We start from the raw sequence: 115,343 nt of genomic DNA, 5'->3' as shown, positions 1-115,343 counted from the left end.
GTGAATTTTTGCTAACCTAACTCAACCCCATTTTAAGGTTAAATTAAGCTTCCCGTATGGCGGGGCGATCAAATCACACAACAGCGGATTTCGCAACTGAGATCACAGTTATTTTGTTAATAATCGACCAAAGTAGTGGATAAAAAATGATTACAGAGAAGATAAGTAGGAATTTGTTAATACAAATAAAAATAGGATAAACAACTGAGTTATTTATCCTATTTTTGTTATCAACAGTTTGTCTAAGCTAAAATAGACTTAAACGATAAGGCCGATTTATTTCATTGCCGCAAAAATACGGTCAACGGCGGCTAGAGTATATTCAATTTCAGCATCACCATGGGCCATTGACATGAAGCCTGCTTCATAAGCACTTGGCGCCAAATAAATACCTTCATCTAACATAGCATGATAAAAATGACGGAAGTGCTCCATGTTGCATTTTGTCACTTGGGCAAATGAGGTCATTGGCGTTTTATCTTCAGTGAAGAAGAAACCAAACATGCCGCCCACATAAGTAATATTTAATGGAATACCATGCTTGTCTGCAGCAGCTTTGAAGCCCTCTGCCACGCGTTTAGTTTTATCTGCAAGCGCTTGGTATAAACCGGGCTCACATAATGCATCCATTTGGGCTAAACCTGCTGACATTGCAATAGGGTTACCAGACAAGGTACCAGCTTGATAGACAGGGCCGGTTGGAGCAATGAACTGCATGATATCTTTACGGCCACCAAATGCGCCTACAGGCATGCCGCCGCCAATGACTTTACCTAGTGTGGTTAAGTCTGGCGTTACGCCGTAATGACCCTGTGCACCGCTCATAGAGACGCGGAAACCTGTCATGACTTCATCAATAATAAGTAACGCACCAAATTCATCACAAATTGTACGTAAACCTTGTAAAAATCCTTCCACTGGTGGAATACAGTTCATGTTGCCGGCAACAGGCTCAAGGATGATACAAGCGATACTTTCAGGATTCTGTTCAAATATAGCGCGCACAGAATCAAGGTCGTTATAGGTTGCAGTTAAGGTGTGTTTAGCAAAATCTTCTGGAATACCAGGAGAACTTGGTTGTCCTAACGTTAATGCACCAGAACCAGCTTTTACTAATAAGCAGTCAGCATGACCGTGGTAACAGCCTTCAAATTTTAAAATGTTGTCACGGTTAGTAAAACCACGGGCTAAACGAATTGCACTCATGGTGGCTTCAGTACCAGAACTGACCATACGAACTTGTTCTATTGATGGCACCATTGAAATGACTTTTTCAGCCATTTTAACTTCAAGCTCTGTTGGTGCACCAAAAGATAAACCATTTTCAACAGCATCGAGTACCGCTTGGCGAATTTTAGGATGATTATGGCCTAAAATCATCGGTCCCCATGACCCGACATAATCGATATATTTTTTACCATCGGCATCATAGATATAAGCACCGTCGGCTTTTTCGATAAATAATGGTGAACCACCAACGCCGTTGAATGCGCGAACTGGCGAATTTACGCCGCCTGGAATGGTTTTTTTAGCCTGTTCAAATAGTGTTTCGGAACGGGTCATCTTTAATCCTTAATTTATTGCCGCTGATTAACGATCAGCTTTACGTGAATACCAGTTAACTGGACACTCATATTTTTCGAGTTGATTTTCAACACCCAAGGTTAGTGCAAACAATGCCATGCGGATCAACAGGCCATTATCGGCTTGACGAAAAATAGCCAAACTAGGATGACTATTTAAATCATTGTCGAGTTCATTTGCCTGTTCACGAGAGTCGCGTGGCAAAGGATGCATGATCACTGTGTTTGACTTGCAATGTTGGGTGTAAATATTGTGATTTAAACGGAATTTACCCCGATACTTGTTGGCTTCTTCCTGTGAAGGGAAGCGCTCTTCTTGAATTCGGGTTAAATAAAGAATATCCGCCTGATGTAAATTACCTTCAAGTTGTTCGGTTATTTTGATCTTATGGCCAGCATTTTCAATGTCAGTGATCACATAATCAGGCATTGCTAATTCAGTGGGTGAAATTAATGTGAACTGAATGTTCTTATACATGCAAAGCAAACGTGATAACGAATGCACTGTACGGCCGTATTTTAAATCACCGACCATAGCTATATGCATACCATCAATGCCCATGCCTGAATGGCTGAGTTCTTTTTTAATGGTAAATAAATCCAGTAATGCCTGTGTCGGGTGCTCATTTGGACCGTCACCCCCGTTAATCACCGGTACTCGACTGCCTTCAGCAAACTCTTTTACTGAGTAGGCATCTGGGTGGCGCATGGCGATCACATCAGAATAGGTCGATAACACGCGAGCCGTGTCATACAAGGATTCACCTTTAGATAGTGAGGAAGACGCCATTCCTGTTGTTTCACGTACATGTCCGCCTAGTAAGTTAAACGCACAACCAAAGCTGACACGGGTTCGAGTACTGGGTTCAAAAAATAAGTTACCCAGAATCGCGCCTTCTAATACTTTGGTGCGTTTTTCACGCAAAGCATAGGGGGTCATTTTATTAGCAACATCAAAAATAGTGGCAATTGAATCCAGATTTAACTGGTTTACGGAAAGGATATGCGAACCTTCGAACTGAGTCATCAGCCTAATTTCCAATGTTTAGGGGGTAAATCACTGACTTTTGGAAGCAGTTAATCTACCCAAGTTATGTAGGGGGGCTGAGACGAAATTGTAGCAGACTATTTTGTACAGATAAACTAGCTTACGGATTACCTGTCATCAAATGGATGGGATCATCGTCAGATAAATAAGCCTCATCTACTTGTTCTAATTGGTTGTAGCTAATCATGTTGCGCAGACCGTCAATATAAGCCTGACCACGTTCAGAATACTTATCTAATGTACCAGCAAGTTCAAGACCGGTAATCGGTTGATTGTTTTGCCGAAATTTAGCGCGTAAATTACGCAGTTCTTGATAGGCATCATGGGTGTTGATATTGATTAAATAACCTATAACGGATTCAAGTGGCGAATCAAAACGCGCGATACCGTAATTACCTAATTCTGTGCGTTGCTGTTTAGGCATCATACCGTTACCGCTAAAGTCCCATTGGCCAAAAAAAGCGTTACCTTCAACAGTAAAACGTGAGGTTGCCCAGCCACTTTCTTCCGCTGCCTGTGCTAAGACTAACGAAGGCGGCACAATATCAACTCTATTAAGTAGAGTCGCTTTTTGTTCATCGGTTAGAGTTGTCTTGCTCTCTAATGCGGTTGAGTCGATGACTTTATATTTTTGAGCTAACTTCAATACTGTGTCGTCATCGTTAGCGCTAATTTCAATATATCGCCGTTCTAGCAACATTTTTTCATTACTGAGTAAAATGAGGGGTGCCATTAGGCGGAAGAAAATCATTTTCTTTTCATCAACCGGAATGTTATGGGCGTTTTGCTGCCATTTTTCAGTGACGGTTTCAAAGGTCAAACGAGGAACTTCGCGATTACCTTGCTGCCAACTTTTTGAGTTATAGTTAATTGAATCAAATAGATTTTTGATATTGTCTAGAGAATATACCAGCACTTTTTTAGGTTTTTTTGTGGGGCGATTATCTGAGATTAACGCAAAACTATTTTGCAGTTGATCGGGTAAGTTATCAGTAAACTCAGTTAAAGGTGCAACCTGAATATCCAATGAGGAAGTTTGATCATTATTGCTAGTTTCGATTTCTGTCGCCACGGTTGCTATATGCTTAGCTGACTCGTGTGTATCGTTTTTTGAAGTGGTATTTTTTGCTGATATTATGGCGACATAAATTGCTATAAATAGGGCCAATAAGCACACAAATGCCCATGCTCTTTTGCTTATTATCTTCATATATTTTGCCTATTCTTGTCCGGAGCGTATTTCTTGGAGTAAGTTTGCCCAGCTGATCACGCCAATGACATTGTTAGGGCTGTTACGGTAAATATACACTTCTCCTGTGCGTTTAGCCGCTAATGCTTCATAAGCTTCATTCAGTGTAGCTGAGTCAGGTAAGCCAACCATTGGGTGGCGGGATAGGGTGGTTGCATCCTCAAATGACTGAATTTCTAAGCGTAACATTTCAATTTGGCCTTCTGCATTACGGACTAACACAGGTCGACCTTCGGCGCGTTTTAATACTTCAAGTAATAATTCGTTATCGTCATTGACTACAACGAAACGCCTATTCATCAATACCCGCACACCTTTTTTCTGCAGCCCCTGATTCATCGGCGCGACTTTATAATCTAATCCCATTATTTCAAGTTGTTTAATAAAAATAGAGCTAGTATTGAATCCTTGATAAGCAACTAAAAAAGCGGGGATTGTGACAAACATTGCCGGTAAAATAATGGAGGCGTCATTGGTTAACTCAAGTAAAGCAACTAATGCAGCAAGTGGCGCACTTAAACATACTCCCATCATAGCCGTCATGCCTATTACGGTATAAAGACCTACATAGGGCGCAATAGATGGAAATAGAGCACTGCTGATTAAGGCTAAAATAGCGCCAACTAAAGCCCCTATACCATATAAGGGGCCAATTAATCCTCCAGGTACACCTAAACCAATGGCGGCAATTGTCGCTAACATTTTGCCTAACAATAAGGCGATTAAAAACCATAAGCTAGGTGATTCGCTAATGGCTTCGTGTATCGCTAAATCGCCTGAACCGAGTGCTTGGGGCAATAATATGCCAATGATGGTGGTAACCGTTCCCGCAATGAGTAACCGATATATTAATGGCCAATGTTGGCCCGTGGCAGTGACTTTTAATAAAGTGTGGTTGAACAGTGCGGCGGTGCAACCTAGGCCCAAACCGCCCAGTAGTAAAATAGGGTAATGGTCTAGTGGAATACGAATAACGTTAATCAGGTCATATTCGTGCACATTACCAAATACAATTTGGCTTGATACCGCACCGCAAATGGCTGACAACATAATCGGGAAAAAGTAATGTATTTTATATTCTCTGACAATCACTTCAAATACGAAAAGCACTGCGGCTAATGGGGCGTTGAAGGTGGCGGCTATTCCTGCTGCAATACCACTTGCACACATAATACGGACACTGTTGTCAGGTAATTTAAATTTCTCGGCCATTACACTGGCACTCACAGCACCTAAATGAATCGCAGGGCCTTCACGACCGACTGAGAAGTTAGTGACGAGTGCAATTAATGCTTGAAAAAATTGTCCAGCAGCAGATTGAAGTGGCACTTTACCGTAATGCATTTTGAATCTATGTAACACATAAGCTATGCCCATACGGCGATAGCGCTTAGAGCCCAATAGGGATAATAACCAAATGAGCAAGGCGCCAATTAAAGGCAGGTAGGTACGCCAGTCTACAAGGATATTGTTTAAGTGGGTGGCGTCGGTATGACTGTAAATATCTGCCCAAACTAGCAGTAAACGGAATAGAATAATCACACTGGATGCAATAATCGCAAACAGTAATGCTAATGCACATAATTGAACACTGATCTTCGCCTGTGATAATTTATCGCGAAATTCATTATTCAGATATTTGCGTGTTGCCCTCTTGGCGTGAATAATGGCAGCTTTGTTGAGTTTAAGTTGCACTGTGATGCTCTTGCTTCCCTGTGTTAACTTGGACATTGTATTTTATTAAGGGCTTGTTACCTAATGCTAAATTATCATCGTTTACTGGATAAGTTAAAAGTAATTGAGCGTAAAAAGCGCGCTTCAAGCACTTATTTAATTACATTAGTGCTCATTGCATTTATCACTGGTGCACTATGTCATCAAATATGGTTGTCATTTGCACCTGAAGCTGCACCTAATAGTGAAAGTGGTAAACGTAAGCTTATACTCGAACTTGATCTGCAAGCCAAAGCGCTCGCCAGTCGTAACCTTGCGCTAACTATAGAACAAGAAGCCAATAAAAACTTGCAGAAAATGTTTAGCGATCAATTAATTCATCAAAAAAGTCTTGAAAAAGAGCTGTCGTTTTATCGTAGCTTAATGGTGCCAGATGCTGAGGTTGAAGGTGTTTTAATTCATGGAGTAGAGCTTAACCGCGGTATATTACCAGAGCAACAGCAGCTTAAAGTTATTCTAACTCAACAACAAAAACGCCAAGCTAATTTAACCGCGGCAATTGATGCTGATTTTATTGGAGTGCAAAACAATCAAGTATCTGAGTTGAATTTAACTAAATTGACAGGTAAAAAATATAATATCGACTTTAAATATTTCCATATAATGGATGTCGATGTTACTTTGCCGGACGGCTTTACCCTGCAGCGTGTTAGGATAAAAGTGAAGGTTAAGCCTGCCCGTGGTATTAAAGGCGGGGTGGTTGAGCAGGTATATAATATTGAAGATATCGTTTCAACAGGTACTTAAGTCACAGGCTGTAAAAAAGAAGCGCGGGTAATACTTGAACAAAACAGTCAGGTATTAGATAATTCGCAGCAGAAAATTGAAGTAAGAGGTAATAATGACTGAACAAACTGATGCAGCAATGCCGATACAATTTACCGATGCGGCGGCGAGCAAGGTAAAAGGGCTGTTAGAAGAAGAACAGAACCCTGAATTAAAACTGCGAGTTTATGTTACCGGCGGTGGTTGTTCAGGTTTTCAGTATGGATTTACTTTTGATGAGAAAGTAAACGAAGGTGACTTCACTATTGAAAAGCAAGGCGTACAGCTAGTGGTTGATCCAATGAGCTTGCAGTATCTTATGGGTGGTGAAGTGGATTACACATCAGGTTTAGAAGGTTCACGCTTCTTCGTTAAGAATCCAAATGCCACAACAACCTGTGGTTGTGGCGCAAGCTTCTCGGTATAAGCCAATCTTATTGATTGATACTTAGCAAGAAAACAAAAAGCCGTCATCAGACGGCTTTTTTTGTGCTTAGGATTTACTTATTGGAACTAACTCATGATATTCATATTCTGCCGTGGTTTAAACCACGCCTTAACCTTAGCATTAAAGCTAATCCAAACCTGTATTATACCTATTATAATCAACGCACTAAAAATGACCCAATCAGATACTACCGCTTGAAATAACCCAAAGTCCATTGTTGTTGGCCCGGCTACTAAATTATCAGGGTCATACATGAGTACGGGTAAAAAACTGTAAAATGCTAATTGCAAAGCGCTGTAACCTCTTAACATATACAGGGCTGCTTTTTGACGACCAAATACCGCCACAACCATTAGTAATGTTAACAGGCATAGCATGGCACTTAACTCTGAAACAGAACCCGCAGCCATTAAACCGCTAATGGATGCCACAGTGTAAACCAACATTAATGCCGTTAAACGCTTTGGCAACTTAGGTTTTATGACATCAGGTTTGCTCTTTTCATCAACCTTGGCTTGTTCTATATCAACCTTCGAAGATATATCATCAGCTGTTTCGTTGATTAATTTGGCTTTAGCATCCATTGGATTATTCATAAGGTTAATGCTTTGTGGTGTCTTTAGAGGTTAAGCGTTGATCTACTTCAAAAGGTGGCACAACGACACCTAGATCTTCTTGTACTGGGAATACTGCAATAAATAAATCATCATCTTCCATGCCGCTAACCCAGCGCTCTTGAAATTCATCAAGGGGAATGGCTAATGGCTCGCAATCTTTCCAGTCATCAACAGCCCACAGTGCAGCCGTTTCTTCTGATGGCCACATCGGAATACAGTCTTCATCTTCAGTGGTTAGCATGACGCAACCATCACTATCTTGCAAAGACCAAATCATTTTGTGACTTTTGACTTGCTCAATCATATAGTCATAACGGCCTTCAGGCGTTAGTTGTAGTAATTCGGCAACACTTTTTTGTTTAATACTCATGCGATTCTCATATGGCAGCAATCAGCAATACAGTTATGCGTATGCCGATTAAAAACTAAATATTGGCGCATGATACCACTGACAGGATTATTTGAAAAAGAAAAGTCCGCAGTTATGCGGACTTTTATGAATTGAACGTTGAACACAAAATGATTAATGTGATGGGGTAAAACTAGCCTAAATCTGGTCTGTTTAAACAGTATTGATGGTATGCAATTTCAAATAACCCACTTTGAATTAAGCATGTGAGATCAAACAGACATTACGACACATTATTTTGCTGAGTATCGTCCGCCCAACACTGCTTCTCTACTGGCACCTGTGACTGCAGGTAAATTAGCCGGTAATTGACGGTGATAGCGCATGGCAAGCCAGGCAAAGGCAAATCCTTCAACCCATTTAGGGTCAATACCTATGTCTGTTGTGGTAGCCACCTTATAGCCAGGTACTAATAAGGCGAGTCGACGCATTAGTGCTTTGTTAAGTGCGCCGCCGCCGCAAACATAAAGCTCGCCTGTGGCACTCAGCTTATTAACGTCGTTTGCTATGCTGTGGCAAGTTAAATCAAGTAATGTAGATTGAATGTCTTCTTGATCTAAATGACTAAATTCAGATAACTGCTGTTCAAGCCAAGCTTGGTTGAAAAGTTCGCGCCCAGTACTTTTAGGGTAAGCTAACGAAAAATAAGAATGAGACAAAAGCTGTTTTAATAGTTCAGGGTTTGAGTTACCTGAATCTGCCCACTCACCATCCTTATCAAAAGGGAGTTCTTGGACTTGTTGGATAAAAGCATCAATCAGATTATTACCAGGACCAGTGTCAAAACCGATAACTTTATTAGAATCACCCGGAAGGTAGGTGATATTGGCAATACCGCCAATATTTAAAATGACTCGTCGGGTATCAGGTTTGGCAAAAATTTGTTGATGAAAGGCCGGAACCAGAGGTGCGCCTTGACCGCCTAATGCAATATCTTTGCGGCGAAAGTCAGCAATAACATCAATACCCGTCTCTACGGCGATAGTATTGGGGTCACCTATTTGTAAGGTAAAACCCATTTCTAAATTAGGCATGTGTCTGACCGTTTGGCCATGTGAGCCAATCGCGATAACCTGGCTCGGACTAACACTGGCATGGGTTAGTAGCTGATTAACAGCTTTTGCGAATAACAAACCCATACTGCGATCTAACCGACCTAAGCGGTTGATTTCATCGGTTGAGGGTTGGCAAAGACGTTGGAGACCTCTGAGTAAATGTCCCGGAATTTCTTCAGTATGAGCACTAATAAGTTGCGGATAACCGTGACTAAAATCAACTAATACTGCATCAACACCATCCATGCTCGTACCGGACATAAGACCAATATAATATTCTGGCTCAGACATGAAAAATTTCCTTAATTGAGCTAAAAGTGATGCTTAACCAATATAAGGTTAGTCGTTAACGCTTATATTGGTTAATAAATTGAAAGCTGATTATTGAGTGCGTTAGTTACTGGCAACCATTTGTGTTTGGTGTGATTTTAGTTGAGCCATTAATAGCTTGCTTACATTTGCAAACTTGCCTCTTTCACTGCGCTCAATGGGTTCAGACTTGGGTAGATTAATTGTTCTAGGGTTTCTATGTACACCGTTGACGATAAACTCGTAGTGTAAATGCGCGCCAGTCACGCGACCTGTGCGTCCTAGAGTTCCAATTACTTGGCTTTGTTTTACCATATCGCCACGTTTAACTTTACGAGCATTTAAATGCAGATACTTAGTGGTATAGGTATCATTGTGCTTAATGAACACATAGTTACCATTAAATTGATTATAACCCGCCTCAACCACTTTACCGCGCCCCGCAGCTTTAATTGGGGTACCAATAGCCGCAACATAATCTACACCACGGTGGGCTTTTATTTGACCTGTTACAGGATGCAGTCGTCTTGGGTTAAAGTTAGAGCTAACGTATTTAAAATCAACGGGTGAGCGTAAAAATGGTTTACGCATACTGTTGCCGTTTTCCGAGTAATATTGGCCATCTTTATAGCGAATGGCGGTATAGCGCTCGCCTTGGTTTACAAACTCTACCGCAAGAATGTTGCCAGTACGAATAAACTGGCCGTCGGCATATTCTTGTTCAAAAATAAGTGAGAAATGGTCGTTTTTACGAATATCTAACGCAAAGTCTATGTCCCAGCCTAAGATGTTAGCCAATTGCATAATATGATTTGCTGACAAACCTGCATCAGCAGCAGCTGTCCAGAAATTACTTTTAATTTTGGCAGTAATAAATGATTGGCGTGTTTCTAATTTTTTCTTATTCACCACTTCTTGATATTTATCGTTTGCTTTAGAAATTACCAAGGTCGATATTTTATCCATGCGGTAACTTAGCTCGGCTAATTCACCTTGGGCATTCTTGCTGATAGCAATTTCTTCACCTGGAATAATTTTAAGTAAATTCTTTTTCGCGATAGGTAAACTAGTGATGTCGTAAACATCTTTAGCCGTTAGGCCTGCACGGTTAAATAAACCCCCTAATGTATCGCCTTTTGCCACTTCATAATATTCAGCATACAGAGCATTAGGATCAGCCGCTTCATTGGCTTGTTGAATTGCCTGCTTTTGGGTTTCTAACTCACTAGCTAAATTGTCAATCACCTGGTCTGCTTCTGAGTCTGGTGACAGGGTATTTAAATGTGCAGCAAAAATTTCATCATCTGCTGTTGGGGCTGATAATGGTGGGTTATTTTTATCTGCTACTTTTGGGGCGCTAGGGTTTCTAAAAGCTAATGGCACCGATGAACCTGAGTCGGTTGTTAGCAATGATAATTCATCTGATGATGTCTGCTTAGAAGCTTGTGCATCCTCTGATGGAAATACCAAAATCATAGAAGTAAATATAGCTAATGTAGCTAAGGCTATTTGGTGCGCTTTAGGCAGCAACTTAAATAATGTAATCAGCTTTGCCATTGACTCAGTTACCAATTTCTCACTCTTGTTGTTATTGGCTAAGTGTACACTCTTTCATTTGCTGTGGCTAACAAGTAACATAGTCCTCTTTATTTTTATTTGTTAATGATTACGCTCTAGGAGTTGCAGTAGAGATGGCTGAATTAGATCAAGTGTTGGCAGAGATCAAACGTGGTACGGATGAAATTTTACTTGAGGCTGATCTCATTGAAAAACTTAAAGAAGGACGACCACTTAGGATTAAGTTAGGCGCAGATCCAACCGCGCCAGATATCCATCTAGGGCATACTGTCATTTTAAATAAAATGCGTACCTTCCAAGAGCTTGGTCATGAAGTCATTTTCTTAATTGGTGACTTTACCGGCATGGTTGGCGACCCGAGTGGCAAAAATAGCACTCGTCCGCCGCTAACACGTGAGCAAGTGCTTGCTAATGCTGAAACCTATAAAGAGCAAGTTTATAAGATTTTGGATCCGGCCAAAACACGTATTGAGTTCAATTCTAGTTGGTTAGAACCATTAGGCGCTGCTGGAATGATCCGTTTAGCTTCACAGCAAACGGTAGCGCGTATGATGGAACGTGATGACTTTAAAAAACGTTATGCGTCAGGACAGTCTATTGCGATCCACGAATTTATGTACCCACTATTGCAAGGTTACGATTCAGTAGCATTGCAAGCCGATGTTGAGCTAGGTGGCACCGACCAAAAGTTTAACCTACTTATGGGACGTGAATTACAAAAAGCAGAAGGTCAAAAACCACAAACTGTGATTATGATGCCTCTGCTTGAAGGTTTAGACGGTGTAAAGAAAATGTCTAAATCAGCCCACAACTATATTGGCGTCAGTGAGCCTGCAAACGAAATGTTTGGCAAAATTATGTCTATTTCAGATGACTTGATGTGGCGTTATTTTGAATTACTGTCTTTCCGCCCGCTAGAAGAAATAGCAGGCTTCAAGCTTGATATGGAAAATGGCACAAATCCGCGTGATATTAAAATTACCTTAGCCAAAGAAATCATTGCACGCTTTCATGATGAAGCAGCAGCAGAAGCTGCCCACCAAGAGTTTATTAATCGCTTCCAAAAAGGTGCGATTCCTGAAGATATTGAAACAGTAACACTTTCTGCTGGTGAGGGGTTAGCGATTGCTAACTTACTTAAAGATGCAGGTCTAGTTGGCTCAACCTCTGATGGTATGCGGATGATAAAACAAGGTGCGGTGAAATTTGATGGTGAGAAAGTAGAAGATAGTCGTCAAGTGTTTAACGCAGGTTTTGAAGCCGTAGTTCAGGTCGGTAAACGCAAGTTTGCTAAAGTCGTGCTTAATTAAACGTCACTGTATAAAATACCGCAGTGTAGACAACAAAAAGGCTCTTTGGAGCCTTTTTTATTGTCTGAATTTAAGGTTAAGGTGAATTGTTTATTGAGATTCCAGCTGATCGGCCATTGTTTGGTAATCCATCAGATCCATATGTTCTATTAAGCGTTGGGTTTTCATATCAAACTTTAGGGTAGTAACCCCCGGAACCGCTATATCAATAATTTTATCTGGCTTGCCATACTGATCCCCTGGACCACGTAAGCTATAGCTGCCGATGATGACCACAATGGCACCATTGTTAAACATATGCTCGATATTAAGTCGGTATTCAAGCACACCTTCATGGGCGCGGGTTAGAAAAGCAATAATCTGGCGCTCGCCTTTATATTCTACCCCAGCGGTTTTATCAAAAAATACGCTCTCACGGGTATAAAACTGTTTTAACGTTCTAAAATCGTGGTCGGTATAGGCTTCAATATATTGAATTGCAAGCTGTTGCTCTGCTGGCATATCACCAATATTCGCATGAGTTTGAACACTCAATAACAAGCAAAATAGTAGGCTAATTAAACGCACATCAAGGTCTCTTTGTTTTTAAATCGAATGCTGGTAAGGAAAGATGCCAGCGGATTGCACTTAATCTAATGATAAGCGTGCTAGCCATGGCTAAAAACATCGAGGTCATACTATCTATTCCTGACAGTAAGCTCAAGGTATAACAGATCCCGCCAATAATAGAGGCGGTAGCATAAATTTCTGTCCGTAATACCATGGGAACTTGTCGACATAGTACATCACGAATAATGCCACCACCAACGCCAGTTATTAATCCCATTACTACTGCAATCATGCCTGAATGACCCAGTAATAGAGCTTTTTGAGCACCAATAACGGTAAAAAGTGCTAAGCCTAGGGCATCAGCAACAGGCAGCGTAATGTTGGGTAATTTATGGGGTTTGCGGACCAAAATCAAACAAGCAACCACAGTGGCTAAAATCACTATGATGTAATTGGGATCGGTAATCCAAAAAACCGGTGTAGAACCCAATAATGCGTCACGTATACTGCCGCCGCCAATTGCGGTTACTGAGGCTAATACCGTTACGCCGAAAGGATCCATACGATGCTTGCCTGCAGCTAAGGCCCCTGATAGGGCAAATACTGCTGTCCCGCAGAGATCAAAAAAGTAAATCCACTGGATCATTTACTTAACTCTTTTAAATGAATGTTAAGTGCATCAACCGAAATACGAATTTCAATCACTGATAAAATCAACGAGTAAAGTAACAAGAGTAGGCTTAATCCGAAAATAACTGAGCCGATTTGATTAAATCCGGTATACAAAAAAATCATGCATAAGACGCACAAAGCAAAACTGCTGACCCCCGCTTCTTGCATTTTACGGATCAGATTAATACGCTGTTTGAGGTTTTTGATTTGTTCGTCATTGACAGGTTTACCTCGTTCGCTTAGCTGCCGGATAAGCGCCGCTAGTGCAAAAAAACGATTGGTATACGCCAGCAAAAGTAACGAAATTGCCGGAAACAATAAGGCCGGAGTCGTTAATGAAACATGTAAATTATCGAACAAGGTCACTTTCCTATAAACGAGGATATATAAAACAAGCAGCCGCAGATGATACCGCTTTTGGCTAACGATTTACATATTTTGCAGCAATGCCCATAACAAAGGCAATAAAATAGCTAATGCTAAAAAGAAAAACTTACCATTTTGAGCCGCCTTGATCGCAATATGAATATGCTGATATTGAGGTAAAGGTCCTGCTAAAATTTTGGTTAAATTCACTTTTTCAAAAGCGTTTTCAACAGCAACCCCTTTTGTATAACTGAGTGTTTTAGAAGCCGATGGCTGTATTATAAATTGTTGCGGTCCGCCTAGCTCAACTTTCAGTAAATTAGCGCCTAGGTGTATCACACTGAAATCATTATTTAGCCCTTGAGTGACCTTGTCGGTAATAGCAATGCTTTTAGCGCCGAGCTGACCAAACTGTATGGCTAATGAAAATTGCCACAATAATCTAGGGATAAAAAACAATAGCCGATTAAATTGGCCGACAAAACTAGAAAAGTTAATAAACTTAGGTTGGTAGGGGGGCCAGCACAGCTCTAATTGTTTAAGTAGATGCGCAGCGATAACCATAGTTGAGCCACCTAAAGCAAAAAATATCACACTGGCAATACTGCCATAAATAGGCGCACTTAGTGTTTTTTCAATAGTGGTTTTACATAACCCCATGCTGGATAGCCGTTGGGTACTTTGACTGACCCATGGCGCTAGTATGACTTTGGCGGAGGCATTGTTATTTTTTTCAAGGGCTGTTTGAATGCGCTTTGCTTGATGAGTAAATTGGTAATCGCTGATGCAAACATACAATATCAGAAAATCAAAAAACCAACCATAGGCTGCAAGCTCAAGGAAAAAGGCTGCGATTGTTGTGATGGGAATGACCAGCAATAAAGTCGCTAATATTCCTGCCGTCATTTGCTGCGATATTGAGCGGTTTGGGTGATTCACCTTTGCCGCTAATTGAGCCGCTAATAACCTAAACCATAATAAGGGTTGCCAGTGTTTGGGCAGTGGCGCAAGTTGCGCCGCTGCAATGGCCGCTATAAGCACTAAGCAGCCTTGTATGAGCTCATTTTGCAAAAGTAGATTGTTCATATTGGTATCCTTCGCAAACTCATACCATTAAGGGGGTTAACCTTGTTGTGACATTACAATTGTTGCAGCAATGCCATGACCATCATAGCCGAATGATGGCCTGCTTTAATGATGTACGAGTCAAAATCGACAGGTGAGTCATTATTAGCATTGTCAGACAGTGAGCGAATGATCACAAACGGGGTGTTAAATTGGTGACAAACCTGTGCAATAGCAGCGCCTTCCATTTCACATGCTGCCATTGTTGGGAAGTTAGCTCGCATGATTTTAGTGCGCTCTGGATCGCAAATAAAGCTGTCGCCAGTACAAATTAACCCTTCAATAGCTTTAACCTCACCGAGAGATGAAACCGCTTGTTGTGCCGCTTTGACTAATTCAGCATTTGGAATGAATGCCGCAGGTTGCTGTGCCATTTGGCCAATTTCATAACCAAATGCGGTGACATCAACATCGTGGTGACGCACTTCAGATGATATAACAATATCACCAATGGCTAAGTCATCAACAAATCCACCCGCAGAGCCGGTGTTAACCACATGACTGACTGAAAACTTTTCAATCAGTAACGTTGTTGCAATACTTGCGGCTACTTTGCCAATGCCTGAGCGGGTAACAACCACGTCTTTATCTGCAATTTTACCACTTATAAACTCAATACCGGCAATGGTGGTATGCACAGGAGAATGAATGGCTTGGACAAGATGAACGACTTCGGGCTCCATAGCGCCGATAATACCGATTTTCATGGGGGTGACCTTAAACAGTTTTATGCAAATTTATTAGGCCAATAATATACCATGCAGAAGTGTGCTTTGTGAAAAACTCAATCTAATATAAAACGATAAAACGACAAACTGCGGCTATAGCCACAGTTTGTCTGGTTGTTGATACAGCCAGCTATCCCCGGACTATTTTTTATAAACAATACCGTCTTTCATCACAAAGCTGACGTTTTCCATCAGGCTGATGTTTTCAAGGGGATCACCATCAACCGCAATAATATCGGCTAAAAAGCCTGCTTTAATTTGACCCAAGTTTTGTTGTTTTAATAACGCGGCACTATTGATGGTCGCGGCTTGCAATGCTTGGATGGGCGTCATACCAAACGTCACCATACGCGAAAACTGTTTGCCATTATCACCATGGGGATAAATCGCTGCATCAGAGCCAAATACCATTTTAGCGCCGGCTTTGACGGCTTTTCTGAAACTATCACGCTGCGCTTGTGAAACCTGCTTTTCTTTATTGATATTCGCTTCTGGTACACCATTAGCCTCACCAAATGCTAAGGTATACTCGGTATTGTAAATATCGCAGGATAAGTAAGTGCCAGCATCAATAGCCATCTTAATCGCTTCAGCATCCATAAAGCTGCAATGCTCAATACTATCAATTCCCGCTTTGATCGACGCTTTGATGCCACTCGTTCCATGGGCGTGTGCCGCAATGACCATGCCTTGCATATGGGCTTCATCCACAGCGGCTTTAATTTCTTCATCGCTTAATTGCTGAATACCGACTTGTGTCCCTTTTGAGAATACGCCGCCAGTGGCACATATTTTAATTGCATTAGCGCCGTACTTGATGTTTTCGCGCACTTTTGCACGCACGGCCCATGGACCATCGGCTACGCCCTGTGCTTTTGACTGTTTTTCTGGGGCAGAAAAGTTGTCGTCGCAATGGCCTCCGGTCACGCTAATGGCGTGACCTACCGCCCAAATGCGCGGTCCGATAATATCGCCGGCGTTAATACCGTCACGTGTAGCAATGACTGAGTAACCCGAAGCACCTAAGTCTCGCACAGTGGTAAAGCCTGCCATCAAGGTTTTTTGGGCATTTTTAACTGCTTTTACTGTTTGACGGGGCACGGAATCATTTTGAGCTTCGAGAAAGTTATCATCAGCATCACCAGATAAATGCACATGCATGTCCATTACCCCTGGCACTAAGGTTTTACCGCTTAAATCAATGACGGTGTAATCCTGCTGATTGGTGATATCAGCTTGTTTAGTGACTTTACTGATTTGATTGTCAGTGACAATAATCGCCACATCTTTAACAGTTTTACCTTTGGCTACATCAACATAGGCATCGGCAATAATAAGCGTATCCTGTGCTAAAACGGCACTTGAAACAGATAAACCTAAAGCGAGAAGTAGGGCGTTATTTATGGTTAATTTAAGTGAAGTCGATTTTAATAAGGCCATTAGGTATGGCTCCTTTATTGTTATATGAGATTCAAAGGATTGGAATTTATCATACGCTATGTTTAAGAAGGGTTGTTATCAATAAGTAGCCGGTTGGTAGGTGAGTTTGTAACAGGGTTTGTCGATTTTATGATTTCCAAAAAAGGAGATGAGTTATCAATAGACAAAAAAAAGCACACCAGAAGGTGTGCAAATTCACAAGCAAACTCTTTTGTTTAGTCAATAAAGTTTAAAATGCCTAATGCAGCATCACGCCCTTCGGCAATAGCGGTAACCACTAAGTCGGACCCTCTGACCATGTCGCCACCAGCGAACACTTTTGGGTTAGTGGTTTGGAATGGATTGGCATCAGATTTTTTCGCTTTAACTAATCCCCATTCATTGGTTTCGATTCCAAAATCATCAAACCAAGGCGCAGGGCTGGCCTGGAAACCAAACGCCACAATAACCGCATCAGCTTCTAATACTTGCTCGCTGCCGGCAATCACTTCTGCACGACGACGTCCAGAGGCATCCGCGTCACCCATTTGGGTTTCAACGCATTCAATACCCACTACCACGCCATTATCAGCTGTAACAGCAACCGGTTGGCGATTAAAAAGGAATTTAACGCCTTCTTCGCGGGCATTTTGAACTTCACGTGCAGACCCTGGCATGTTGGCCTCATCACGACGATAAGCACAGGTGACGCTTTTGGCGCCTTGTCTAATAGCTGTTCGAACACAATCCATGGCAGTGTCACCACCGCCTAGTACGACCACATTTTTGCCTTCTAGGCTAATATAAGGCGTGCTGTCGTCACTTGTGCCCATCACTTTGTGAGTGTTGCCAATCAGATAAGGCAAAGCTTGCAATACACCCTGTGCATCTTCATTAGGTAACTTAGCTGGCATTGCAGTGTAAGTTCCCATGCCTAAGAAGACCGCATCGTATTGGTCTAATAAACTTTGAAAACTGATATCTTTGCCAATAGTGGTATTCAATTTAAATTGAATACCCATACCTTCCATTACAGAGCGACGGGTGGCCATAACTGTTTTATCTAACTTAAATGATGGAATACCATAGGTTAGTAAACCACCAATTTGAGGGTATTTGTCATAAACTACCGCTTGTACACCGTTACGGGCAAGAATGTCAGCACAACCAAGACCAGCAGGGCCGGCTCCAATAATTGCCACGCGCTCTTTACGCGGGGTTACATTGGATAAGTCTGGACGCCAGCCTTGGGCTATCGCGGTATCGGTAATGTATTTTTCTACGCTGCCTATAGTGACTGCACCAAAGTCATCATTTAAGGTACATGCACCTTCACATAAGCGGTCCTGTGGACACACTCGGCCACAAACTTCAGGTAGCGTGTTGGTTTCATGCACCAAATCTGCCGCTTCCATTATGCGTCCTTGTTTGGCTAGCTCAAGCCAGTTAGGGATGTAGTTATGCAGCGGGCATTTCCATTCACAATATGGATTACCACAGTCTAAGCAGCGATCGGCTTGAGCACTGACTTCTGGCTGGGTGAACGGCTGATAAATCTCAATAAACTGAGTCGCACGTTTTTCTGCCGCGTGCTTGGTTGGGTCAATACGACCCACTTCGATAAATTGAAAATCATTACTCATGTTTATTATCCCGCCTTAACAGCTAATTCAGGGCTTTTTTGCTCGATTTTTAATAGATCAGCAACGGCAACATTTTTAGGTTTAACCATGACAAAGCAGTCTATCCAATTGTCAAAATCACTTAAAATCAAATGGGCATGCTCACTGCCCGTTTCGGCAACATGAGTTTCGATTAAGCCTCTTAAGTGCTGGCGATGAATGGTTGATTCAACTTTCAAGGTATCGACTAACTCAGTATTGACACGGCGGTTGAAGCGGCCGAATTGATCAAATACATAAGCAAAGCCACCAGTCATACCAGCGCCGAAGTTCACCCCGGTTTTACCCAATACGACAACAATACCGCCGGTCATATATTCACAGCCGTTATCACCTAAGCCTTCTATAACCGCAATGGCGCCAGAGTTACGTACTGCAAATCGCTCGCCCGCTTGGCCTGCGGCAAATAATTTACCGCCAGTGGCACCATATAGACAGGTGTTGCCAATAATGGCACTTCTTTCACTTTGGAACGGACTACCTATCGGCGGGTGAATAACAATCTTGCCACCCGACATGCCTTTACCAACGTAATCATTGGCATCGCCACACAGTTTCAAGTTTAACCCTGGGCTATTCCATACCCCAAAGCTTTGACCTGCGCTGCCAGTAAAGCCCAATGATATTGGCTCTTTAGTGCCTGCTACACCATGTAACTTGGCAATATAACCCGACAGTGCGGCACCCACAGAACGGTCGGTGTTATTGATGGCATATTGATAGGCATAGCTATCACCTTCATCAACGGCTTTTTTGCAATCAGCTAGCAGAGTTTGGTTAAGTTGACCAATATCTAGCGGCGGATTAATTTCTTTCCATGTAAGTGATGAAGTGCTTGGCACGACAGGTTTATACAGAATTGGTGATAAATCTAGACCTTGCTGTTTAGCTGTCTGGCCTTCAAGGGCATATAACCACTCGCTACGACCCACTAAGTCTTCAAATTGACTGACACCCAGTGCGGCCATCCACTCTCGTACTTCTTCGGCAACAAATTCAAAGTAAGTCATCACACGTTCAGGTAACCCATGATAATGGTTATCACGTAAGTTCTTGTCCTGAGTTGCTATGCCTGTGGCACAGTTATTAAGATGACAAATACGCAGGTATTTACAGCCTAATGCGATCATAGGCACGGTACCAAAACCGAAGCTTTCAGCACCTAAAAGCGCAGCTTTAATGACATCGGTACCGGTTTTTAGGCCGCCATCAACTTGTAAGCGAATTTTATGGCGTAGGCCATTTTCAACTAACGACTGTTGAACCTCAGCTAGGCCTAATTCCCATGGAGAACCGGCATACTTCACTGATGTTATCGGGCTTGCGCCTGTGCCGCCGTCATAGCCTGAAATGGTGATCATATCGGCATAGGCTTTAGCCACACCGGTTGCAATGGTGCCAACACCAGGCTCAGAAACTAACTTTACTGAGACCAAAGCGGTAGGGTTAATTTGTTTTAAATCAAAAATCAGCTGGGCTAAATCTTCAATTGAGTAGATATCATGGTGTGGTGGTGGGGAAATAAGCGTGACACCAGGACGTGCATGGCGTAATCCGGCAATTTCAACACTGACTTTATGGCCCGGTAATTGACCGCCTTCACCCGGTTTTGCCCCTTGAGCAACCTTGATTTGCAATACATCTGCGTTAACCAGGTAATGCGCGGTGACACCAAATCGACCAGAGGCAACTTGCTTAATGGCAGAGTTACGTTCAGTGTTAAAGCGACGTGCATCTTCACCACCTTCACCAGAGTTAGAGCGACCGCCTAAACGGTTCATTGCCACAGCAAGCGCTTCATGAGCTTCAGGGCTTAGCGCACCGATACTCATAGCCGCGCTATCAAAGCGGCTAAATAAATGACTTGCATCTTCTACTTTGTCTAACTCAATTGCGGCTAGTGAGCCTTTCACGCCAATCAAATCACGTAGAGTCGCAATAGGACGTTCATCTACTAATCGGGCAAATTGTTTGTATGCTGGATAATCTTTATTTTTCAAAGATGCCTGTAAGCTGTTTACCACATCAGGGTTGAAGCTGTGGTATTCGCCACCTTCGACATACTTAAGTAAACCACCTTGTGGCAAGGGGACATGCGCACGATATGCCGCGGTATGAAGTACTTTTTGATCGTCAGCAATATGGCTAAAACTTGCCCCTTCAATACGACTGATCACGCCTTTAAAGCATAATTCAATCACATCACTGGCTAGACCGACGGCTTCAAATTGTTGACTACAACGATAAGAGCCCACAGTACTGATGCCCATTTTTGACATGATCTTACGCAGGCCCTTTTCAATGCCATAACGGAAGTTAAGCATTAAGGAAGTCACATCTTCAATGGCGTGTTTTTTAGCCATCGCCGCAATGGATTCATAGGCTAGGTATGGATAAATTGCCGTGGCACCAAAACCAATTAATACTGCAAAATGATGCGGGTCACGTGTTGACGCCGTTTCAACAATAATGTTGGTGTCACAACGTAAACTTTTGTCGACTAAACGGGTCTGTACTGCGCCAACAGCCATTGCTGCAGGGATCACCTGGGCGTTTTTATCGACAGCGCGATCAGATAAAATCAACAAGGTGGTGCCACTGCGTGCAAAACGCTCAGCTTCATCGGTAATTCGATGAATAGCTTGTTTGAGCGTTTCATGGGTATCGTAGTTTAAATCAACGGTATTGGCACGATAGTTAGTACTGTCTAATCCCAATAGTTGATTAAAATCGCTAAACAATAAAATGGGCGAGTTAAACATCACACGGTAAGCATTACCTGTGGTTTCGCTGAATAAATTTTGTTCACGTCCGACACAAGTGGCAAGGGACATAACGTGTTTTTCACGCAATGGATCAATCGGTGGGTTAGTGACCTGGGCAAACTTTTGACGGAAATAATCATACAATGATCGTGACTTTTTCGACAACACAGCCATGGGAGTATCATCACCCATTGAACCGATAGCTTCTTCGCCTTTACTGGCTAATACCCATATCACTTGTTCAAGTTCTTCGCGGGTAAAACCAAATTGCTTTTGATATTGCAATAAGGTTTTGGCATCAAAACGGCTTGAGCCTTGTTTTGATGGGTCAATACTTTCTGCTGGTATCAGAGTTTGACTGTTTTTGGCCATCCATTCTTTGTATGGGTGGCGACGTTTTAAATCGTTATCAATTTCAAATGACTGATGTAAACGGCCATTTAAGGTATCAAGCACCAGCAATTCACCTGGGCCTACACGGCCTTTTTCAATCACTTCATCAGCAGCATAATCCCAAATGCCCACTTCAGAGGCTAAGGTAAGAATACGGTCTTTAGTGATGACGTAACGAGAAGGGCGCAGGCCATTACGGTCAACTGCACAAGCCGCATAACGACCATTGGTCATTACGATACCCGCAGGGCCATCCCATGGTTCCATGTGCATAGAGTTAAAGTCATAAAATGCTTTTAATTCATCATCCATTTCTGGATTTGACTGCCACGCTGGTGGAATAAGCAAACGCATTGCGCGGTATAAATCCATTCCGCCAGATAACAACATTTCTAGCATGTTATCTAAAGATGATGAATCAGAACCGGTTTCATTCACAAAGGGAGCCGCTTGTTGTAAATCAGGCAACAAAGGTGAATTAAACTTATAAGCACGTGCACGGGCCCATTGGCGGTTACCGGTAATGGTATTAATTTCACCATTGTGGGCTAAATAGCGAAACGGTTGTGCTAAAGGCCACTTAGGCGAGGTGTTAGTTGAAAAGCGCTGGTGAAATAAACAAATCGCGCTTTTTAATCTGATGTCGGCAAGATCGCTATAAAATGACGGTAAATCAGCAGGCATCATCAAGCCTTTGTAGACAATGACTTGACCCGATAAACTGGCAACATAAAAATCATCGTCATTGGTAATTTGTTGTTCAAGACGACGACGCGCCATATACAAGCGGCGTTCTAAATCTTTTTCACGCCAACCTACAGGTGCATTTATTAGTACCTGGTAAATTTGCGGTAAACTGTTGCGACCAATTTCGCCCAGTACATCTGGATTCACAGGCACTTTACGCCAGCCGGCAACACTTAATGTTTCTCGTTGTAATTCTTTTTCTAAAATAAACTTAGCTTCGTCAGCTTTTTGCTGATCTTGACTTAGAAAAAACATGCCCACAGCAAACTTACGGCTTAAGTGCCAGTCATTTTCAGCTGCTATTGCTTCAAAAAATTCGGTTGGCATTTGCATTAATAGACCACAGCCATCACCTGTACGTCCATCGGCTGCAATACCACCACGGTGTTTCATGCGATCGAGTCCATGAATTGCAGTGCGCACGATTCTATGGCTGGCGTCGCCATCCATTTGCGCAATCAATCCAAACCCGCAATTGTCCCGCTCGAAACTGGGATGATATAAGCTCATACAAAAAACCCCCTAAAACCTCTAACTAGATACGACTCGGGGTAAATGTGAAGAAATTCCATAGATATGCACCCGAACCTCTCAAATTAAACTGAGTTTGTACAAAGGTCAAACGCAATTATTGCATGGTTGTGAAATTTTATTACTAAATAACTGTAATATTGCATCAGGTTTACGTTAACGTAAACTGTGTTATTTTCTGTATAACCTTATGAATAAAAAGAATTTTAGAATGTCATTCTATATTTGGTAACTTTTTGGTAACAACCGCCTTGAATTGTTTTTGAAATAAAAATAGTGAATTTTATTTCAAATACAGTCTCAATGATTATCAATCGTTTTTTTGATTAAATATTCACTTTTAGTAATTTAAAATATACTGTTTTTGTTTAAAACATTAACCCAAAGGCAATATAACCTCGATGTTATCAATGGTTGAGTTGGTTTTCTTTGATTTAAGTCTAAAACAACTGTTTGATTTACTTTAATACTTCGATCAGTTTTGTTTCTAAAATTGCTTAATTAGATGCTTAGCGCGATGTTATTCGAAGGTCGAGTTAATGCAGCTAGTTAAGAGATAAAATGGACTGTATAACTTAGGAATAAAAGGCGTGAAAGCTCTTATCAGACAATATTATGTCTGTTTAGCTGCTAGTGTGTTGTTCTATTTTCATCATCTAGAAACGGGATTATAGTATGAATTGTTAAGATGTTTTTTTAAGCATGGGATAAGGTTGTTTACTTAATTGTTATCAAAATGTTGCCTGTGACAGGTTTGAGGAGCTAACCTCTAGCAAAGCTTGCATAGGGGCAAAGACGGGGTATTATAAAGCTAATTTTATAGGCTTAGACTTAGAATTTTAAACTAATTAGAGGTGCCCTAAATGTCCGTAACGCCGTTAGATGCAATTTTGGATTTGAACACACTTGAGCAATACGTTAGTGCCATCGGTGCTGGTACTTTATTGAAAAGTGTTGTGTTGTTCGAACAATTGATGCCTGAGTATCTTGGTTGTTTGATTAAAGCTAACGATGACGGTGATAAAGAGGCCTTGTGTTCTGAAGCGCATAAGTTTAAAGGTGCTGCAGGTTCTGTTGGTTTAAAGCGTATTCAACAGTTTGCTCAGCTGCTACAGCACGGCGAAGAAGCTAAGTGGGCAGATGAACACAAAACTTGGTTAGCTGAAATAGTTGATCATGCTGAAAGCGATTTACAGCAACTTAAGTTATTTTTACAAGCTAAAGCTTAAACCCATTCTAGTCTTTTGTTGAACGCTGTTGAAAAATACCCCTCATTTTAGGGGTATTTTTTTCGATTTTTTTTAAACTTTGTGTCCTAGTTCATCATGATAACCTTGTTTTTCTGCCGTTGTTAATTCATTATTCAAATTACTATCCTTTGATATAATCGATTATATGAAAAGTCTTCCGAGTTTAAAAAATCTTTATTACCTGACTAACTTACATCAAGAGCAAAATTTTAATCGTGCAGCTAAAATATGTTTTGTCAGCCAGTCGACACTGTCTAGTGGTATTCAGAATTTAGAAGAACAGCTTGGTTATCAATTGATTGAACGTGATCATAAATCTTTTATGTTCACCGCCATTGGTGAAGAAGTTGTTGAGCGAGCTCGCAATATTCTGACCGATGTAGATGACCTGGTTGAATTGGTTAAAAACCAAGGCGCCCCGATGACAGGGGAAATACGTTTGGGCTGTATTCCTACCATCGCGCCATTCTTGTTGAGCAGAGTCGTTAAACTCTGTCAAAAGGACTATCCACAGCTGTCATTATTATTGAAAGAAGATACCACTGAACGTTTATTAGACGCGCTAGCGAAGGGAGAATTGGATTTATTGATTCTAGCATTGCCTGTGGATACAAGTGGGTTTCATAGTATGAAAGTGGGTATCGATCCATTTAAAATGGTGATGCACCGAGAGCTCTCATGTGATGTGGTGCAGCCAATTGATTATCAATTAATGCCTGATGAAAGTATCTTTTTATTGCAAGCTGAGCACTGTATCACGGGTCATGCTATTACCGCATGCCAGTTAGGTAATAGTGCAAAAATCAATCCTTTCGCCGCGACTAGCCTACACACGTTAGTGCAAATGGTGGACAGCAAGCTGGGGACAACCTTTTTACCTCAGATGGCAATTGATGCGGGGATTTTAAACGACACTGAACTTAAAGTGATTGACCCACCTGGTGATGCCCCATATCGTGAAATTGGTCTAGTATGGCGTCAAACAACCAGCCGCATAAGTACCTTTAGAACCTTAGGTTTGGCCATGCAGCAAAAATTAATGCCCCAAGCGATGAGTAAATCTTAATATTGTTATTTAACGCAGTGATATAAATACCAGTTGGCTATGCCGTCCTTAGTTATTCAGAGATCAACAATGACTTTGTACACAGTTTTTTGTGCACAGTTTCAAGTCATATAGATTTTTGTTTGGTACTGACAGCATAGACTTCAATAGGGTGTTGTTTGCCTTTAAGTGGGACTAAACCCAAATCTTTAAGTTGATAGAGGCTGTCCTGCTGCTCTAGGCGATGGGCAACATCTCCTGACAGCAGCATTCTTTGTCCTAATGGGTTACATTGATCTTGTAGTCTTGCCAGTGTGTTTAACACATCACTAAAGAAACTAATCTCTTGTTTGTGTACGCCTACAACCGCAGCGACAACTTGACCACAATGGGCCGCAGCTTTGAATTTAGGCACAAAACCATATTGTTGCTCAAAATACTTTCTTTGCCATTGCAATTCAGTGCAAAACTCAAAGTAAATATTTAAACAACGATCTTCTTTTATGCCTTCTTCAAGTGGCCAGTAAATCAGCACTGCATCACCCATATATCGATAGATTTCTGCATCATTTTTGATCACAGTATCAGCTAATAAACTAAAACTGTCCTGGATCAAGCGTGAGAATCGATAGTCACCCAGAGCTTCAGCATGTGAGGTCGACGAAGCCATATCAAGAAATAGAAATAGGCGTTGTTCATAGCGGGGCTTATGATATTTACCAAGACCAATATTCAATAACACCCTTGGACCAACCAGTAAGGCCATTTGTTCTATAAAGGCCAACCCAACCCTCACAACGACTAAATAAACCACTAATGCTTGAAAAGAAGGGCTGTAAAGAACATGCGCGGTCAGCATTTGTCTTAAGGTAACCATATGATTTTCAATAGCCCACATGTTTAAGTATTGGGTCACATAGGCAATAGTGGTCGCACCTAATAATAAAAATAAGCCCTTAAAAATAACCGAGAAAATATAAGGTAAACGACTAATTGCACTAAAGTCGGCTATTAGATTTGACATCCAATGTAAGCATCCAAAAACACAGCCCATAAAGATAGCTAGAGTCGCAAGATCACCATTGCCAATAGCCCATTGTGGCAGCTCAGGCGTTTGTGCATATCGGAAAAACACAAATGCAGCCATGGCAAAGCACCAAGCTAAAATGGCAAAGATGAGTTTTTTAAGTTGTTTTTTGGCTTTCAAGAGTAAAAATCAGATCCGAGATGAGCATCAAATAGAGCCGCAGTTTAACGAAAAACCCCTACTTGTGTTAGTCGTATTTGTGATTTAGATCAATAGAGTGACAGAAAATGTTTTTTTTAGCTTAATAATGATTAATAAGAGGTTTATTAGTGTTTGCTAAAGTTTATTAATATATTTTTACAAAAATGCATTCTTAAGGATTTGCTGGGTGAAGGGTATTTTCAAGTAAAATCCTCGTGGATTGGATAATTGAATAGCCCCATCTGGACCAATACTTTCGGTTAATGTTTGACTGTTTGCAGCTTTAGGCCGTAATTGCAACACTTCACCATGGCGAGCGGTAATTTTTTCGACTTGCCCCAGAGCAATTTTTTCCATGATTTCCTCCCAATCTTGCTTTAGTAAGGCCATTTCTGATCTTGATGGCGACCAGAGTAGCGGAGTACCAACCCGCCTTTGCCCAACCGGAATATGGCGTTCTCCTTCGATGGGAACCCAAAGGACAGATTGAAGCTTGTGAAACACCACACTTTGTTCCCAAGTGAGGCCATGAATGTCAGTCAAGGGGGCAACGGTAACGTAGGTAGTTTCCAGTGGTTTACCTTTGTGATCAATTGGAATTGTTTTTAGCTCTACTCCTAAATGGATGAAGTCAGGTTCAGGTTTTGAACCGGCTATGGCACCAAGTTCCATTTCTATTAATTGTCCTACCCAACCTTTATCCCGTTTTAGGTCTTGAGGCACGTTAATGCCATTTTCCAATGCAATGTCAGCTAGAGACACTCCGGCAATTTCTTGGGCCCTTTGCATAAGTTCTGTCAAGCTTTGTGGTGATGGTTTTGGCATAACATTTAAGCTGATCATGTTGAGTTGTGGCAGTAGATTATCAATATTAGTCTCTAGTGCAACTGTTTGTGTTGAACAATTGAGAAATACCCTTCAACAGTTTGGTAAAATAACTCTGATTAATATAGCGATGTTATTGTAGATTTTAATGGAACAATAACGGGTTGGTTAAATAATAGTCGTTTATTTTGGGTGGTGTTATTTATCCGCCAGAAAGTCATTTAAGTTGATGAAATAAAGCAATTTAACGCATTTTAATTTATGGAGTAATTCGACTTTAAAAAAGTTACACGCTTTTATCCCTAGTCTTTCCCACATAGTTATCCACAGATTTGTTGCATAACATGCTAAAGTTGTTGTCTTTAACCGATGTAAAAGTGTGAGTCAATGACTTTTATGGCCAAAAAAGGCATTTTATTTCAAAAAATCAGTTGTCATTTGTGAATAAGTTTTAGTTATAGCTCTAGTGTCTTGGTATAACTTTGGTGGTGATTAAAAAGTAACCTCTTTTTATTTCGTTAATGTAAAATAGTCTTTTTTGTTGTTTATATTATTGTTTTTAATGCTTTTAATGTTTGTTGGTTAAATTTAAAAACACTTTGCAACAAGTGGTTTTTTAATCAAATTATTAAGTTTACGCAAGTTTCAAACAGACATATCCACAGATTTTGTGGATAACGAGTCTGTCGAGAACATTTAGTTGTTGATAAGAATGCATAAAAGCTATAATTATCCCATAGGATGCTGCAAATAGGGGTTTGCTGATAAGCAAGCTTTGTGAAACAATCACATCAATGAAAATTTTTGTGAAATTGGAGTCCATGTGATTGATAGCGACGGCTTTCGCGCAAATGTGGGCATCATTATCTGTAATCAGTCTGGTCAAGTTATGTGGGCGCGACGATTTGGTCAGCATTCTTGGCAATTTCCACAGGGTGGGCTTGATGAAGGCGAAACAGCCGAACAAGCCATGTATCGCGAATTATATGAAGAAGTGGGTTTATTACCTGAACATGTTCAAATTTTGACTACTTCTCGCTCTTGGTTACGTTATCGTTTACCGAAGCGTTTAATTCGACAAGATAGTAAACCTGTGTGTATCGGACAAAAACAGAAATGGTTTTTGCTACAACTAAAAGGTCATGACAATACCATTAACTTGAATTCTTCAGGCCATCCTGAGTTTGATGATTGGCGCTGGGTGAGTTATTGGTATCCTGTTAGGCAAGTGGTGTCTTTTAAGCGAGACGTATACCGGAAGGTGATGAAGGAATTTGCAATAATCACGCTAGCTTTGCAAACCAGAGAGATTCATCACAATAGGCGAAGAGGCCGCAACCGAAATTAAGGGCCATCATTAAAGGATAAATAAAGTGTTAAATACACTTAGGGATATTACACAGGCCGTTGCCGCTGCTAACACATTAACAGCGGCATTATCGCTATTGGTTGTGCAAACTAAGCATGCTATGGCCACTCAGTGTTGTTCTATTTATCTTCTTGAGCACCAGCAGCTGGTGCTTTCTGCTACAGAAGGACTACATCAATCTGCTGTTGGCCATGTTCGAATGCCATTAACAGAAGGGTTAGTTGGATTAGCTGCTGAACGCGAAGAAGCGGTTAATTTAGCTGATGCAAGAATTCACCCGCGCTTTAAATTATTCCCTGAGGTTGAAGAAGAAGAGTATCGCGCTTTTCTTGCTGTACCGATCATTTATCAAAAAATGGTGGTAGGTGTTATTGTGGTTCAGCAACCTAATCCTCGCCAGTTTAGTGAGGGTGAAGAAGCCTTTTTAATGACATTAGCGGCGCAATTAGCCGTGGTGATCCGCAGTTTAAAAAATAAAGCTGCTATTACTAATGTGCAGGACCAAGTGGTCTTTAATGGCACCACAGCATCAAGTGGCATTGCAATCGCTAAGGGATTGGTACTCGGGGGGCTTATTTCTCTAGAACAAGCTGATTTAGCATGTGAAAGCATAGAGCATGAAACCACTCGGGTTAAATTAGCCATTAGTCGCAGCAAAGATATGTTAAGTGCTATTTCACAGCGATTTGAACGTGATAAAGCAGAAGATGTGGCCTCTATTTTTTCCGCTTTTAAACTGTTGCTCGATGACAGTAGTCTTGGGGGGGAATATGTTCGAGAAGTTGCCGCTGGTTGGCGAGCTGAATCTGCAGTAAGTCGAGTATCTATCCGATATATTGATCAATTCTTGGCAATGGATGATCCCTACCTTAAAGAGCGAGCTAGTGATATTCGCGAGCTCGGTCAAAAGGTACTGCGTCAGTTAATTGAGCCCGATAGGTTAGAGTTTGAACCTGAAACGCCGGTCATTCTGGTTGCTAAAGAAGTCGATGCGACTATGTTGGCAGAATTTCCACGCCATAAGTTAGCCGGTATTGTGACTAAACTGGGTGGTGTTAATGCCCACGCAGCAATTCTTGCAAGAGCTCTAGGTGTGCCTGCATTGGTTGGTGTTGAGCAGGTATTAGAGACCAATATAGATAATAAGCTATTGGTCCTAAACGCCAACCGAGGCCAGTTACTGGTGTCGCCATCACCCGCAGTGGTGGCCGAATATCAAGCACTTATAAGAGTCGATGCTGAAAAACAAAAACGCTTCTCTGCCGAGCTGTCTTTGCCTGCAAACACACTTGATGGCAAACGTATTCATTTATATTTGAATGCGGGTCTATTGAGTGGGATTGAGTCTGATATTGCTGATGGAGCCGATGGCATAGGCTTATACCGCACCGAAATTCCCTTTATGTTGCATCAACGATTCCCTAGTGAAGCAGAGCAGATTAAAGTCTATCAAAGGGTATTAAATGCAGCGGGTGATCGTCCTGTTGTCATGCGTACACTTGATGTTGGTGGAGATAAACCCTTACCGTATTTCCCCATTAAAGAAGACAATCCCTTTTTAGGCTGGCGAGGAATTAGACTGTCGCTTGATCATCCTGAGTTGTTTTTAATGCAATTAAGAGCGATGTTACAAGCGGGCGGTAAAGGTAAACAGTTACAAATTCTATTGCCTATGGTCAGTAACCTAGATGAAATAGATCAAACTATAGAATATCTTGATCAGGCATATAATGAGTTGAATATTGAATTGAATAGTATGCTGACTCGACCAAAAATTGGTGTGATGCTTGAGGTTCCTGCTTTGCTGTATCAGTTAGATGATGTGGCTAAGCGAGTTGATTTTGTCTCTGTAGGTAGTAATGATTTAACTCAATACTTGTTGGCTGTAGATCGTAATAATCCTAATGTAAGTTCACTGTTTGATAGCTATCATCCCAGTATTTTAAGGGCGCTAAAGCGCGCATTGGATGAGTGCCTACAGCATGATTTAGATGTCAGTGTTTGTGGTGAGCTTGCAGGTGAACCCTATGGTGCGCTTTTATTAGTGGCTATGGGATACACCAAGCTCAGTATGAACCAGGCGAGTTTAGCGCGAATCAATTATCTTCTTCGACGAGTATCACACTCCCAATTAAACCAAGTACTGACAATTTGTTTATCTGTTTCTAATGCCACCCAAGTGAAACAAGTGCTGTTTGAATTTACTCAACAACATCAGTTAGAAGATATTTTACACTAGTTTATATTTATCAATGTTAAGGGAATACCTTGGAAAATTTGTTACTGGTTTTTTCAATATGTCTTGGATTAGGGGCAATTGTAGGTTTTTTGGCTGGATTATTAGGTATTGGCGGTGGGCTGATTATCGTGCCCGCATTATTGTATATTCTGCCTTGGGTAGGCATTAACTCTTCTTTATTAACTCATGTCGCTATTGCAACGTCATTGAGCACCATTATTTTAACCTCTTTATCTTCAGCAACCGCGCACCATAAACGAGGTAACATTCCTTGGGCGTTATTTAAACCAATATTCCCTGGTATTGTTCTAGGGGCATTGTCAGCGGGTTTTGTGTCAGAAATGATCCCATCGGATCAGCTACAGCAAGCTTTTGCGATTTTTGTGGTATTGATGGCCATTCAAATGGCATTTCCCTTTAAGTCAAAAGGCGAAGGTAAGCTACCTCCTTCATGGGTGTTGTTTATTGTGTCTATTTTAATCGCATTAGTCGCAGGTATGATGGGAATTGGTGGCGGGGTATTATTAGTTCCCTTTTTAACCGTTTGTGGTTTACAAATGAAACAAGCAGTAGGTTTCTCTTCGGCAACCGGTTTTTTAATTGCTATCGCTGGAACGACGGGATATGTCATTGCAGGGTTTGATGCGCCTGATTTGCCCTCTGGCACCTTGGGTTATATTTATCTTCCGGCGTTATTCGGTATCATTATTAGTTCAATGATTTGTGCCCCTTTAGGTGTCAAAGCTGCGAGCACCTTACCTACGCCAATACTAAAAAAGGCCTTTGCAGGCCTTTTGTTGGTAGTCGGTTTGAAATTGATTTTTAGCTAATGAGACTAGTCCACAGGTATTCATATATTAATCAAAGGGAATTTTATACTTTCAATTAACTGCGATGTAATTAGCCGTTTGTTTAACACGACTTTGCTACCGTCGTTATGTTGATTTGAGCGGACGAAATGTATGCAAGAGGTTTTGTTAAATATAGCGATAATATTATCACTAGTAGGGCAGTTTTGTATCTCTAGCTTCGCTTTGTCTAATAAAATGCTTAAATCTTCACAACTGACGATATCTTCCTAAATAGCAATGTCTACTGCAATGGACATGTCAGGCCCATAACCATCTACCTCTTTTCAAAAAATTACCGGTTACAACATTAGAAGTGCCACTATTAAAGCTGAAGCCGTCAAGTTAGTTAATCATCAAGAGTTAATGGCTATCATCATGAAACAACATACTAAAATGATGCCGCAGCCACCTTCTAATAATAGGACGCTCAAATGCGCTCTATTATTTTAATGTTCAAACCTTGCTTGACCTGTGTGTAACACATAGGTTTATAGTCAAGTTAGTCTAATGTTTAATGCTAGCTTTGGGAGGCAATATGAAAGTGAATCAACTTGCTAATGAATTAAGTATCACCGCCGACACAGTGCGCTTTTACACACGTATTGGACTGCTTAATCCCAATAAATCGCCCGTTAATGGTTATAAAATTTATAACGGTGAGGATAAGTCGCGTATGCAATTTATCTTAAGCGCTCGTAAGCTTGATTTTTCAGTCGATGAAATTAAAGTGATTTTTTTTAAGACCGACCACGGTGAAAGTGCCTGTCATCTTGTGCGGGCATTAGTGAAACAAAAGCTGGATGAAACACAGCAGCAATTTAATGAAATGGTCAAACTAAGAGCAAGGCTTTCACAAGCCGTTGAGCAATGGTCAACCATGGCAGATAACTTGCCGACAGGAAACATGGTTTGTAACTTGATTGAAGGTACAAATCAAACTGACAGCCCTAAATCAAGCGTTGCTCAACATGATAATATCCAATTGATGTTAAGGGAGATTAAGTAATGGAGAACACAACACACTCAACTATGCAGCTCAATATTCTCGGAGCAGGCTGCGCGAGTTGTGTGGGCAAAATTGAAAAAGCGATTAACAGCGTGCAAGGCGTTGATTCGGCCGAGATGAACTTTGCCGACAGAACGGTACTGGTTAAGGGTAAAGCTGCTGCCGAGTTGATTATAAAAGCGGTAGAAAGTGCCGGTTATAACGCCACTCAAATCCAAGCTGAGTCGGCAGAAGATGCCATGAACGAAAAAGAGCAGGCTGATTTACAGCATTATAAAAGTCTATTACGCCATACCATTATCGCCTTATCAGTCGGTATTCCGTTGATGGTTTATGGACTTTTTATTGGCGAAATGACGGTATCAAGCCTATCAGAGCAAGTGGTGTGGGGGCTGGTTGGTGTAGTTACTCTTGCCATTATGCTGATATCAGGTAGGCATTTTTATATTGGTGCTTGGAAATCTTTTTTAAATCATAACGCCAATATGGATACCCTCATCGCCTTAGGAACTGGAACGGCTTGGATATATTCGATGTTAATTGTGGCATTTCCGCAGTGGTTTCCAGAGATGGCAAGGCATGTTTACTTTGAAGCGACTGCCATGATTATTGGGTTAATTAATCTTGGTTTAGCACTAGAAGTGAAAGCGCGCGGTAAGACCTCTGAAGCCATTAAGCGTCTTATTGGCCTGCAAGCTAAAACGGCTCGAGTTATCCGTGATGGAAAAGATGTCGACATCGATATTGCTCATGTATTACTTAACGATCACGTAAGAGTTCGTCCTGGCGAAAAAATCCCAGTCGATGGGGTCGTTATTGAAGGTAAAAGTACCATTGATGAGTCAATGTTGACCGGTGAGCCAATGCCGGTTGAAAAAGCTGTTGATGACAACGTTGTAACCGGTACTTTGAATAAGTCTGGATCAATCATATTTAAAGCTACTCGTGTTGGTAAAGATACCGCACTGGCGCGCATTATTAGTATGGTCAAACGGGCGCAAAACTCTAAGCCGCCGATCGGTCGTTTAGCTGATGTCATAGCCGCTTACTTTGTGCCAGCCATTATGATCATCGCTATTGTCAGTGCCATGGTGTGGTTTAACTTTGGTCCAGAACCATCGAGCGTATTTGCCATCGTGTCTGCAACAACAGTATTAATTATCGCTTGCCCTTGTGCGCTAGGACTGGCCACACCAATGTCGGTCATGGTCGGTGTGGGTAAGGCGGCTGAGACGGGTGTGCTAATTCGTAACGGTGAAGCATTGCAAACTGCGTCTAAAATCACCGCCATGATTTTAGATAAAACCGGCACCATTACCGAAGGTAAACCGCAAGTTACCGATATTATTTTGGTTAATGCCGACAGTGAAGAGCAGGTCCTTTCTTTATCTGCTGGGATTGAAAGTCACTCAGAACACCCATTAGCCCAAGCCATTGTTGAAAGCGCGCGTGCTAGAGGTATTGATGCGATCAATACTGATCACTTTACTGCCATTTCTGGCAAAGGTGTAGAGGCGCAGGTTGATGGACAAACATTATTGTTTGGTAATCTCAAATTAATGCAAGACAAACACATTGATATTGGTCTCCATGAAGCTAAAGCCCAGGTATTGGCGGAAGAGGCTAAAACACCGATGTATTTGGCACTTGCAGGGCAGTTGTTGGCCATTATTGCAGTATCAGATCCGATAAAGTCTGATTCAATCGAAGCGATTGCGAGACTCAAAGACAGTGGCATCAAAGTGATTATGTTAACCGGAGATAATAGCGCGACCGCAGCCGCTGTGGCTAAAAAAGTCGGTATTGATGACTTTTTCGCCGAAGTTATGCCAGAAGATAAAGCCAAAAAAGTCGCTGAACTTCAGCAACAAAATGAAGTGGTTGGTATGACCGGTGATGGCATTAATGACGCTCCAGCGTTAGCCTTAGCGGATGTCGGCTTTGCTATTGGTACGGGCACAGATGTTGCGATAGAAAGCGCTGATATTACCTTAATGCGCGGCTCGCTTCATGGTTTAGCCGATGCGATAGCCATTAGTAAAGCAACGCTGCGCAACATTAAACAAAACTTGTTTGGCGCATTTATTTATAACGTCGCGGGTATTCCTCTCGCGGCAGGTGTGCTTTATCCAGTGTTTGGTATTTTGCTAAACCCAGTGATTGCCGGCGCGGCGATGGCCTTTTCATCACTGACAGTCGTGAGTAACGCTAACCGCTTACGTTTGTTTAAAGCTAAAGAACACTAGGAGACTCAAGATGTTAATCAATTTACTGTGTATCGCATTAATCGGTTTTATTATTTGGTGGTTTTGGTTATATAAACCATCAAATGAAACTAAGGTTGACGCTAGCACATCGATACTGGTTAAAGACGGAGTGTATACGCCAGCACGAATTAAGATAGCGGCTAATACACCTACAGAAATAACCTTTTTACGCCAAGATAAATCCGGATGTTCAGCCACCGTCTTGCTACCCGACTTAGAGATTAGCCAGGATTTAGCGCTGGATAAACCCACGACGATAGCGTTACCAGCACTGGAAAAGGGCGAATATCTATTTCATTGTCAGATGCAAATGTATAAAGGCATGTTGATTGTTGAGTAAGTATTATGAGAGTTAAACCATGAGAGCGGACAAAGCCCATATAAGAAAAAGAGGATAGTCGTGATATATCAGGAAAGTGTCGTATTAAGCCAAAGCCTTAAGCAATATACGCGATGAAAAATACAAACTGGTGATACTTCACATCAATCTACTTTAAAGTTAATAATTGAAATCGATAGCTATTCTGGGGATGACTTTTCAGGATTAATATACTTTAAAATCATCATAGTAAAAATACACTCAGTCAATTTTCCATTCAACTGCTACAGCCCCATTACAATGACAACTTTTTCAGTTGAAAGCTGTTATCGTAACGAGGAGCTTTATTCACAGTCCTAAGTTGAATCTACTGATTTACGACTTAATTACACCGCAAATGGGTATTGAATAGCATCGTGATGCTCATACCCTTCTACCTTAAAATCCTCTAAGGTTACCCAGGTTTCAATGTCTTTGAGGCTTTTTATGTCTGGGTTAATAATCAATTTGGGCACAGCTAAAGGTTCACGCTTCAGTTGGATATCGCGCATAGGGGTTAATTGGTCTTCATAAATATGAGCATTAACAATTTTATGGTAAGCCTTACCGGGTTTTTTACCGGTTATTTGCGCCATTAATGCCAATAATACATAGACCTGAACCATATTGAAGTTTAAGCCAAGCGGCACATCACAGCTACGTTGAGTACTGTTTAAATACAGGGTGTCACCCAATAATGAAAAATGATGTTCGTACATACAAGGGCGTAAGCAGCCTAGATCAAATGCGCCAGGATGCAGGAAAGTTAATATTTCGCCTCGATTATCAATACCTTTAGAAAGATCATCGACAATACCTTGCAATAAATCAACATGGCCGCCATTTGGTTTAGGGAATGCTCTGCCTAAAGCACCATAAATTAACCCTAAGTCATCTTCGCCTTTACGATTAGGGTTGTTAAGCCATGCTTCATTTAAGTTTGCATTAGCGTCCCAGGTTTTTGTGCCCAGCGCGCGAAAGTCAGCGGCATTTTGATAACCGCGCATATAGCCGATAATTTCAGCTATGGCCGACTTCCAAAAACTTTTCCGAGTGGTAACAAGCGGGAATTGATTATTGGCAACATCATAACTCAGGTCGGCATTAATAACGGTTAAACAGCGTTTGTTGGTTCTTTCATTATTAACCCAAGTGCCTTCGTCTACGATACGTTGGCAAAGATCCAAATATTGTCTCATGATATCCCTGATTTTTTAATGTGCTATAGGTTTAGATTATACCTATGAGTTGTTTGAGCATAAATAACTTAATGCAGTTAATTGGAACGGTTGAAATATGCACAGTAATTCAGGCAAGATAAAGCGATTGAACTTTATTAATAAGTAAATCATAAAGCTAGTGGTGCTAATAAGAATAAACAGGCTATTGTAGTGTTTAAGACCCATTAATGCGGCTTAATATAAAAATTATGATGTATTATTAAGCCAACTCGGTTTTTTCGAGGTATTAGCTCGAAACATTCGATTATATTTATGTTATTCATTTAGTATAGACTCAAAGCATCGATTTTTAGGAGTTACATATGGAAAGAGCACTTAAAAACTTCTTGAGCCAAGAGTCAGCAGGAGGGATTATTCTGATGATCTCCGTTGCCTTGGCCATGATTTTAGCAAATTCACCACTGTCGGGTTTTTATGAAGGCTTCTTAAATACAGGCGTTCAGGTTCGTGTCGGTTCACTAGATATTAATAAGCCATTATTATTATGGATTAATGATGGCTTGATGGCATTGTTCTTTTTGTTAATCGGCTTAGAAGTTAAACGTGAATTACTGGAAGGCGCGTTATCGACTGTTGCTAAAGCGTCTTTACCCACCTTTGGTGCTATCGGGGGGATGGTATTTCCGGCATTATTTTATCTGATGTTTAACTATTCAGATCCTGCTACTCAAGTCGGCTGGGCTATTCCAGCAGCAACTGACATTGCTTTCGCTTTAGGTATTATGGCCCTATTAGGTAGCCGAGTACCTGTTTCGCTTAAAGTTTTTCTATTGGCTTTGGCGATTATTGATGACCTTGGTGTTATCGTTATTATTGCATTATTTTACAGTACAGACTTGTCGATGCTGAGCTTGATCATTGCCGCTATCGCAATTGTGTTGATGATTGTGCTTAATCGTAAAGGGGTCACCTCATTAGCGCCTTATGGATTGCTTGGTTTTATATTATGGGTTGCGGTCCTAAAATCGGGAGTACATGCGACGCTTGCCGGGGTAATTATTGCATTCTGTATTCCATTAAGGGCTAAAGATGGTACTTCACCCTCTGAGCATTTAGAACATGGCCTACATCCTTGGAGCACATTCCTAATTCTGCCCGTATTTGCTTTTGCTAATGCTGGATTATCGCTTGCTAATATGACGCTAGGCTCATTTGCTGAACCAATAACGATTGGTATTATTTTAGGTCTAGTATTGGGTAAGCCAATTGGTGTGCTATTGTTTAGTTATTTAGCCGTGAAGCTAAAGTGGGCTGAATTGCCACCAGGGATAGGCTGGAGACAAATCGCGCCTGTTGCTGCAATGTGTGGTGTTGGTTTTACTATGTCAGTCTTTATTGCTTCACTTGCCTTTGAAAACTCTCCAACAGCATTTGGTGATTTTGCAAGACTTGGTATTTTAACCGGATCTTTACTTGCAGCATTAATCGGCTATTTCTGGTTGGACAAAGTGTTACCTAAGAAAGGAGCAAAATAATGAAATTACTATCCGTTATCGCTTTTACAGTCACTATGGGAGTGTTTACCACCCCAGCTTTTGCTAATTCATTTGATGTCTGTTTAACCGACTCTGAAAGTCCAAGCTGTAACAGTTATCTTGAAGGTGTGGTTGATGGTGCTTTGATGTACCGTAAAAATGTGCCTGCAAAGAAGGTTAATGCTGACGGGGGTTATGAGTCGCGTGCACTTAAATACCGTGCTGGCAAACGTTATCAAAAAGCAAACGCAAAATACTGTGTCAGCCATATTCCTGATAGTTCAGATATTGTTGATGCATTAACTGAGCAAGTTTCTATGGGTAACGTTAGCAACAGTGATGATCTTGAAACTGTGATTAATTCACTGATGGATTGTCGTAGTCAATAACGACTTCACTTTTACTGTGCTCCTATATAGAAAATCGCTCACTTATGTGGGCGATTTTTGTTTCACAGGAACTGACTCAGTGACTGTCACATTAAGTGAAATTAAACTGTTTGTAATGTTGAGGGTGTTTATACCTTCATTGAAAAAGATGTATTTTTTAAAAGGCTGACTCTATGCAACATCTTAATTATAATCATCTTTACTATTTTTGGATGGTTAAACGAAAAGGTTCAGTTGTTAAAGCTGCTGAAGCATTGTGTTTAGCGCCTCAAACTATCACTGGCCAAATGCGTTTACTAGAGGGAAGGTTGAAGGGCGCACTGTTTAAGCGAGTTGGGCGCAATTTAGAGGCTACTGAACTCGGTGAAGTCGTTTATCGTTATGCCGATAAAATGTTTAATTTAAGTAATGAAATGCTTGATTTGCTTAACTATCAAAAAGACTCCTCTGTACTATTTGAAGTCGGAATTGCTGATGCTTTGTCCAAAGCGCTGGTGAGCAGGGTGCTATTAACTGTTATTCCACATGATGGTTCGATACATCTTGCGTGTTATGAGTCTACCCATGAAAGCCTTATCGCTAGATTACGTGAACATCAGCTAGATATGATACTGTCAGATTGTGCTGGTGGGGCATTGAAGTACACTGATATTTTATCTAAAAAATTAGGTGAATGTGGGGTAAGCTTTTTTTGTGCTCATCCTATTGATGCTGAATTCCCTGCGTGTTTAGAGCAGGAAAAGTTGCTAATTCCTGGGATCCGAACATCACTTGGGCAGCAGTTACATCGCTGGTTTGCTGAAAAAAACCTTAATGTCAGTATTTTAGGCGAGTTTGATGATGCAGCTATGATGAAAGCATTTGGATATTTTAAACGAGGTATTTTTGTCGCCCCGTCTATTTATCGTCATGATATACTTTCGCAAGGAATGGTTTTGTTAGGCGAAACCACCGATATTAAAGAAGAATATCATGTCATGTTTGCTGAACGGATGATCCAACATCCGGCAGTGAAAAGCTTGCTTGAAACTGATTTTACCGATTTATTTTTAGGATTGGATCAGCAAGTACAAGATTTTGATAATCGCATAGGATTAGTGGACTAACCTCAATGAGGTTAACCTAAATTTTCGCAGGAGTATTGCGTTGGAATTAATGAATATTGCCAGAGTCCGCTGGGCTTGTCGCCGCGGAATGTTAGAGCTTGATGTATTGCTTCAGCCGTTTGTTGAGGCACAATATCAAGATATGTCCGATGAAGATAAGCAAACTTTTATTCGTCTGCTAGAGTGCGAGGATCCAGAATTATTTGCCTGGTTTATGGGGCATGAGCAATGTCCAGATACTTTGCTTGCAGCCATGGTCGTAAAAGTTCGTGGACGTCCAGCACCGTAAACAAGCCTCAAATAGCACTCACACAAGCTTGTTTGTGTTGAGTGCGTCGTTTAATCAGTACTTATGCTACTGGATAATTTTTGCTGTTGTCATGACAAGCTTCATTGCCTGGCCACAAATGGACTCAATTTTATTTAATAGCTTTTTCTATATATTGATACTGCTTGTGCCTGTTATTTTTGCTTGGCAGCTATTGGTATTAAGAAAATGGCAGTGTCAGATAATAATTGATGGGGAATTAGGTGGGCGCTTAGTAAATGGTCAATCATTTACTTTTGGTAAAGCGGCGTTTATTTGCCCGTTATTTTGCTTACTTTATCTAGAGTTTGAAGACGAGTCGCGTCAAATATGCTGTGTTTGGGCAGACATGCTAGATGACTCTCAATACAGAACCTTGTGTCGCCTTGTCAATCAAAGTAGCCACGTATAGCAAGCCGTTTAACGGCTTGCTATACAGGTTTAGTCATCCACAGCGATTTAATCTATTAATTTGGCTGCAAAATAGTCGGTTGAGGATTATCAAGCAACTCAGGGTAATCAAGATTATAGTGAAGCCCGCGGCTTTCTTTACGCTCCATTGCGCAGCGAATAATCAGTTCCGCTACTTGTACAAGGTTACGTAATTCAAGTAAGTTATTACTGACTCTAAAGTTTGAATAATATTCTTGAATTTCTTGCTGTAACATCATGCAACGACGCATTGCGCGTTCTAAACGTTTATCGGTTCTGACAATGCCGACATAATCCCACATGAAAAGTCTAAGTTCATGCCAGTTATGGGCAATAACGACTTCTTCATCTGAGTTACTGACCTTACTTTCATCCCATACCGGTACATTTTCTGGCATTTTAATTTTTTGCAATTGGCTTTCAATATCCTGCGACGCTGCGCGGGCAAACACTAAGCACTCAAGTAATGAGTTACTAGCAAGTCGGTTAGCACCATGAAGTCCGGTGTATGCCACTTCACCTACCGCATATAAGCCGTTCAAATCTGTTTGACCATGTAAATCAGTCATTACGCCACCGCAGGTATAATGTGCTGCTGGTACAGCCGGAATCGCTGTTTTGGTAATATCGATACCTAATTCTAAGCAGCGTTGGTAAATAGTCGGAAAATGTTTAATGATAAAATCGGCCGGTTTATGGCTAATATCTAAATAGACACAATCTGAGCCCAAACGTTTCATTTCATAATCGATAGCGCGGGCAACAATGTCCCTAGGGGCCAACTCTGCCCGTTCATCAAATTCAGGCATAAAACGACTGCCATCAGGTCGACGAAGATAAGCACCTTCTCCTCTTAATGCTTCAGACAGTAAAAAGTTTTTAGCTTCTGCATGGTACAAACACGTTGGATGGAATTGATTAAACTCCATGTTAGCCACGCGGCAACCTGCGCGCCACGCCATAGCAATACCATCTCCACTGGCAATATCGGGATTAGACGTGTATTGATATACTTTTGAGCTGCCCCCTGTGGCAAGGGCAACAAACTTGGCTGTAATCGTTTCGACGTGTTCTCTGTCTCTGTTCCACACATAAGCGCCTAACACTCTGTTTCCAGGGCGATTGAGCTTACGAGAAGTAATTAAGTCGATCGCGTTGTAGCGTTCTAATACCCGAATGTTGGGGTGGTTTAATGCGCGTTCTTGCAGTGTTGTTTGCACCGCTTTGCCTGTGGCGTCAGCAGCATGCAAGATACGGCGATGGCTATGCCCACCTTCACGAGTTAAATGATAGGGTGCATCTTTTTGATTGCCTAACGTTTCTTCTTTATCAAAAGCAACGCCGCAATCTATTAACCATTGCATTGAAGCTTTAGCATTTTCAGCGGTAAATTTAACCACTGCTTCATCACATAATCCCGCACCGGCAATTAGGGTATCACTGACATGAGATTCAATTGTGTCATCTTCATCAAAAACCGATGCTATTCCACCTTGTGCATACAAGGTTGAACCTTCGGCTAAAGGACCTTTAGAAAGTAAAATAACTGACGATTTTTCTGCTAAATGGAGTGCTAAAGTAAGCCCTGCAGCACCGCTACCTATAACCAAAATGTCAGATTGGTATTCAACTGCTTGTGTCATCGGGTATCATGGGTCAAGAAATGGTTCAGTAATGGTAAATCAAAACACCATACTTGGGTACATTAAGCCGATATTTTGTTCATGCTAAAAACGTTTATTTAGCATTTATTAGGCATAGCGCCAGCAAAATGAATTTTTTTTTATGTTTTATCGAACTTTTATCAAAATGCTCTGTCTACTTATATGAACAGGATTCGAGCGACTGAATATCAGTTATACAGATTTAGGAGTAGTCGGCTCGGATGAGTGGACAATATAGTGATCAACAATTAGTTGAGCGTGTACAGCAAGGCGATAAAAACGCTTTTAACCTGTTGGTAATGAAATACCAGAACAAAGTGATGAGCCTGATCGGACGATATGTTCGAAATCAAGCGGATGTGCAGGATGTAACACAAGAGGCTTTTATTAAAGCTTATCGTGCACTTGCTAATTTTCGTGGTGATAGTGCTTTTTATACTTGGTTGTACCGAATAGCAGTCAATACGGCAAAAAATCATCTCACATCACAAGGTCGTAAAGCACCTGGAAGTGATGTTGATATCGAAGAAGCTGAATACTATGAAGGCAGTGATGCTTTAAAAGAATTTGCTTCGCCAGAGCGGTTATTAATGAAAGATCAAATGAGTAAAGTGATCTTTGATACCCTCGAGACATTGCCTGAAGAATTAAAGATAGCCATATCTTTACGTGAACTTGATGGTATGAGTTACGAAGATATTGCCAATATCATGGATTGCCCAGTCGGCACGGTAAGATCGCGGATATTTCGCGCCCGTGAAGCAATCGACAAACAGCTCCAGCCTCTACTGGAAAAGTAATAGCCTTTATTAAGATAGGTGACAAATGGTTAAATCAAGTCAAGAATGGGTATCTGCAGCGGTAGATGGTGAAGTTGATGATCAAACATTAGCTCAACTTGCATCTGATGTAGATTCTCATCAAGAATGGCAACGTTATCACATGATTGGTGATACGATGCGCGGTGAACTACCTGCGGCCATCGACTTAGATATTACAGCAAGCATTGCAGCAGCTATCGCACTAGAGCCAACGATAATGGCGCCCAAGGCGAAAATGTCTGAACAAGATGATGCTGTAATAACGGCAAGTCAACCTTCAAATGTTGTTTCGTTATTTAAACAGTTTGGTCAGTATGCAATAGCAGCCAGTGTGGCGCTTGTGGCCATTGTTGGTGTGCAGTCTTATGACCAAGATCCAGATTCACCCTTACCTGTGTTTAATACTCGTCCTTTAGTGGGCACCATGTCACCGGTAAGCTTGCAAACAGGTCCAGTGGTTAATAAACTAGGTTACACTAACGAGCAAGTGCTTGAGCAACGTCGAAGAGTTAACGCTTATATTCAAGACCACATGCTACAACAACGTTTAAATCCTAGTGTTGAAGCACAAAAAGCTAACACTGCTGATGTAAACCAATAACTTTTATTCTTCCTACAGCAATGGTTTAATAGGCCATTGCTGTTTTACCTTTTAGGAGTTAGCTTGCGCATTATCCTGCTAGCACTGTTAATACTTTCTCCCCTTAGCCATGGCGAAGAGTTATCTGCTAAAGAATGGCTCACCCACATGAGCCAAGCACTTAGCGAGAAACAATTCAAAGCCTCTATTATACAAGTTCAAGCTGATCATGTCCGTCCCCTTGTGTTTGTTCAAGGACTGGTAGGCGAACAACATATTTCGTATGTAGAGTACCTAAATGGTCCCCCTAAAAATGCCGTTAAAGTGGGCAATAAAGTGACCTTTTTAGAGCATGACCAGCCACCTTATAGTGTTACTGCTAATCTTATACAGGGGGTCTGGCCTGCATCACTTTCAGGCAATATTACTAAATTAGAACAGGGTTATCAGTTTGTTTTGGGAGGCCGAAGTCGTATAGCGGGCCGAGCAGGGCAAATGATCCGATTTATCGCCAAAGATGAGCATCGTTATGATGCACAGATTTGGGTGGATATGGAAACATACTTACCCTTGCGATATGACACATTAAATCGTGATAAACAGTTGCTTGAACAGACTATGGTTATTGAGCTTGTCGAATTTATTGAATCTCCAAGCATTCTAGTCGAGGCCAGCAAACATAAATGGCCAGAGGTTATTAATCAAGGCGATCGCAAAGATGCTCAGGATTGGCAGTTTACCTGGTTACCTGAAGGATTTAACATGGTTGTAAGTGATAACCATCGCCTAATTGGTATTCACGAGCCTGTTGAATATATTGCACTTTCTGATGGTTTGGCCAATATCTCAGTCTATGTTGCACGTACGACAGAAGGGCCGATGCCAGAAGAACTTGTCACCCGCAATGGTTTATCTATGGTGGTTGAAAAGGTGGGCAACGCTGAAGTGGTTGCGATTGGAAAAGTGCCCAGCACAACTTTAGAGCGCATTGCCAGAAGTTTAGCGCTAAAATAAGCGATCAAGCCTTATTAATAGATATCAATGATTATGCCGGATGTTTCAAAGTCTCAACCGAAATCGCCTCAAAACGGCCCGCAAGAGTCTAGTGCCTTAATGGAGGAGCTTGCGCGCGTGGTTGAATATCAATCTGGTTGGGTTATGGTTGAGGTTGAGTTAAAAAGTGCATGTAATCATTGCAGTAGTAGTGAAAATTGTGGTACCTCTGCAGTTGCTAAAGCCTTTTCTGTCAAAACTCAACGTTTTGCTATTGCCAGCGATAAATCCTATCAGCAAGGCGATATGCTCAAACTTGGCTTACCTGAAAGCGTGATTATTAAAGCGGCAGCACTGGTGTATCTTCTCCCTTTGTTGGGACTCTTTATGTTTGCCGCTTTGGGTCATCTACTAGGGCTTGGTCTGGCGCTTGATACTAATACCAGCGCCATGTTGATGGCATTAATTGGTAGCGCATTAAGTTGGCGAATTGGTAAATATTTTGCCCATCGAATTGAGGCTGATGCTCAACCTGTGATTATCAGTAATTTAGGCCAAAAAGTGGATCTATTCCGTCAAGTTTAATGATTTTTACTTCCTGCATCATATCGATTAGCCCTATTTCTACCCTCATTTAAACATCAATGATGAATCTGATTGGTATTGCTACCCTAATCAGGTACAATTTGACACCATATTTTTCACCTTTTTTAGTAGTAGTCATTGCCTCATAATGAAACACATTAGAAACTTTTCAATTATTGCCCATATCGACCATGGCAAATCCACCTTATCTGATCGTCTTATCCAGGTTTGTGGCGGCTTAAGTGACCGCGAAATGGCTGCTCAGGTTCTTGATTCAATGGACATTGAACGTGAGCGTGGCATTACCATTAAAGCCCAAAGTGTGACCTTGGACTATACCGCCAAAGACGGTAATACCTATCAGTTAAACTTTATTGATACCCCAGGCCACGTTGACTTTTCATACGAAGTCTCTCGATCTCTAGCCGCTTGTGAAGGCGCGTTATTAGTCGTCGATGCTGGCCAAGGTGTTGAAGCGCAAACATTAGCAAATTGTTACACCGCCTTAGAGATGAATCTAGACGTTGTACCGGTATTGAATAAAATTGATTTACCACAAGCTGAGCCAGATAGAGTGGCGGCAGAAATCGAAGATATCGTAGGTATCGATGCTATGGATGCTGTGCGCTGCTCAGCAAAAACAGGTGTTGGTATTCAAGATGTACTTGAAGAAATTATTGCCAAAATTCCACCACCGCAAGGGAATATCGATGGCCCTTTACAGGCACTTATCATCGACTCCTGGTTTGATGCTTACTTGGGTGTTGTGTCATTAGTACGCATTAAACACGGCGTTTTAAAGAAAGGCGATAAGTTTAAGGTTATGTCTACAGGCATAAATTACAACGCTGATCGCGTGGGTATTTTTACGCCAAAAGAGAAAGATACTGCAGAATTAAAAGCTGGTGAAGTAGGTTATGTTATCTCTGGTATTAAAGAGATCCATGGCGCACCTGTAGGGGATACGCTAACACATGCTAAGCATGGCGCTGAATTGCCATTACCTGGGTTCAAGAAAGTAAAACCGCAGGTTTATGCCGGTGTTTTCCCTATTTCGACAGACGAATATGAAAACTTCCGCGAAGCATTAAATAAACTATCGTTAAACGATGCATCACTATTTTTTGAACCAGAAACCTCTGGTGCACTTGGGTTTGGTTTCCGTATTGGTTACCTTGGTCTGTTGCACATGGAGATCGTTCAAGAGCGTTTAGAGCGTGAATACAATCTTGATTTGATAACCACTGCGCCAACCGTTGTGTATGAAGTTGAAATGACCAATGGTGAAGTTATCTATGTAGATAACCCATCGGATCTACCTGCACTGAATAATGTGACAGAAATCCGTGAACCGATTGTCGAAGCCAATATTTTAGTGCCAAAAGAATACTTAGGTAACGTGATTACCTTATGTATTGATAAGCGCGGTATGCAAACCAATATGGTTTATCATGGTAATCAAGTTGCAGTGACATATCATTTGCCGATGGCAGAAGTAGTTATGGACTTCTTTGATCGCTTAAAGTCGACTAGCCGTGGTTATGCATCACTTGAATATAACTTTATTCGTTTTGACCCTGCTGACATGGTCCGTCTTGATATCTTAATCAATGGTGATCGTGTTGATGCATTAGCGATGATTATCCACCGTACAAACATTCGTCATCGTGGCCTTGCATTGGTTGAAAAGATGAAAGAGCTTATTCCAAGACAGATGTTTGATATTGCCATTCAAGCCGCTATTGGTAGTCAGATTGTTGCACGTTCAACAATTAAAGCCTTACGTAAAGATGTTACCGCTAAATGTTACGGTGGTGACGTATCGCGTAAGAAGAAGCTACTAAACAAGCAAAAAGAAGGTAAAAAACGAATGAAGCAAGTGGGTAATGTTGAGGTGCCACAGGAGGCATTCTTAGCAGTATTGAAGTTAAATGATTAATCATAATTAACCCAAAAGCTTCAAAGATGACGCCGCATTAAGCGGCGTTATCGTTATAATAAATCTAATTTATCTGCAAAAATGATTTCAGTATTGAGTCGTTAAAAATGACTTACACTGTTTGTGTTGATAATAACGTTCAAAGTGTAAGACTTATTTTAGGAGTTCTATCAGTAATGGCAGCTTATTTTTCTACCATTCTCGTGCTAGTCACCCTTATCAGTGGTCTGATTTGGCTGATTGATGTGCTATTTTTTGCGCCTAAACGCAAAGAAAAACTCGCCTTAGCCCAGTCTGGTTCACAACAGCTTAGTGAAGAAGCAATTGATAAAATTATTCGTGAGCCTGTGGTGGTTGAAACAGCGCATTCAATTTTTCCTGTTATTGCGTTTGTGATGATCCTGCGCTCATTTATCTACGAACCCTTTCAAATCCCATCGGGCTCTATGATGCCAACATTGCTGGTGGGTGATTTTATTTTAGTTGAAAAGTTCAGCTATGGATTACGTGACCCTGTATGGCGTACCAAGCTGATTGAAACTGGTGAGCCTGAGCGTGGTGATGTATTTGTGTTCAAATATCCTGAAAACCCAAAAATTGACTATATTAAACGTGTTGTGGGCTTACCTGGCGATAAAGTGACTTACACTAATAAGCAATTAACTATTCAGCCCAAATGTAGCAGCGATAACGTTTGTCCTGATCCTGTCAGTATTGCACATGTGGAAGTTAATCGTGGCGAGTTTACCCATGAAGGTGTTCCATTAATCCGTTACAAAGAAACGACAGGTGGGCTTGAACACGACATTTTAGTTAATCCTTCTCGTCCTGATTTCAGACAACATTTTTATCAGCAGTCAGGTACTCAAATAGGTGAGTTTATTGTGCCAGAAGGGCAATATTTTGCTATGGGTGATAACCGTGATAACAGTACCGACAGTCGCTTTTGGGGCTTTGTCCCTGAAGAAAATCTAGTCGGTAAAGCCGTGGCAATTTGGATCAGTTTTGAATTTGACCGTGACGCTAGTGGATTGTTACCAACATGGGTACCCAGTGGTGTCCGTTTTGAGCGCACAGGCGGAATAAAGTAATGGAACCGATTAAAAACCTGCCTAGATTGTGCCGTACTATAGGTTATGAATTTAACGATATTAACTTATTAACTCAAGCGTTAACCCATCGCAGCGCAGCGAATAAGCATAATGAACGCTTAGAGTTTTTAGGTGATTCGATTTTATCGATTATTATATCTGATGCCTTATATCACCAGTTTCCAAAAGCGACAGAAGGTGACTTAAGCCGCATGCGCGCCACCTTGGTAAAAGGTGATACTTTGACCATTATTGCGCAAGAATTTAAGCTTGGTGATTATTTGTTTCTAGGCCCTGGGGAACTTAAAAGTGGCGGTTTTCGTCGAGAGTCTATTCTGGCCGATGCCGTCGAAGCGATTATTGGTGCGGTATATCTTGATGCAAACATAGATGCATGCCGCAGTTTATTACTAAACTGGTATAAACAGCGCTTAGTCAATATTAAGCCAGGTATCAATCAAAAAGATCCTAAAACGATTTTACAAGAACATCTTCAAGGTTTTAAAAAGCCTTTGCCTGACTACCAAGTTGTCAAAGTTGAAGGTGAAGCTCACGATCAAACCTTTACGGTTGAATGTCGTATTACAGACTTAGCCAATGTCGTTACCGGCGTCGCAAGTTCAAGAAGAAAAGCTGAACAGCTAGCGGCTGCTCAGGTGTTGGAGTTACTGAATAAATGACCAAAAAAACTGACTTGCCAAGTCAACAAGCTGAGGCACCACAAGAGCCAAGCTTAAATGAATTATTGTCAAGGATGAACCTTGCAGCACCACAAGCCACTGCTCAATATGATGTGACTTACTGCGGCATGGTTGCCATTGTTGGCCGCCCTAATGTGGGCAAGTCGACTCTGCTGAATAAATTACTCGGCCAAAAGGTCAGCATTACGTCTAAAAAACCACAAACTACACGCCATCGTATTATGGGTATCCACAGTGATGGCCCAAAACAGATTGTCTTTATCGACACGCCTGGCTTACATATCGAAGAAAAGCGTGCTATTAATCGTTTAATGAACCGTGCCGCAGCAAGTTCATTAGCGGATGTATGCATGGTTATATTCGTTGTTGATGCCATGATATGGACGGCAGATGATGAAATGGTGCTGCAAAAGATTAAGCATCATAATGATGGTCGTAAAATTGTTTTGGCTATCAATAAAGTGGATAACATTAAAGATAAGGAATCGTTATTTCCTTATTTAGAAGAGTTAGGTAAGAAGTTTGATTTTGATGATATATTGCCAATCTCAGCCAATAAAGGCACCAATGTTCAACGTATATTGGAACTGGCACAGGTTTCATTACCTACGGCGCCATTTTACTTCCCTGAAGATTATGTGACGGATCGATCACAGCGTTTCATGGCATCTGAAATTGTACGTGAAAAGCTAATGCGCTTTTTAGGTGATGAATTGCCATATGATTGTACCGTCGAAATTGAGCAATTTAAGATGATGGAAAACGGTGTTTACCAGATTAATGCGCTTATTTTAGTTGAACGTGATGGTCAAAAACGCATGGTGATTGGTAATAAAGGTGAACGAATTCGCACCATTGCCACCCAGGCACGTTTAGACATGGAAACCTTGTTTGATAATAAAGTGTTTCTTGAAGTTTGGGTCAAAGTTAAATCTGGCTGGGCTGACGATGAACGCGCACTGCGTAGTTTAGGTTATGGCGACGATTAACCCTTTTGTCTTTGTTACTCTAAACATACGAACATGGCCACGATGAAACGTGGCTATGTTTTACATCACAGGGCTTATCGCGAGTCCAGTGTGATTGTTAACTTACTGATTGACGGTGTCGGACGTGTTGATGCCATTGCCCGTACTGGCAGTGGTAAACGTTCAATTAAATCAATACTACAACCGTTTCAGCCACTTATTATTCAATTTAGTGCCCAATCAGAAGCTAAAAACCTTTCTTTAAAAACCGTGACTCACATTGAAGCCGCCGCACCTGCTATTCCGCTCAGTGGTACTAGCTTGTATTCAGGTTTTTATTTGAACGAATTATTGGTGCGTCTGTTAACGGTTGATCATCAAGCAGAACCTTTATTTATAGCTTATCATCGCAGTTTAATATCCCTAGCCGAGTCATTTTGCTCCAGCCATTTACGTTTTTTTGAAAAAGCACTATTGCTTGAACTCGGCGCATTACCTTCGCTGCAATATGATGTTGACGGTAATACGATTGAAGCGACTAGTGCGTATCGATTAGAAACTGATTGTGGTTTTATTCCAGTGCTACAACATAGTGCAGGTACATTTAATCACAGTCGAAGTGTAGTGCCGGGTGCTATGTTAATTGCGCTGCAAAATGAGCAGTTATCAGCAGAGCACCTCAATAGTGCCAAAGGTTTGATGCGTTTTTTACTCACGCCACTATTAGGCAATAAACCATTGTTGAGTCGTCAATTATTCGTTAAGCCCTAGCGAGTACAACAATGCGGATAATAATCTCGAATTAACTCACCATTATCAGTACAATAGCCAGACAATAATTTTATTATCATCATGATAAGGAACCTACCGTGAGCGCCATTTTTTTAGGTATTAATATCGATCATATCGCCACCCTACGTCAGGCTCGTGGCACCCATTATCCTGATCCTGTTCATGCTGCTGCAGTTGCTGAGCATGCTGGTGCCGATGGTATAACGATTCATTTACGTGAAGACCGTCGCCATATTCAAGACCGTGATGTTTACTTATTAGCAAAGACCCTTAAAACACGGATGAACTTTGAATTTGCGGTCACGGAAGAGATGATTGCTATCGCCTGTGAAGTCAAGCCTGCTTACGCTTGTTTAGTGCCAGAAAAACGCGAAGAGTTAACCACTGAAGGTGGTTTAGATGTAGCTGGCCAGTTAGATAAAATTACTGCAGCGGTGACTCGTTTAGCTGCACAGGGCATTAAAGTGTCATTATTCATCGATGCCGATAAAGCTCAAATAGATGCAGCTGTCGCATCTGGTGCACCCTACATTGAAATTCATACTGGCTGTTACGCAGACGCACATACTGATGCAGAACAAGCTCAAGAGTTAAAACGCATTGCAGAAATGGCTACCTATGCGCACAGTAAAGGCTTAGTCGTTAATGCAGGTCATGGTTTGCACTATCATAATGTTAAACCGATAGCGGCTATTCCAGAGTTATATGAGTTAAATATTGGCCATGCTGTTATTGCGCGTGCGGCTATTGATGGTTTAGATAAAGCGGTACGTGATATGAAGCAATTAATGCTTGAAGGTCGTAGAGGCGAGTAATGGCGATTGTCGGCATAGGTACTGATATTGTTGAAATTGCGCGCATACGTGATCAACGTGAACGACTTGGTGACAAATTGGCCAAGCGTGTGCTGACAGATGCAGAATTTGCACTTTATGCCGCATCAAAAATACCAGAGCGATTTCTGGCAAAACGTTTTGCCGCAAAAGAAGCCGCCGCTAAAGCATTAGGAACAGGCATTGGGCGTGGGGTGTCATTTCAACATATTCACATTGCTAATGATGCCAATGGTGCGCCTATCGTCACTTTTACCCTGGGAGCAAAAGCACGACTTGAGCAATTAAAGGGGCGTCATGGCTTTATTACTATTGCTGATGAACAACATTATGCGGTGGCAACTGTGGTGTTAGAGAGTTGATTGGGTATCCATTTTAGATTTATCTTACCCTTCATATTATTAAGGCGCATTGGCGCCTTTTTTAATGGCTTTGCAAATTAGATTTCATACGTTAAATTAATAAGATAATAACTCAAAATAGAGACTCAAAATGAAATCAGCAGTAGAACAACTTTCCACCTATAAAAGTGTTCATTTGAACCCGAAAAATATTAAAACCCATTTTTTTGGGGTGCCAATGATCATTTGGTCAGCATTTTTAATGTTTGGAACATTACGCTTTCAATACGGTGACTTCGAATTCAGTGCGGCAATGGTAGTGATGTTGATTGTGCTTGGTTATTACTTCAAGCTGCATGTTAGGCTTGCTATAGGGCTAACGTTATTTATCGTCCCTGTGTTAATTACCTCTGAAATGGCAGTACATACCGCCCATCCTTTTGTATTAGCCATATCCATATTTGTGATTGGTTGGGTGATTCAATTTATTGGTCATAAATATGAAAAAGCTAAACCTGCTTTTATGGATGATTTAAATCAGTTACTTATTGGGCCATTTTTTTTAATGGCGGAACTGTATTTTATGTTTGGCTGGGAAAAACAATTAGATGCAGAAATAACACCTATTGCCAGAGATAAACGTCGAGCAATTGAAGCCGCTAAGCGGGCTGTTTAGGCTTAACGCTAAACATAAACCTCAAAGTTAGCTGATTATAAAATAAAAAAGCCGTCTGATGACGGCTTTTTTATTAGTTGAGTCTGAGTAATCACTTAAGACAGAATGATATGTCCCATTAAGGCGATAACAGGTAAGGTCACTACTGTACGTAAAATGAAGATAACGAACAGTTCTAAAAAGTTAACTGGAATCTTACTGCCAATAAGCAGGGCACCGACTTCGCTCATATAAATTAATTGGGTAACTGATAAAGCAGCAATCACAAAACGCGTCAGGTCCGACTCAATTGAGCTGGCTAAAATTGAAGGAATAAACATATCAGCAAAACCGACAACAATCGTTTTAGAGGCCAGGGCAGCATCGGGGATTTGTAATAGTTCCAATAAAGGGATGAAAGGCATGCCTAAATAATCAAATATGGGAGTGTACTCTGCCAGTATTAACGCCATTGTGCCAATGGCCATAACCACAGGTATTATGCCAAAAATCATATCGACGACATTTTTAATCCCATCTAATATCACTTGTTTAACACTAGTGACTTGTGATGCGCGTTCTAATGCTTGATGGTAACCCCAAGAAAATACCCCATGACCTTTTGGGATCATCTCATCATCTGGGTGACGGGGAGTGTCATCGATATAGTTATCTTTCTTCCAAGAAAGTGGGGGCAACTTAGGTACTATGATTGCAGCGACTATGCCTGCTAAACAGACAGTCAGATAAAATGGTACAAATAAGTGCTCTAATTTAACCTGTGAAATTACCACTAAGCTAAATGTAATTGATACTGCAGAAAACGTGGTACCAATAACCGCTGCTTCTCGTTGCGTATAAAAGCGTGTTTCATACTGCTTAGACGTCATTAAAATCCCGACACTACCGTCACCTAACCAAGAGGCGATACAATCAACGGCACTGCGTCCGGGTAAGTTAAATATTGGCCGCATAACTTTTGTTAGCATAGTGCCAAAAAATTCAAGCAATCCAAAATTCAGTAGTAGGGGTAATAGCATACCTGCAAATACAAATACTGAAAAAAGCACAGGCAGTAAGTCGTTATACACTAGACTACCAGTATTACCTGAAATAATAGCTTCAGGGCCAACTTCAAAGCACGTTAAGCCAATAAATACCGCACCTAGTACTCGCATTAGTAACCAAAACAGTGACACATTAAGCAAGGCATGTAAAAAATGACTTTGTCTGACAAACTTAGGTTTGATTAATCTGGCCAGAACAGAAATAAAGGCCATAAAAATTACAATACCAGTGACAATCAGTTGAATCGTATTTCCCATTGCGGACTGTAACGCTTTAGAAACGATAGCAATAGGTATGGTTAAGCCGTTGTCTGTGCTAATAGGGGCAATAAAAAGTAACAAACCGATCAGAGACGGTATGATAAAAGTTAATATTGTCTTGAGATTATGTATTGGTTTCTGTTGGTTCACGTCTAATACCTTAAATCTACCTACTTGAGGCAGTCAATAAATTACCAAGTCCTGCCAATAAGAGTATGGCTAAAAGTATTTATGATAGTTATTTTTGCCGCAAGGTTACCGTCTATTCAAGTTTAAGTAAAATGATTCAATTAAACGAATAGTTAGCACTTATTTTTGATTATTTATATTGTATCTTAAAAAAGCTTTTATGTACTTAAAATAAATGTAATCAGAAGGTTACACTTGTTAATGAGGTCTAGTGTTTTTTTACTTTTATTCTGTTTTAGGTATCAGAGTTGTCTTAAATTGACTCTGTAGGTACATATTCACACATCTGTAACGCCAATATGCCAATAAAAATACTACTAAATTATAGAGTTTTTATCTAAAAGCGCGATAATTAAACAATAGTTTTGCTGTTTAGCACTCAGTTTTATAATTCAATGTCATTTAAACTGCATGTGCATGCGTTTAACAGTAAATGGTGTTATGACAAATCAACACAAAATTGCCCAGTTGGCTGTACGTTTTAATTTATTAGGATGTTTTGGGCTACTGTTAGGCTTGGTGATCGCCAGCACCTTAGAGATCTCGCGCGATGGATTTGCAGGTTTCTTGCTACTTCAAAGCAGTGTGAGTGAACTGGGGCATTATGGTCATTCTGAATTTGCACTGCTTTTGAATGGGGGAATATTTTTTGGTAGCCTGAGTATCGCATTAGCCTGCTTGTTTGCTTTGCAAGTGACCAAAGGTTGGCTTAAATATCCTTTTTGGTTGAGTTTCGCTGCTAGTTTTCTTGCTTTGGCAATCACAGGCCTATTTCCATTAAATGTTTATCATTTACATATTCATGGCCTAAGCTACTTAATGATATTTTCAACTGTCGCTAGTGCGACTTTTATCCTTTATGCGATTGATATGGGCTGGCAGCGAGTTAAGATTGCATCTCTGCTTGCTTCTATTTGCTTACTACTTAATTTCAGTGCGTTTATTCTCCCCTATGCAAATGTTATTTCGACTCCAACTCAGGTGACGACTTTCGTGGATATTATCGCAGCATCTGCAACGTTATCTCCCACCCCCGAGCTTTGGTGGCAGGCATTCATTCAATAGTGCAGTGATATTACATTGGTTTGTTGGGTGTTATCACTGCTGCCTTGGTTAAATAAATCTGTTAAAACATAGTGGCTTTTAAAGGTTATAGTGCATTAGTACTTTGATTTATTTGCATTCCCGCTTCACCAAACCAGTATCCATTACACTCTATCGCTGAATGTGATGGTGTTATCGCTATCAATTCACTGTGCTGGCTGGATGCTATTTGATTAATTAATCCTATGTCCTCCAGTCCAGTTGGTGACAATCGCCAATAATCGACACCGATTTTAGACATTGAAGGGATCTGATTAATGAGATTAACCTTTGCTGCCGATTGAGTTTGGATACCGTTTAATCTCAGTAGAGGTTGTGACTCTTGGGTTTGGGTCAACAGCCCTTTGGGGTATTGCAGACAAACAATCTGGCAATCGAGCTTAGGTTTTTGATGATGCTTGGCAGTAAAGCAACGGGCTGAATGCGCTAATGGCATGTAGCCATAACCTAAAACTTCAGTTTCGAATGGTGTTGTATTTTGTGTTAATACTTGCTCGAGCCATTTTCGGGACAGCTCGTAGGGCATCACAAATCTTGTCATGCCTAATTTTTGCATGATATCAAGACAACCTCGATTATAGAGGTTCAATGATGGGCCGCATATAAAAGGTATATTCGCTTCTGATGCAAGGTTAACAGCCGCCATGTCATTGGCTTCAATAGCAAACTCACCATTATCTATAATGCGTTTAAGCTCATTAATTTCTGAGTGCGACTCAATTAAGGTCATGGTGGTTAAAATCACTTTTTTTCCTTTAGCCGCCAGCATATGAGCCAATTCAAGGTAATCTTTATATTTCATTTCACGACGGCGACTGCAAATGACCTCGCCTAAATAAACGGTATCTATGTTAGTGTCAGCAATCGCTTGGTAATACTCAAATATGCTGGTTTTATTCCAGCAATATGTCAGGGGCCCGAGAGAAAGTTTCATGTCATTAGTCCCTATTGCCATTGGCGTTCATATGCACCCAAAGTGGTGACTTGGCCTTCTGACACTTTATCGAGTGCTGAATGCCATTGATGTTGATTTTTAAGTTTTTCGTTAAAGAGTTCTGGTGATTGAAAGTAGGCATCAATTGCCTGGCGCCACACCTGAGTGACTTGGGTGACATAAGCTGGGCTACGTTGACGCCCTTCAATTTTAAGTGAGCGAATACCTGCTTGGGCAAGCTCAGGAATAAGTCCGATGGTATTTAAGCTAGTCGGTGACTCCAGCATATATTCAGCTGTCATTTCGCTATCTGTTTGGTAACGCCCTTTGCACACCACCGGATACCCTAATTGTTCATCTTGACTGGCTTTGTCAATCAGTACCTCATTTAAGCGGGTTAACTTTTCGTTGCCAGAATCTTGCCAGCGAACATGATTAGCTGGTGAGCAAGAGCCGCCGGTATTGGGCGACTGGCCTGTCACATAGCTGGATAACTGGCAGCGACCTTCGGCCATAATACAAAGGCTGCCAAAGGCAAATACTTCTAAATCAACCGGGCTGACCTTAGCTAAGTCTCTAACTTGCTTCATGGACAGTACTCGAGGTAAAACTGCACGTTCAATGTTGAATTGCTTTTTGTAGAAAGAAAGCGCGGCAACATTGGTCGCGCTAGCTTGCACAGATAAATGCAAGGGTAGACCAGGGTAATGGTGATGGGCATATTCGAGTAATGAAATATCGGCGCAAATTACCGCATCCAGATTTAAATCCGCGGCGAGATCGATGGCTTGTTTCCAACGTCCTTCATGCCCAGGTTTTGCAAAGGTGTTTAGAGTCAGGAAAAGTTTTCTATTTTGTTGTTTAGCCAATTGACTCGCTTGTTTTATTTGCTCCGCTGAAAAATTAAGTCCAGCAAATGATCGAGCATTGGTGTCATCTTTTAATCCAAGGTAAACGGCATCTGCGCCAGCATTAAATGCCGCTTTTAAGGCGGCAAGGTTACCCGCAGGACATAAAAGTTCCATGATCTTTCTCGCAGTTTTGTTGTTATTGTCGATAGGGCGTTGAGTGTAAAAGCGATTGAGTTAACAAGGTTTGATTTGGAACAGGTTTCTAAGCATAAAATCTGGGTAAACTGGTTTGAATTATTACCTATTCCCTGTAGGAGAGCTTCATGTTAAATGGACTACAGCAATCCCTATCTACAAAAATACTAACTTCAGCACCTGTAATGACGCGTCATTCTTTAGCTATTATACCCAAGCGTTTCAAGCGGGAGGTGATAACTAAATTGATCAATTTAGCCCTCGAAAAACAACTTTCAGCAGGTGAGATGGATTTTATTGCAGGTAAATGGCTTGGTATAAAAGTGCTTGATATTGGTCTAGATTTTGCGATAAGCATAAGCCAAGTAATCCAGCCTAAGGTGGTCGTGAGAGAATTAAACCAAACAGATGTGACCTTCAGCGGAAATATGCCTGAACTGCTGTTAATTGCCTCTGGTAAAGAAGATCCCGATAGCCTTTTTTTTCAACGTAAACTATTGATTGAAGGGGATACTGAGCTGGGTTTAGAAGTAAAAAACCTGTTGTTAGCAATAGAGCTAGCGTCTTTGCCTAAACCTGTTGGTATGGCAATTAACACTTTATTGTGTAGCCTAGAAACCCTAAAGGCCCAGGCAACCATGGCAAAAACTGCCTGATTGAGCTAAAAAACGCATAAAAAATCCGCTAAACAGGGTTTGGCGGATGTTGATTTAATATACGAAAACAATCAGTGTTCGAGCATTACTCTGTAGGTTGAGTCACTGTATTGTGATCTAAGGTGACGGCTGTTTGGGTCATCAATCTACCGTTAACTGTCGCGTCTGTGTTTATGCTTATGCCTTTTTCAGCCAAGACAACGCCTTCAAGATGTGCAGTGGTGCCAATTGCCATACCTGCTGTGCCGCCAACCTGCCAGAAGATATTTTTTGCCTGAGCGCCGCCTTGCAGGGTAACCCGGCTAGCATCGGCCTGAGTAAGATCACCGGCTATCTGAAAAATCCATACGTCATTAGCAGTGCCAGAAAGTGTCACATCGGTAGAAATCAATACACCTGAACTCCACTTGTATAGACCTGGCGCTAATGTCATACCACTGATATCACCGGCACCAAGCTCAGTAAAATCGGGTAGTGTTCTGCCCGCTGCATCGGTATAGGCCGTGCCCATATCAAGCACAGCGTTAGCCACTAAAGTATTATCTACAGCAGCGCCTGCAAAACAAGTAATGGCTCCACTGCCGGTATAAGCTGCATCCGCACCATAAATTATACCGCTGATTTCATTACAAAATACATTATCCATTGCCGCCGCTGTGATAGGGCTTGAACCTATGTTGCCTGTTATAGCAGAGGCTGGAATATTGGTAATACCTGTCTTAGTCAAAATCACAAAATCACCTGCACCGCTTAACTTCACCGGATCGGGTCCAAGGGCGGCGACAGCACTGGTGGTAAAGTTCCAGCTGAAATTAGCTGCTAATTGATTAGCGGGTGTGGCTAAATCGCTGATAGCGGTTGTCAGGGTGGCAGTATAAAGCGTGTTGGCCGCTAAATTATCGTCTGGATTAAAGCTTGCCATCGTGCCTTGGAAGCTAACAACACCGGCGATATTATTTGTACCGTCACTTAAGGTAAAACTAGAATCGCTCAAGGTCTCAGGATTAAGCGCTTCACTAAAGGTTGCGGTTACATTTCTATTTAAGGCAAAATCCAGCGCTAAATTAGCAGGGGAGTTTGACAGAACTGTCGGCGCAGTAACATCCGGTAGCGCTGAGGTGGTAAATGCCCAGCTAAAGCCACTGTCAAGTACTATGCCAGCAGCACTTGTTACCTCTGTTGTGAGTGATGCTTTGTACATTGTGTTATGTGAAAAATCACTGTTTGGGGCAAATACAGCGGTATTGCTGGTTTCATTATAAGAAACAGTGCCTAACACGGCCGTTTGGCTCGGATCAGTTAAGGTAAAGCTGGCGTCATTAATTGTCGCTGCTTTCATCGCTTCACTGAAGGTGACAGTGATTTGTTGGTTGATCGCGACATCAATAGCAAGATCGATAGGGTTACTGGCGTTAATGACAGGCACTGTTGTCGCTTCAGCGTCATTGTCACTGTTACAGCCTGTGGCTAAGGTCGCCATCAATATCGTGCTAGCTAATATCGTCTGGCTATAATATTTATTTGTTGTGTGCATTGTTTATATCCTTTAAAAATTTAACATCGCAATTCAAAGAATGCTCACGCCCCACCATCGTAAATTAACCGATGAATAGATTTTCCTTTGTTGCAGTGGATTATTTTCGATAGTTGAAGTCGCGTATATAGACAAATGTTAGTTTGATAACCTTGACCATAAACGGAACTGTTTACTGCTTATATCAGCTCCTAAATGGATCTCATTGCGCAGTGGTAGTGAATAAAGAGGAGACAGACTGTCTCCTCATTCTTTCTATCACATCGACTTGTGTAAGCCGACCGTAAAATTAGTTAGCTTTGGTTACGGCGTTAGCATCCAGGGTGACCTGATCAGTAACGGCAAACAATCGACCTGTAACGTTAGCACCGGTCAGCACGTTCACTTCAGACCAAGCAAAAACATTACCAGAGAAGCTTGTGTTAGTGCCGATAACTGCCTTTCCAGCCGTTCTCCAATAAACGTTCTTTGCCTGTGCGCCATTGATAAGCACAATGTCGCCACCTGGCGCACCAGATGTCAGGTTTCCGCCTATGGTAAAGATGAACACAGAATCTGGATCGCCTTCGCCATCAAGGGTAAGCGTACCAGTTTGAAGGGTCACATCGGATGCGGTTTTATACACACCACGAGTTAGCGTCAAGTTACCTAGTTCAATCGGACAAACTTGGGTAGCAGCGTTTGGATTAGGATCTGCCGCTAGGAAGTTATACGCGATCCCAAGGTCAGTTCTTGACTGGTTAATAAATGCGACCATCGAAGCATACGGCACAGGAACCACATAAGGGGGTGTGCTATCGTCGCCAGCATAAGACAAACCATTGGTTAGTTCGGTAAATTCGCCAGCATTAACGCCTGCAGTAAAACCTGCGTAATAAGTACGTGCCTGGTCAAGAATACCTAAATCACCATCGACTAGGGCTGAACCACTGGTAGTAGTAATGGCTTGTGATGCGAGAATGACAAAACGCTTCACTTCACCTAGTTCAGGCGCTAATGGGTTATTTGGCAGAGCAGCAGTAACATTGAGCGTCGTATTTGCTGATACCACGCCAAGCGTAGCTTCAATCACAGATGAGCCAACTTCAATAGCCGTTGCACGTCCACTGTTAAGCATTCCATTGGGATTCATTGTAGCAACCAGAATATCGCCTGAAGACCAAATCACAGTCGAGGTGATATCAGTTGAACTCGCGTCCGAATAATTACCTGTGGCAACAAACTGCTGAGTTGCCCCTTTGACAATACTCGGATTGATAGGGGTGACATCAATTGAATTTAATGTCGCAGAAGTCACTGTCAATGTTGATGCGTCTGATAGTGAAGCTAATGTTGCACTAATATTGGCTGAACCTGCATTCATACCCGTAGCAAGTCCGTTGCTGTTGACCGTTGCAACAAAGGTATCATTAGAAGACCAGGTAACTGCAGCTGTAATGTCAGCAATAGAGTTATCAGAATAAGTTCCGGTTGCGGCAAACTGTTTATTGACCCCATTAGGAACAGTCGGATCAATCGGTGATACCAGAATAGAGCTCAACGTTGCAGCTGTGACTGTCAGTGTAGTGCTTGCTGATACGTTGCCTTTGGTTGCAGTAATAAGTGCATTACCCACGTCAAGGCCTTTAGCAAGACCGCTAGTGACTTGTGCATTGGGATTCATAGTGGCAATTAGGGTATCACCAGAAGACCAGATAACTGAAGTCGTAATGTTAACTGTCGTGGCGTCGGAATAAGTTCCAGTAGCAGTTAATTGTTGGCTTAGTCCCTTAGCAATACTAGGATTGGTTGGCATTACGGTAATAGAGACTAAGGCTGCATCGGTTACAGTCAATAATGACGTCGCGGACAGGGTTTCAAATGTTGCTGTAATAATTGATGAACCGACAGCAATGCCGCTCGCAAGACCACTGGTATTTACTGTTGCAACCAGTGCATCAGCCGATGACCAGCTTGCCGTGGTAGTAATATCAACAGCAACACCATCGGAATAAGTGCCGGTAGCAGTGAACTGCTGTGTTAGGCCATTAGCAATACTTAGTGCTGCTGGGGTTAATGCAATTGAACTTAATGTAGCATCTGTTATGGACAGCTCAGTGCTTGCATCTTCTGCACCGAAAGAAGCTGAAATCACTACCGTTCCTACAGCAACGCTGCTGGCAAGACCATTGGCATTAATGCTAGCAACAAGTGTATCTGCTGATGTCCAATTAACCAAAGTCGTCACATCTGGCGAGGTGCCATCTGAATAAGTGCCTGTGGCGATAAATTGTTTTGTTAGCCCATTAGCAATACTGGGATTTACAGGTGTGATAGCTAAACTTGTTAAGGTCGCATCTGTGATCGTTAGCGTGGTTGTTGCCGCTAATACCCCGGATGAGGAATTTATCGTTGCTGTGATATCAACATCACCTGTAGCAACACCATTTGCTAGGCCGCTGTCACTGATGGTCGCCACAGTCGAGTCAACTGATGACCAGGTTGCCGTATTAGTGATATCAGATGAGGTTCCATCTGAATATGTACCCGTTGCTACAAATTGCGTGTTTAAACCCAAAGCAAGGCTCGAGTTAGTTGGCGTAATCGCAATCGCAGTAAGTGCTGCGCCATTATCATTATTGTTATCTCCATGGCACCCTGCTAGGAGGGTTACCCCTAATAGCATAGCGAATACGAGATAAGCTTTTGTTACAAATCTATTCATTTTATTCTTCCTTAGTACCTAGTTGAATTACTTATATTTCTGTTTTCTTACACCAATAAAATCAATAATTTCTTTAACAGGGATGACTGCCGAAATTCATCTGGATTCTTGGTCGTGTAATGTTCATTTTTTCAATGAGGGGGCCACATATTGGAGTAAAATATCGAGAAAGTTATCCAGTTGATTGCATATATCACGCCAACACACTGGCTAAGCTTGCAAGTATAGATTTAGTTGTTTAATAACAATGCTATACGGGTTTTTATCTGGTGTTAGGATTAAATATTGATTATAAAAAATCTTTGCTATATGAAAGAACTGTCATATATAGCAGATATGGATTTTACAAATGGAAATTTTTGTGGTTACTGAGATATAAATAGGCGGCTTATCAGTAAGTAATGCTATATTGGATAACGGATAACGGATAACGAATAACGAATAACATAAGCAGACCTGAGCCAATATTGCAGCTTATTTAGTGCCAGCCAGTCAGACAACCGACTCGGCAGTTTTATATCCTTTGGGCCGCGATCCCAGTCTCCGTCAGCACCAACTGATGAACATAGAGATTAGACATGAAAAAAGAGCACAAAAAAAACCAATCAAACTTGACCTATTCAAATGTCTCTAAAAGTGTAGATGACCTAAGAAATGGCGATAATGCTGACGTATTTGAAGCCGCGATTGAAGAGGCAATGTTTGATATAGGTGAACGCCGACAAGCGGAAGAAGCATTGCTCAATGCTGGCGCTTTGCAGCGCGCCATTTTTAATAGTGCAAACTTCTCCTGTATTGCTACCGATGCTAAAGGGGTTATCCAAATTTTCAACGTTGGTGCCGAGCGCATGCTAGGTTATTCGGCCATTGAAGTGGTCGATAATATTACTCCAGCCGAAATATCGGAACCACAAGAAATCATCGCCCGTGCCAAGGCGCTTTCTGCTGAATTTAGCACGCCGATAGAACCCGGTTTTGACGCACTAGTGTTTAAGGCGACGCGCGGTATTGAAGACATCTACGAATTAACTTATATCCGCAAAGACGGCAGCCGTTTCCCTGCAGTGGTGTCAGTTACCGCACTGCGCGACGACCCAGGCAGTATAATAGGCTATTTGCTGATCGGCACAGATAACAGCGTCGGTAAGCAGGCGGAAGAAGCCTTGCTCAAAGCGGGTGCATTGCAGAAAGCCATTTTTAACAGTGCCAACTTTTCCAGTATTGCTACCGATGCCCGTGGTGTTATTCAGATATTTAATGTGGGGGCCGAGCGCATGCTGGGCTATACCGCAGACGAGGTGATGAACAAGATCACCCCCGCTGACATTTCCGACCCGAAGGAAGTTATCGAACGCGCTAAAGTGCTTAGTATAGAACTTGAAACCCCCATTACGCCGGGGTTTGATGCGTTAGTATTTAAGGCGCGCCGTGGTATTGAAGATATCTACGAGCTCACCTATATACGTAAAGATGGCAGTCGCTTCCCTGCGGTAGTGTCGGTCACCGCATTACGTGATGAGCAAGACGCTATCATAGGGTATTTGTTAATTGGTACAGACAACACCGCGCGTAAGCGCATCGAGGAAGAACAGAAGGAACTCGGTCGGCGACTGCAAGATCAACACTTTTATACCCGTAACCTGATTGAATCCAACATAGATGCACTGACCACCACAGATCCATCCGGAATTATTACTGATGTGAACAAACAAATGGAAGAGCTTACAGGTAATAATCGCGATTCCTTGATAGGCACGCCATTCAAAGCTTATTTCACCGATCCCACACTTGCCGCTGCCGGAATAGAAAAAGTGCTAAGTGAAAAGAAAGTGTCCGACTATGAACTCACAGCCCGAGCCAAGAATGGCAAGGAAACCGTGGTTTCCATTAACGCAACCACCTTCTATCACCGTGACCAAAAATTACAGGGTATTTTTTATGGTGCCCGCGATGTAACGGATCGCAATCGCCTCAATCAAAAATTGCTTGAAAAGAACATTGAGCTCGAAAATGCCAAAGCGGTAGCGGAGAAAGCCAACCTTGCTAAATCCGATTTTCTATCCAGTATGAGCCATGAGCTGCGAACGCCTTTAGGGGCGATATTGGGGTTTGCACAACTGATGGAGTCGGGTATTCCGCCACTCGCACCTGCACAAAAACGCAGCATTGCTCAAATCCTTAAAGCCGGGTGGTATTTACTTGAACTAATCAATGAAATTCTTGACCTAGCGTTGATTGAATCAGGCAAATTACCTATGTCAATTGAAGCCGTGTCGCTGGCAGAAGTCATAGAAGAATGTGTGTTGATGAGTGAGCCACAAGCGAGAAGCCATAATATCAAGGTTGTCTTCAAACGTTTGGCGACTAAGGACTTTCTTAATGTTGATCGGACCCGATTAAAGCAGGTGATTATTAACCTGCTTTCCAATGCGATTAAATACAACCGAGAGGGCGGCAGCGTAGTACTAGAATGCAGCCAAAGTAGCGAAGATATGATGCGCATCAGCGTTCGCGATACGGGCGAAGGCTTGTCTGCTGAGCAGCTTTTTCAACTTTTTCAACCCTTTAACCGTTTAGGGCAAGAAGCTAATGGCCAAGAAGGCACTGGGATTGGTCTGGTGGTTAGTAAACGTTTGGTCGAATCTATGGGGGGGATTATTGGCGTACAAAGTACGGTAGGTGTTGGCAGTGTCTTCTGGTTTGAATTACATCGAACAGACCAACCTTTATCTAGTATTGAAAATACACCCGCTATGGCTTCAGTAGCGCTAGAGTATGAAGCCCCTGAACGCTTGCAAACCTTGTTGTATGTCGAGGATAACCCTGCCAATTTGATGTTAGTTGAAAATATCATTGCTCGTCGGTCCAATCTGCGTTTTCTCAGTGCTGCCGACGCCATTAAGGGTATAGAAATGGCACATACTCATCAGCCGGATGTTATTTTGATGGATATTAATCTTCCAGGAATTAGCGGCTTGACCGCATTGAAAATTCTCAGGGAAAGCCCGATGACAGCGTCAATACCTGTGGTAGCACTTAGTGCTAATGCCATTCCTCGCGACATTGAAAAAGGGCTTGATGCAGGTTTCTTCGGTTATCTCACCAAACCACTGCGAATTAATGATTTTATGAAGACACTGGACATAGCGCTTGAACAAGCCAATAAGTCAGTAAATAGTCTGGATAAGGGGACACAATAATGGCGATCACTGAAATCGATATTCTTAACGCCAATATTCTTATTGTTGATGATCAGGAACCTAATGTCATTTTGCTCGAACAGCTGTTGCTAAATAGTGGTTATAGCCAAATAACCACGACTATGGATCCCCAAAAAGTCTGTGAGCTTAATCGGCAAAATCACTATGATTTGATCTTACTTGATTTACAGATGCCAAAAATGGATGGCTTTGAGGTGATGGCTGCGCTTAAGGCTGATGATGACAACGATTATGTACCAGTGTTAGTGCTCACAGCCCAACCTAATCATAAGTTGCAGGCCTTACAAGCTGGCGCTAAGGATTTTATCTGTAAACCTTTTGACCTGATTGAAGTCAAAACGCGCATTCATAACATGCTGGAAGTGCGCTTGCTGTATAAGCAATTAGGATTGAATAACAATACTCTGGAAGAGACTGTACAACAGCGTACAGCAGAGTTAACCAAGACTAATCAGCAACTGGGTCAGGAAATTGAGGAGCGTAAAAAGGCAGAAGCGTCGCTACGAGAGACTTATACACAAATTAAACAATTAAAAGATAAACTTCAGGCTGAGAATGTTTATCTGCAAAAGGAAGTAGCGCAGCAGTTTAATTTCGACGAAATTATCGGCAACAGTAAGCTTCTCTCGCAGGTTTTTCAGAAAGTAGAGCAAGTGGCACCTATGGATGCGACAGTGCTGCTACTTGGTGAAACTGGGACTGGGAAAGGTGTAGTTGCCCGCGCAATTCACAGCCGCAGTTCGCGCCAAAAGCGACCCATGATCACAGTAGATTGCACCACCTTGCCGGCGACACTAATAGAAAGTGAGTTGTTTGGTCGAGAGCGGGGCGCTTTTACTGGTTCCGACAGCAAACAGATCGGCCGTTTTGAGTTAGCCGATGGTGGTACCCTGTTTCTTGATGAAATCGGCGAAATGCCGCTGGAGATGCAAGCCAAACTACTTAGAGTCATTCAAGATGGCGAATTTGAACGTTTGGGCAGTCCGCGTACGATTAAGGTTGATGTAAGAATTATAGCCGCCACTAACCGTAATTTGCTCGAAGAGGTGCGTAACGGAAAATTCCGTGAAGATCTCTATTATCGGCTCAATGTATTTCCGATAACTCTGCCACCATTAAGGCAACGTAAAGAAGATATTTCACTGCTAGTTAGTCATTTTGTGATTAAATTCAATAAGAAGATAGGTAAGCAGATTGACACAATTAGCCAGGAGGCACAGCACGCTTTACAGCAACACCATTGGCCCGGGAATGTGCGAGAGCTAGAGAGCGCCATTGAACGAGCGGTTATACTCAGTGAAGGGCATTCTCTGCAGATATTCGATCGCTTCGATAGCTTTGCCAAACTGTCGCAAAACGAGGAGTCTTCGGTTAAAGCCTTGGTTGAGCTAGAGCATGATCATATCGTCAAAGTGTTGCAGCAGACTAAGTGGCGCATCGAAGGCATTAAAGGTGCGGCATTGATCCTTGGGCTCAACCCCAGCACTCTGCGTGCCAGAATGCGTAAATATGGCATAGTAAGGCAGTGATATTTGGTCAATATTGAATGGGTATACTTAAGATTCATTAGCCACTATCATGTCGTTTAATCAATCTTTTATGAAAGAAAAAAGCTAAGGGTTACATCCAGATATACCTTGTTATTACTCAACATTCACACTACTCTCAATGAGAAGTTTACACTCGCTAAACCAAAGGAAATCCAATGAAAAATGTTCTTACAGTTGCCGCAGTAATATTAACTTATTTGACTTGTATTTCGGGCGCCTACGCCGGCATAGTTTCTTCCGAACAGGTTATAGTCCAGCAACAAAGTATTTATAATAAGCAACAAGTTATTGAAATGCTTAACAACGTTGAAGTTCAAGATAAACTGGTGGCTCTTGGTGTTAGTATTGAAGATGCAGAAATCCGTATCGCCAGTATGACGGACCAGGAATTAAATCAATTGAATACCCAAATGAATGATATGCCTGCAGCAGCAGGTGGCATCGTTGGGGTGGTCGTCACTGTATTAGTGGTATTAGTGGTACTCGATTTGGTGGGTGTTACCGACGTATTTTCCTTCATTCGGCCAATAAACTAAATCGTTTCTTCAAATATCAGTGCTACTTGTATTTTGAAATATAGCATATTCAAAAAAGCCATTCTGTTGATTGGCTTTTGTTTATTTATGAGTGGCTGTTCATCGGTTACACCTCAAACATCGCAATTGTTAGCAAATCCCCCTAATATCCCTCTTAAATATCAAATAGCCGACGTGCCTTTTTATCCTCAAGAGGATTATTTTTGCGGTCCCACGACGCTATCGGAAGTATTTAATTTTTATGGAGTGACTAAAACGCCACAGCAAATTGCACCAGCACTTTTTATTCCAGATTTAGAGGGCAGTTTACAAATTGAAATGGTTGCTGCAACACGTCAACAGGGGCTGCTTGCTTATGCTGAGTCTGGTAGTCTGACACAACTACTTTCTTTGGTGAGTGAAAATATTCCAGTTATTGTATTACAAAATTTATCCACAGCATGGTATCCCATGTGGCACTTCGCAGTGGTTACAGGCTATGACCTAGATAAGCAGCATGTGGTCTTGCATTCAGGTACCAATAAAGACCGAATCGCCGAATTTAAAGTATTTGAACAAACCTGGAAGCGAGGCCAGTATTGGTTGCTGGCGGCAGTGCCAACTGATACCGCAAGTTTACATTTTGATCCGTTCGTTTATGCCAGTGCAGCTCAAGATCTATTTAGTATTGGTAAAAGCACTTACGCGATTGAAGCTTTAGAAAATGCCACCCGACAATGGCCAGATTACTGGCTAAGCTACTTTTTACTCGGAAACTATTATTTAGCCATTGATAACGTCAAGGCTGATTTTTGGTATAAGCAGGGACTCATTTATACTGAGCAACTGGCTGAACAACACTCTGAGCAACAGGCTGCCTATTTAAATAACTATGCCTATAGTTTGTCTTTGTCAGGCTGTAAACCGCGAGCAATGGAAATGATTGAAAAAGCACTTAGACTGCAACCGGCTGATAGCAATATTCAAAGTAGCCAAAAAGAGATCGAAAAAATGCCTGATAATTCTGTTTGTTTCAGTAATTAAGCCAATCTCTACCTTCAGCTATTGAGTATTTAGGCGTTTAGTTGAAGTCTAGTCTATTGACTTAAATAGGCTTTTGTAGCGATTAATTTGCTTGTGGCCCTGTAAGTTCGGCATATTTAATAAGGAGCTCATCTTGAGACTCCTTATAGTCTGGATCAATGGCGATACAATCAATAGGACACACAGAAATACAAGTCGGTTTATCATAATGACCTACGCATTCGGTGCACAGTTCAGGATCGATTTCATAGACTTCTTCGCCCATAGTAATAGCTGAATTTGGGCATTCAGGTTCACACATGTCGCAGTTAATACAGCTATCGTCGATGAGTAGAGCCATAGTTTAACCTTATAATAGTTTAACCTTGTTGATGAGGATTACGAGTATCCTGACCTTGTGGCAAGTTACGCATTAAAATTGCTTTATCAGTACTGACTTCTGGTGGTAGTTTTAGGAATACAAAGTGCCCAGAACCTAACCCAGCTTCAACTTGTTCACCCTTACGGTTAACAAGATGGTTAATGGTTAGGTTCATATTACCCTGTGGTGTCATAATTTCTACACTATCACCAACGGAGAACTTATTTTTAACATCAATTTCGGCCAGGCCATCGGCATTACGTTTACCGGTAAACTCGCCCACAAATTGTTGAGTGTCACTAACAGAATAACCATGTTCATAATTTTGGTATTCGTCATGCACATGGCGGCGAAGGAAGCCTTCAGTATAGCCTCGATGAGCTAAGCCTTCTAAATTATGCATAAGTGTTCGGTTAAAGTCCTTACCCGCAGCGGCATCTTCAATTGCCTGACGGTATAACTGTGCAGTGCGAGCCACATAATAGAAAGACTTAGTTCGACCTTCAATTTTTAATGAGTTAATGCCCATTTTAGTCAATCGGTCGACATGCTGAATCGCACGCAAGTCTTTTGAATTCATAATATAGGTGCCGTGTTCATCTTCAAAGGCAGGCATGAGTTCACCTGGACGACCGGGCTCTTCGAGTAAGAACATTTTATCGGTAGGTGCACCTGCACCTAAGGTAGGTACTGTAATTTGTGCATCCCTTGGATTATAAATTGAAGGGCTTGATTGCAGTGCTATGATGTCACCATTGTCATCTTGCTTGGCTTCATGGGCATCATACTTCCAGCGGCAACTATTAGTGCAAGTACCTTGATTCGGATCGCGCTTATTAATATAACCAGATAATAAACAGCGACCAGAATAAGCCATACATAATGCACCGTGAACAAACACTTCAAGCTCAATATCAGGGCAACGCTGACGAATTTCTTCTATTTCATCAAGTGACAATTCTCGGGATAAAATGACTCGTTTAATGCCTTGTTGTTGCCAAAATTTAACCGATGCCCAGTTAATCGCATTAGCTTGTACTGAAAGGTGAACCACTTGTTCAGGAAATGCTTCACGTACCATCATGATTAGTCCGGGGTCAGACATGATCAGCGCATCGGGCTTCATCGCAACCACAGGTTCCATATCTTTTAGATAGGTTTTTAATTTGGCATTGTGGGGCGCAATATTACTCACAACATAAAGTTTTTTACCTAAAGAATGTGCCTCTTGAATACCACAGGCTAGGTTTTCCATCTTAAAGTCATTATTTCTAACCCGTAAACTATAGCGAGGCTGGCCAGCGTATACAGCGTCTGCACCATAAGCAAAGGCATAACGCATATTTTTAAGGGTACCGGCAGGAGACAATAGCTCTGGTTTAAACATAATTACTCTCAATCTAGCTTTAAAAACGCACCAATCGCGGGGGCAGGATCGTACTTAAGATATAACCGTGGAGCAAACATAGCCCTCTGTTATGTGAGGTAACTCTCCTTTTAAGCTTACCAACAGTGATATAGATGTATATTAAACTTGTGCTGAAGTGGTAATATAATTTTGTTAGTAAAGTTTTAACATTGTAATGATTTTGATTAGCTTAACTCGCACATTAGCCTGTATTCGGTATACAATTCTATTCTTAACGATTTTCCTTTTTTTGATGGAGACAATATGTCTACTGAACATCAACTACTAGTCAGCTTATTAAAAAAACTAAAAGACGACTCATTAGTACTTCCAACATTGCCTGAAGTGGCCATGAGAGTTCAAGAAGTGGTTTCCCGTGCTGACTCTAGTTTGAAACAAGTGGGTGATATTATTGGCCAAGATGCGGCTATTTCTGCCCGGATCATTAAAGTGGCTAATAGCGCATTATATTCAAGAGGCAACAAAGCCGAGAATATAACTGCAGCGGTAAACCGTATCGGCTTAATTCAAATTAAATCAATTACGACTTCTGTTGCAATGGAGCAGCTATTTATCTCGACTAATGAAATGGTCTGGGAAGTCATGGATGAAGTATGGAAAACATCTATTGAAGTGACAGCAGCGGCTTGTGCAATGTTAGAGATTTATAATAAGCGTAATCCAAGTAAAAAATTAGACCGCGAAACCCTTACCTTAGCGGGATTGGTACATAATATTGGTGCATTACCGATATTGTCTGAAGCAGAATTACACCCAGAGTTATTTGCCAGTATCGATCAGCTACGCGGCTTAGTACGTAAAATGCAAGGGCCTATAGGTCGAGCTGTATTGAAAAGTTGGGACTTTGCCCCTGAAGTGACTGAAGTGGTTGAACGATGGGCTGATTTACATTATTTGCCAGAGCGCGTCACCTATTTAGACTTTATTCGCTCAGCCGCTTTTTATACCGGAGAGTTGCGTGCGGGTGAAGAGTTAGAGCAGCGTCTCAGTGTTTTCGCTGATCGAGGATTACCTGTAACGCCAGAGGATTTAGGCAGTGATGTGTTTACTGATCTATATCATTCAATTAAAGAAAGTTATGAATAATTAATACTAACAATTGCGGATGATAATAATTATTTGTGCTGGTATAACGTGAATAAAACAATTTAATGACTCAGACAGTATATCTATTTAGTGTGCTCATGTTTGCTACCTTACTCGGCATTATCCTGGCTGTTGGTGGCATTTATTGTTGGCGTCTAAAACGATATTTACGCCATCTGACATACACGTTAGAACGCCAGCTACAAATGATTTCTCCCGTTGATTTTGGCCTTGCTCCCAAAGCGTTCACTCCGCTTATTACTGTGTTAACCAATTTACAGAAATCCATTCCTTTTAACGTTGAACGCGACAAGCTCACCGGTTTATCAAATCGAGTCGGTTTTAAGCGCAAAATGCTTAGTCGTATGCCGATAAAACAAGGCATGATTGTGCTAATTGATATTAAACAGTTTCGCTTTGTAAACGACTTATTCGGTTTTGTTTTTGGTGACTCTTTGTTGAAGGCCTTTGCTCATCGTGTTGAGGGTCTACCGGAAAAAGCTCAGTTTGTTGCTCGGATGAATGGCAACGAATTTTTGTTATTTTTCCCCAATAGCGTAAGCGATGAATATTTAATTGAAATAAAGCAGCTGTTGCAACAGCCATTCGAAATAGAACAACAACCGATCAGTGTTACAGTTCAGTTAGGGGTACTAGCTGTAGCGGAACATCATGGCGATGTGAGCATTATGCTGCGTCGATTAGATTTAGCGTTAAAAAAATCTAAGCTGCACCGTAATCATATCGCTTACTACGATAAAGATGACGATAAGAAACAGTATCGTGAGTTATTGATTATAAATAGTTTGCCCAAAAATTTACGGCAAAATAAACTGTTTATGGTTTATCAGCCGAAGTTAGATATTAAGGCCGGTAAGTGTGTTGAAGTTGAGGCTCTTATTCGTTGGCATCATGAAGGTTTGGGCGATGTTTCACCCAATGAGTTTATTCCTTTAGCTGAGAAAACCGGTATGATCGGAATGATCAGCGATTGGGTATTAGAGCAAGTGGTATCTCAGCAGGCTAAGTGGCGAGAGCTGGGGATTAATGTCAAAGTGGCGATTAATTTATCCAGTGCAGATTTACACAATGAGCACTTGGTTAATAATATTACCTCCACACTGCAACGTTATTTAGTTCCGGCTGAATGCTTGATGATTGAAATAACCGAAAGCACCTTGATGGAATCTGTTGAGCACGTAATCAGTACGGTAGAGGCTTTACAGGCAATAGGCATGAAAGTGGCTATTGATGATTTTGGAACCGGTCATTCTTCGCTGGCTTATTTACGCCATTTACCGGTCAATGAAGTCAAAATAGATAAGGCGTTTTTGGAAGGTTTTCAAGATGAAAAACAAGCGCAAAGTATTGTAAAAATGACCATCGCGCTGGCTAAGGAACTGGGATTTGAAGTAACAGTTGAAGGCGTTGAAACGCTCAGTATTTTACAAACGTTAACTGAGTTTGGTGTTGACCGTATTCAAGGAGATTACTTTTCTAAGCCTTGTGATGCCACTGAGTTTGCCTTTGCTTACCCAAAGCTATCCCAATTTCAGGCTTATTTATAATTAGTGATGGTACTTATTGTCACTCGCTAAAGTTATATAGCGTTAATATGACTCATTACCCTGATAACCTTAATAAAACTATTACCGATTAAACAGGCCTTAATAGTATTAAGGCATAGTCTTATTAAGCAATGCAATTAAGTCAGATGTCATCGGTGCGAGTTGTCGGTTTTTATTCATACAAACCATTTCAATATTAGCGGTCACCGCTGCTTTATTGGCATTAGGGCGCCATATCTCTTGCTTCCATATAGTGCGATATTTACTTTCAAAGCAAAATTGAGTTCTAACATCAATAATATCTGCAAATTCCACCCCGTCATGACAAATCATATCGCTTTTATATACCGCAAAACCCAAACCTTGTTCATTCCAAAGTTGTTGCAATACACTCGCCCCAATAACGTGTTCACGGGCACGTTCAAAGTACTTTAAAAAATTAGGATGATAAACCACGCCTGAAAAATCAGTGTCTTCATAATAAATTTGTACGGCAAAGTGAGCGGTATCACTCCAAATGAGCGAGTTGTGATTAGCAGGTTTGTTCATAATTTTCCTAACTGTTTTATCGTTTGTATAAAGCGGTGCATTATTAGCGTGTAAGTCGAAATGAAACGATGGCAGTGTAGAGGATTTTGAACAACTTTTCAGTGAATATATTAAACATAGAATAATGGTATTTTTAGTAACCATTGCCATTATGCAAAAATCAAAGGTATAATTAAATCCATAAGATTTTTCTAATGTAAATTTAATATTGTTGAAATGGATGGTGCTCTATGGCGGACAAAATTATCGAAGTAAACACCACTATGGGTGAAGGTTGGAAAGTGACTGCCCAAATTCGTGAGCACACATTGATCATAGATCAACCCACAGCGGGTAATGAAGGGGCAAACCCATTAGAAACGTTTTTATTTTCACTTGCAGGATGTATTTCTGCCATTGCCAAAATGGTTGCGCGTGATAAAAAAGTCCATATTCGTCAGTTTGATATGCAAGTTAAAGCTGTGGTAAATACTGCAGGATTATCAGGACAGCCAACGGATGACCCAATTGGCTTTAAGCAGATTGATTTAATTGCGACGATTGATGCAGATTTAGATGAACAACAAAAACAGGCATTTCTTGATGAAGTATGTCATCGCTGTCCGGTACACGATAATTTACTCAACCCTACTTTAGTCAGCCATAGTGCTAAATAAAGTGCTTTGAATAACTTGCCGATTATCGCAGCAGTGTAAAATCTATTGGGGTATGCTGCTGACATTGATCTGTGAGCGACTTTGCCGTTAACCGTGGCACACTGATCACATGGGTTAAACAGTCATATTTACGGTTAATCGCTTTAATCAGTAAGTCAAAATCACCGTCCCCTGACAGTAAAATAACTTCATTAACGTCAGCGGACAGTTCAAGCATATCAATGGTAATCCCTACATCCCAATCACCTTTAGCTGAGCCATCACTGCGTTGTATGTAGGGTTTTGTTTTAACCGTAAAGCCGATGTATTTTAGCGCATCTTGAAACTTGACTTGACCATCATCATTTGGCGCAATTGCATAAGCAATTGCATGGGTAATCTCGCCCCTGTCAGCTAATTGTTTGTATAACTCACGGTAGTTAAAGCTGCGATCAAAAGCTTGTTTACAGGTGTAATAAACATTTTGAACATCAACAAACACAGCAATTTTATACATTAATCAACCTTTTGATACATGAGTTTAATAAAGCATTAATAGTGCATGCTACCATATTAAGCCAAGCACTATTAAACTTAAGCATTATGTAAGCTTTGCCTGACGTTGTTTTTCAATCGCCTCTTCTAATTGTTTGGCCACAAAGCCAGGTGATTTGGTTGATGCTGAAATTAACCGATACATAGTGGGTATAACAAACAGGGTTACTAGAGTAGCGAATGCCATCCCAAAAAATATCACAGTACCAACCGCAATTTGAATTTAAATATTAATACCTTGGCTGGTAAGCACTAACCCAATAAACCCGCCGAATATCCCCATAGGAACAGTCAGCATAACAATTAAAGGATTAATAAAACTTTCAAATTGCGCCGCTAAAACTAAGTAGGCAATTAATAACGCTAAGCCAAATACAATGATAACTCCACTTTGAATTTCTTTAAAACCTTTGGATTCTCCAGTATATGCAATGGAGATGTCTGCGGGGATTAATTCGATAGCGCGCTGTTCAAGAAAGCTTAATCCTTCTCCTAAGGGGTAGCCTTCACCTAAGTTAGCTTTGAGGGGAATTGATTTTTGCTTATCAGCGCCTTCAAGAATAGGGCTAGTATCGGCTTCTTGTTGAAGTTCTTGGGCCATTTGAGTAATTCATGATAGTCAGACCCGCCTAATACAAACTTTACAGGTTCGCTAGATTGACCTCTAAAGCCTGGCATCATAGGCCGCACTGTGACATCTGGAATATCTTTAAGGGTTAATGAAATGAGTGCTAAAGCTTGTTTTACATGAGCATTCCTGTCTGCCCAATCTTCTGATTGCATAACAACAAAACCAGTTTGATCACCCGCTCGACCACCAAAGGCCGGTGCTTGAATACTAAATGACTTGAACGTGCCTTGACCTAATAATGGCATTAACCTTTGTTCAACTATGTCCAGATTGGTTATCATGCGGTTATAGCTTGCCCCCTCAGCAGCTTTAATAAAGGTATACAGCACAACGCGATCTTCTTGCGGCGCTAATTGTGATGGTATCAGTAACTAATTGCCACCAAGACAAGCCATAATCACGATTGGTGCAGCAAGTCGCCAGTGTATTGCCCAGGTAAGGGATATTTTGATACGTGGATAAAATAGCGTCATAAAAAAGCCATGCACTGTGGCATGGCTTGATTAAGCGTTAAGCTAATATCGAGTAAATTATTTTTCTACCGGTTCATTGGTAAATTCAAAATTTTGCTTTTTATTTGACGGTGTGACACCCATAAAATACTCATAACCTCGATCAGACAGTGACTTTTTCGCTTCTGGTTCTTTGGTTTCTTTAATGCTTGTTTGATCTGCCATTAAAGTGTATTTAGCTTTTGGTTTTTGCTTGATCTCACCTTTAGGCGATTCAGCGGCAACCCGTGGAGATTCAGTGTTATTAGTTTTTCTTAGGGTTGAACCTGATGAGTCAAAGGTGTAATTAAATACGCCGTTGCCTTCAATATTCTCAACACTTGATTTATCTTTTGATTGGTATGAAGCCAAAATACCATGTTTACCTAATGGAATTTCATGGAAGAGTTCTTTACCAGTACCAATTTTTACACCATTAACAAACCAATCGGCAGGCACATTACTAACCAGAGTGATCATGGCTGAGCTTAAGCCTAATCGTTCGTTGAGTAACTGATCAATTTTGTTGTTATATGATGGTTTAAATTTCATCGCGACTTTGTAGTTTAAGTTGCCATTCATGTTCATGTTGGCATCGACTACTTCGTACGACAACAGCACACTTTTATCGTTCAAAAATGGTGACTCATTACGAGTGTTAGTTAGAATAAAGCTTTTAGACTCTTTCAAACATTCAGTAATAGACTGGTACTTAGAACACTCAGTCGAACCGTTAATATTAACCGGTAGGCTACTACTTGATTTTGATAAATCGCCAATCAAGCGATTAGTGATATCGGTTTTTAGCTTAAATAACTGTTTACTTTGTTCAGTACGCTTACTATTAATCGCGTTGTATTCTGCCAAAATTTCAGTGTTTTCAGCTTCTAACGCTGCCGACTCTTGAACTGAGCGAGTTTCAAGCTCATCAATCTTATTTACTGTTGATTCAATTTGCTTATAGACTTGAGGTAAATTATCTTTAGCAAGAATTTTTTTAGGTAAATCAGTGATTAACATATCATACGATAATTTTTCACTTTCAATTTTTTCAACTAACTCTTCAATATCGAAGGCTTTCTTATTATGTTGGGTAAATTTGTTATTAACTGAAATTAATAGCGCATCAATATCGAATTGATCTTCAATTTGAGTTAGACGTCTTTCTTCTTCTGGGTTGATGACTTCTAATGCAGCAAAAGAGTTGCTCGCAAATAAGCACAATAACGCAAGGCTAATTGAACCGTATCTCACTGATATCTCCGTTGAATAACTATTAGCTTATACAATCGCTGCAAAATGAAATTGTTAACAAAAATCAGCAACGCACAAAATAATCCATTAATAAGTGATAATACTTAACTTGTTAGGGGTTTACAAACAGATTATGGCGAGGATTGAGTATAAATGACAAAAAATTGACGTAATGCGTTGTGTTTCATCTCACAATAATAAAACAGGGGCCGCAGCCCCTGTTGTTTGTAACGTTGTTTTATTTTGTCATGCGCTTATATTTTAAGCGATGCGGCTCAACAATATCAGCGCCATAAGTGCTTTTTAGCCAAGTAGAGTATTCAGTATAGTTTCCTTCATAGAAGTTCACTTTACCTTCATCACGGTAATCTAAAATATGGGTAGCAATACGATCTAAGAACCAACGGTCATGTGAAATGACCATGGCGCAACCTGGAAACTCTAATAACGCTTCTTCTAATGCGCGCAAGGTTTCCACATCTAAGTCATTGGTAGGCTCATCGAGTAGTAATACGTTACCACCAGCTTGAAGCAATTTAGATAGGTGCACACGGTTGCGCTCACCCCCTGATAAAGTGCCGATAATTTTTTGCTGGTCTCCACCGCGGAAGTTAAAACGACCAACATAAGCTCGGCTTGGTATCTCCATATTACCGACTTTCATAATATCCTGACCGCCGGAGATCTCTTGCCAAACGGTATTTTTATCATTCATTGAATCACGGAACTGATCTACTGAGGCTATTTGCACCGATTCACCCACAGAGATAGTGCCGCTATCAGGTTGTTCTGTACCAGATATCATTTTAAACAATGTTGACTTACCCGCGCCGTTAGCACCAATAATACCGACAATTGCGCCTTTAGGCACAGTGAAGGTTAAATCATCAATTAATACCCGATCGCCATAGGATTTAGTTAAGTTGGTAATCTCAATGACTTTATCGCCTAAGCGTGGTCCAGGTGGAATGAATAGTTCATTGGTTTCATTACGTTTTTGGTAATCGTTAGTGTTTAACTCTTCAAAGCGCGCCATACGTGCTTTGCCTTTGGATTGACGGCCTTTAGCACCTTGACGTACCCATTCTAATTCTTTGGCGATAGTCTTTTGACGCGCACTTTCTGTGGCTGACTCTAGCTTGAGACGATCATTTTTCTGTTCTAACCAAGAAGAGTAGTTACCTTCCCATGGAATACCTTCTCCGCGGTCAAGCTCTAAAATCCAACCAGCAGCATTATCCAGGAAGTAACGGTCATGGGTAATCGCCACTACGGTGCCGGTATATTCTTGTAAAAAGTGTTCAAGCCAAGCAACCGATTCAGCATCTAAATGGTTGGTTGGTTCGTCAAGTAGCAGCATTTCAGGTTTTTCAAGTAACAAACGACAAATAGCAACTCGACGACGCTCACCACCCGATAATACTTCAATTTTCTCATCCCAATCAGGCAGACGTAATGCATTGGCAGCGCGCTCTAATACATTGTCTAGATTATGTGCATCCTGGGCTTGAATAATAGCTTCTAATTCGCCTTGCTCTTTTGCTAATGCATCAAAGTCTGCATCAGGCTCAGCATATAAAGCATAAACTTCATCTAAACGAGTCAGCGCGTTTTTTGCTTCGCTTACCGCTTCTTCAACCGCTTCACGTACGGTTTGGTTTAAGTTTAATTTCGGTTCCTGTGGTAAGTAACCAATTTTAAGGCCTGGCATAGGCCGAGCTTCGCCCTCAATCTCAGTATCAAGACCAGCCATAATGCGCAGCAGTGTTGATTTACCTGAACCGTTTAAACCTAATACGCCGATTTTTGCGCCAGGGAAAAAACTTAAAGAGATGTCTTTTAAAATCTGCTTTTTAGGTGGGACAATTTTGCCCACTCTTAGCATGCTATATACAAATTGAGCCATGAGGTTCCAACATTGATTAACACAGAATAGGATGATTCTAATGGAATCTTAATCGAACTTAAATCTGATTTTGATTGTTATAAGTCGATTTTTATATCTTGTGACGTGCTAACTCGGATTTGCTAGAATTTAGTCTAAACAGCAAGCTGAACTTACAGTTATGTTTACCTGCTAAATATAAGCATTTAGAGTCGTAAAAATAGAACAGTGTTTTTGGTGACTGTTTTACGCATTTTGCAGCTTAAAAAAATGTTTAAATTGCCGAGGTGGAAAAAGTTACCGATTGTAAATTAAGGTGATTTTCAATTTCGCATGAGATTTTCTATTGTTGTTTAGTAACTAAATTCATGCTGTAAAGGCTGGGATTGTTTGCATTTGCAGAGTAGAATACCGCGCAACCCTACTAATATAAAACCTACCGTTGGAGTTACCATGCTTAAGAAAGCGATGAATATAGCGGATTACGATCCAGAACTATTTAAAGCCATTGAAGATGAAACTTGTCGCCAAGAAGAGCACATCGAGTTAATAGCATCTGAAAACTATACCAGTCCACGTGTTATGGAAGCTCAAGGTTCACAGTTAACTAATAAATATGCTGAAGGCTATCCAGGTAAGCGTTACTACGGTGGTTGCGAGTATGTTGATGTTGTTGAAACCTTAGCCATTGAACGTGCTAAAGAGTTATTTGGTGCAACTTACGCCAACGTACAACCGCATTCAGGATCACAAGCAAACAGTGCAGTATTTATGGCGTTGTTGAAGCCAGGCGACACTGTACTTGGTATGAATTTAGCTCACGGCGGTCATTTAACCCACGGTTCACCAGTTAACTTTTCCGGTAAATTATATAACATCATTCCTTATGGTATTGATGAGTCGGGCAAAATCGATTATGACGAAATGGAACGTTTAGCGGTAGAGCATAAACCCAAGATGATGATTGGTGGCTTCTCTGCTTATTCTGGTATTGTTGACTGGGCCAGAATGCGTGAAATAGCGGATAAAATTGGCGCATACTTTTTTGTGGATATGGCGCACGTTGCGGGCCTTATTGCTGCAGGTGTTTATCCAACTCCAGTACCTCATGCACATGTTGTTACTTCTACAACGCATAAAACATTAGCTGGCCCACGTGGCGGTATCATTATTTCTGCAGCTAATGATGAAGACTTATACAAAAAATTAAACTCTGCTGTGTTTCCTGGTGGCCAAGGCGGCCCATTAATGCATGTTATTGCTGGTAAAGCGGTTGCGTTTAAAGAAGCACTAGAGCCTGAGTTTAAAGTTTACCAACAACAAGTTGTTAAAAACGCTAAAGCAATGGTTGAAGTATTTTTAGCGCGCGGATACAAAATTGTTTCTGGCGGTACTGAAAACCACTTAATGCTTGTTGATTTAATCGGTCGCGACTTAACCGGTAAAGAAGCTGATGCAGCGTTAGGTAGTGCCAATATCACGGTAAATAAAAACTCAGTACCTGATGATCCACGTTCACCATTTGTCACTTCAGGTGTTCGTATTGGTACCCCAGCTATTACTCGCCGTGGCTTTAAAGAAGCTGAAGCGAAGCAATTAACGGGTTGGATTTGTGACATTTTAGATGACGCACAAAACCAAACTGTGATTGATAGCGTAAAAGGTCAAGTGTTGGCCTTATGCGCTAAGTTCCCTGTTTACGGATAATTCCTACTGCACGGAATATCCTTTCATCACTAATGCTATCCCTAAAGGTTAGCTTAACCTTGATGAGTAAATAGGATAAACTTTAATGGCCACTAATTTTAGTGGCCATTTTATTTTCGGAGGTTCAATGCATTGTCCATTTTGTAGCGCGACTGATACTAAAGTTATCGATTCACGTTTAGTGGCAGATGGCCACCAAGTTCGCCGTCGCCGTGAATGCACAGAATGCCATGAACGTTTTACAACCTTTGAAGGTGCAGAGCTAGTCATGCCTAGGGTGATAAAGCGCGATGGCAGCCGCCAACCTTTTGATGAAGAAAAACTTCGCGGTGGTATGTTACGTGCGGTGGAAAAACGTCCAGTATCTATGGATGAAATCGAACAAGCAATTACTAAAATTAAGTCCACATTACGCGCGACAGGTGAGCGTGAAATTGATTCTGAGATGATAGGTAATTTAATGATGGATCAATTAATGAGCCTAGATAAAGTCGCCTATATTCGATTTGCCTCTGTTTATCGTGCTTTTGAAGATGTGTCACAATTTGGCGAAGCGATTGCTAAATTGCAAAAATAAACTTCCCCTAGGACTTGAGTAACTTTTTATGACTAGCTTTAGTGTATTTGATACCCAAATGATGGGTCGTGCGATTCAGCTGGCGCGAAAAGGTCTTTATACTACGCGCCCCAATCCATCTGTTGGCTGCGTACTTGTCCAAGACTCAATTATTATTGGTGAAGGTTATCATCAAGTTGCGGGTCAAGGACATGCTGAGGTCAATGCATTGGCTGATGCCGCTAAACAAGGACATTCTACCGTTGGTGCTACAGCCTATGTGACTTTAGAGCCTTGTAGTCATTATGGACGTACTCCGCCCTGCGCTTTAGGGTTAATTAATGCCCAGGTTGCTAGAGTCGTTATTGCAGTGAAAGACGCTAACCCTCAAGTAGCCGATAACGGTATTGCCATGTTGCAAGATGCAGGTATTCAAGTTGAGGTTGGTTTATTAGCCGCTGAAGCTTTGACGTTAAACCTAGGGTTTATGAAGCGGATGAAAACCGGTTTGCCATGGGTTACGGTGAAAGTTGCCGCCAGTTTAGATGGCAAAACTGCCTTGTCTAATGGTGTTTCTAAATGGATTACCGGTCCCGCAGCAAGACAAGATGTGCAACGAATGCGTGCCCGCCATTGCGCGTTAATCACTGGCGTTGAAACTATTATTGCAGATGATCCTAGTTTAAATGTGCGTTATGAAGAACTTGGCAGCTTGAAAAGTTCGCTTTCACCCACATCTCTACAGCAGCCATTAAGAGTCGTGTTAGATTCCCAAGCCCGATTAACCGCAGATTTTATGCTATTCAGTATTGAAACACCGATTCTATTAGTTTCAACCTGTGGCTACTCTGATGTTGTACAAGCACTTTTTCCTAACCATGTTAGTTTGCTGCAGGTAAAAGCAAATAGTGCAGGGCGTGTGTGTCTTAATATCTTGTTGAAATATTTGGGCGAAAGTTGTAACTCAGTGATGGTTGAGGCGGGTGCGACACTTTCTGGCAGTTTTATTGAGCATAATCTGGTCGATGAACTGGTTTTATACCAAGCGCCTAAGTTATTAGGCAGTGAAGGCCGCAACATGCTGAGCTTAACTGATTATCAATCAATGGATCAAATACCTAAAATAGTATTAAAAGATCAACGAAATGTCGGCCAAGACACACGATTTGTATTTGGTTTAAGCTAAAATATCTCATCATTAATGTTCAATTCTGTTGGGCAGAAATAGGAAAAGTGACTCTCTATGTTTACAGGCATTATTGAAGCCCTAGGCACCTTGCGCAAAATTGAGCGCAGAGGTAACGATATTCGGTTAACTGTGGCTAGCGGTAAACTCGATTTATCCGATGTAAAATTAGGCGACAGCATTGCCACAAACGGCGTCTGTTTGACCGTAGTACAATGTTTAGCTGATGGCTATGTTGCCGATGTTTCTGCTGAAACGGTTACTTTAACAGGATTTGCACATTACCAGGTTGGCCAGAAAGTTAACTTAGAAAAGGCTGTGACAGCAACAACACGTTTAGGTGGTCATATGGTCAGCGGCCATGTTGACGGTATCGCTAAAGTTGATGGGCGTCAGTATCGCGGACAAGCGATTGAGTTTTGGTTGTCAGCTCCTGCTGATTTAGCTAAATACATTGCCCACAAAGGTTCAATTACCATAGATGGTGTGAGCTTGACCGTAAATGAGGTTAAAGGTCATCAATTTAGACTTACTATTGTGCCGCACACGGCAAGCGAAACGACCTTAACCGAGTTAAAAGCAGGCGCTAACGTAAATATTGAAGTGGACTTAATTGCCCGATATCTTGAACGATTAATGCAGCCGCAGGATGAGCAGCAACCTAAATCAGGTGTCACTCTGTCTATGTTAGCCAATGCTGGCTATATGAAATAGTCCGTTGAATTTTATCAGAAAGTGCTTTGAGCTTTATAAGAACCTATTCTACGCTTTATAGAACAGTATTTTGACTCATGTTTTGCTTTGAATATTTTGAGCTGAGCATAAATAATCACCCTAAATAACAATTAAAGGTCCCTACATGGCTTTACACAGTATAGAAGAAATCATCGAAGACATTCGTCTCGGTAAAATGGTTATCTTAATGGATGACGAAGACCGTGAAAATGAAGGCGATCTGATCATGGCAGCCGATTGTGTCACGCCTGAAGCCATCAATTTTATGGCCACTTTCGGCCGTGGCCTAATTTGTCAAACAATGACAAAAGCACGCTGTCAGCAGTTAAATTTGCCTTTAATGGTGACCAACAATAACGCTCAATTCTCAACTAATTTTACCGTATCTATTGAAGCGGCTGAAGGTGTTACCACAGGGATATCTGCCCACGACAGAGCAGTAACTGTAAAAGCTGCTGTGGCCAAAAACGCCAAAGCATCAGATTTAGTTCAACCAGGGCATATATTTCCTTTGATGGCACAGGATGGTGGCGTATTGATCCGCGCAGGTCATACTGAAGCGGGTTGTGACTTAGCCCGTCTTGCCGGGTTTGAGCCGTCAGGTGTTATTGTTGAAATTTTGAATGAAGACGGCACTATGGCTCGCTGTCCTGATTTAGAAGTATTTAGTGAGAAGCACGGTATTAAAATTGGCACAATTGCCGATTTAATTGAGTATCGTAATAACAAAGAAACCACCGTTGTACGTGAAGCAAAATGTAAATTACCTACTCGTTTTGGCGAGTTCGACATGGTGACATTTAGAGACACTATCGATAATCAACTCCATTATGCTTTGATCAAAGGCAATGTGGGTGATAACACACTCGTACGTGTCCATTTACAAAATACTTTCAATGATTTATTGCATTCAGAACGCGATCAAAAACGCAGCTGGCCGCTTGAAAAAGCGATGGCGCGAATCGCCGAGCAAGGTGGTGTATTAGTGTTACTTGGAAATCAAGAACACACCAGCAGCATGCTTGCTAAAGTGAAGTCATTTGAAGCTGAGGATAATGGTCAAGCAATGGCCCCAGCTCCGTGGCAAGGTACGTCACGTCGTGTTGGAGTCGGGTCACAAATTTTATCAAGCCTTGGTGTCACCAGTATGCGCTTGTTGAGTTCGCCTAAGCAGTATCATTCTTTGTCGGGTTTCGGCTTGGAAGTAACTGAATATATTTCGGAATAAATTGTTAATAAATTCAATTTAAAATTTTCAATAATTGCATTGCGCTCAGAGTGGTCGGCTGTGTTATCATACCGCCTCTTTCGCCCAGGCTGGGTGCTTTAGCTAAATTAGGTAAGATAAAAATGAACATAGTTCAAGGTAATATCGAAGCGAAAAATGCAAAAGTGGCGATCGTAGTATCGCGTTTCAATAGCTTTGTTGTTGAAAGTCTGCTTAGTGGCGCACTAGATACTTTAAAACGTTTTGGCCAGGTTCCAGATGAAAACATTACTGTTGTGCGCGTACCTGGCGCCGTGGAATTACCACTAGCTGCTCGTCGAGTTGCTGCAAGTGGAAAGTTTGATGGCATTATCTCACTTGGTGCTGTGATCCGCGGTGGAACACCTCATTTTGATATGGTTGCCGGTGAATGTAATAAGGGACTTGCTCAAGTAGCATTAGAGTATGACATCCCCGTTTCTTTTGGTGTGTTAACAACTGATACCATTGAGCAAGCCATTGAGCGCTCAGGTACAAAAGCGGGCAATAAAGGCGGCGAAGCTGCATTAAGCTTGCTTGAAATGGTTAACGTGCTTCAAGAGTTAGAAAAACAGTTGGTATAGTAGGAAATTTAATGAAGCCTTCAGAGCGCCGCAAGGCACGCCGTTTAGCCGTTCAAGCTATTTATTCATGGCAGCTAACAGACAACAATGTTGCTGATGTTGAACATGAGTTTTTAACCGAACAAAGTTTAGACGGTGTTGATGTTGCTTATTTTCGTGAGCTTTTAGCGGGCGTTACAGCTAAAGTCGCTCAGATAGATGAATTACTAAAACCACACTTAGACCGTGATTTTAGTGAAGTATCACCGGTTGAAAAAGCCATAGTACGTTTAGCAACATTTGAGCTGACCTTCAAAAAAGATGTCCCTTTTAAGGTTGCCATCAATGAAGGTATCGAACTTGCTAAAGCTTTTGGAGCTGATGATAGTCACAAGTTCGTCAACGGTTTGTTAGATAAAATCGTTAGAAATAAGTAATCCTAGAAACGGTATCTTCGGATACCGTTTTTTTTGTATTAACATGCTTAAAAATAAGGTGGGCGGGTTTTTCCGACCAGTGCTAGCGTGAAAGAATTCCAACTTATTGAACAATTTTTTAAAAACCGTGGACAAAAGCGTCGTGATGTCATCTTAGGCATTGGCGATGATTGTGCTTTGGTACAGCCCGCCGAAGGTAAGGTGATTGCTATTTCATGCGATACCTTAGTTGAAGGCGTGCATTTTTTTGCTGATATGCCAGCACATGCTCTTGGCTATAAATCACTGGCAGTGAATTTGTCTGATTTAGCTGCCATGGGAGCTGAGCCTGCCTGGATGACATTAGCGCTATCTTTACCTGAGGTAGATACTCAATGGCTTGCTGATTTTAGTAATGGATTATTTGAAATCGCAGACTACTATAGTGTCGCTTTAGTGGGGGGCGATACCACTCGAGGACCCCGCTGTATAAGCCTGACCATTAATGGGCAAATTCCTAAAGGTAAATCGTTAAAGCGCAGCGGTGCAAAAGTCGGTGACTGGATATATGTGACCGGAACTTTAGGGGATTCAGCCCTTGGACTCGATATGCTGCGGGGAGTGCAAGCGGTTAAGCCAGAGTATAAAGAATATTTACTGAACCGACATTATTATCCCACCCCAAGGGTGCTAGCAGGACAAGCGTTACGTGGTCTTGCATCTAGTGCGATTGATTTATCTGACGGTTTAGTCTCAGATCTGTCCCATATTCTTAAAGCATCTAATGTAGGTGCGACTATTAATGCTAATGCAATTCCATTGTCTAGCTCACTAAAAAACAGCGTGACAGCTGAACAAGCTCTAGCCTATGCTCTGACTGGGGGGGAAGATTATGAGCTATTATTCACTGTACCCGAGTCACAGCGTGGCGCAATAGATACCGCCTTAATTCATTCGGGGGTGAAGTTTGTTAACGTTGGTCAGATTTGTTCTGGTGATAAAGTCAAATTCACTTTAGACGGCCAGCCCTTCATGCCAGAGTTTAAAGGTTTCGAGCATTTTTAATGAAGTTATTCTCTCAAGACCCGGCGGTGAAACGTTTACGTCTATCTAATCCTATTCACTTCCTTGCACTGGGTTTTGGCAGCGGCTTAGCGGCTAAAGCCCCTGGCACCTTCGGCACTATTGCAGCCATACCTTTATATCTATTAATGAGTCACTTAAGTCTGCCAGTATATTTAGCTTTGACGCTATTAATCGTGCTGGTGGGGTTTTATATTTGCGATAAGGCAGCAAGTGATATGCAAGTGCATGATCATGGAGCTATTGTGTGGGATGAAGTGGCAGGTTTACTTATCACGTTAATTGCAGCTCCAGCAGGATGGATATGGTTATTAGTCGGTTTTGGTTTTTTCAGGTTCTTTGACATCCTCAAACCCTGGCCAATCAGGTGGTTAGATGCCAAAGTACATGGCGGCTTTGGCATTATGATTGATGATGTTTTAGCAGGTGTTTTTGCATTTATGTGTTTGCAGGCATGTGCTTATTTTTTCGGATAATACAACTTTAACGTTTTTTGCTCTCTTTTCTAAGTTGTATTGATTGTTTTTGTAATTGTGTTATTTTCTCCGATTGCTCAAAGTATTTAACCATATCCGTGTTTAAACAGCTGATCACTTTACCTATTGGGTTATATTTCATCGCCCAAATTTTTTCTATCGTTGAGTCATAGTCACAATACGCAAAACTCTGCTCGTTCTGCTCATCCTTTGCTTTTAATCCAGCCATTGAATCTCTCACCATAGCTTCACTTAATTGATTTTTGATGACTTGTTGGTATTGATTCATGACCCTTTCGGCATTCATGTTAAGGCTGTCATTTAACTTGAAAAAAAGGCTAATAAGCCATTGTTGATAATAGTTAATATCAGATAAAGGGTAGGTATTACTCAGCATTTCAATCATCACAGCTTTTACAAATAGATATTCTGCTGCAAATACTCTTTGAATACTTTCCTCTGACAGTTTACTGCTAAGTTTCCACGCTGCAGGGTAAGTGCCATTAAGAGGTGCTTCTGCAGCAAGTATTTTCACTCCCCAGGCTAGGTTTTTTTGCATTTTACTGCCCGCTAAAGAGAAGGTTGCAAGGTCGCTTGATGAATGAAAAATATTGTTCCAAAATCGATAATCAGCATCAATAAAGTCATTAATAAAACTAGGGCTGCCAGTGCGTGAACTCAATAATGCATTTAGCTCAGCAAGCATCTGAATATTAGATAAGTTAGTGAAATTAATTTGTGGTCTATCTGCTGAGTTATCTAGACTTTCATGCCACAAAGGCAACGTAATAATCTGTTGATATTGATTAATTAAATCAACATGACTTGTCAGCATAAACTTAACATCTACTAAGTTACCCGCTATAAAATTATGACAATTTTCAATTAATTCTTTATGACAGGTTTGTTGATATTGTTGCAGCAATAAGTGCTGCACATCTGACAAAGGAAGGATTAAAGGGGCTTGCTGTGTACCTACTATCTGCTGCGCTAATACAAAAGCGTTCTGACTTTCATTAACCGTTTCAAGTTGAGCCCACTTTTCTAATTGTTGAGTATTCACCGACAAGTAGCGGTCTTCAATATTAATATAAACTAAAACAGCAAAGATAAGAGCCAGCAAGAATATGATTGAAGCTACACTATAGACGGCTATTTTAAGTATTGACTTAAGCATTCTTACCCTTGATTTTATTATACTTTTAATTCAGGCCCTATTTCGTTGATCATTATAGTGAATTTAGGGAAAGCCCATATTAGTGGTATTTAACTCTTTATTGCAACAGTTCTCTGGCATTCGCTAGGGTGTTTTCAGTGATAATATCGCCACCTAATAAACGGGCTAATTCGTTTATGCGCTGCTCTTTATCTAAATTTTGCATTGTCGTTTCAGTTTGCCCACCTTTGTTGAACTTGTTGACAAACATATGTTGATGACCATTACCAGCCACTTGCGGTAAATGGGTAACACAAAAGACTTGTGTTGAATCCCCTAGACTTCTTAACATTCGGCCAACAACTGCTGCAGTAGGTCCTGAAATACCCACATCGACCTCGTCAAATATTAATGTTGGGGTAGAGACTTTTTTAGCGGTAATAACTTGTATACCTAAGCCTATGCGCGATAGTTCGCCACCAGAAGCCACTTTAGCAATCGGTTGTAATGGCTGTCCTGGATTGGTGCTAACTAAAAACTCCACTTGGTCACAACCCAAACTGTTACTCATTTCAGGGTTAAAGTTTACCGCAATATTAAATTGGCCTTTTGGCATGTTTAATTCATGGATTGAACGAGTGACTAATTTATCTAACTCTTTAGCATAGCGAGCCCGGCTTTGACTGAGTTTTTGGGCATGGGTTAAATAGGCCTCACGGCTGAAAGCTAACGCCTGTTTAATCTCATCTAATTTAGTTTCATCATCAGACAACCCAACCAGTTCAGCTTTTAGCTGTGCATGATGAGCTGATAAGTCTTCAGCACTCACATGATGCTTGCGTGAAAGTTGCATTGCGGTGGTTAAACGCTTCTCTAAATAGGTAAAGTGTTCAGGGTCTAATTCTAAACGGCTAAGGTAGTCTTCTATTTCAACTGTGCTTTCTTGTATCTGAATTAATGCTTCATTAAGCATACTGGCTACAGGGGCTAACTTTTCATCCACGCTTTGTAAATTATCTGCTAAATGAATCACTTTATTTAGCAGTGATTCTATGTTGAACTCTTCACCTTCGGTCAGTAGATCTAAACTGGCCTGACAGGTTTCAATCAGTTCAGTACCATTAGCAAGGCGTTTATGTTCTTGTTCTATTTCAACAAATTCACCGTCAGCTAAATTAAATTCATCTAGTTCTTCAACTTGATATTGGAGTAACTGTTTGCGGGATATACGCTCATGTTGCGCATGTTCGAGCATTTTAAGCTCATTTTCGATCTGCTTATTACGTTGATAGCTGGCATGTACAGTGTCAATTAACAGCTTATGGTTGGCGTAGCTGTCTAGTAGGGTAAGTTGATGCTCACTTTTTAGCATTGCGTGGTGAGCATGCTGACCATGAATACCAATGAGTAATTGGCCTATGCTTTTAAGTTGGGCAATAGGTACTGGGTTGCCATTGATATAAGCTCGTGAGCGACCATCACTGTTAATGGTGCGGCGTAAAATGCAGTCATCTTCATTATCTAGGTCATTATCTTCTAACCAGCGCTTAGCTTGCGGCACATCATGCAATGTGAAGCGGGCACTGACTTCGGTTTTATTAGCTCCAGGTCTCACCGTATTGGCATCACTGCGGTTACCTAAACATAAGCCAAGCGCATCAATAGCAATAGATTTACCTGCACCTGTCTCACCCGTTATGGTGGTCATACCGGCTTTAAAATCTAATTCTAAAAAACGTACAATAGCAAAATTGTTGATGCTGAGTTGGCAAAGCATAATGAATTCCTGTCAATGAAACTATCAAACCACTGTATTGATAAACAGTATATACTGATTTTTTATACAGTAAAGTAGTAGCCAGAAAATTATCTTTGGTTATTTGTTAGACTATCCGAGTGTGTTAATTAACCATAAGATTTTAATAGTGTTTCTATTATAGGTAAGCTAACAAAGGTCATTAATGTGCCATATAGAATACCTTGTGCGCTGCTATTAGCATTTATTTGGTATCGTTCGGCCAATAAATAGACGCTTGCTGCCGTTGGCAAGGCGGCTAATAGCACTCCCATAGTCAGTAGTTCATGTTCTACGCTAAAGAGTTTCAGTAAGCCAAAGGCAATAAAAGGTTGAATTATTAATTTGAGTAAGTTGATTAAACTTATTTCTGCAATCAGGCTAAGGCTGAATAGCTTTGCTAAAGATTGATGCTGAAACGCTTTAGCAAGTACCATTCCTATGGCAAATAGTGCGCAAGGGCTAGAGGTACTACCTATTTGGTGCAGCACCAATGATAGGCTTTCGGGTAAGGTGATATGCAATGCCGATAAGCTTATACCTATCATACTGCCAAGCACTATCGGATTTTTATATAATGCATTAGCCATAATGACGATAGCATGATCTGCGGACTGTTTGTCGCGGCTGGCAAGTTCGATAGAGACGAGTGCAAAGGCAAACATAAATACCGACAGCAGGCTGGCTATAGCTGCCGCGACTAATGCGATTTTGTTACCAGGAAATAACAGGCTTAGTAATGGAATACCAATGAATGCTGTATTGCCAAAGGTGGCATTTAATGCGCGCATAGCTGCAATAGCTTGCTGCTTAGGTTTGCGCCATAAGGATACGGCTATTACGAGTGCATAGGTGATGATCATCGCCAGGCTAAATCCACCTATAAATCCCCACTGAATAATATCTTCAATGCGCGTTTCAGCGAGCACGATCAATAAAATTGCTGGAAAGGCAATGTAGTAAACAAATTGATTGAGGATTAGATTGGTATCTGCTGGTAGAAATCTTAATTTTTGAACAATACCGCCGAGTAACATAATAATAAACACAGCGATCAGCGGGGTAAGAATACTGGACATCCCTCGCAATTCCTTAACAAAATAATAGTAAGTCTACTTTACTTTGTTTTAATAAGAGGATGCAATTAGGCTAAAGTTAAACACGTGTTTATTTATTCAGTTTTAGGTTTAATGTTACTGAAGAGCTTAAATTTACTGAAGATAGTGCGATAAAAGCCTGAATAATATCAGGCTTTTGAATATTTTTTAGTGATAGTAGGTTAGTACTACAGACTAATGCCAATATTAGATGCACCAGCTTCGATAATATCTTTACGTAAGCCTTTAACTAAGTCTGGATGAATGTCTGGATTTGCTTCAATAATATCTAACAGCATATTTTGTAGCTCTTTCTCTTCTAGCATCACAGGATGGGCAAAAACATAATCATCTAATGCTTCATCCATTAAGTCCTCATCACTAAGGGCTTCAATATAGTTAGCCACAGTGCTGGAAGAAAGTTTGCTGATATTGATTATGTCATCTTCAATTTTATCCGCAATAGCACTCATTAAGGTAGAGATTGCTACCACAGCATCCATAGCCGGATAAACACCATAAGCTTCAAAATCGCTTGGGTCAGGGGTGTTTTCTTCTAATTTTTGTAAGTGAACATCTACATTGTATTTGTTTTTCTTGTCGTACTGGCTTTGCCATAGTAAGTCTAGAGCTGTTGATAAGACAGCTGGTTGGCCGAACTCGCATACCTCAGAAAATAGCTGGTAATTAGGTAGCATACGCTGGCATAAAGCGATAGCAAATAATTGTTTTTGAGGTAAAGATAACGCTTTTAAACGTTGAAAAAATCCAGGTTTATGAGTCATGCGTGATGTCCATCGATAACTGTTCTAATACTTGAGTTGCCGCCGATTCTACCTTAGTTAGCTCATCAAGTAACTCAAGTATTTCCGGTTCTAGCTCACTGGTCGAGGTTTTGTGCTTTAAAGCAGATTCTATTTCTTGGCAAAGCTTCTGGGTTGTCGGTACGCCACAATAGCAGCTTGCACCATGCAGTTTATGTACGGCTTGTAACATATTTTGTTGATTTTGCTCCTGCAGTGCTAATTCTATAGTTACAATTGTGCTGGGAATTGAGTCTACCAGCATTTGTAGCATTTCAAGTGCTAAGTCCGGTTTTTGGCTTGCTTGGCTTAAGCACAACTCCCAATTAAGGGTATGAAGCTCAAAATGGGTAAATTTAGGTTTGGCTACCCAACGATTAATCACTTTTCTTAACGATGATTCATCGATGGGTTTGGGCAAAAAGGCATCCATACCCGCAGCTAAAATATTTTCTCTTTCTTCTGCAATCGCATGGGCTGTGACTGCAATTATTGGCGTGTGGCGGTTCATTGATTCATGACGTATGCGTTTGGTTGCGGTAATGCCATCCATTCCCGGCATCTGAATATCCATAAAGATTAATTCAAAGCTTTTACTTCTCGCCAGTTTAATGGCTTCTTGACCATTTTTAGCTGTGGTGACGTTAACAACTAATTCTTGTAATAAAGTATCAATAAGCTTCAAGTTGGCAATATTATCATCTACAGCTAACACCGACACATTCAAACGTTCGATATTAGTGCCAGGTGCGATAGGCAATAACTGTTGTAATGCTTTAGGGGTCGGCGGGTAAATTAAATGCCTTGCTAATTCCATATCATTGATTGGAACGTTCAGGAGTAAGTCGCTGTTGGGTTTTAAATGCTGACTAATGATGTCTTGGTCTATGCAATCATGCAATAAAATCAGACATTGAGTATGATTTTTCATGACCTGTAATTGTGAGCTAATGTGCTCAGGACTATCAAAACCATGACAGCTTGTTAAGATATAATCAAAATGGATATTTTTTTGTTCAAGGGTTGTATTGAGATGATCTAATTGTCCCACGCTGGTCAGTTTTAAATGCCACGATTCTAGGCGCCTATTCAAGGTGTCACGTGTCAGCTCTCTTGGTTCAAATAACAGGATAGATTTACCCTGCAGTACATCCATTGGTAATACTTCACCTATGTCAAACTGACTGGTGCTAAGGGGTAAAATAAACCAGAAATTTGAGCCTTTATCTGGGCTTGAAGTGAACCCAATTTGACCGCCCATTTGGTTAATGAGGCGTTTGGTTATCACTAGACCCAATCCTGTTCCGCCAAAGCGGCGAGATATCGATGAATCTGCTTGGCCAAAAGCTTGGAATAGATATTCTTGTTGGCCTTCATTAATGCCAATCCCTGTATCGATGACTTCACATCGCAGCGTCACAGTATCTTCATTATTACCAACAAGGGTAATTTTTAGTATTACACTACCTTGATCAGTAAATTTGATTGCATTGCCGACCAGGTTGGTAATAATTTGATTCACTCGCATTGCATCGCCGCTAACACTTTCCGGTACATTAGAATCAATATCAATAATAAGTTCTAAGCCTTTTTCCCTTGCGCTACCGGCGATAAGACTTAAGGTGTCAGCTAAGGTTTCACGTAATGCAAAAGGCATTTTTTCAAACACCATTTTACCTGCTTCAAGTTTAGAGAAATCAAGGATGTCATTAATGATCCCTAATAAATTACTGGCGCTTCGCTCAATTGTTTTAATGTAATCGAGTTGGCTCGAATGAAGCGGAGTTTTAATTAACTGTCTTGAAAATCCTATTACGCCATTGAGCGGGGTGCGTAGCTCGTGTGACATATTGGCTAAAAACTCAGATTTAATTCGACTGGCTTCTAGTGCACGTTTTTTAGCTAAATCTAGTTCAACGTTTTGAATTTCAATTTGCTCTAAGGTTTCCCGTAAATCTGAGGTTGCTTGATCAATATTTTGTTGCATCTCGTCATGATATTCAGACAAGGAGCCCGCCATGGCATTAATGCCTCGTTTAAGTAAGTCTAATTCACCAATCAAATTACCATCTAAGCGAGTATCAAGTTTTCCTTCGCGAATTTTTGCCACAACCCTGACCATTTCGGTAATGGGATGATTGACGTGTTTAACTAAGCGAAAGGTAAAGAATAGGTTAAACTGAACCCCGATTAACACAATAATAAACGCGGCAATGGCTGCCCTGTGTTGCTCTAATAGAGCATTTTCTTTATTGATTAATATCGCGATATAGCCAATAACTTGTTCTTGCTTACTGTTGTATATAGGTTTTGCCATACTTTGGCTATGAACCGTATTTTGTTGATTAAGAGAGTCAAGCGGATCTTTATTTGATTGCTTATTAATAAAAGTCAGTGGATTAAAATGCGTATTGGAAACAATAGGGCTACGAATGACTAAAATATCTTCCAAGGTATTAAACTCAGTCGCATCTAACTCAGACAATGGCTGCTGGGTGCGCATGACCTCGAAGTCTTTATGATAATGAGAGGTAACAAATAGTTGATTTTGGCTATCGAAAATCGCGATGGAAAGTATTAATGATGCATTTTTCATTTGTGTTGCTGAAAGCAGTTTCTTTGTTGATTCTCTGTCTTCGGTGACAATACCAAACTCACTTGCTATGGCTAATGGCTCGATAATATTACTGCCTTTTGCCATTAGTGTGTCTTCAAGTTCATAAAAGCGGTTTATGGTGAAGTAACTTCCAAGTAGAATACCCACCACAATGGTAGGAGCCAATGCCAGTACCAGTACCCACGAACGAAGGCTATATTTAGTCATATTTTCGGTACTTTTCATGGTCTTGGTCGAGGTTCCTGCAATAATTTATTGATATTCAGTCTAGACTGCCAGAAAGCGCGCACTCTTGACTAGTGTTTTATTCACTTTTAGAGGCCGAAATGGCACAATTTTTTAAAGCTAAACCGAACAAATCTAAGCAATTATCAGCAAAGCTTAGCCTTGATATTACCCAATTGGATCATTTGGGTGCCGGAATGGCACAATATCAGGGCAAAGTCGTGTTTGTTGCGGGAGCACTTCCTAATGAAAAAGTCACAGTGCAGCTGACAGAGCAAAAGAAAAGTTATGCTAAAGCTAAATTGATAAAAATTGATAAAGCGAGTGCCGCAAGGCGCGAACCTCTTTGTCCCCATTATGTGCAATGTGGTGGCTGTGATTTACAACATTTAGATGTAGATGCCCAGCGTGAGTTTAAACAGCAGGCATTAACTGAGCTAATGACCAAATTGGGTAATAACACCTTAGAGCCGGACATTATTGCACCAGCAATAACAGGCGATGCGTGGCACTATCGACGAAGAGCGCGTTTGGCTGCTGTTTTTGACAAAAAAACCAATCATTTGCAACTAGGTTTTCGTCAATCAGCATCCAGTAACATTGTTTCTATCACCCAATGTAACGTGTTGGCTAAACCTTTATCTGATTTGATCACCCCGTTTGCGGTGAATTTAAACCAATTAAAATCCAAAGCTAGTCTAGGTCACTTAGAATTAAGTATCGCTGAAAATGGCTTGTTTGCGGTGCTGCGCGTCACTAAGGTGTTACCTGCATCCGATATTCGTTGGTTAACTGAGTTTGCTGCAAAGCATCAAATCTGTTTATTGACTCAAGATAATGACAACCAATTAACTCAATTGCATCCCAAAGTCGATGAGGCTAACGCACAAGTGACTTTGCCTTACTACCCTTTAGCTGGAAGTGCAGACACAGAGCAGCCATTGCGCTGTGAGTTTACCCCTGGCAATTTTGTGCAAGTTAATGGTGAAATAAATCATGCCATGGTGCAGCAAGCGATTACTTGGTTAGATCCACAAAAAGATGAGCGCATATTAGATTTATTTTGCGGTGTGGGTAACTTTTCTCTTCCTTTGGCGTTAAGCGCATCGAAAGTGATTGGGGTGGAGGGTGTGCCTGAAATGGTACAGCAAGCGAAAGATAATGCGGCATTGAATCAGCTAGATAACCTCTCTTTTCATCATGCAGATTTAAGTGCCGATCTGACTCATGAAAAGTGGTTGGGTAAAATTGACAAGCTATTACTCGACCCTGCTCGAGCTGGCGCGTTTGAAAGCTTGCAATGGCTTAAAAAAATGCGCCCTAAAAAGGTAGTGTATGTTTCGTGTAATCCAGCAAGTTTAGCCCGTGACAGTAAAGTGCTGATTGAACAAGGGTATCAACTGCAACAATTAGGGATGGTCGACATGTTCCCGCAAACTCATCATATTGAAGCTATGGCACTATTTGAATTAAATGTCGAGTAAAGCCAACTTTACTAGGGAGTAAGACAGTTATCTATATTGATATAAAGCTGAGTAACGCTAAATAATGAGTAAACATAGTCATTTATATTTTATTGAATTGATAAATAGCAGCGATACGCTCAATATAGACTTTATAAAATTTGGGACTATTACCAAGGTCAGTTGAATTTTGCGAGGTGTTTGATATTTTTCTAATTTCACATTACGCTTTGTTCATTTTATAGTCCGTTTGGCAAAAAAGTACATAACATTGTTGCGAATATAAGCACCAATGGGTAAGGATAAAACATGGTTTCAGTTCGCGAAGCGCATTTTAATACAGACGATTTCAATCTTGAAGACTGGGTTGCTCGCTACATCGAAGATGTTAACGACGCACAAACTCTCCTGGACATGCTCAAGAACATGGAAGCGCTGCCTATTAAAGATAAATTGGCACACACACAATTACTTGCTCGCGCGCGTGAAATGATTGAAATTCTAGCGCCACTCAATATGGACTTAGAAACGCTTCAGGCGGCATTATTGTTTGTCCTTTTAGACGCTAACAGCATCAATGAAGAACAAATTGTTGAGTCCTATGGTGCATCTTTAGCTAAATTAGTTGCCAGTGTTGTGACCATGAATGCCATTGGCGCATTAAAAGTGTCTAATGGTCGTAGCGCTGAACCTCAAATAGATAACATTCGTAAAATGTTGTTAGCTATGGTCGAAGATGTGCGCGCTGTGGTGATAAAACTGGCCGAGCGCGTCTGTTTACTGCGAGCGGTAAAAAATGCAGATGAAGAAACCCGCGTATTACTTGCCCGAGAAATTGCCGATATTTACGCTCCATTGGCTAACCGTCTAGGTATTGGCCAGCTAAAATGGGAGCTTGAAGATATTTCGTTCCGCTATCTGCACCCAACGGTCTATAAAGATATCGCTAAGCAACTTGACGGAAAACGAATGGACCGTGAGGTCTATATCGATATTTTTGTTACCCAACTGCAAAAACGTCTAGATGATGACCACATTCGAGCCAAGGTTTATGGCAGGCCCAAACATATCTACAGCATTTGGCGAAAAATGAAGGGTAAAGACCTTAAGTTTGATGAGCTATTTGATGTGCGTGCGGTTCGTATTGTCACCGATCGATTGCAGGATTGCTATGGCGCCTTAGGCGTAGTGCATGATTTATGGCACCACATCCCGCGAGAATTTGATGACTATGTGGCCAACCCAAAACCTAATGGCTACCAATCAATCCACACAGTAGTCGTTGGGCCTGAGGGTAAAACGGTTGAGATTCAAATTCGTACAGAAGCAATGCACCAAGACTCTGAGCTCGGTGTAGCGGCGCATTGGAAATATAAAGAAGGTGCAGGCAATACCAAACAAACTGGCTATGAAGAAAAAATTAATTGGCTGCGTAAAATTCTGCAATGGCAGGAAGATGTAGCTGAAAGCGGCAATTTAGTTGATGAGGTTCGAAGCCAAGTTTTTGAAGACCGTGTTTATGTGTTTACCCCAAGTGGTGAAGTGGTCGATCTTCCATTGGGTTCAACAGTTTTAGATTTTGCCTATTATATTCACTCTCAAGTAGGCCACCGATGCATTGGTGCTAAAGTGGATGGCAGAATTGTACCGTTTACTTACCAGGTTGAAACCGGTGAACGCATTGAAATTATTACTTCTAAAATAGCTAACCCTAAACGTGATTGGCTTAACCTTAATTTAGGTTATATCAAATCTTCACGTTCACGTTCGAAAATTCAGCACTGGTTTAAACAGCAAGACCGCGACAAAAATATTGCCGCAGGTAAGGAAATGCTGGAAACCGAGTTGCATCGTGCAGGGTATAAACTAAAAGATGCAAACATTGCCGTTGAACGCTTTAATCTCAATGGCATGGATGACATGCTAGCGGCAATTGGTGGAGGCGATCTACGCCTAAACCAGGTGGTTAACTATATTGACACTAGGCTGCGTAAAGAGCCTAATTCTGAAGAAGAGATTGTTGAGGACATTTTAAAGAAAGCAATTCATCGCCCTAAAAAAGTGGGTAAAGGACAAGTTGAGGTGAATGGGGTCGGCAATTTACTTAGCCATATCGCCCGTTGTTGCCAGCCTGTGCCAGGCGATGAAATTTTTGGTTATATCACCATGGGCCGCGGTATTTCTGTTCATCGCAGTGATTGCGAACAAGTGAAAGAACTAATGCGTGTTCACCCTGAGCGCAGTGTTGATGTGGTTTGGGGCGAGAACTACTCAGGCGGGTATCGTATCCGGGTTAAAGTGGTTGCCCATGATCGCAGTGGATTGTTACGGGATTTAACAGCAGTGCTCGCCGCTGAAAAATCTAACGTAATGGCGATGAGTTCAACCTCTGATGTGAAAACGCAAACCGCAACAGTTGAGCTGGAGTTAGAGCTTTATAATGTTGATGATTTGTCGCGGGTACAGTCAAAATTATCTCAAGTCGAGGGTGTGATAGAATCCAGACGCTTATAAGCTAGTCTTTTGTTATCTCCTGAGTATTAACATTTACTGATAGAAACAACGGATTTTGAATCCGTTGTTTGTTTCAAGCGTAGATCGCTTTGGTTGTAAGCAGACTTTCTATTTGATAAAAACGTGATTGCCTTAATAGAGTCGATGAAAATTTTTATAAGTGAGTGAAACCAGAATGGATGTAACACCTCAAGTGGATATTCAACCCTTACTTAATATAATGAAAAAACTGCGCGATCCTAAAACGGGTTGCCCTTGGGACTTAGCGCAAGACTTTCACACTATAGTGCCTTTTACCTTAGAAGAAGCCTACGAAGTTGCAGATGCCATTGAGCGAACCGCATGGGATGAATTACCCGATGAGTTGGGCGATTTATTGTTTCAGGTGGTGTTTTATTGCCAACTAGCAACTGAACAAGGTAGGTTTGACTTTACGACCGTAATCGACCGAATCTGCACTAAACTCGTTCGCAGACATCCACATATTTTCAGTAATAAAGACACCTCAGCAGTGCAAACAGCGACTCAAGTGAAACACAGCTGGGAAGCGATTAAAGCGCAAGAGCGCGCCGATAAACAGCAATTGTCGTTATTAGATGATATTCCCCATGCTTTTCCTGCATTAAAACGAGCAGCAAAAATTCAACAAAGGGTGGCTAAAGTCGGTTTTGACTGGCCCGAACTTCCCCCTGTGGTGGAAAAGATATACGAAGAAATAGATGAAGTGTTAGTTGAAGCTAAATTACTTGATACCGATCCTGAGCGCTATCAGCCCAGAGTGCTGGATGAGGTCGGTGATTTATTATTTGCGGTAGTCAATTTAGCACGTCATTTAAATGTTGATCCTGAACAAGCGCTAAGACAAGCCAATAGCAAATTTGAGCGTCGTTTTCGGGGAGTTGAAGATTGTGTACTACAAAGCGGGAAAACATTTGATGCCCATAGCCTTGAGCAGCTAGATTTGTACTGGAATCAAGTAAAGCAGCAAGAAAAGCGTTAATTCTTTATTTTTCACTCAGGCGAATCAACAGCCTGAGTGTTTATCGTCTAAATGATCACTGTTTTGATTTGTCGAATCGTCCTTGCTTTGGTACAATGTCTCCCCGTCCTAGTGCTTTCTTACAAGCACGTATTTTTTCCAACACATTTTCTCAGGTTCAGCATGACTACAAGGTATATCTTCGTTACTGGTGGCGTTGTTTCATCACTAGGTAAAGGCATTGCAGCAGCATCATTAGCGGCAATTTTAGAGGCCCGCGGCCTCAGTGTAACCATTATGAAACTGGACCCATACATCAACGTTGATCCGGGTACAATGAGCCCGACTCAGCACGGTGAAGTGTTCGTGACTGAAGATGGTGCGGAAACTGACTTAGACTTAGGTCATTATGAACGCTTCATTCGTACAAAAATGAATCGTCGTAATAACTTCACCACTGGCAGTATTTACGAAGAAGTACTTCGCAAAGAGCGCCGCGGTGATTATTTAGGGGCAACCATTCAGGTTATTCCTCATATTACTAATGCGATTAAAGAAAAAGTGATTGCAGGTGGCGAAGGTCATGATGTTGCGATTGTTGAAATTGGCGGCACAGTAGGTGATATCGAATCATTACCGTTTCTTGAGTCTATCCGTCAATTAGGTGCAGAACTTGGACGTGAGCGTACCTTATTTATCCATTTAACCTTAGTGCCATTCTTAGGCGCTGCAGGTGAAATTAAAACTAAGCCAACTCAGCATTCTGTTAAAGAATTACGCTCAATTGGTATTGCCCCTGACGTACTTATTTGTCGTGGCGATCGTGCTGTTCCTGCCAACGAAAAAGCGAAAATTTCGTTATTCTGTAATGTGGAAGAACGTGCGGTTATTTCATTAAAAGACGTTGATAGTATTTACAAAATTCCAGCACTGTTACGTTCACAAGGCTTAGATGATATTGTGATAAAACGTTTCAATATTGAATGTGCTGATGCTGATTTATCTGAGTGGGAAAACGTTATTTACCAAGAAGCTAATCCAAATGGTGAAGTAACTATTGGTATGGTTGGTAAGTACACTGAATTACCTGATGCTTATAAGTCTGTTAATGAAGCACTTAAGCATGCCGGTCTTAAAACGCGTGTTTGCGTCAATATTAAGTATATTGATTCACAAACCGTTGAAGCTAAAGGCACAGAAGTACTACAAGGCTTAGATGGTATTCTTGTTCCTGGTGGATTTGGTGAACGTGGTATTGAAGGTAAAATTTTAGCGGCGCAGTATGCACGTGAAAATAATCTACCTTATTTTGGTATTTGTTTAGGCATGCAAGTTGCGTTAATTGAATTTGCCCGCAATGTGGCTAATCTTGCTGATGCACATTCGACTGAGTTCAACAAGAATACACCTTATCCTGTTGTTGGTTTAATTACCGAATGGATCAATGAAGACGGTGATGTAGAGCAACGTCATGAAGAATCTGATTTAGGCGGCACCATGCGTTTAGGTGCACAACTTTGTCATTTACTTGAAGGATCGAAAGCTGCCGAAGCCTACAAAGGTGTTTCTTGTGTAGAACGTCATCGTCATCGTTATGAAGTAAATAACAATTACGTTGAGCGTTTAGAGAAAGCAGGTTTAGTATTTAGTGGACTGTCTTCTGACCGTAAGTTAGTTGAAATGATTGAATTACCAGATCATCCTTGGTTTGTTGCTGGTCAATTCCATCCTGAATTTACCTCAACACCTCGTGATGGGCACCCATTATTTGAAGGCTTTATTGCTGCTTCCTTTGCTTATCAGAAAAAAGATTTAAACTAATATCTATAAGCCGCTGACATAACATCAGCGGCTTTTTTTATACTATTTATTTGCACACAATATGCGCTAGATCGACTTGTGACAAAATTGATAGTTGCCGCTGAACCGAATTAGATTTATCCTAGTGTTCACGGATTTAAATTACCAAATTGAAAGTTAATACCAATAATAAGTTGTTAATTGAAGCTTAACCGGGTTTTTATTGGTGTTAATTTTTTATTTTATTTAAAACTTTCAGTATTACTGACATTATTTACGAGGGTATTATGGCTAACATTATTAACGTCATCGGTCGCGAAATCATGGATTCACGCGGTAATCCAACTGTTGAAGCCGAAGTGCATTTAGAAGGCGGTTTTATTGGTATGGCCGCTGCGCCATCTGGTGCCTCTACGGGTAGCCGTGAAGCATTAGAACTGCGTGACGGTGACAAATCTCGTTACTTAGGCAAAGGTGTATTAAAAGCAGTTGCTGCTGTTAATGGTCCAATTGCACAAGCACTTAAAGGCAAAGATGCATTGGCTCAAGCACAGCTTGACCAAATTATGATTGACTTAGATGGTACTGAAAATAAAGCAAAATTTGGCGCAAACGCTATTTTAGCTGTTTCTTTAGCAGTCGCAAAAGCGGCTGCAGCCGCTAAAGGTGTTCCTTTATATGCTCACATTGCTGATTTAAACGGTACTCCTGGTGTTTATTCTATGCCTCTGCCTATGATGAACATCATCAATGGTGGCGAACATGCTGATAACAGTGTTGATATCCAAGAGTTTATGATCCAGCCTGTTGGCGCTGCGACCTTCCGTGAAGGTTTACGTATGGGCGCAGAAGTATTCCACAGCCTAGCTAAAGTATTAAAAGCGGCTGGTCATTCAACTGCGGTAGGTGATGAAGGTGGTTTTGCACCAAACCTTGAGTCAAATGAAGCCGCCCTTGTTGCAATCAAAGAAGCAGTTGCCAACGCAGGTTACGAGTTAGGTAAAGATATCACTTTAGCGATGGATTGTGCGGCATCTGAGTTCTACGACAAAGAAGCCAATATTTACGATCTTAAAGGTGAAGGTAAGAAATTTACTTCTGAAGAATTTAACTTCTTCTTACAAGGCCTTACTGAACGTTACCCAATCGTATCTATTGAAGATGGTTTAGACGAGTCTGACTGGGAAGGCTTTGCTCACCAAACTAAATTAATGGGCGATAAAATCCAATTAGTGGGTGACGATTTATTCGTTACCAATACTAAGATCCTTAAGCGCGGTATCGACAATGGTATTGCTAACTCAATCTTGATCAAGTTTAACCAAATTGGTTCTTTGACTGAGACGTTAGCTGCAATCAAAATGGCTAAAGATGCTGGTTTTACTGTTGTTATCTCTCACCGCAGTGGCGAGACAGAAGATTCAACAATTGCCGATCTTGCTGTGGGCACAGCCGCTGGACAAATCAAAACAGGTTCTCTAAGCCGTAGTGATCGTGTTGCCAAATATAACCAATTACTGCGTATCGAAGAAGCGCTAGGTTCAAAAGCACCTTATAACGGTCTTAAAGAAGTTAAAGGCCAAGGTTAATATTTTGCTTTGTTGATTAAAAAGGCCACCACTCGGTGGCCTTTTTTGTTGTATCATAAGCTTATTCATCATTTCGGATAATTTGCTTAGCTACCATGAAGAAACTTTTATTCGCACTAACGGCTTTGTTAGCGCTACTCCAATTAAGATTATGGATGGGCGAGAATAACTTATCTGAATATTTTCTGCTTCAAACACAAATTCAAGCACAACAAGATAGCAACGCCAAGTTGATTGCTCGAAATCAAATTCTTAAAGCGGAAATTATCGATCTTAAAAGTGGCACTGAAGCGATTGAAGAACGCGCTCGTAACGAATTAGGCCTTGTAAAAGAAGGTGAAACTTTTTATCGCGTAGTTGCTGCTGAATTACGCGATCGAAATAGTTTGGGTCAATAATTTCATGACAACTCCTATTACTCATATTGTAGCAATTGTACCTGCTGCTGGTATCGGCAGCCGCATGGGGGCAGATATTCCTAAGCAATATTTAACCTTAGGTGATCAAACCATTTTGGCGCACACTTTAACGCGCTTATTATCTCATCCAGCCATTGATAAAGTGATTGTCGCTTTACATCCTCAAGACACTTTTTTCGCAAGTTTACCCCAAGCATTAGATCCTAAGTTGGTGCAAGTGCTTGGCGGCGGAGAGCGTGCTGATTCGGTATTAGCCGCACTTGAGGAAGCGGATGTTGATGCATGGGCATTAGTCCACGATGCTGCAAGGCCGTGTATCACTCACAAAGATATTGATAAGCTAATTAATGCCATAGATGAGTTCCCGCAAGGGGCAATTTTAGCCGCGCCGGTAAGAGATACGATGAAGCGCTCAAATGCTGATGGTACTATTCAACACACTGTCGACAGGGTTCAATTATGGCATGCATTAACACCGCAGTTGTTTCCAGTATTAACCTTAAAACAAAACCTTAAGCACGCATTGCAGGCTAAAGCCACAATTACAGATGAAGCCAGTGCCATGGAATGGGCTGGTATTTGGCCGGGTTTAGTACCGGGACGAATTGATAATATCAAAATTACTCATCCCGATGATTTACAGCTGGCACAACTTTTTCTGCAGCAGCAATCAATATCAAAATAGACAGGATAACAAAATGAAAATGCGTATTGGTCATGGTTTTGATGTGCATAAATTTGGTGCAGATAAGCCACTTATTCTTGGTGGTGTGATTGTGCCATATGAAACAGGTCTTATTGCACATTCAGATGGCGATGTAATTTTACATGCTGTCAGTGATGCTATTTTAGGGGCGATGGCATTGGGTGATATAGGCAAACACTTTCCCGATACCGATGCCGAGTATGCAGGTGCCGATAGCCGTGTATTGCTTCGTCATTGTTATGAGTTAGCGTTGAAAAAGGGTTACAAAATCGGTAACTTGGACGTGACTGTGATTGCACAGGCCCCGAAAATGGCGCCTCATATCGAAGCTATTCGACAGTGTTTAGCACTCGATTTGCAAACACCCATCGACGATATTAACGTCAAAGCAACTACCACAGAAAAGTTAGGTTTTACTGGACGTAAAGAAGGCATAGCTGTTGAATCTGTTATATTAATGATACAGAAATAGGAATAATAAAAATGATAACTGATCTGTATTATTTATATGGAAAACCAACCAGTACCGCTGACTTACGTACTCATAATAGTGATTTCATCGTAGAGGAGATTCTCCCTTTTTCACCTACTGGTGAGGGTGAGCACCATATGCTGCATATTCGCAAAGATGGCCTCAATACTGGGCATGTGGCTGAAGTGCTGGCGAAATTTGCTAAAGTTCATCCAAAAGAAGTGACTTATGCGGGTCAAAAAGACAAAAATGCCCAAACTGAACAGTGGTTTGGTATTCGTATTCCTGGAAAAGAAACACCCGATTGGCAACAGCTTAACAGTGACCAACTGACTATTTTATCCAGTGCGCGTCACGGTAAAAAACTGCGTATTGGTGCCCTACTGGGTAATCGTTTTACCCTAACGCTGCGTAATGTGACTAACATCGACGCCCTGCAACAAAGGTTTAATCAAATTGCAGCCCTTGGAGTGCCTAATTATTTTGGCGAGCAACGCTTTGGTCATAATGGTAAAAATTTAGATCAAGGTAGGCAAATGCTGTCGGGTGCGCGTAAAGTGCACGATAGATCGAAGAAAAGCATGTACTTATCTGCGGTGCGATCATACATATTTAATCAGGTTGCCTCTTACCGTCTTCAGCATCATCTGCTCAAGCCTTTAGCTGGAGATTGCGTCATGTTAGCGGGCAGCAAGAGTTATTTTGTCGCCGAGCAGTGGGATGAATTACTACTGAAACGTTTAGAGGAAGAGGATATTGGTTTTTCAGTCCCATTATGGGGGCGAGGACAGCCGCTTGCTTTAACTGAAGCCGCCGCTATGGAAGCTTTAGCTATAGAAGCTTTCGCGGATGATTTACACGGGCTTGAAAACGCTGGCCTGAGCCAAGAGCGGCGTTTGTTATTATTAAAGCCCCAGGCAATGAAATTGCGGGTTGATGGTGATGTTTGCACTATTGAGTTTATGTTACCTGCCGGAAGCTATGCGACTTCGGTATTACGTGAGTTAGTCGACTACCAAGATATCAAAGATGAACAGTGGAAAACCATGGTTGCAGATCAGCAAGTGCAAGCCATCTCGTAAGCTTAATGACTAAATGGATGAATCAACTCAAATGATCAATATTCTTGTCAGTAACGACGATGGTGTTAATGCACCTGGAATAATTGCATTAAGTGATGCGCTTAACGCGTTCGCAAAGGTGTTAACTGTAGCTCCCGACAGAAATTGTTCCGGTGCAAGTAACTCGTTAACCTTAACTAACCCATTAAGAATAAATGAGTTAGTTAATGGGTATGTTTCAGTTAATGGTACACCAACTGATTGTGTCCATTTAGCCATTAGGCAATTATGCAAAGTTGAACCTGATATTGTCGTATCGGGCATTAATGCCGGTGCGAATATGGGAGATGATACTTTATATTCAGGCACCGTTGCAGCGGCGATGGAAGGGCGTTTTTTAGGACTACCCGCAATTGCCATTTCATTAGTAGGTAAAAATTTGCAGCATTATCAAAGCGCTGCTGATTATGCTGCCAGAATAGTTAAAAATTTACTCACGCATCCTATTGAATCTAATCAAATTTTAAATGTAAATGTACCTGATTTACCGCTTGAGCAAATTAAGGGCATTAAAGTCACCCGACTTGGCGCCCGCCATAAAGCCGAAGGAATGGTTAAAACCCAAGACCCTGCAGGCAAGGATATATATTGGCTTGGCCCAGTCGGCGCTGAGCAAGATTCTGGTGAGGGAACCGATTTTGGTGCTGTTGCCGATGGATACGTTTCGATCACGCCATTGACTGTTGATTTAACGGCTTATAATCAATTAACAAAGTTAGCTGACTGGGTAACGAAAATATGACAGGAGTTTCATCTGCGCGAGCAGTAAATTTAGCTAAAAAACTGGCTGAGTCGGGGATTAAGTCACCAGCAATACTTGATGCTGTAGCCAATACACCACGAGAATTATTTCTTGATAACGCACTTGCGCATAAAGCTTATGAGAATACCGCTTTACCTATCGGGCAAGGCCAAACAATATCACAGCCTTATATTGTCGCAAGAATGACCGAGCTATTATTGCAGACCAAACCACAACGAGTGTTAGAGATCGGCACAGGCTCAGGTTATCAAGCCGCGGTGTTAGCGCAGTTAGTGCCAGAGCTTTGCACTATAGAACGTATTAAGTCTTTGCAAATTCAAGCAAGGCAAAGATTAAAAAAGTTAGATCTTCATAACGTTTCTTTTAAGTATGGTGATGGTTGGAAAGGATGGAGTAATCGCGGTCCATTTAATGGCATTATGGTGACTGCCGCCGCCGCGAGTGTGCCGCAAGCGTTATTAGAGCAACTTGCAGAAGGAGGAGTATTAATTATTCCTGTTGGTGACGATACCCAACAATTGCTGAAAATAACCCGCCTTGGGGATGAATTTACATCTCAAGTGATTGAAGCGGTCAAATTTGTGCCATTAGTTAATGGCGATCTAGCATAAGTTTATCTTTGTGCTATTCAGCTTAAAGGATTGTATTTGATGTGTTCGCTTTTGCTTCGACTTTTCGTATTATCGATAATTGTATCTGGATGTAGCTTTCAGGCGAGTCAGCCTGCACCAGTTGAAAATATTTCATCTAATACTTATAACCCCAAATATGATCGCGGTTCATTGGCCAATTCTGCCTATATAGTTAAAAAAGGTGACACTCTTTACTCTATTTCTTGGGGTGCTGGGCGTAATTTCACCGAAGTCGCAAGACTGAACAATCTTAAGATGCCTTATACTATTTACCCAGGCCAGAAGATTGAATTAACGAATTTGTCAGTAAATAGTACGGCAAAAAATAATAACTATAATACATCAGTTGTAACATCTCAGGCTGCAACATTACCTTACTCAGGTCCGAATTTGAGTAAAGATTCTAATTTCGATCGACAGCAAACCCGCATAGAGCCTAGCCAAACAGTAAATGTAACAACAGTGAAAAAAGATCTTGATCACAAAGCTAAGCCTGCGTATTCTGTAACAACTACCCAACATAAAATTAACCAAACTGAAAGTTCACTGATAGCAGATTTACCCAGTAAGGTGCAGAAGTGGTACTGGCCCGTAAAAGGAAAAATAGTAGGTTATTTCTCTTCTAGCGAGCAAGGCAATCAAGGAATAAAGATTGCAGGAAACCGTGGCGATATTATACAAGCTGCGGCAGATGGGAGAGTCGTTTACGCAGGAGATGCGTTACGTGGATACGGAAACTTAGTGATTATCAAACATAACGATGAATATCTAAGTGCCTATGCACACGCCGACAGGATTCTGGTTAAAGAAAAGCAATATGTTAGCGCAGGCCAAACAGTTGCAAAAATGGGCAGTACCGGGGCAAACCAAGTGATGCTACATTTTGAAATTCGCCATCATGGTAAGTCAGTAAACCCATTACGATATCTACCTAAGCAATAATTGTTTAGTCACATAAATAACGGAGGATGATCAAGTGTAGATTTTAAACATCACAATTAAGGTTTGGGAGAGCAATTATGAGCCAGAAAAAAAGTACTGCCATAGCAGAACAATCTGTTGATCAAGCTAAAGAACCACAAGACGTTGTAACTACTGATACGTTAGTTCAACAATTAGACATTGAAGAAAAAGTCCAAGATGACTTACACAAAAATTTAGATGCCACTCAATTATATTTAGGTGAAATTGGTTTTTCGCCACTGCTTACCGCAGAGGAAGAAGTATTCTTTTCACGTAAAGCCCTCAAGGGTTGCGCAAAATCTCGTAACCGAATGATCGAAAGTAATCTTCGCCTCGTTGTTAAAATCGCCCGAAGATATAATAATCGCGGTTTAGCCTTACTTGACCTGATTGAAGAAGGTAACCTAGGACTGATTCGAGCGGTTGAAAAATTTGATCCTGAACGTGGTTTCCGTTTTTCAACTTATGCGACTTGGTGGATCCGTCAGACCATCGAGCGTGCCATCATGAATCAAACGCGCACTATTCGCTTACCTATTCATGTTGTAAAAGAATTAAATGTTTACCTTCGCACCGCTAGACAACTTGCGCAAAAATTAGATCATGAGCCAACCGCTGAAGAAATCGCTGAAAAATTAGATGTCTCTACCGGTGATGTAAGCAGAATGCTTAAGCTCAATGAGCGTATCACCTCAGTAGATATGCCCATTGGTGGTGACAATGATAGTGCCTTACTCGATGTGATTGCCGATGATGATTCCGTAGGGCCTGATCACCGCGTTCAAGATGAAGATTTATCTAATTCGATAGTCGGTTGGTTAAACGAATTAAATACTAAACAACGTGAAGTGCTTGCCCGCCGATTTGGTTTATTGGGTTACGAGCCATCAACACTTGAAAATGTCGGTGCCGAAATTGGCTTAACCCGGGAAAGAGTGCGCCAAATTCAAGTTGAAGCATTAAAACGTCTTAAGGATATATTAGGTCAGCAAGGCCTGTCAGTTGAAGCGCTTTTTCAAGATTAAATTGTTTGCAGAGAGTGATAATACCTCAAAATGCCATATGATATCTCATATGGCGTTTTAGTTTTATATAGACTTAGCTAATTGCTTTAATTGATATAAATAATCTAGCGCTTGTTTGGGGGTTAACTCGTCTGGATTAATAAATGCTAATTTCTCAGCCAGAGGGGAGTAATCAATTTGTGGCATACTTAAGCTCATTTGTGCCGATGTATTAAGATTAATATCCGTTTTATCATCGCGACTTTCTAATTGATGCAGTTTATGTTTAGCAGCACTGATCACCTGCAGAGGAATACCTGCTAAAGCTGCAACCTGCAGACCGTAACTTTTACTCGCTGCACCATCTTGTACAGCATGCATAAAGGCGATCGTATCTTGATGTTCAATGGCATCCAGATGGACATTAACCACGCCATCGATTAATTCTGGCAATTGTGTCAGCTCAAAATAATGAGTTGCAAATAAGGTCAGAGCCCCCACTTTTTGGGCAAGATATTCAGCAGCTGACCAGGCTAGAGATAAACCATCATAAGTCGATGTCCCCCGACCAATTTCATCCATTAATACTAAACTTTGCTTGCTGGCATTATGAAGAATATTAGCCGTTTCGGTCATTTCAACCATAAAGGTTGACCGCCCTGATGCAAGGTCATCAGAGGCACCAATACGGGTGAAAATACGATCTATATGACCAACTTTTGCACTTTGTGCTGGCACAAAACAACCGATATGAGCCATCAAGGTGATTAGCGCGACTTGACGCATATAGGTTGATTTACCGCCCATGTTAGGTCCGGTCACAATCAGCATTTTTCGCGCAGGTGATAGATTTACAGGGTTGGCAATAAAGGGTTTTTGACTGACCTTTTCGACCACAGGATGGCGTCCTGCTTCAATAGTAATTCCAATATCATTGGTCATTGTAGGGCAATGATAGGATAAGGTTTCAGCTCGTTCTGCAAAGTTACTGATTACATCAAGTTCGGCAGCCGCGTTGGCAAATTGTTGTAGCTCATGAAGTTTAGGTAGCAGTAGGTCAAACAGCTCTTCCCAAAGACGTTTTTCTAATGCGAGCGCTTTACCTTGGCTTGAAAGTACTTTTTCTTCGTGTTCTTTAAGCTCGGGGGTGATGTAACGCTCTGTACCTTTTAATGTTTGTCGGCGTTGATAATGAATAGGAACACGATCTGCTTGTAGTCGACTCACTTCAATGTAATAGCCATGAACGCGGTTATAACCAACCTTCAAAGTATTTATACCAGTTTGCTGCTTCTCGCGTGCTTCCATTTCAGCCAGGTAATCAGTGGCTCCTTCACTTAATCTACGCCATTCGTCTAACTCAGTGTTATAACCATCTTTGATTACACCGCCATCACGGATTAATACCGGTGGGTTATCAATAATTGCCCGTGTCAGTAAATCATGTTCATTTGGAAACTCACCTAATAGGGTAGCCAAATTCGTCATCTGTGGCTGTTGGCAGATTTGCAGTGTTTGTTTAATTTCTGGCAATAAGCCTAATGCTTGTTTAAGTCGAGCAAAGTCACGTGGACGGGCACTTCTTAATGCCAAACGTGCCATTATTCGTTCTATATCGCCAAGCGATTTCAGTTGTTCATGTAAAACAGGGTACAAATCCTGTTCGATTAATTCTTGCACCGCATTATGGCGTTGGGTTATCAGTTTACGATCGCGCAGTGGTTGGTGGATCCAACGTTGTAGCATGCGACTCCCCATGGGGGTTGCCGTATTATCTAATACCCATGAAAGAGTGTTTTCACGTCCGCCTGAAAGATTCTGGGTTAGTTCTAGGTTTCGTCTGGTGGCAGCATCTAAAATAATCGAGTCAGCTTGATTAAAACGTACAATTGAATTGATATGTGGCAATGCTGTTTTTTGAGTGTCTTTAACATATTGCATCAAACAGCCGGCAGCTTGTAGTGCTAAACGAGCATCGTTGATGCCAAAGCCATGCAAGTCTTTCGTGCCAAATTGAGTTAATAATAAATTGACACAGGTGTCGTAATCAAACTCCCATTCAGGTCTACGGCGAATTCCTTTTAAGTGATTGATGAGTATCATGTCAGTGAAGTCTTCACTGTAAAGTAATTCCGCTGGTCGTGTACGTTGGATCTCTGCTTCTAGTGCTTCTCTTGAATCTAATTCTGAAATAACAAAACGGCCAGAAGAGATATCTAATGTGGCAAAGCCGTAACCGACTTTACCCTGGTAAAGCGCGGCTAACAAATTATCCTGACGTTCTTGTAATAAGGCTTCATCTGTCAATGTTCCCGGGGTGACGATACGGACAACTTGGCGATCAACTGGGCCCTTTGAAGTCGCGGGATCGCCAATCTGCTCACATATCGCGACCGATTGACCTATTTGTACTAACTTAGCCAAATAGCCCTCTACCGCATGGTAAGGCAGGCCAGCCATTGGGATCGGGTCACCACCGCTTTTACCCCGTGCAGTTAATGAAATACCAAGCATTTCAGAGGCTTTTTTAGCATCATCATAAAATAGTTCATAGAAATCCCCCATTCTATAGAACAACAGCATGTCAGGATGAGCGGCTTTCATTGTCAAATATTGACGCATCATCGGAGTATGTTTTTCTAAATCTAAGCTAACAATTTCAGTCATGGGCTGTGTAATACTCTTTTTGTTCATCTGTGGTAATTCATTAAGCATTCGGGGAATTAGCATGGGATTTTTATAGCGGCTAATCTTAACAAAATTTGCCCCCGTTGGAGAAATACAAATTCATTATATTGACGTGAAATTACTAAATTTATGATTTTATTAATAAATAAAAAAAAGTAACCTCAGGGCTTGATACTGTATGACTATACAGTATACTGAACAACATATTGAGATGAGTGACGATATTAACGACACTTACAAACTAAATTATACACAGCAATTTTACCATTAATTGTGAACAAAGTTATTGCCTGGAAGGGGTTTGAAAATGAAGGTTGATCCAAATAAAGAGAAAGCACTTGCCGCAGTGTTAAGCCAAATTGAAAAGCAATTCGGTAAAGGCTCTATCATGAAGTTGGGCGAAGACCGTACCATGGATGTAGAAACTATTTCTACCGGCTCACTTTCATTGGACATCGCGTTGGGCGCAGGTGGACTACCAATGGGACGTATTGTTGAAATCTACGGCCCAGAATCATCAGGTAAAACAACACTAACCTTAGAAGTTATTGCCGCAGCACAACGTGAAGGTAAAACATGTGCCTTTATTGATGCTGAGCATGCACTTGATCCTATCTATGCTAAAAAACTAGGCGTAGATATTGATAACTTATTATGTTCACAACCAGATACAGGTGAACAAGCATTAGAAATATGTGATGCTTTAACTCGCTCAGGTGCGGTAGACGTTATTGTTGTCGATTCTGTTGCTGCGTTAACACCAAAAGCTGAAATTGAAGGTGAAATTGGTGATTCGCATATGGGCTTAGCGGCACGTATGATGAGCCAAGCTATGCGTAAACTTGCAGGTAACCTTAAGCAATCAAATACTTTGCTTATTTTTATTAACCAAATTCGTATGAAAATTGGGGTAATGTTTGGTAGCCCTGAAACGACAACCGGTGGTAATGCACTTAAATTTTATGCTTCAGTTCGTTTAGATATTCGCCGCACTGGCGCGATTAAAGATGGTGATGAAGTCGTCGGTAACGAAACCCGTGTTAAAGTGGTTAAAAACAAAATTGCAGCACCATTTAAGCAAGCTGAATTCCAAATCCTTTACGGTCAAGGTATTAACCGTACTGGTGAACTCGTGGACTTAGGTGTTGCACATAAGCTAGTTGATAAAGCGGGTGCTTGGTACAGTTATAAAGGCGAAAAAATTGGTCAAGGCCGTGCTAATGCCGGTAAATTCTTAACCGAAAATCCAGCGATTGCACAAGAGATTGATAAGACATTACGTGAAATGTTGCTTGGTTCTGGAACAGGTACCGCAGCAGCATCATCTACAGATGAAAATATTGATTTAGAAACCGGTGAAGTTTTCTAAATAAGATTTATCCTAGCAATTAATGTGTCGATTTAAGTCGCGGTGCGTATTTTACGTATCGCGACTTTTTTATGCTTCAGTTAAAAAACACTCTGTTGTTATCCTTGCTATACTGACTAGACTTACCCGCCACTAACTAGATAGCTAACTAAATCAATTGAAATTTTATTCTTTTAGTAGATTGATACGCTAGCCACAGAACAATAACAAACCAAATAAAATAGCCTCTAGTTCATCCGATATAACATTATTCTTTATCAAAACTGTCCACCACAATTGCGCCCATCGATGCCGGCATAGTAATGACTATTATCCGTTTTAACGATGTTAATGGGTCTACCCAAAAGGGTAATTTGTCTAAACAAAATAGCACTAATGCAACCACTAATGCTGTCATTAGATAAGCGATAACAATACGGAAAATAAACACTAATTTTCTTGAGCTAATATTATTTTGAAAGACACTTTGATAGGTATATAGCCCTAGAAAAATAACCGATAATAAAAAAAGCATTAATAAATTGAAAAAAGGGAGGGTTTCACCTAATCGCCACGCTTCCTCTGAAAACGAAATCGGCACCGCAAGCGCAAATGCGCCGACAAAAATTTGGCTGGCATCTTCGCCATTAAAGCTAAACTTCATTACTTTTCCTTTTTAAAACATTCTGGTTTGCATAACAAACCCTAAGTTAAAGCCTAGATGTAATACTAGCTGTAATATATGAAGGACTGTTTAACTACAAATTACCTTAAAGCGAGTGTTTACGCACCTATATTCAGATTGAAAGCTAATTGAGAAGATTGTTAATCTTATGCCACAGCACTCATATTTTGCGATAAGCTAATCGAATATTGTTCAGATGATAATCGCCTTACTCATCTCGCATTTTTGCGTAAATTCAGTATATAATGCCCTCATTTACTGGCTTGTATAGCAAGCTAGACACTTTTGTATTCTCTATATCAGGACGCATCCATGTTTCAGACCACTGCAGAGTTAAGAAGTGCTTTTTTAAAGTACTTTGAAGATAACGGACATCAAGTTTTAGACAGTAGTTCGCTGGTTCCAACTAACGACCCAACACTGCTATTTACCAATGCCGGCATGAACCAATTTAAAGATGTGTTCTTGGGGATGGATAAACGCAGCTACACTCGTGCGACGACATCACAGCGCTGTGTTCGAGCCGGTGGTAAGCATAATGATTTAGATAACGTGGGTTATACCGCACGTCACCATACTTTTTTTGAAATGCTAGGTAATTTTAGTTTTGGTGATTACTTCAAAGAAGAAGCGATCCGTTTTGCGTGGACCTTTTTAACTGAAACATTGAAACTACCAAAAGATCGTTTATGCGTGACCATTTATGAAACCGATGATGAAGCGTTTGAACTGTGGAACAACAAAATTGGCGTAGCTGCTGAGAATATTATCCGCATCGGCGATAACAAAGGTGGGGCTTATGCGTCAGATAATTTCTGGCAAATGGGTGATACCGGTCCTTGTGGTCCATGTTCTGAAATTTTCTATGACCATGGCGATCATATTTGGGGAGGACGTCCTGGTTCACCTGAAGAAGATGGCGATCGTTTTATCGAGATTTGGAACATCGTATTTATGCAATATAACCGTCAAGCAGACGGTGAGATGCTACCTTTGCCTAAGCCGTCGGTAGATACCGGCATGGGAATTGAGCGTATTGCAGCTATCATGCAGGGAGTACATTCAAATTATGAAATTGATATCTTCAAGCAACTTATTGCTAAAACAGCTGAAATAATTAACGTTACTGATTTAGAAAATAAATCATTACGCGTAATAGCTGATCATATTCGTTCTTGCTCTTTCCTGATTGCGGATGGTGTATTACCTTCTAATGAAGGCCGTGGTTATGTACTGCGTCGTATTATTCGCCGCGCAGTACGTCATGGTAATAAGCTTGGCGCTACGGATGCGTTTTTCTATAAGCTTGTACCTACCTTAATCAACGTTATGGGTGATGCAGCTAAAGGCCTAGCTGCAATGCAAGCGATTGTTGAAAAAGCCTTAAAAGCTGAAGAAGAGCAATTTGCCCGCACGTTAGAGCGTGGTTTGGGGCTGCTTGATAACGCGCTTAATAGCTTATCTGGCAAGGTGCTTGATGGTGACACCGCATTTAAACTTTACGATACCTACGGCTTCCCTGTGGATTTGACCGCAGACGTGTGCCGTGAGCGTGACATTACTGTCGATGAAGTTGGTTTTGAAGCGGCAATGGCTGAGCAACGAAGCCGTGCGCAAGCTGCTGGTAACTTTGGTACTGATTACAACAAGCAATTGATTATTGATAAGCAAACCGCATTTTGTGGTTATCAAGGCTTAACCGGTGATGCGACCGTAGTTGCTTTGTATATCGATGGTAATGAAGTGAGCGAAGTAACAGCTGGTCAGGAAGCTGTGCTGGTACTCGATAACACACCTTTCTACGCAGAGTCTGGTGGACAAGTTGGTGACCAAG

At 41.2% G+C, this 115,343-nt stretch carries 99 protein-coding genes and 1 pseudogene (1 of these 100 cut by a window edge); 61 read left to right on the top strand and 39 right to left on the bottom strand.

All coding sequences use genetic code 11. The annotated features are described in order from the left end of the window. Positions 1-276: 276 nt before the first annotated feature. From hemL to ACRWQM_RS13320, 4 genes are all read right to left on the bottom strand, one after another. The gene (hemL, locus tag ACRWQM_RS13335; protein WP_434928539.1) at positions 277-1,563 is read right to left on the bottom strand and encodes a glutamate-1-semialdehyde 2,1-aminomutase; all 1,287 of its coding nucleotides are present in this window, start codon (positions 1,561-1,563) and stop codon (positions 277-279) included. A gap of 27 nt (positions 1,564-1,590) precedes the next feature. Continuing rightward, positions 1,591-2,610 (bottom strand): aspartate carbamoyltransferase, encoded by a 1,020-nt coding sequence (locus ACRWQM_RS13330; RefSeq protein WP_226410741.1) that lies wholly within the window; start codon positions 2,608-2,610, stop codon positions 1,591-1,593. A gap of 121 nt (positions 2,611-2,731) precedes the next feature. Beyond that, the gene (locus ACRWQM_RS13325; protein ID WP_434930294.1) at positions 2,732-3,841 is read right to left on the bottom strand and encodes a glucosaminidase domain-containing protein; all 1,110 of its coding nucleotides are present in this window, start codon (positions 3,839-3,841) and stop codon (positions 2,732-2,734) included. Between the two features lie 9 nt (positions 3,842-3,850). Beyond that, positions 3,851-5,575 (bottom strand): chloride channel protein, encoded by a 1,725-nt coding sequence (locus tag ACRWQM_RS13320; protein WP_434928541.1) that lies wholly within the window; start codon positions 5,573-5,575, stop codon positions 3,851-3,853. 63 nt (positions 5,576-5,638) lie between these two features. On the opposite strand from ACRWQM_RS13320, the gene ACRWQM_RS13315 reads away from it, so the two are divergent. Both ACRWQM_RS13315 and erpA read left to right on the top strand, forming a co-directional pair. Further along, complete coding sequence (locus ACRWQM_RS13315) at positions 5,639-6,361, top strand: DUF6776 family protein (protein WP_434928542.1); 723 nt, start codon at positions 5,639-5,641, stop codon at positions 6,359-6,361. 94 nt (positions 6,362-6,455) lie between these two features. After that, on the top strand, positions 6,456-6,806 hold the full coding sequence (gene erpA / locus ACRWQM_RS13310; RefSeq protein ID WP_226410737.1) for an iron-sulfur cluster insertion protein ErpA: 351 nt from the start codon (positions 6,456-6,458) through the stop codon (positions 6,804-6,806). Between the two features lie 86 nt (positions 6,807-6,892). On the opposite strand, the gene ACRWQM_RS13305 is transcribed toward erpA, so the two are convergent. From ACRWQM_RS13305 to ACRWQM_RS13290, 4 genes are all read right to left on the bottom strand, one after another. Further along, positions 6,893-7,423, bottom strand: a complete 531-nt coding sequence (locus ACRWQM_RS13305) for a hypothetical protein (RefSeq protein ID WP_434930293.1) — start codon at positions 7,421-7,423, stop codon at positions 6,893-6,895. 4 nt (positions 7,424-7,427) lie between these two features. Beyond that, entirely contained in the window at positions 7,428-7,814 is a 387-nt protein-coding gene (locus tag ACRWQM_RS13300) for a DUF2750 domain-containing protein (RefSeq protein ID WP_235086055.1), read from the bottom strand. 272 nt (positions 7,815-8,086) lie between these two features. Continuing rightward, on the bottom strand, positions 8,087-9,199 hold the full coding sequence (locus ACRWQM_RS13295; protein WP_434930292.1) for an anhydro-N-acetylmuramic acid kinase: 1,113 nt from the start codon (positions 9,197-9,199) through the stop codon (positions 8,087-8,089). A gap of 102 nt (positions 9,200-9,301) precedes the next feature. Then, a complete protein-coding gene (locus ACRWQM_RS13290) occupies positions 9,302-10,774 on the bottom strand; it encodes a peptidoglycan DD-metalloendopeptidase family protein (protein ID WP_434928545.1) in 1,473 nt (490 codons plus the stop codon). Positions 10,775-10,908: 134 nt separating this feature from the next. Between ACRWQM_RS13290 and tyrS the strand changes: the two genes are divergently transcribed. Beyond that, entirely contained in the window at positions 10,909-12,105 is a 1,197-nt protein-coding gene (tyrS, locus tag ACRWQM_RS13285; RefSeq protein WP_434930291.1) for a tyrosine--tRNA ligase, read from the top strand. A 90-nt stretch (positions 12,106-12,195) separates the two neighbouring features. On the opposite strand, the gene ACRWQM_RS13280 is transcribed toward tyrS, so the two are convergent. The 8 genes from ACRWQM_RS13280 to gltB all read right to left on the bottom strand — a co-directional run bounded on the left by ACRWQM_RS13280 (position 12,196) and on the right by gltB (position 23,061). Continuing rightward, positions 12,196-12,606 (bottom strand): nuclear transport factor 2 family protein, encoded by a 411-nt coding sequence (locus tag ACRWQM_RS13280; protein WP_226416005.1) that lies wholly within the window; start codon positions 12,604-12,606, stop codon positions 12,196-12,198. A gap of 67 nt (positions 12,607-12,673) precedes the next feature. Beyond that, positions 12,674-13,300: a trimeric intracellular cation channel family protein gene (locus ACRWQM_RS13275; RefSeq protein ID WP_226410731.1), complete on the bottom strand. Its 627-nt coding sequence runs from the start codon at positions 13,298-13,300 to the stop codon at positions 12,674-12,676. Further along, positions 13,297-13,686: a DUF2721 domain-containing protein gene (locus ACRWQM_RS13270; protein ID WP_434928546.1), complete on the bottom strand. Its 390-nt coding sequence runs from the start codon at positions 13,684-13,686 to the stop codon at positions 13,297-13,299. The genes ACRWQM_RS13275 and ACRWQM_RS13270 overlap by 4 nt, the downstream gene beginning before the upstream one ends. Before the next feature lie 69 nt (positions 13,687-13,755). Beyond that, positions 13,756-14,778, bottom strand: a complete 1,023-nt coding sequence (locus tag ACRWQM_RS13265) for a cobalamin biosynthesis protein (protein ID WP_434928547.1) — start codon at positions 14,776-14,778, stop codon at positions 13,756-13,758. 53 nt (positions 14,779-14,831) lie between these two features. Then, positions 14,832-15,524, bottom strand: coding sequence for a 5'-methylthioadenosine/adenosylhomocysteine nucleosidase (locus ACRWQM_RS13260; protein ID WP_226410728.1), 693 nt, complete (start codon positions 15,522-15,524; stop codon positions 14,832-14,834). A 162-nt stretch (positions 15,525-15,686) separates the two neighbouring features. Beyond that, positions 15,687-16,985: an amidohydrolase family protein gene (locus ACRWQM_RS13255; RefSeq protein ID WP_434930290.1), complete on the bottom strand. Its 1,299-nt coding sequence runs from the start codon at positions 16,983-16,985 to the stop codon at positions 15,687-15,689. Positions 16,986-17,200: 215 nt separating this feature from the next. Further along, entirely contained in the window at positions 17,201-18,607 is a 1,407-nt protein-coding gene (locus ACRWQM_RS13250) for an FAD-dependent oxidoreductase (protein ID WP_434930289.1), read from the bottom strand. Between the two features lie 5 nt (positions 18,608-18,612). Beyond that, positions 18,613-23,061, bottom strand: a complete 4,449-nt coding sequence (gltB, locus tag ACRWQM_RS13245; protein WP_434930288.1) for a glutamate synthase large subunit — start codon at positions 23,059-23,061, stop codon at positions 18,613-18,615. Between the two features lie 884 nt (positions 23,062-23,945). Between gltB and ACRWQM_RS13240 the strand changes: the two genes are divergently transcribed. Together ACRWQM_RS13240 and oxyR are read left to right on the top strand one after the other, a co-directional pair. Continuing rightward, the gene (locus ACRWQM_RS13240) at positions 23,946-24,311 is read left to right on the top strand and encodes an Hpt domain-containing protein (protein WP_434930287.1); all 366 of its coding nucleotides are present in this window, start codon (positions 23,946-23,948) and stop codon (positions 24,309-24,311) included. A gap of 166 nt (positions 24,312-24,477) precedes the next feature. After that, positions 24,478-25,398, top strand: coding sequence for a hydrogen peroxide-inducible genes transcriptional activator OxyR (oxyR, locus tag ACRWQM_RS13235; RefSeq protein ID WP_434930286.1), 921 nt, complete (start codon positions 24,478-24,480; stop codon positions 25,396-25,398). A 106-nt stretch (positions 25,399-25,504) separates the two neighbouring features. On the opposite strand, the gene ACRWQM_RS13230 is transcribed toward oxyR, so the two are convergent. Further along, complete coding sequence (locus ACRWQM_RS13230) at positions 25,505-26,524, bottom strand: adenylate/guanylate cyclase domain-containing protein (RefSeq protein ID WP_434928552.1); 1,020 nt, start codon at positions 26,522-26,524, stop codon at positions 25,505-25,507. A gap of 237 nt (positions 26,525-26,761) precedes the next feature. Next, positions 26,762-27,430: a DNA mismatch repair endonuclease MutH gene (gene mutH, locus ACRWQM_RS13225; protein ID WP_434930285.1), complete on the bottom strand. Its 669-nt coding sequence runs from the start codon at positions 27,428-27,430 to the stop codon at positions 26,762-26,764. A gap of 823 nt (positions 27,431-28,253) precedes the next feature. On the opposite strand from mutH, the gene rppH reads away from it, so the two are divergent. The 6 genes from rppH (at position 28,254) to ACRWQM_RS13195 (ending at position 35,502) form a co-directional block, all read left to right on the top strand. Continuing rightward, complete coding sequence (rppH, locus tag ACRWQM_RS13220) at positions 28,254-28,778, top strand: RNA pyrophosphohydrolase (protein WP_226410719.1); 525 nt, start codon at positions 28,254-28,256, stop codon at positions 28,776-28,778. 25 nt (positions 28,779-28,803) lie between these two features. After that, a complete protein-coding gene (gene ptsP / locus ACRWQM_RS13215) occupies positions 28,804-31,038 on the top strand; it encodes a phosphoenolpyruvate--protein phosphotransferase (protein WP_434930284.1) in 2,235 nt (744 codons plus the stop codon). A 29-nt stretch (positions 31,039-31,067) separates the two neighbouring features. Beyond that, positions 31,068-31,868 (top strand): sulfite exporter TauE/SafE family protein, encoded by an 801-nt coding sequence (locus ACRWQM_RS13210; RefSeq protein WP_434930283.1) that lies wholly within the window; start codon positions 31,068-31,070, stop codon positions 31,866-31,868. Positions 31,869-32,424: 556 nt separating this feature from the next. Continuing rightward, entirely contained in the window at positions 32,425-32,895 is a 471-nt protein-coding gene (locus ACRWQM_RS13205) for a MerR family transcriptional regulator (protein WP_434930282.1), read from the top strand. Continuing rightward, positions 32,895-35,141: a heavy metal translocating P-type ATPase gene (locus tag ACRWQM_RS13200; protein WP_434930281.1), complete on the top strand. Its 2,247-nt coding sequence runs from the start codon at positions 32,895-32,897 to the stop codon at positions 35,139-35,141. The genes ACRWQM_RS13205 and ACRWQM_RS13200 overlap by 1 nt, the downstream gene beginning before the upstream one ends. Before the next feature lie 10 nt (positions 35,142-35,151). Further along, positions 35,152-35,502 (top strand): cupredoxin domain-containing protein, encoded by a 351-nt coding sequence (locus ACRWQM_RS13195; protein WP_434930280.1) that lies wholly within the window; start codon positions 35,152-35,154, stop codon positions 35,500-35,502. 365 nt (positions 35,503-35,867) lie between these two features. Here the strand turns inward: ACRWQM_RS13195 and ACRWQM_RS13190 are convergent, their stop codons facing one another. Then, complete coding sequence (locus tag ACRWQM_RS13190; protein ID WP_434930279.1) at positions 35,868-36,719, bottom strand: thymidylate synthase; 852 nt, start codon at positions 36,717-36,719, stop codon at positions 35,868-35,870. A gap of 344 nt (positions 36,720-37,063) precedes the next feature. Here ACRWQM_RS13190 and nhaA point away from each other — a divergent pair, with 344 nt between their 5' ends. From nhaA to ACRWQM_RS13165, 5 genes are all read left to right on the top strand, one after another. Next, positions 37,064-38,236: a Na+/H+ antiporter NhaA gene (gene nhaA, locus ACRWQM_RS13185; protein ID WP_434928558.1), complete on the top strand. Its 1,173-nt coding sequence runs from the start codon at positions 37,064-37,066 to the stop codon at positions 38,234-38,236. Continuing rightward, positions 38,236-38,625, top strand: a complete 390-nt coding sequence (locus tag ACRWQM_RS13180; protein ID WP_434928559.1) for a hypothetical protein — start codon at positions 38,236-38,238, stop codon at positions 38,623-38,625. The genes nhaA and ACRWQM_RS13180 overlap by 1 nt, the downstream gene beginning before the upstream one ends. Before the next feature lie 173 nt (positions 38,626-38,798). After that, on the top strand, positions 38,799-39,731 hold the full coding sequence (nhaR, locus tag ACRWQM_RS13175) for a transcriptional activator NhaR (RefSeq protein ID WP_434928560.1): 933 nt from the start codon (positions 38,799-38,801) through the stop codon (positions 39,729-39,731). A gap of 40 nt (positions 39,732-39,771) precedes the next feature. After that, positions 39,772-40,020: a succinate dehydrogenase assembly factor 2 gene (locus ACRWQM_RS13170; RefSeq protein ID WP_434928561.1), complete on the top strand. Its 249-nt coding sequence runs from the start codon at positions 39,772-39,774 to the stop codon at positions 40,018-40,020. Next, the gene (locus ACRWQM_RS13165) at positions 40,001-40,450 is read left to right on the top strand and encodes a protein YgfX (protein ID WP_434930278.1); all 450 of its coding nucleotides are present in this window, start codon (positions 40,001-40,003) and stop codon (positions 40,448-40,450) included. Before ACRWQM_RS13170 ends, ACRWQM_RS13165 begins: the two co-directional genes overlap by 20 nt. A gap of 55 nt (positions 40,451-40,505) precedes the next feature. Here the strand turns inward: ACRWQM_RS13165 and nadB are convergent, their stop codons facing one another. Further along, positions 40,506-42,113, bottom strand: a complete 1,608-nt coding sequence (nadB, locus tag ACRWQM_RS13160) for an L-aspartate oxidase (RefSeq protein ID WP_434928562.1) — start codon at positions 42,111-42,113, stop codon at positions 40,506-40,508. A gap of 242 nt (positions 42,114-42,355) precedes the next feature. Between nadB and rpoE the strand changes: the two genes are divergently transcribed. The 12 genes from rpoE to ACRWQM_RS13100 all read left to right on the top strand — a co-directional run bounded on the left by rpoE (position 42,356) and on the right by ACRWQM_RS13100 (position 52,454). After that, positions 42,356-42,934 (top strand): RNA polymerase sigma factor RpoE, encoded by a 579-nt coding sequence (rpoE, locus tag ACRWQM_RS13155; RefSeq protein ID WP_434928563.1) that lies wholly within the window; start codon positions 42,356-42,358, stop codon positions 42,932-42,934. Positions 42,935-42,959: 25 nt separating this feature from the next. Then, positions 42,960-43,556: a sigma-E factor negative regulatory protein gene (locus tag ACRWQM_RS13150; protein ID WP_434930277.1), complete on the top strand. Its 597-nt coding sequence runs from the start codon at positions 42,960-42,962 to the stop codon at positions 43,554-43,556. A gap of 63 nt (positions 43,557-43,619) precedes the next feature. Next, the gene (locus tag ACRWQM_RS13145; protein ID WP_434930276.1) at positions 43,620-44,549 is read left to right on the top strand and encodes a MucB/RseB C-terminal domain-containing protein; all 930 of its coding nucleotides are present in this window, start codon (positions 43,620-43,622) and stop codon (positions 44,547-44,549) included. 99 nt (positions 44,550-44,648) lie between these two features. Beyond that, positions 44,649-45,113: a SoxR reducing system RseC family protein gene (locus tag ACRWQM_RS13140; RefSeq protein ID WP_434928958.1), complete on the top strand. Its 465-nt coding sequence runs from the start codon at positions 44,649-44,651 to the stop codon at positions 45,111-45,113. 148 nt (positions 45,114-45,261) lie between these two features. Beyond that, a complete protein-coding gene (gene lepA, locus ACRWQM_RS13135; RefSeq protein ID WP_434928566.1) occupies positions 45,262-47,052 on the top strand; it encodes a translation elongation factor 4 in 1,791 nt (596 codons plus the stop codon). A 176-nt stretch (positions 47,053-47,228) separates the two neighbouring features. Further along, positions 47,229-48,143 carry a signal peptidase I gene (gene lepB / locus ACRWQM_RS13130; protein WP_434930275.1) on the top strand — a complete coding sequence of 305 codons (915 nt, stop codon included), beginning with the start codon at positions 47,229-47,231 and terminating at the stop codon, positions 48,141-48,143. Beyond that, positions 48,143-48,823: a ribonuclease III gene (gene rnc / locus ACRWQM_RS13125; protein WP_434928568.1), complete on the top strand. Its 681-nt coding sequence runs from the start codon at positions 48,143-48,145 to the stop codon at positions 48,821-48,823. The genes lepB and rnc overlap by 1 nt, the downstream gene beginning before the upstream one ends. Continuing rightward, complete coding sequence (gene era, locus ACRWQM_RS13120; protein WP_434928569.1) at positions 48,820-49,833, top strand: GTPase Era; 1,014 nt, start codon at positions 48,820-48,822, stop codon at positions 49,831-49,833. Before rnc ends, era begins: the two co-directional genes overlap by 4 nt. A 42-nt stretch (positions 49,834-49,875) precedes the next feature. Then, entirely contained in the window at positions 49,876-50,583 is a 708-nt protein-coding gene (gene recO, locus ACRWQM_RS13115; protein ID WP_434928960.1) for a DNA repair protein RecO, read from the top strand. Between the two features lie 98 nt (positions 50,584-50,681). Then, on the top strand, positions 50,682-51,419 hold the full coding sequence (gene pdxJ / locus ACRWQM_RS13110) for a pyridoxine 5'-phosphate synthase (RefSeq protein ID WP_434930274.1): 738 nt from the start codon (positions 50,682-50,684) through the stop codon (positions 51,417-51,419). Beyond that, positions 51,419-51,799, top strand: coding sequence for a holo-ACP synthase (gene acpS, locus ACRWQM_RS13105; RefSeq protein ID WP_434928571.1), 381 nt, complete (start codon positions 51,419-51,421; stop codon positions 51,797-51,799). The genes pdxJ and acpS overlap by 1 nt, the downstream gene beginning before the upstream one ends. Positions 51,800-51,929: 130 nt before the next feature. Then, entirely contained in the window at positions 51,930-52,454 is a 525-nt protein-coding gene (locus tag ACRWQM_RS13100; RefSeq protein WP_434928572.1) for a DUF962 domain-containing protein, read from the top strand. 95 nt (positions 52,455-52,549) lie between these two features. On the opposite strand, the gene ACRWQM_RS13095 is transcribed toward ACRWQM_RS13100, so the two are convergent. Next, on the bottom strand, positions 52,550-53,911 hold the full coding sequence (locus ACRWQM_RS13095) for a YjiH family protein (protein ID WP_226410689.1): 1,362 nt from the start codon (positions 53,909-53,911) through the stop codon (positions 52,550-52,552). A gap of 480 nt (positions 53,912-54,391) precedes the next feature. On the opposite strand from ACRWQM_RS13095, the gene ACRWQM_RS13090 reads away from it, so the two are divergent. Beyond that, positions 54,392-55,015 (top strand): hypothetical protein, encoded by a 624-nt coding sequence (locus ACRWQM_RS13090; protein WP_434930273.1) that lies wholly within the window; start codon positions 54,392-54,394, stop codon positions 55,013-55,015. 85 nt (positions 55,016-55,100) lie between these two features. Here ACRWQM_RS13090 and ACRWQM_RS13085 read toward each other — a convergent pair whose 3' ends face one another. Together ACRWQM_RS13085 and ubiU are read right to left on the bottom strand one after the other, a co-directional pair. Next, complete coding sequence (locus ACRWQM_RS13085) at positions 55,101-55,988, bottom strand: U32 family peptidase (RefSeq protein ID WP_434930272.1); 888 nt, start codon at positions 55,986-55,988, stop codon at positions 55,101-55,103. Positions 55,989-55,999: 11 nt separating this feature from the next. Further along, complete coding sequence (ubiU, locus tag ACRWQM_RS13080; protein WP_434930271.1) at positions 56,000-57,013, bottom strand: ubiquinone anaerobic biosynthesis protein UbiU; 1,014 nt, start codon at positions 57,011-57,013, stop codon at positions 56,000-56,002. 149 nt (positions 57,014-57,162) lie between these two features. On the opposite strand from ubiU, the gene ubiT reads away from it, so the two are divergent. Further along, positions 57,163-57,690 carry a ubiquinone anaerobic biosynthesis accessory factor UbiT gene (ubiT, locus tag ACRWQM_RS13075; protein ID WP_434930270.1) on the top strand — a complete coding sequence of 176 codons (528 nt, stop codon included), beginning with the start codon at positions 57,163-57,165 and terminating at the stop codon, positions 57,688-57,690. A gap of 85 nt (positions 57,691-57,775) precedes the next feature. Here the strand turns inward: ubiT and ACRWQM_RS13070 are convergent, their stop codons facing one another. Together ACRWQM_RS13070 and ACRWQM_RS13065 are read right to left on the bottom strand one after the other, a co-directional pair. Then, positions 57,776-59,224 carry an ice-binding family protein gene (locus ACRWQM_RS13070; RefSeq protein ID WP_434930269.1) on the bottom strand — a complete coding sequence of 483 codons (1,449 nt, stop codon included), beginning with the start codon at positions 59,222-59,224 and terminating at the stop codon, positions 57,776-57,778. A 289-nt stretch (positions 59,225-59,513) separates the two neighbouring features. Beyond that, positions 59,514-61,928, bottom strand: a complete 2,415-nt coding sequence (locus tag ACRWQM_RS13065; protein ID WP_434930268.1) for an ice-binding family protein — start codon at positions 61,926-61,928, stop codon at positions 59,514-59,516. 578 nt (positions 61,929-62,506) lie between these two features. Here ACRWQM_RS13065 and ACRWQM_RS13060 point away from each other — a divergent pair. The 4 genes from ACRWQM_RS13060 (at position 62,507) to ACRWQM_RS13045 (ending at position 68,258) form a co-directional block, all read left to right on the top strand. Further along, on the top strand, positions 62,507-65,128 hold the full coding sequence (locus ACRWQM_RS13060; RefSeq protein ID WP_434930267.1) for a PAS domain S-box protein: 2,622 nt from the start codon (positions 62,507-62,509) through the stop codon (positions 65,126-65,128). Continuing rightward, positions 65,128-66,678 (top strand): sigma-54-dependent transcriptional regulator, encoded by a 1,551-nt coding sequence (locus ACRWQM_RS13055; RefSeq protein ID WP_434930266.1) that lies wholly within the window; start codon positions 65,128-65,130, stop codon positions 66,676-66,678. Before ACRWQM_RS13060 ends, ACRWQM_RS13055 begins: the two co-directional genes overlap by 1 nt. A 176-nt stretch (positions 66,679-66,854) precedes the next feature. Beyond that, positions 66,855-67,235: a PA2779 family protein gene (locus tag ACRWQM_RS13050; RefSeq protein ID WP_434930265.1), complete on the top strand. Its 381-nt coding sequence runs from the start codon at positions 66,855-66,857 to the stop codon at positions 67,233-67,235. A gap of 126 nt (positions 67,236-67,361) precedes the next feature. Then, a complete protein-coding gene (locus ACRWQM_RS13045; RefSeq protein ID WP_434930264.1) occupies positions 67,362-68,258 on the top strand; it encodes a PA2778 family cysteine peptidase in 897 nt (298 codons plus the stop codon). 82 nt (positions 68,259-68,340) lie between these two features. Here the strand turns inward: ACRWQM_RS13045 and ACRWQM_RS13040 are convergent, their stop codons facing one another. Together ACRWQM_RS13040 and yegQ are read right to left on the bottom strand one after the other, a co-directional pair. Beyond that, entirely contained in the window at positions 68,341-68,598 is a 258-nt protein-coding gene (locus ACRWQM_RS13040; RefSeq protein WP_226410683.1) for a YfhL family 4Fe-4S dicluster ferredoxin, read from the bottom strand. 19 nt (positions 68,599-68,617) lie between these two features. Then, on the bottom strand, positions 68,618-70,006 hold the full coding sequence (gene yegQ, locus ACRWQM_RS13035; protein WP_434928579.1) for a tRNA 5-hydroxyuridine modification protein YegQ: 1,389 nt from the start codon (positions 70,004-70,006) through the stop codon (positions 68,618-68,620). Between the two features lie 285 nt (positions 70,007-70,291). Between yegQ and ACRWQM_RS13030 the strand changes: the two genes are divergently transcribed. After that, complete coding sequence (locus tag ACRWQM_RS13030) at positions 70,292-71,134, top strand: HDOD domain-containing protein (protein WP_434928580.1); 843 nt, start codon at positions 70,292-70,294, stop codon at positions 71,132-71,134. A gap of 65 nt (positions 71,135-71,199) precedes the next feature. Then, a complete protein-coding gene (locus ACRWQM_RS13025) occupies positions 71,200-72,702 on the top strand; it encodes a putative bifunctional diguanylate cyclase/phosphodiesterase (RefSeq protein ID WP_434930263.1) in 1,503 nt (500 codons plus the stop codon). Positions 72,703-72,810: 108 nt separating this feature from the next. Here ACRWQM_RS13025 and ACRWQM_RS13020 read toward each other — a convergent pair whose 3' ends face one another. Then, complete coding sequence (locus tag ACRWQM_RS13020) at positions 72,811-73,251, bottom strand: thioesterase family protein (RefSeq protein WP_434928582.1); 441 nt, start codon at positions 73,249-73,251, stop codon at positions 72,811-72,813. 230 nt (positions 73,252-73,481) lie between these two features. Between ACRWQM_RS13020 and ACRWQM_RS13015 the strand changes: the two genes are divergently transcribed. Then, positions 73,482-73,907, top strand: coding sequence for an OsmC family protein (locus ACRWQM_RS13015; protein ID WP_434930262.1), 426 nt, complete (start codon positions 73,482-73,484; stop codon positions 73,905-73,907). A 22-nt stretch (positions 73,908-73,929) separates the two neighbouring features. On the opposite strand, the gene ACRWQM_RS13010 is transcribed toward ACRWQM_RS13015, so the two are convergent. The 4 genes and pseudogenes from ACRWQM_RS13010 to ettA form a co-directional block, all read right to left on the bottom strand. Further along, positions 73,930-74,403, bottom strand: coding sequence for an NYN domain-containing protein (locus tag ACRWQM_RS13010; RefSeq protein ID WP_226410678.1), 474 nt, complete (start codon positions 74,401-74,403; stop codon positions 73,930-73,932). Between the two features lie 84 nt (positions 74,404-74,487). Beyond that, positions 74,488-75,521: pseudogene (locus tag ACRWQM_RS13005) on the bottom strand (efflux RND transporter permease subunit); the annotation flags it as partial. Positions 75,522-75,602: 81 nt separating this feature from the next. After that, complete coding sequence (locus ACRWQM_RS13000) at positions 75,603-76,817, bottom strand: hypothetical protein (protein WP_434928585.1); 1,215 nt, start codon at positions 76,815-76,817, stop codon at positions 75,603-75,605. 238 nt (positions 76,818-77,055) lie between these two features. Beyond that, positions 77,056-78,723 carry an energy-dependent translational throttle protein EttA gene (gene ettA, locus ACRWQM_RS12995; protein WP_226410674.1) on the bottom strand — a complete coding sequence of 556 codons (1,668 nt, stop codon included), beginning with the start codon at positions 78,721-78,723 and terminating at the stop codon, positions 77,056-77,058. Between the two features lie 432 nt (positions 78,724-79,155). Here ettA and glyA point away from each other — a divergent pair, with 432 nt between their 5' ends. The 9 genes from glyA to ACRWQM_RS12950 all read left to right on the top strand — a co-directional run bounded on the left by glyA (position 79,156) and on the right by ACRWQM_RS12950 (position 86,670). Further along, positions 79,156-80,409: a serine hydroxymethyltransferase gene (gene glyA, locus ACRWQM_RS12990; RefSeq protein WP_226410673.1), complete on the top strand. Its 1,254-nt coding sequence runs from the start codon at positions 79,156-79,158 to the stop codon at positions 80,407-80,409. A gap of 127 nt (positions 80,410-80,536) precedes the next feature. Next, positions 80,537-80,986 carry a transcriptional regulator NrdR gene (nrdR, locus tag ACRWQM_RS12985; protein ID WP_188840605.1) on the top strand — a complete coding sequence of 150 codons (450 nt, stop codon included), beginning with the start codon at positions 80,537-80,539 and terminating at the stop codon, positions 80,984-80,986. 28 nt (positions 80,987-81,014) lie between these two features. After that, complete coding sequence (gene ribD / locus ACRWQM_RS12980; protein ID WP_434930261.1) at positions 81,015-82,151, top strand: bifunctional diaminohydroxyphosphoribosylaminopyrimidine deaminase/5-amino-6-(5-phosphoribosylamino)uracil reductase RibD; 1,137 nt, start codon at positions 81,015-81,017, stop codon at positions 82,149-82,151. Between the two features lie 57 nt (positions 82,152-82,208). Continuing rightward, complete coding sequence (locus tag ACRWQM_RS12975) at positions 82,209-82,865, top strand: riboflavin synthase (protein ID WP_434930260.1); 657 nt, start codon at positions 82,209-82,211, stop codon at positions 82,863-82,865. Between the two features lie 145 nt (positions 82,866-83,010). Next, positions 83,011-84,114, top strand: a complete 1,104-nt coding sequence (gene ribBA / locus ACRWQM_RS12970) for a bifunctional 3,4-dihydroxy-2-butanone-4-phosphate synthase/GTP cyclohydrolase II (protein ID WP_226410670.1) — start codon at positions 83,011-83,013, stop codon at positions 84,112-84,114. A gap of 122 nt (positions 84,115-84,236) precedes the next feature. Next, on the top strand, positions 84,237-84,716 hold the full coding sequence (gene ribH / locus ACRWQM_RS12965) for a 6,7-dimethyl-8-ribityllumazine synthase (RefSeq protein WP_226410669.1): 480 nt from the start codon (positions 84,237-84,239) through the stop codon (positions 84,714-84,716). Between the two features lie 11 nt (positions 84,717-84,727). Continuing rightward, positions 84,728-85,132 (top strand): transcription antitermination factor NusB, encoded by a 405-nt coding sequence (nusB, locus tag ACRWQM_RS12960; RefSeq protein WP_226410668.1) that lies wholly within the window; start codon positions 84,728-84,730, stop codon positions 85,130-85,132. A gap of 87 nt (positions 85,133-85,219) precedes the next feature. Then, on the top strand, positions 85,220-86,176 hold the full coding sequence (gene thiL, locus ACRWQM_RS12955; protein WP_434930259.1) for a thiamine-phosphate kinase: 957 nt from the start codon (positions 85,220-85,222) through the stop codon (positions 86,174-86,176). Continuing rightward, a complete protein-coding gene (locus ACRWQM_RS12950) occupies positions 86,176-86,670 on the top strand; it encodes a phosphatidylglycerophosphatase A family protein (RefSeq protein ID WP_226410666.1) in 495 nt (164 codons plus the stop codon). The genes thiL and ACRWQM_RS12950 overlap by 1 nt, the downstream gene beginning before the upstream one ends. Before the next feature lie 7 nt (positions 86,671-86,677). Here the strand turns inward: ACRWQM_RS12950 and ACRWQM_RS12945 are convergent, their stop codons facing one another. The 5 genes from ACRWQM_RS12945 to barA all read right to left on the bottom strand — a co-directional run bounded on the left by ACRWQM_RS12945 (position 86,678) and on the right by barA (position 94,363). Then, positions 86,678-87,847: a hypothetical protein gene (locus tag ACRWQM_RS12945; protein ID WP_434930258.1), complete on the bottom strand. Its 1,170-nt coding sequence runs from the start codon at positions 87,845-87,847 to the stop codon at positions 86,678-86,680. 97 nt (positions 87,848-87,944) lie between these two features. Continuing rightward, the gene (recN, locus tag ACRWQM_RS12940; RefSeq protein ID WP_434930257.1) at positions 87,945-89,603 is read right to left on the bottom strand and encodes a DNA repair protein RecN; all 1,659 of its coding nucleotides are present in this window, start codon (positions 89,601-89,603) and stop codon (positions 87,945-87,947) included. Positions 89,604-89,731: 128 nt separating this feature from the next. Then, positions 89,732-90,700: an AEC family transporter gene (locus ACRWQM_RS12935; protein WP_434930256.1), complete on the bottom strand. Its 969-nt coding sequence runs from the start codon at positions 90,698-90,700 to the stop codon at positions 89,732-89,734. A 206-nt stretch (positions 90,701-90,906) separates the two neighbouring features. Continuing rightward, on the bottom strand, positions 90,907-91,503 hold the full coding sequence (locus tag ACRWQM_RS12930) for a YjaG family protein (protein WP_434928592.1): 597 nt from the start codon (positions 91,501-91,503) through the stop codon (positions 90,907-90,909). Then, positions 91,493-94,363, bottom strand: coding sequence for a two-component sensor histidine kinase BarA (gene barA, locus ACRWQM_RS12925; RefSeq protein ID WP_434930255.1), 2,871 nt, complete (start codon positions 94,361-94,363; stop codon positions 91,493-91,495). The genes ACRWQM_RS12930 and barA overlap by 11 nt, the downstream gene beginning before the upstream one ends. A 101-nt stretch (positions 94,364-94,464) precedes the next feature. Here barA and rlmD point away from each other — a divergent pair, with 101 nt between their 5' ends. From rlmD to rpoS, 13 genes are all read left to right on the top strand, one after another. Then, a complete protein-coding gene (gene rlmD, locus ACRWQM_RS12920) occupies positions 94,465-95,847 on the top strand; it encodes a 23S rRNA (uracil(1939)-C(5))-methyltransferase RlmD (protein ID WP_434928594.1) in 1,383 nt (460 codons plus the stop codon). A gap of 288 nt (positions 95,848-96,135) precedes the next feature. After that, complete coding sequence (gene relA, locus ACRWQM_RS12915) at positions 96,136-98,340, top strand: GTP diphosphokinase (RefSeq protein ID WP_434930254.1); 2,205 nt, start codon at positions 96,136-96,138, stop codon at positions 98,338-98,340. Positions 98,341-98,515: 175 nt separating this feature from the next. Beyond that, the gene (mazG, locus tag ACRWQM_RS12910) at positions 98,516-99,340 is read left to right on the top strand and encodes a nucleoside triphosphate pyrophosphohydrolase (RefSeq protein WP_434930253.1); all 825 of its coding nucleotides are present in this window, start codon (positions 98,516-98,518) and stop codon (positions 99,338-99,340) included. Positions 99,341-99,502: 162 nt separating this feature from the next. Continuing rightward, positions 99,503-101,140, top strand: coding sequence for a CTP synthase (locus ACRWQM_RS12905; protein ID WP_434928596.1), 1,638 nt, complete (start codon positions 99,503-99,505; stop codon positions 101,138-101,140). A 266-nt stretch (positions 101,141-101,406) separates the two neighbouring features. Then, positions 101,407-102,708 (top strand): phosphopyruvate hydratase, encoded by a 1,302-nt coding sequence (eno, locus tag ACRWQM_RS12900; RefSeq protein ID WP_434930252.1) that lies wholly within the window; start codon positions 101,407-101,409, stop codon positions 102,706-102,708. 95 nt (positions 102,709-102,803) lie between these two features. Continuing rightward, positions 102,804-103,106 (top strand): cell division protein FtsB, encoded by a 303-nt coding sequence (gene ftsB / locus ACRWQM_RS12895; protein WP_434928598.1) that lies wholly within the window; start codon positions 102,804-102,806, stop codon positions 103,104-103,106. Positions 103,107-103,110: 4 nt separating this feature from the next. Beyond that, positions 103,111-103,812: a 2-C-methyl-D-erythritol 4-phosphate cytidylyltransferase gene (ispD, locus tag ACRWQM_RS12890; RefSeq protein ID WP_434930251.1), complete on the top strand. Its 702-nt coding sequence runs from the start codon at positions 103,111-103,113 to the stop codon at positions 103,810-103,812. Positions 103,813-103,825: 13 nt separating this feature from the next. Then, positions 103,826-104,305 (top strand): 2-C-methyl-D-erythritol 2,4-cyclodiphosphate synthase, encoded by a 480-nt coding sequence (gene ispF, locus ACRWQM_RS12885; RefSeq protein WP_434930250.1) that lies wholly within the window; start codon positions 103,826-103,828, stop codon positions 104,303-104,305. 14 nt (positions 104,306-104,319) lie between these two features. Further along, positions 104,320-105,387, top strand: a complete 1,068-nt coding sequence (truD, locus tag ACRWQM_RS12880) for a tRNA pseudouridine(13) synthase TruD (protein ID WP_434928964.1) — start codon at positions 104,320-104,322, stop codon at positions 105,385-105,387. Positions 105,388-105,418: 31 nt separating this feature from the next. Then, positions 105,419-106,168, top strand: coding sequence for a 5'/3'-nucleotidase SurE (gene surE / locus ACRWQM_RS12875; protein WP_434928966.1), 750 nt, complete (start codon positions 105,419-105,421; stop codon positions 106,166-106,168). Continuing rightward, positions 106,165-106,800 carry a protein-L-isoaspartate(D-aspartate) O-methyltransferase gene (locus ACRWQM_RS12870; protein WP_434928601.1) on the top strand — a complete coding sequence of 212 codons (636 nt, stop codon included), beginning with the start codon at positions 106,165-106,167 and terminating at the stop codon, positions 106,798-106,800. Before surE ends, ACRWQM_RS12870 begins: the two co-directional genes overlap by 4 nt. 39 nt (positions 106,801-106,839) lie before the next feature. Further along, positions 106,840-107,763, top strand: coding sequence for a peptidoglycan DD-metalloendopeptidase family protein (locus ACRWQM_RS12865; RefSeq protein ID WP_434928602.1), 924 nt, complete (start codon positions 106,840-106,842; stop codon positions 107,761-107,763). A 77-nt stretch (positions 107,764-107,840) separates the two neighbouring features. After that, on the top strand, positions 107,841-108,809 hold the full coding sequence (gene rpoS / locus ACRWQM_RS12860) for an RNA polymerase sigma factor RpoS (protein WP_434928603.1): 969 nt from the start codon (positions 107,841-107,843) through the stop codon (positions 108,807-108,809). A 63-nt stretch (positions 108,810-108,872) separates the two neighbouring features. Here rpoS and mutS read toward each other — a convergent pair whose 3' ends face one another. After that, positions 108,873-111,455: a DNA mismatch repair protein MutS gene (gene mutS / locus ACRWQM_RS12855; protein WP_434930249.1), complete on the bottom strand. Its 2,583-nt coding sequence runs from the start codon at positions 111,453-111,455 to the stop codon at positions 108,873-108,875. Positions 111,456-111,783: 328 nt separating this feature from the next. On the opposite strand from mutS, the gene recA reads away from it, so the two are divergent. After that, positions 111,784-112,845 (top strand): recombinase RecA, encoded by a 1,062-nt coding sequence (gene recA / locus ACRWQM_RS12850; protein ID WP_434928605.1) that lies wholly within the window; start codon positions 111,784-111,786, stop codon positions 112,843-112,845. A 247-nt stretch (positions 112,846-113,092) separates the two neighbouring features. Here the strand turns inward: recA and ACRWQM_RS12845 are convergent, their stop codons facing one another. Further along, positions 113,093-113,488 carry a DUF2391 family protein gene (locus tag ACRWQM_RS12845; RefSeq protein ID WP_226410647.1) on the bottom strand — a complete coding sequence of 132 codons (396 nt, stop codon included), beginning with the start codon at positions 113,486-113,488 and terminating at the stop codon, positions 113,093-113,095. Between the two features lie 333 nt (positions 113,489-113,821). Here ACRWQM_RS12845 and alaS point away from each other — a divergent pair, with 333 nt between their 5' ends. Next, on the top strand, positions 113,822-115,343 hold the 5' portion of the coding sequence (gene alaS / locus ACRWQM_RS12840) for an alanine--tRNA ligase (protein WP_434930248.1). Its footprint extends 1,103 nt past the window's final position; only the first 1,522 of its 2,625 coding nucleotides appear in the window; it begins with the start codon at positions 113,822-113,824; the stop codon falls past the right edge of the window.

The sequence above is a fragment of the Shewanella sp. HL-SH5 genome, assembly GCF_051163755.1.
Lineage (GTDB): Bacteria > Pseudomonadota > Gammaproteobacteria > Enterobacterales > Shewanellaceae > Shewanella > Shewanella glacialimarina.
The sequence above is the reverse complement of the archived record's forward strand: the minus strand, read 5'-3'. Positions and strand labels throughout refer to the sequence as shown.

Bases quoted from the DNA above. Each gene is read 5' to 3' on its own strand.
- ubiU (WP_434930271.1), bottom strand. From the start codon at position 57,013: ATGGAACTTTTATGTCCTGCGGGTAACCTTGCCGCCTTAAAAGCGGCA.
- nhaR (WP_434928560.1), top strand. From the start codon at position 38,799: ATGCAACATCTTAATTATAATCATCTTTACTATTTTTGGATGGTTAAA.
- ACRWQM_RS13315 (WP_434928542.1), top strand. From the start codon at position 5,639: ATGCTAAATTATCATCGTTTACTGGATAAGTTAAAAGTAATTGAGCGT.
- relA (WP_434930254.1), top strand. From the start codon at position 96,136: ATGGTTTCAGTTCGCGAAGCGCATTTTAATACAGACGATTTCAATCTT.
- oxyR (WP_434930286.1), top strand. From the start codon at position 24,478: ATGAAAAGTCTTCCGAGTTTAAAAAATCTTTATTACCTGACTAACTTA.
- nusB (WP_226410668.1), top strand. From the start codon at position 84,728: ATGAAGCCTTCAGAGCGCCGCAAGGCACGCCGTTTAGCCGTTCAAGCT.
- ACRWQM_RS13200 (WP_434930281.1), top strand. From the start codon at position 32,895: ATGGAGAACACAACACACTCAACTATGCAGCTCAATATTCTCGGAGCA.
- ACRWQM_RS12975 (WP_434930260.1), top strand. From the start codon at position 82,209: ATGTTTACAGGCATTATTGAAGCCCTAGGCACCTTGCGCAAAATTGAG.
- ACRWQM_RS13070 (WP_434930269.1), bottom strand. From the start codon at position 59,224: ATGCACACAACAAATAAATATTATAGCCAGACGATATTAGCTAGCACG.
- nrdR (WP_188840605.1), top strand. From the start codon at position 80,537: ATGCATTGTCCATTTTGTAGCGCGACTGATACTAAAGTTATCGATTCA.
- ACRWQM_RS13055 (WP_434930266.1), top strand. From the start codon at position 65,128: ATGGCGATCACTGAAATCGATATTCTTAACGCCAATATTCTTATTGTT.
- glyA (WP_226410673.1), top strand. From the start codon at position 79,156: ATGCTTAAGAAAGCGATGAATATAGCGGATTACGATCCAGAACTATTT.
- ACRWQM_RS12930 (WP_434928592.1), bottom strand. From the start codon at position 91,503: ATGACTCATAAACCTGGATTTTTTCAACGTTTAAAAGCGTTATCTTTA.
- ACRWQM_RS12945 (WP_434930258.1), bottom strand. From the start codon at position 87,847: ATGCTTAAGTCAATACTTAAAATAGCCGTCTATAGTGTAGCTTCAATC.
- ACRWQM_RS13255 (WP_434930290.1), bottom strand. From the start codon at position 16,985: ATGGCCTTATTAAAATCGACTTCACTTAAATTAACCATAAATAACGCC.
- acpS (WP_434928571.1), top strand. From the start codon at position 51,419: ATGGCGATTGTCGGCATAGGTACTGATATTGTTGAAATTGCGCGCATA.
- mutS (WP_434930249.1), bottom strand. From the start codon at position 111,455: ATGACTGAAATTGTTAGCTTAGATTTAGAAAAACATACTCCGATGATG.
- ribH (WP_226410669.1), top strand. From the start codon at position 84,237: ATGAACATAGTTCAAGGTAATATCGAAGCGAAAAATGCAAAAGTGGCG.
- ACRWQM_RS13260 (WP_226410728.1), bottom strand. From the start codon at position 15,524: ATGAAAATCGGTATTATCGGCGCTATGGAGCCCGAAGTCGTTCATCTT.
- ACRWQM_RS13295 (WP_434930292.1), bottom strand. From the start codon at position 9,199: ATGTCTGAGCCAGAATATTATATTGGTCTTATGTCCGGTACGAGCATG.
- recO (WP_434928960.1), top strand. From the start codon at position 49,876: ATGAAACGTGGCTATGTTTTACATCACAGGGCTTATCGCGAGTCCAGT.
- ribD (WP_434930261.1), top strand. From the start codon at position 81,015: ATGACTAGCTTTAGTGTATTTGATACCCAAATGATGGGTCGTGCGATT.
- lepA (WP_434928566.1), top strand. From the start codon at position 45,262: ATGAAACACATTAGAAACTTTTCAATTATTGCCCATATCGACCATGGC.
- yegQ (WP_434928579.1), bottom strand. From the start codon at position 70,006: ATGTTTAAACCAGAGCTATTGTCTCCTGCCGGTACCCTTAAAAATATG.
- rpoS (WP_434928603.1), top strand. From the start codon at position 107,841: ATGAGCCAGAAAAAAAGTACTGCCATAGCAGAACAATCTGTTGATCAA.
- hemL (WP_434928539.1), bottom strand. From the start codon at position 1,563: ATGACCCGTTCCGAAACACTATTTGAACAGGCTAAAAAAACCATTCCA.
- ACRWQM_RS13025 (WP_434930263.1), top strand. From the start codon at position 71,200: ATGACTCAGACAGTATATCTATTTAGTGTGCTCATGTTTGCTACCTTA.
- ACRWQM_RS13030 (WP_434928580.1), top strand. From the start codon at position 70,292: ATGTCTACTGAACATCAACTACTAGTCAGCTTATTAAAAAAACTAAAA.
- ACRWQM_RS13300 (WP_235086055.1), bottom strand. From the start codon at position 7,814: ATGAGTATTAAACAAAAAAGTGTTGCCGAATTACTACAACTAACGCCT.
- eno (WP_434930252.1), top strand. From the start codon at position 101,407: ATGGCTAACATTATTAACGTCATCGGTCGCGAAATCATGGATTCACGC.
- ACRWQM_RS13230 (WP_434928552.1), bottom strand. From the start codon at position 26,524: ATGGCTGCATTTGTGTTTTTCCGATATGCACAAACGCCTGAGCTGCCA.
- recN (WP_434930257.1), bottom strand. From the start codon at position 89,603: ATGCTTTGCCAACTCAGCATCAACAATTTTGCTATTGTACGTTTTTTA.
- ACRWQM_RS13015 (WP_434930262.1), top strand. From the start codon at position 73,482: ATGGCGGACAAAATTATCGAAGTAAACACCACTATGGGTGAAGGTTGG.
- ACRWQM_RS12865 (WP_434928602.1), top strand. From the start codon at position 106,840: ATGTGTTCGCTTTTGCTTCGACTTTTCGTATTATCGATAATTGTATCT.
- ettA (WP_226410674.1), bottom strand. From the start codon at position 78,723: ATGGCTCAATTTGTATATAGCATGCTAAGAGTGGGCAAAATTGTCCCA.
- mutH (WP_434930285.1), bottom strand. From the start codon at position 27,430: ATGCCAAAACCATCACCACAAAGCTTGACAGAACTTATGCAAAGGGCC.
- ACRWQM_RS13265 (WP_434928547.1), bottom strand. From the start codon at position 14,778: ATGAACAATCTACTTTTGCAAAATGAGCTCATACAAGGCTGCTTAGTG.
- ACRWQM_RS13085 (WP_434930272.1), bottom strand. From the start codon at position 55,988: ATGAAACTTTCTCTCGGGCCCCTGACATATTGCTGGAATAAAACCAGC.
- ACRWQM_RS13100 (WP_434928572.1), top strand. From the start codon at position 51,930: ATGAAATCAGCAGTAGAACAACTTTCCACCTATAAAAGTGTTCATTTG.
- ribBA (WP_226410670.1), top strand. From the start codon at position 83,011: ATGGCTTTACACAGTATAGAAGAAATCATCGAAGACATTCGTCTCGGT.
- ACRWQM_RS13250 (WP_434930289.1), bottom strand. From the start codon at position 18,607: ATGAGTAATGATTTTCAATTTATCGAAGTGGGTCGTATTGACCCAACC.
- ACRWQM_RS13065 (WP_434930268.1), bottom strand. From the start codon at position 61,928: ATGAATAGATTTGTAACAAAAGCTTATCTCGTATTCGCTATGCTATTA.
- nhaA (WP_434928558.1), top strand. From the start codon at position 37,064: ATGGAAAGAGCACTTAAAAACTTCTTGAGCCAAGAGTCAGCAGGAGGG.
- mazG (WP_434930253.1), top strand. From the start codon at position 98,516: ATGGATGTAACACCTCAAGTGGATATTCAACCCTTACTTAATATAATG.
- ACRWQM_RS12845 (WP_226410647.1), bottom strand. From the start codon at position 113,488: ATGAAGTTTAGCTTTAATGGCGAAGATGCCAGCCAAATTTTTGTCGGC.
- barA (WP_434930255.1), bottom strand. From the start codon at position 94,363: ATGAAAAGTACCGAAAATATGACTAAATATAGCCTTCGTTCGTGGGTA.
- nadB (WP_434928562.1), bottom strand. From the start codon at position 42,113: ATGACACAAGCAGTTGAATACCAATCTGACATTTTGGTTATAGGTAGC.
- rpoE (WP_434928563.1), top strand. From the start codon at position 42,356: ATGAGTGGACAATATAGTGATCAACAATTAGTTGAGCGTGTACAGCAA.
- rlmD (WP_434928594.1), top strand. From the start codon at position 94,465: ATGGCACAATTTTTTAAAGCTAAACCGAACAAATCTAAGCAATTATCA.
- ACRWQM_RS13275 (WP_226410731.1), bottom strand. From the start codon at position 13,300: ATGATCCAGTGGATTTACTTTTTTGATCTCTGCGGGACAGCAGTATTT.
- recA (WP_434928605.1), top strand. From the start codon at position 111,784: ATGAAGGTTGATCCAAATAAAGAGAAAGCACTTGCCGCAGTGTTAAGC.
- era (WP_434928569.1), top strand. From the start codon at position 48,820: ATGACCAAAAAAACTGACTTGCCAAGTCAACAAGCTGAGGCACCACAA.
- rnc (WP_434928568.1), top strand. From the start codon at position 48,143: ATGGAACCGATTAAAAACCTGCCTAGATTGTGCCGTACTATAGGTTAT.
- ACRWQM_RS13205 (WP_434930282.1), top strand. From the start codon at position 32,425: ATGAAAGTGAATCAACTTGCTAATGAATTAAGTATCACCGCCGACACA.
- ACRWQM_RS13060 (WP_434930267.1), top strand. From the start codon at position 62,507: ATGAAAAAAGAGCACAAAAAAAACCAATCAAACTTGACCTATTCAAAT.
- ACRWQM_RS13020 (WP_434928582.1), bottom strand. From the start codon at position 73,251: ATGAACAAACCTGCTAATCACAACTCGCTCATTTGGAGTGATACCGCT.
- ACRWQM_RS12950 (WP_226410666.1), top strand. From the start codon at position 86,176: ATGAAGTTATTCTCTCAAGACCCGGCGGTGAAACGTTTACGTCTATCT.
- ACRWQM_RS13325 (WP_434930294.1), bottom strand. From the start codon at position 3,841: ATGAAGATAATAAGCAAAAGAGCATGGGCATTTGTGTGCTTATTGGCC.
- ACRWQM_RS13240 (WP_434930287.1), top strand. From the start codon at position 23,946: ATGTCCGTAACGCCGTTAGATGCAATTTTGGATTTGAACACACTTGAG.
- ACRWQM_RS13305 (WP_434930293.1), bottom strand. From the start codon at position 7,423: ATGAATAATCCAATGGATGCTAAAGCCAAATTAATCAACGAAACAGCT.
- ACRWQM_RS13290 (WP_434928545.1), bottom strand. From the start codon at position 10,774: ATGGCAAAGCTGATTACATTATTTAAGTTGCTGCCTAAAGCGCACCAA.
- ACRWQM_RS12935 (WP_434930256.1), bottom strand. From the start codon at position 90,700: ATGTCCAGTATTCTTACCCCGCTGATCGCTGTGTTTATTATTATGTTA.
- ACRWQM_RS13190 (WP_434930279.1), bottom strand. From the start codon at position 36,719: ATGAGACAATATTTGGATCTTTGCCAACGTATCGTAGACGAAGGCACT.
- ACRWQM_RS13150 (WP_434930277.1), top strand. From the start codon at position 42,960: ATGGTTAAATCAAGTCAAGAATGGGTATCTGCAGCGGTAGATGGTGAA.
- ACRWQM_RS12870 (WP_434928601.1), top strand. From the start codon at position 106,165: ATGACAGGAGTTTCATCTGCGCGAGCAGTAAATTTAGCTAAAAAACTG.
- ACRWQM_RS13195 (WP_434930280.1), top strand. From the start codon at position 35,152: ATGTTAATCAATTTACTGTGTATCGCATTAATCGGTTTTATTATTTGG.
- erpA (WP_226410737.1), top strand. From the start codon at position 6,456: ATGACTGAACAAACTGATGCAGCAATGCCGATACAATTTACCGATGCG.
- tyrS (WP_434930291.1), top strand. From the start codon at position 10,909: ATGGCTGAATTAGATCAAGTGTTGGCAGAGATCAAACGTGGTACGGAT.
- ispF (WP_434930250.1), top strand. From the start codon at position 103,826: ATGAAAATGCGTATTGGTCATGGTTTTGATGTGCATAAATTTGGTGCA.
- ACRWQM_RS13050 (WP_434930265.1), top strand. From the start codon at position 66,855: ATGAAAAATGTTCTTACAGTTGCCGCAGTAATATTAACTTATTTGACT.
- ftsB (WP_434928598.1), top strand. From the start codon at position 102,804: ATGAAGAAACTTTTATTCGCACTAACGGCTTTGTTAGCGCTACTCCAA.
- ACRWQM_RS13280 (WP_226416005.1), bottom strand. From the start codon at position 12,606: ATGCCAGCAGAGCAACAGCTTGCAATTCAATATATTGAAGCCTATACC.
- ACRWQM_RS13040 (WP_226410683.1), bottom strand. From the start codon at position 68,598: ATGGCTCTACTCATCGACGATAGCTGTATTAACTGCGACATGTGTGAA.
- ACRWQM_RS12905 (WP_434928596.1), top strand. From the start codon at position 99,503: ATGACTACAAGGTATATCTTCGTTACTGGTGGCGTTGTTTCATCACTA.
- ACRWQM_RS13330 (WP_226410741.1), bottom strand. From the start codon at position 2,610: ATGACTCAGTTCGAAGGTTCGCATATCCTTTCCGTAAACCAGTTAAAT.
- gltB (WP_434930288.1), bottom strand. From the start codon at position 23,061: ATGAGCTTATATCATCCCAGTTTCGAGCGGGACAATTGCGGGTTTGGA.
- ACRWQM_RS13140 (WP_434928958.1), top strand. From the start codon at position 44,649: ATGGAGGAGCTTGCGCGCGTGGTTGAATATCAATCTGGTTGGGTTATG.
- ispD (WP_434930251.1), top strand. From the start codon at position 103,111: ATGACAACTCCTATTACTCATATTGTAGCAATTGTACCTGCTGCTGGT.
- lepB (WP_434930275.1), top strand. From the start codon at position 47,229: ATGGCAGCTTATTTTTCTACCATTCTCGTGCTAGTCACCCTTATCAGT.
- surE (WP_434928966.1), top strand. From the start codon at position 105,419: ATGATCAATATTCTTGTCAGTAACGACGATGGTGTTAATGCACCTGGA.
- ACRWQM_RS13090 (WP_434930273.1), top strand. From the start codon at position 54,392: ATGACAAATCAACACAAAATTGCCCAGTTGGCTGTACGTTTTAATTTA.
- ubiT (WP_434930270.1), top strand. From the start codon at position 57,163: ATGTTAAATGGACTACAGCAATCCCTATCTACAAAAATACTAACTTCA.
- ACRWQM_RS13010 (WP_226410678.1), bottom strand. From the start codon at position 74,403: ATGTATAAAATTGCTGTGTTTGTTGATGTTCAAAATGTTTATTACACC.
- ACRWQM_RS13180 (WP_434928559.1), top strand. From the start codon at position 38,236: ATGAAATTACTATCCGTTATCGCTTTTACAGTCACTATGGGAGTGTTT.